This is a genomic window from Nocardia sp. NPDC006630 (assembly GCF_040611495.1).
Taxonomy (GTDB): domain Bacteria; phylum Actinomycetota; class Actinomycetes; order Mycobacteriales; family Mycobacteriaceae; genus Nocardia.
The window spans coordinates 459394-574736 of record NZ_JBEXOK010000005.1 but is presented as its reverse complement, the minus strand read 5'-3'; the positions used below and the strand labels follow the sequence as shown (position 1 = coordinate 574736).

At 65.6% G+C, this 115343-nt stretch carries 93 protein-coding genes (2 of these 93 only partly in view); 40 read left to right on the top strand and 53 right to left on the bottom strand.

Features of this window, described 5'->3' with window-relative positions; all coding sequences use genetic code 11:
- A protein-coding gene (locus tag ABZX86_RS17560) for an FHA domain-containing protein (protein WP_355124585.1) crosses the window boundary here: on the bottom strand, nt 1-582 show its 5' portion. Its footprint begins 2133 nt before the window's first position; 582 of the gene's 2715 nt are visible here — the first part of the coding sequence; it begins with the start codon at nt 580-582; its stop codon lies beyond the left edge, outside the window.
- A 229-nt stretch (nt 583-811) separates the two neighbouring features.
- Between ABZX86_RS17560 and ABZX86_RS17555 the strand changes: the two genes are divergently transcribed.
- The gene (locus tag ABZX86_RS17555; protein ID WP_355124871.1) at nt 812-2257 is read left to right on the top strand and encodes a metallopeptidase; all 1446 of its coding nucleotides are present in this window, start codon (nt 812-814) and stop codon (nt 2255-2257) included.
- Between the two features lie 50 nt (nt 2258-2307).
- On the opposite strand, the gene ABZX86_RS17550 is transcribed toward ABZX86_RS17555, so the two are convergent.
- Complete coding sequence (locus ABZX86_RS17550; protein ID WP_355124583.1) at nt 2308-3681, bottom strand: FHA domain-containing protein; 1374 nt, start codon at nt 3679-3681, stop codon at nt 2308-2310.
- A 157-nt stretch (nt 3682-3838) separates the two neighbouring features.
- On the opposite strand from ABZX86_RS17550, the gene ABZX86_RS17545 reads away from it, so the two are divergent.
- The 5 genes from ABZX86_RS17545 to ABZX86_RS17525 all read left to right on the top strand — a co-directional run bounded on the left by ABZX86_RS17545 (nt 3839) and on the right by ABZX86_RS17525 (nt 8749).
- Nucleotides 3839-5416: a serine/threonine-protein kinase gene (locus ABZX86_RS17545; protein ID WP_355124581.1), complete on the top strand. Its 1578-nt coding sequence runs from the start codon at nt 3839-3841 to the stop codon at nt 5414-5416.
- A gap of 33 nt (nt 5417-5449) precedes the next feature.
- Nucleotides 5450-6673, top strand: a complete 1224-nt coding sequence (locus ABZX86_RS17540; protein ID WP_355124579.1) for a hypothetical protein — start codon at nt 5450-5452, stop codon at nt 6671-6673.
- Between the two features lie 15 nt (nt 6674-6688).
- Nucleotides 6689-7900: a hypothetical protein gene (locus ABZX86_RS17535; protein WP_355124577.1), complete on the top strand. Its 1212-nt coding sequence runs from the start codon at nt 6689-6691 to the stop codon at nt 7898-7900.
- A gap of 177 nt (nt 7901-8077) precedes the next feature.
- Nucleotides 8078-8407 (top strand): WXG100 family type VII secretion target, encoded by a 330-nt coding sequence (locus ABZX86_RS17530; RefSeq protein WP_327143800.1) that lies wholly within the window; start codon nt 8078-8080, stop codon nt 8405-8407.
- A 39-nt stretch (nt 8408-8446) separates the two neighbouring features.
- Nucleotides 8447-8749 (top strand): WXG100 family type VII secretion target, encoded by a 303-nt coding sequence (locus ABZX86_RS17525; protein ID WP_327143799.1) that lies wholly within the window; start codon nt 8447-8449, stop codon nt 8747-8749.
- A gap of 290 nt (nt 8750-9039) precedes the next feature.
- Here the strand turns inward: ABZX86_RS17525 and eccCa (ABZX86_RS17520) are convergent, their stop codons facing one another.
- Nucleotides 9040-13065 (bottom strand): type VII secretion protein EccCa, encoded by a 4026-nt coding sequence (gene eccCa / locus ABZX86_RS17520; RefSeq protein WP_355124575.1) that lies wholly within the window; start codon nt 13063-13065, stop codon nt 9040-9042.
- Nucleotides 13066-13231: 166 nt separating this feature from the next.
- Here eccCa (ABZX86_RS17520) and eccD (ABZX86_RS17515) point away from each other — a divergent pair, with 166 nt between their 5' ends.
- Together eccD (ABZX86_RS17515) and mycP (ABZX86_RS17510) are read left to right on the top strand one after the other, a co-directional pair.
- Nucleotides 13232-14692 (top strand): type VII secretion integral membrane protein EccD, encoded by a 1461-nt coding sequence (gene eccD / locus ABZX86_RS17515; RefSeq protein WP_355124573.1) that lies wholly within the window; start codon nt 13232-13234, stop codon nt 14690-14692.
- A gap of 16 nt (nt 14693-14708) precedes the next feature.
- Nucleotides 14709-16196, top strand: a complete 1488-nt coding sequence (gene mycP, locus ABZX86_RS17510; RefSeq protein ID WP_355124571.1) for a type VII secretion-associated serine protease mycosin — start codon at nt 14709-14711, stop codon at nt 16194-16196.
- 5 nt (nt 16197-16201) lie between these two features.
- Here the strand turns inward: mycP (ABZX86_RS17510) and eccB (ABZX86_RS17505) are convergent, their stop codons facing one another.
- Nucleotides 16202-17677, bottom strand: coding sequence for a type VII secretion protein EccB (gene eccB, locus ABZX86_RS17505; protein ID WP_355124569.1), 1476 nt, complete (start codon nt 17675-17677; stop codon nt 16202-16204).
- A 114-nt stretch (nt 17678-17791) separates the two neighbouring features.
- Here eccB (ABZX86_RS17505) and eccE (ABZX86_RS17500) point away from each other — a divergent pair, with 114 nt between their 5' ends.
- Nucleotides 17792-19438: a type VII secretion protein EccE gene (eccE, locus tag ABZX86_RS17500; protein ID WP_355124567.1), complete on the top strand. Its 1647-nt coding sequence runs from the start codon at nt 17792-17794 to the stop codon at nt 19436-19438.
- Here the strand turns inward: eccE (ABZX86_RS17500) and ABZX86_RS17495 are convergent.
- The 3 genes from ABZX86_RS17495 to ABZX86_RS17485 form a co-directional block, all read right to left on the bottom strand.
- The gene (locus tag ABZX86_RS17495) at nt 19426-19980 is read right to left on the bottom strand and encodes an NAD(P)H-dependent oxidoreductase (protein WP_355124565.1); all 555 of its coding nucleotides are present in this window, start codon (nt 19978-19980) and stop codon (nt 19426-19428) included. The two genes, eccE (ABZX86_RS17500) and ABZX86_RS17495, sit on opposite strands and share 13 nt — an antisense overlap.
- A 339-nt stretch (nt 19981-20319) precedes the next feature.
- Nucleotides 20320-21660 carry an NAD-dependent epimerase/dehydratase family protein gene (locus tag ABZX86_RS17490; RefSeq protein WP_355124869.1) on the bottom strand — a complete coding sequence of 447 codons (1341 nt, stop codon included), beginning with the start codon at nt 21658-21660 and terminating at the stop codon, nt 20320-20322.
- 134 nt (nt 21661-21794) lie between these two features.
- Nucleotides 21795-22610, bottom strand: coding sequence for an S-methyl-5'-thioadenosine phosphorylase (locus ABZX86_RS17485; RefSeq protein ID WP_355124563.1), 816 nt, complete (start codon nt 22608-22610; stop codon nt 21795-21797).
- 181 nt (nt 22611-22791) lie between these two features.
- Between ABZX86_RS17485 and ABZX86_RS17480 the strand changes: the two genes are divergently transcribed.
- Complete coding sequence (locus tag ABZX86_RS17480) at nt 22792-23061, top strand: metal-sensitive transcriptional regulator (protein WP_067561834.1); 270 nt, start codon at nt 22792-22794, stop codon at nt 23059-23061.
- A 2-nt stretch (nt 23062-23063) separates the two neighbouring features.
- Here ABZX86_RS17480 and ABZX86_RS17475 read toward each other — a convergent pair whose 3' ends face one another.
- From ABZX86_RS17475 to infA, 13 genes are all read right to left on the bottom strand, one after another.
- Nucleotides 23064-24041, bottom strand: a complete 978-nt coding sequence (locus tag ABZX86_RS17475; RefSeq protein ID WP_355124561.1) for a nitrilase-related carbon-nitrogen hydrolase — start codon at nt 24039-24041, stop codon at nt 23064-23066.
- 113 nt (nt 24042-24154) lie between these two features.
- Nucleotides 24155-25117 carry an AraC family transcriptional regulator gene (locus ABZX86_RS17470; RefSeq protein WP_355124559.1) on the bottom strand — a complete coding sequence of 321 codons (963 nt, stop codon included), beginning with the start codon at nt 25115-25117 and terminating at the stop codon, nt 24155-24157.
- Nucleotides 25118-25258: 141 nt separating this feature from the next.
- Nucleotides 25259-26134 carry a nitrilase-related carbon-nitrogen hydrolase gene (locus ABZX86_RS17465; RefSeq protein WP_355124557.1) on the bottom strand — a complete coding sequence of 292 codons (876 nt, stop codon included), beginning with the start codon at nt 26132-26134 and terminating at the stop codon, nt 25259-25261.
- Between the two features lie 68 nt (nt 26135-26202).
- Nucleotides 26203-27186 (bottom strand): AraC family transcriptional regulator, encoded by a 984-nt coding sequence (locus tag ABZX86_RS17460; RefSeq protein ID WP_355124555.1) that lies wholly within the window; start codon nt 27184-27186, stop codon nt 26203-26205.
- A 333-nt stretch (nt 27187-27519) separates the two neighbouring features.
- The gene (locus ABZX86_RS17455) at nt 27520-28485 is read right to left on the bottom strand and encodes a helix-turn-helix domain-containing protein (protein WP_355124553.1); all 966 of its coding nucleotides are present in this window, start codon (nt 28483-28485) and stop codon (nt 27520-27522) included.
- Nucleotides 28486-28685: 200 nt separating this feature from the next.
- Nucleotides 28686-29537 (bottom strand): tRNA pseudouridine(38-40) synthase TruA, encoded by an 852-nt coding sequence (truA, locus tag ABZX86_RS17450; protein ID WP_355124552.1) that lies wholly within the window; start codon nt 29535-29537, stop codon nt 28686-28688.
- Nucleotides 29538-29617: 80 nt separating this feature from the next.
- Nucleotides 29618-30130, bottom strand: coding sequence for a 50S ribosomal protein L17 (gene rplQ / locus ABZX86_RS17445; protein WP_355124550.1), 513 nt, complete (start codon nt 30128-30130; stop codon nt 29618-29620).
- 48 nt (nt 30131-30178) lie between these two features.
- Complete coding sequence (locus ABZX86_RS17440) at nt 30179-31237, bottom strand: DNA-directed RNA polymerase subunit alpha (protein WP_297621177.1); 1059 nt, start codon at nt 31235-31237, stop codon at nt 30179-30181.
- Nucleotides 31238-31343: 106 nt separating this feature from the next.
- Nucleotides 31344-31949 carry a 30S ribosomal protein S4 gene (gene rpsD, locus ABZX86_RS17435; RefSeq protein WP_327143784.1) on the bottom strand — a complete coding sequence of 202 codons (606 nt, stop codon included), beginning with the start codon at nt 31947-31949 and terminating at the stop codon, nt 31344-31346.
- 25 nt (nt 31950-31974) lie between these two features.
- Nucleotides 31975-32388, bottom strand: coding sequence for a 30S ribosomal protein S11 (gene rpsK / locus ABZX86_RS17430; protein ID WP_327143783.1), 414 nt, complete (start codon nt 32386-32388; stop codon nt 31975-31977).
- A 9-nt stretch (nt 32389-32397) separates the two neighbouring features.
- Nucleotides 32398-32769, bottom strand: coding sequence for a 30S ribosomal protein S13 (rpsM, locus tag ABZX86_RS17425; RefSeq protein ID WP_327143782.1), 372 nt, complete (start codon nt 32767-32769; stop codon nt 32398-32400).
- Nucleotides 32770-32999: 230 nt separating this feature from the next.
- The gene (gene rpmJ, locus ABZX86_RS17420) at nt 33000-33113 is read right to left on the bottom strand and encodes a 50S ribosomal protein L36 (RefSeq protein WP_067561702.1); all 114 of its coding nucleotides are present in this window, start codon (nt 33111-33113) and stop codon (nt 33000-33002) included.
- A gap of 120 nt (nt 33114-33233) precedes the next feature.
- Nucleotides 33234-33455 carry a translation initiation factor IF-1 gene (infA, locus tag ABZX86_RS17415; RefSeq protein WP_040804562.1) on the bottom strand — a complete coding sequence of 74 codons (222 nt, stop codon included), beginning with the start codon at nt 33453-33455 and terminating at the stop codon, nt 33234-33236.
- A 367-nt stretch (nt 33456-33822) separates the two neighbouring features.
- Between infA and ABZX86_RS17410 the strand changes: the two genes are divergently transcribed.
- Nucleotides 33823-37488 (top strand): AAA family ATPase, encoded by a 3666-nt coding sequence (locus ABZX86_RS17410; RefSeq protein ID WP_355124546.1) that lies wholly within the window; start codon nt 33823-33825, stop codon nt 37486-37488.
- A gap of 160 nt (nt 37489-37648) precedes the next feature.
- Complete coding sequence (locus tag ABZX86_RS17405) at nt 37649-40741, top strand: NAD-glutamate dehydrogenase domain-containing protein (protein WP_355124544.1); 3093 nt, start codon at nt 37649-37651, stop codon at nt 40739-40741.
- Here the strand turns inward: ABZX86_RS17405 and ABZX86_RS17400 are convergent.
- Nucleotides 40725-42251 (bottom strand): PucR family transcriptional regulator ligand-binding domain-containing protein, encoded by a 1527-nt coding sequence (locus tag ABZX86_RS17400; protein WP_355124542.1) that lies wholly within the window; start codon nt 42249-42251, stop codon nt 40725-40727. The genes ABZX86_RS17405 and ABZX86_RS17400 overlap by 17 nt on opposite strands.
- A 140-nt stretch (nt 42252-42391) precedes the next feature.
- Between ABZX86_RS17400 and ABZX86_RS17395 the strand changes: the two genes are divergently transcribed.
- The 7 genes from ABZX86_RS17395 (at nt 42392) to ABZX86_RS17365 (ending at nt 51775) form a co-directional block, all read left to right on the top strand.
- The gene (locus ABZX86_RS17395; RefSeq protein WP_355124540.1) at nt 42392-43822 is read left to right on the top strand and encodes an aminobutyraldehyde dehydrogenase; all 1431 of its coding nucleotides are present in this window, start codon (nt 42392-42394) and stop codon (nt 43820-43822) included.
- A gap of 42 nt (nt 43823-43864) precedes the next feature.
- Nucleotides 43865-45205 (top strand): 4-aminobutyrate--2-oxoglutarate transaminase, encoded by a 1341-nt coding sequence (gene gabT / locus ABZX86_RS17390; protein ID WP_355124538.1) that lies wholly within the window; start codon nt 43865-43867, stop codon nt 45203-45205.
- A 13-nt stretch (nt 45206-45218) separates the two neighbouring features.
- Nucleotides 45219-46676, top strand: coding sequence for an NAD-dependent succinate-semialdehyde dehydrogenase (locus tag ABZX86_RS17385; RefSeq protein WP_355124536.1), 1458 nt, complete (start codon nt 45219-45221; stop codon nt 46674-46676).
- Between the two features lie 87 nt (nt 46677-46763).
- Nucleotides 46764-48320: an APC family permease gene (locus ABZX86_RS17380; RefSeq protein WP_355124534.1), complete on the top strand. Its 1557-nt coding sequence runs from the start codon at nt 46764-46766 to the stop codon at nt 48318-48320.
- Nucleotides 48321-48369: 49 nt separating this feature from the next.
- Nucleotides 48370-49335, top strand: a complete 966-nt coding sequence (locus tag ABZX86_RS17375; protein ID WP_355124532.1) for a nitrilase-related carbon-nitrogen hydrolase — start codon at nt 48370-48372, stop codon at nt 49333-49335.
- Nucleotides 49335-50378 carry an agmatine deiminase family protein gene (locus tag ABZX86_RS17370; protein ID WP_355124530.1) on the top strand — a complete coding sequence of 348 codons (1044 nt, stop codon included), beginning with the start codon at nt 49335-49337 and terminating at the stop codon, nt 50376-50378. The genes ABZX86_RS17375 and ABZX86_RS17370 overlap by 1 nt, the downstream gene beginning before the upstream one ends.
- 35 nt (nt 50379-50413) lie before the next feature.
- Nucleotides 50414-51775 carry an NAD(P)/FAD-dependent oxidoreductase gene (locus tag ABZX86_RS17365; protein WP_355124528.1) on the top strand — a complete coding sequence of 454 codons (1362 nt, stop codon included), beginning with the start codon at nt 50414-50416 and terminating at the stop codon, nt 51773-51775.
- A 71-nt stretch (nt 51776-51846) separates the two neighbouring features.
- Here the strand turns inward: ABZX86_RS17365 and ABZX86_RS17360 are convergent, their stop codons facing one another.
- Nucleotides 51847-52353, bottom strand: a complete 507-nt coding sequence (locus tag ABZX86_RS17360) for a DUF4254 domain-containing protein (protein ID WP_327143771.1) — start codon at nt 52351-52353, stop codon at nt 51847-51849.
- 175 nt (nt 52354-52528) lie between these two features.
- On the opposite strand from ABZX86_RS17360, the gene ABZX86_RS17355 reads away from it, so the two are divergent.
- Both ABZX86_RS17355 and ABZX86_RS17350 read left to right on the top strand, forming a co-directional pair.
- Nucleotides 52529-53368, top strand: coding sequence for a GntR family transcriptional regulator (locus ABZX86_RS17355; protein ID WP_355124526.1), 840 nt, complete (start codon nt 52529-52531; stop codon nt 53366-53368).
- 179 nt (nt 53369-53547) lie between these two features.
- Nucleotides 53548-53955 carry a GNAT family N-acetyltransferase gene (locus ABZX86_RS17350; protein WP_355124524.1) on the top strand — a complete coding sequence of 136 codons (408 nt, stop codon included), beginning with the start codon at nt 53548-53550 and terminating at the stop codon, nt 53953-53955.
- Nucleotides 53956-54160: 205 nt separating this feature from the next.
- On the opposite strand, the gene ABZX86_RS17345 is transcribed toward ABZX86_RS17350, so the two are convergent.
- From ABZX86_RS17345 to eccD (ABZX86_RS17325), 5 genes are read right to left on the bottom strand one after another with little or no spacing between them, the layout of a single operon-like run.
- Nucleotides 54161-55957: a serine/threonine-protein kinase gene (locus tag ABZX86_RS17345; RefSeq protein WP_355124522.1), complete on the bottom strand. Its 1797-nt coding sequence runs from the start codon at nt 55955-55957 to the stop codon at nt 54161-54163.
- A gap of 24 nt (nt 55958-55981) precedes the next feature.
- Entirely contained in the window at nt 55982-57202 is a 1221-nt protein-coding gene (locus ABZX86_RS17340; RefSeq protein ID WP_355124520.1) for a serine/threonine-protein kinase, read from the bottom strand.
- Nucleotides 57203-57205: 3 nt separating this feature from the next.
- Nucleotides 57206-61225 (bottom strand): type VII secretion protein EccCa, encoded by a 4020-nt coding sequence (gene eccCa / locus ABZX86_RS17335; protein WP_355124518.1) that lies wholly within the window; start codon nt 61223-61225, stop codon nt 57206-57208.
- A 17-nt stretch (nt 61226-61242) separates the two neighbouring features.
- Complete coding sequence (gene mycP, locus ABZX86_RS17330) at nt 61243-62637, bottom strand: type VII secretion-associated serine protease mycosin (protein ID WP_355124516.1); 1395 nt, start codon at nt 62635-62637, stop codon at nt 61243-61245.
- A 29-nt stretch (nt 62638-62666) separates the two neighbouring features.
- On the bottom strand, nt 62667-64142 hold the full coding sequence (eccD, locus tag ABZX86_RS17325) for a type VII secretion integral membrane protein EccD (RefSeq protein WP_355124514.1): 1476 nt from the start codon (nt 64140-64142) through the stop codon (nt 62667-62669).
- Between the two features lie 155 nt (nt 64143-64297).
- Between eccD (ABZX86_RS17325) and eccA the strand changes: the two genes are divergently transcribed.
- On the top strand, nt 64298-66133 hold the full coding sequence (gene eccA, locus ABZX86_RS17320; RefSeq protein WP_327143764.1) for a type VII secretion AAA-ATPase EccA: 1836 nt from the start codon (nt 64298-64300) through the stop codon (nt 66131-66133).
- A 12-nt stretch (nt 66134-66145) separates the two neighbouring features.
- Nucleotides 66146-67867 carry a type VII secretion protein EccE gene (eccE, locus tag ABZX86_RS17315; protein WP_355124512.1) on the top strand — a complete coding sequence of 574 codons (1722 nt, stop codon included), beginning with the start codon at nt 66146-66148 and terminating at the stop codon, nt 67865-67867.
- 1 nt (nt 67868) lies between these two features.
- Here eccE (ABZX86_RS17315) and ABZX86_RS17310 read toward each other — a convergent pair whose 3' ends face one another.
- From ABZX86_RS17310 to ABZX86_RS17300, 3 genes are read right to left on the bottom strand one after another with little or no spacing between them, the layout of a single operon-like run.
- On the bottom strand, nt 67869-69428 hold the full coding sequence (locus ABZX86_RS17310; RefSeq protein WP_355124510.1) for a serine/threonine-protein kinase: 1560 nt from the start codon (nt 69426-69428) through the stop codon (nt 67869-67871).
- 16 nt (nt 69429-69444) lie between these two features.
- Nucleotides 69445-70701 (bottom strand): hypothetical protein, encoded by a 1257-nt coding sequence (locus tag ABZX86_RS17305; RefSeq protein ID WP_355124508.1) that lies wholly within the window; start codon nt 70699-70701, stop codon nt 69445-69447.
- Nucleotides 70702-70711: 10 nt separating this feature from the next.
- Nucleotides 70712-72004: a hypothetical protein gene (locus ABZX86_RS17300; RefSeq protein ID WP_355124506.1), complete on the bottom strand. Its 1293-nt coding sequence runs from the start codon at nt 72002-72004 to the stop codon at nt 70712-70714.
- A 513-nt stretch (nt 72005-72517) separates the two neighbouring features.
- Between ABZX86_RS17300 and ABZX86_RS17295 the strand changes: the two genes are divergently transcribed.
- The 3 genes from ABZX86_RS17295 to ABZX86_RS17285 are packed head-to-tail and all read left to right on the top strand — an operon-like array spanning nt 72518 to nt 76344.
- Nucleotides 72518-73453: a hypothetical protein gene (locus tag ABZX86_RS17295; protein ID WP_355124504.1), complete on the top strand. Its 936-nt coding sequence runs from the start codon at nt 72518-72520 to the stop codon at nt 73451-73453.
- Nucleotides 73454-73461: 8 nt separating this feature from the next.
- Nucleotides 73462-74757 (top strand): hypothetical protein, encoded by a 1296-nt coding sequence (locus ABZX86_RS17290; RefSeq protein ID WP_355124502.1) that lies wholly within the window; start codon nt 73462-73464, stop codon nt 74755-74757.
- A 9-nt stretch (nt 74758-74766) separates the two neighbouring features.
- Nucleotides 74767-76344, top strand: a complete 1578-nt coding sequence (locus ABZX86_RS17285; protein ID WP_355124500.1) for a serine/threonine-protein kinase — start codon at nt 74767-74769, stop codon at nt 76342-76344.
- 24 nt (nt 76345-76368) lie between these two features.
- Here the strand turns inward: ABZX86_RS17285 and eccB (ABZX86_RS17280) are convergent, their stop codons facing one another.
- From eccB (ABZX86_RS17280) to ABZX86_RS17225, 12 genes are all read right to left on the bottom strand, one after another.
- Nucleotides 76369-77880 carry a type VII secretion protein EccB gene (gene eccB / locus ABZX86_RS17280; protein ID WP_355124498.1) on the bottom strand — a complete coding sequence of 504 codons (1512 nt, stop codon included), beginning with the start codon at nt 77878-77880 and terminating at the stop codon, nt 76369-76371.
- Nucleotides 77881-77991: 111 nt separating this feature from the next.
- Nucleotides 77992-78294, bottom strand: coding sequence for a hypothetical protein (locus ABZX86_RS17275; protein WP_327143756.1), 303 nt, complete (start codon nt 78292-78294; stop codon nt 77992-77994).
- A 47-nt stretch (nt 78295-78341) separates the two neighbouring features.
- Entirely contained in the window at nt 78342-78641 is a 300-nt protein-coding gene (locus tag ABZX86_RS17270; RefSeq protein WP_355124495.1) for a WXG100 family type VII secretion target, read from the bottom strand.
- Between the two features lie 93 nt (nt 78642-78734).
- Nucleotides 78735-79523, bottom strand: coding sequence for an ESX secretion-associated protein EspG (locus tag ABZX86_RS17265; RefSeq protein WP_355124493.1), 789 nt, complete (start codon nt 79521-79523; stop codon nt 78735-78737).
- Entirely contained in the window at nt 79520-80554 is a 1035-nt protein-coding gene (locus ABZX86_RS17260; RefSeq protein WP_355124491.1) for a PPE domain-containing protein, read from the bottom strand. The genes ABZX86_RS17265 and ABZX86_RS17260 overlap by 4 nt, the downstream gene beginning before the upstream one ends.
- 14 nt (nt 80555-80568) lie before the next feature.
- Nucleotides 80569-80892 (bottom strand): PE family protein, encoded by a 324-nt coding sequence (locus ABZX86_RS17255; RefSeq protein ID WP_327143752.1) that lies wholly within the window; start codon nt 80890-80892, stop codon nt 80569-80571.
- Nucleotides 80893-80934: 42 nt separating this feature from the next.
- Nucleotides 80935-82323, bottom strand: coding sequence for a hypothetical protein (locus tag ABZX86_RS17250; RefSeq protein WP_355124489.1), 1389 nt, complete (start codon nt 82321-82323; stop codon nt 80935-80937).
- On the bottom strand, nt 82320-82631 hold the full coding sequence (locus tag ABZX86_RS17245; protein ID WP_355124487.1) for a type VII secretion target: 312 nt from the start codon (nt 82629-82631) through the stop codon (nt 82320-82322). Before ABZX86_RS17245 ends, ABZX86_RS17250 begins: the two co-directional genes overlap by 4 nt.
- 110 nt (nt 82632-82741) lie before the next feature.
- Nucleotides 82742-83029 (bottom strand): YbaB/EbfC family nucleoid-associated protein, encoded by a 288-nt coding sequence (locus ABZX86_RS17240; protein ID WP_355124485.1) that lies wholly within the window; start codon nt 83027-83029, stop codon nt 82742-82744.
- 499 nt (nt 83030-83528) lie between these two features.
- Nucleotides 83529-84317 carry an ESX secretion-associated protein EspG gene (locus tag ABZX86_RS17235; protein WP_355124483.1) on the bottom strand — a complete coding sequence of 263 codons (789 nt, stop codon included), beginning with the start codon at nt 84315-84317 and terminating at the stop codon, nt 83529-83531.
- Entirely contained in the window at nt 84314-86137 is a 1824-nt protein-coding gene (locus tag ABZX86_RS17230; RefSeq protein ID WP_355124481.1) for a hypothetical protein, read from the bottom strand. Before ABZX86_RS17230 ends, ABZX86_RS17235 begins: the two co-directional genes overlap by 4 nt.
- A gap of 187 nt (nt 86138-86324) precedes the next feature.
- Nucleotides 86325-87956: a YncE family protein gene (locus ABZX86_RS17225; RefSeq protein WP_355124479.1), complete on the bottom strand. Its 1632-nt coding sequence runs from the start codon at nt 87954-87956 to the stop codon at nt 86325-86327.
- 352 nt (nt 87957-88308) lie between these two features.
- Here ABZX86_RS17225 and ABZX86_RS17220 point away from each other — a divergent pair, with 352 nt between their 5' ends.
- The 9 genes from ABZX86_RS17220 (at nt 88309) to ABZX86_RS17180 (ending at nt 100333) form a co-directional block, all read left to right on the top strand.
- Nucleotides 88309-89292, top strand: a complete 984-nt coding sequence (locus tag ABZX86_RS17220; protein WP_355124477.1) for a hypothetical protein — start codon at nt 88309-88311, stop codon at nt 89290-89292.
- 98 nt (nt 89293-89390) lie between these two features.
- A complete protein-coding gene (locus tag ABZX86_RS17215) occupies nt 89391-89705 on the top strand; it encodes a hypothetical protein (RefSeq protein ID WP_355124475.1) in 315 nt (104 codons plus the stop codon).
- A gap of 70 nt (nt 89706-89775) precedes the next feature.
- On the top strand, nt 89776-90288 hold the full coding sequence (locus tag ABZX86_RS17210; protein ID WP_355124473.1) for a YbaB/EbfC family nucleoid-associated protein: 513 nt from the start codon (nt 89776-89778) through the stop codon (nt 90286-90288).
- A gap of 23 nt (nt 90289-90311) precedes the next feature.
- Complete coding sequence (locus tag ABZX86_RS17205; protein ID WP_355124471.1) at nt 90312-97730, top strand: deaminase domain-containing protein; 7419 nt, start codon at nt 90312-90314, stop codon at nt 97728-97730.
- A gap of 19 nt (nt 97731-97749) precedes the next feature.
- Nucleotides 97750-98235 carry an SMI1/KNR4 family protein gene (locus tag ABZX86_RS17200; protein WP_355124469.1) on the top strand — a complete coding sequence of 162 codons (486 nt, stop codon included), beginning with the start codon at nt 97750-97752 and terminating at the stop codon, nt 98233-98235.
- 237 nt (nt 98236-98472) lie between these two features.
- Complete coding sequence (locus ABZX86_RS17195) at nt 98473-98826, top strand: hypothetical protein (RefSeq protein WP_355124467.1); 354 nt, start codon at nt 98473-98475, stop codon at nt 98824-98826.
- A 14-nt stretch (nt 98827-98840) separates the two neighbouring features.
- Nucleotides 98841-99131 (top strand): hypothetical protein, encoded by a 291-nt coding sequence (locus ABZX86_RS17190; protein WP_355124465.1) that lies wholly within the window; start codon nt 98841-98843, stop codon nt 99129-99131.
- Nucleotides 99132-99185: 54 nt separating this feature from the next.
- Nucleotides 99186-99458 (top strand): hypothetical protein, encoded by a 273-nt coding sequence (locus ABZX86_RS17185; RefSeq protein WP_355124463.1) that lies wholly within the window; start codon nt 99186-99188, stop codon nt 99456-99458.
- A gap of 107 nt (nt 99459-99565) precedes the next feature.
- Nucleotides 99566-100333: a hypothetical protein gene (locus ABZX86_RS17180; protein ID WP_355124461.1), complete on the top strand. Its 768-nt coding sequence runs from the start codon at nt 99566-99568 to the stop codon at nt 100331-100333.
- 140 nt (nt 100334-100473) lie between these two features.
- Here ABZX86_RS17180 and ABZX86_RS17175 read toward each other — a convergent pair whose 3' ends face one another.
- A complete protein-coding gene (locus tag ABZX86_RS17175) occupies nt 100474-100761 on the bottom strand; it encodes a hypothetical protein (RefSeq protein ID WP_355124459.1) in 288 nt (95 codons plus the stop codon).
- 256 nt (nt 100762-101017) lie between these two features.
- On the opposite strand from ABZX86_RS17175, the gene ABZX86_RS17170 reads away from it, so the two are divergent.
- Both ABZX86_RS17170 and ABZX86_RS17165 read left to right on the top strand, forming a co-directional pair.
- Complete coding sequence (locus tag ABZX86_RS17170; protein WP_355124457.1) at nt 101018-102769, top strand: hypothetical protein; 1752 nt, start codon at nt 101018-101020, stop codon at nt 102767-102769.
- Complete coding sequence (locus tag ABZX86_RS17165; RefSeq protein ID WP_355124455.1) at nt 102766-103539, top strand: ESX secretion-associated protein EspG; 774 nt, start codon at nt 102766-102768, stop codon at nt 103537-103539. The genes ABZX86_RS17170 and ABZX86_RS17165 overlap by 4 nt, the downstream gene beginning before the upstream one ends.
- Nucleotides 103540-103555: 16 nt before the next feature.
- Here ABZX86_RS17165 and ABZX86_RS17160 read toward each other — a convergent pair whose 3' ends face one another.
- Both ABZX86_RS17160 and ABZX86_RS17155 read right to left on the bottom strand, forming a co-directional pair.
- On the bottom strand, nt 103556-105406 hold the full coding sequence (locus ABZX86_RS17160) for a protein kinase (RefSeq protein ID WP_355124453.1): 1851 nt from the start codon (nt 105404-105406) through the stop codon (nt 103556-103558).
- Between the two features lie 91 nt (nt 105407-105497).
- Nucleotides 105498-106052, bottom strand: coding sequence for a hypothetical protein (locus tag ABZX86_RS17155; RefSeq protein ID WP_355124451.1), 555 nt, complete (start codon nt 106050-106052; stop codon nt 105498-105500).
- A 229-nt stretch (nt 106053-106281) separates the two neighbouring features.
- On the opposite strand from ABZX86_RS17155, the gene ABZX86_RS17150 reads away from it, so the two are divergent.
- A complete protein-coding gene (locus ABZX86_RS17150; protein ID WP_355124449.1) occupies nt 106282-106800 on the top strand; it encodes a YbaB/EbfC family nucleoid-associated protein in 519 nt (172 codons plus the stop codon).
- A gap of 10 nt (nt 106801-106810) precedes the next feature.
- Here ABZX86_RS17150 and ABZX86_RS17145 read toward each other — a convergent pair whose 3' ends face one another.
- Nucleotides 106811-107473: a hypothetical protein gene (locus tag ABZX86_RS17145; RefSeq protein ID WP_355124447.1), complete on the bottom strand. Its 663-nt coding sequence runs from the start codon at nt 107471-107473 to the stop codon at nt 106811-106813.
- A gap of 267 nt (nt 107474-107740) precedes the next feature.
- Here ABZX86_RS17145 and ABZX86_RS17140 point away from each other — a divergent pair, with 267 nt between their 5' ends.
- Together ABZX86_RS17140 and ABZX86_RS17135 are read left to right on the top strand one after the other, a co-directional pair.
- A complete protein-coding gene (locus ABZX86_RS17140) occupies nt 107741-108127 on the top strand; it encodes a hypothetical protein (protein ID WP_355124445.1) in 387 nt (128 codons plus the stop codon).
- A gap of 20 nt (nt 108128-108147) precedes the next feature.
- Nucleotides 108148-108885, top strand: a complete 738-nt coding sequence (locus ABZX86_RS17135; RefSeq protein WP_355124444.1) for a hypothetical protein — start codon at nt 108148-108150, stop codon at nt 108883-108885.
- 42 nt (nt 108886-108927) lie between these two features.
- Here ABZX86_RS17135 and ABZX86_RS17130 read toward each other — a convergent pair whose 3' ends face one another.
- From ABZX86_RS17130 to ABZX86_RS17100, 7 genes are all read right to left on the bottom strand, one after another.
- On the bottom strand, nt 108928-110166 hold the full coding sequence (locus tag ABZX86_RS17130) for a hypothetical protein (RefSeq protein WP_355124442.1): 1239 nt from the start codon (nt 110164-110166) through the stop codon (nt 108928-108930).
- A complete protein-coding gene (locus ABZX86_RS17125; RefSeq protein ID WP_355124440.1) occupies nt 110163-110480 on the bottom strand; it encodes a type VII secretion target in 318 nt (105 codons plus the stop codon). The genes ABZX86_RS17130 and ABZX86_RS17125 overlap by 4 nt, the downstream gene beginning before the upstream one ends.
- A 167-nt stretch (nt 110481-110647) precedes the next feature.
- Nucleotides 110648-110992, bottom strand: a complete 345-nt coding sequence (locus ABZX86_RS17120; RefSeq protein ID WP_355124438.1) for a hypothetical protein — start codon at nt 110990-110992, stop codon at nt 110648-110650.
- A 21-nt stretch (nt 110993-111013) separates the two neighbouring features.
- Nucleotides 111014-111790, bottom strand: coding sequence for an ESX secretion-associated protein EspG (locus ABZX86_RS17115; protein WP_355124436.1), 777 nt, complete (start codon nt 111788-111790; stop codon nt 111014-111016).
- Between the two features lie 5 nt (nt 111791-111795).
- Nucleotides 111796-113613: a hypothetical protein gene (locus tag ABZX86_RS17110; RefSeq protein ID WP_355124434.1), complete on the bottom strand. Its 1818-nt coding sequence runs from the start codon at nt 113611-113613 to the stop codon at nt 111796-111798.
- A gap of 9 nt (nt 113614-113622) precedes the next feature.
- Nucleotides 113623-114921 carry a hypothetical protein gene (locus ABZX86_RS17105; RefSeq protein WP_355124432.1) on the bottom strand — a complete coding sequence of 433 codons (1299 nt, stop codon included), beginning with the start codon at nt 114919-114921 and terminating at the stop codon, nt 113623-113625.
- A 253-nt stretch (nt 114922-115174) separates the two neighbouring features.
- Nucleotides 115175-115343, bottom strand: partial view of a hypothetical protein gene (locus ABZX86_RS17100; protein ID WP_355124430.1) — the 3' portion only. 137 nt of this gene lie beyond the right edge of the window; the window shows 169 of its 306 coding nt (coding positions 138-306); its start codon lies off the right edge, out of view; it ends in the stop codon at nt 115175-115177.

Genomic DNA, 115343 nt, shown 5'->3' with positions numbered 1-115343 from the left:
TCCCGACTGCGGCTGTACCGGGTGCTGCTGTCCCGACTGCGGCTGTACCGGATGCTGCGGCCCGGATTGCGCAGGGCGCGGCGGTACATGCACCGGCGGCTGGGCCCCGCTGACAGGCGGACGCCCACCCTGTACGTGCGGCTGCTGCCCGGAGACCGGCGGGCGCTGCTGCGGCGGCGTAGGCGGCCACTGCGGCTGCGGCCGATTCTGCACCGGCGGCACCCAGCGCTGCTGTGGCTGCGGCTGCGACGGCGGTCCCTGCGGGGTCCCCACCCGCGGAATCAGGTGCAGCAGTGGACCGGTGATGGCATCGCCGAGCCGAACCTGGGTGGGCCGGTCGATCGGGATCGGCTGGCTCAACCGGCGAGCGTCCACGAAGACGCCGTTGGTGCTGCCGTTATCGGCGAGCACCCAGCTGTTCCCGCGCCAGGCCAGGGTCGCGTGCACACGGGAAACCAGCGGGCTGTCGACAAAAACCGTGACTTCCGGGGCCCGCCCCATGGTGATCTGCTGGCTCGCGTCGAAGACCCGATCGGTTCCTTCATGACGCACGGTGATCTGCTGCGCCCCCGGTAAAGACATGGCCCGGATACTACCGGCTGCACCGCCGCGGACCCGGGGAGTATCCGGCCGTCCACCGAGAGCCCGGCGGCAGGCATCGATCCGGCCGCAACCGCCCGGAACCGCAGGTAACCCGCACGGCGCGGTGGCGGCCCGGCGGATAATATGCGTGAGGCTCGGGCTGCGCGGTATGCCGCGATATCCGATCCGGGGTGGATTTACGGTCGGCCGTGAGGGAGTGGATGTGGGGATGCGCGGGCGCCGGGCGACAGTGACATTCGCCGTTCTCACCTTGATCGCGGTGCTGTTGACCGGGTGCACACGAAACATCGGCGGCCGGGCGGTCTCGATCTACGACGATCCGTTCAAAGTGGCCGGACTGCCCACCACCAGTGGTCCGAACGGACCGCGCACGGGCATCCCGGATTCGACGCTCACAGCGTCGAATTCCGACGGCGGGCCGATCGACAAGCTGGTCCTCAACGCCCTCGACGATATTCAGACCTATTGGCAGGGTGAGTATCCGAAGGAGTTCGACGGCGCCTTCACACCCGTCGACAAGTTCATCTCCTGGAGCGCGAAGGCCCCGCGAGCGCAGTCCGTGCAGTTCTGTCAGGAGAGCACCTACCGGCTCGTCAATGCCGCGTTCTGCAGTCTCGACGGCTCCATCGGCTGGGACCGCACGGTGCTGCTGCCGACCGTGCAGGACACCTTCGGGAAGATGTCGGTGGTGACGGTGCTGGCGCACGAGTACGGCCACGCCATCCAGACCATGGCCAATATCGTCAATCGCAAGACCCCGACCCTGGTCAAGGAGCAGCAGGCCGACTGTTTCTCCGGCGCGTTCATTCGCTATGTGGCAGAGGGCAAAGCGAAGCACTTCACCATCAATACCTCCGACGGACTGAACGCGATCCTGGCCACCACCGTCGCCATTCGTGACGAGAATCCGAATGATCCGGGCAGCGTGCACGGTTCCGCGTTCGAGCGTGTCACCGCCGTGCAGGTCGGTTTCACCGATGGGCCCAAGGGCTGTAAAGGCATCGACACCAAGGAGATCGAGCGCCGGCGCGGCAATCTGCCGCAGTCGCTGGGCAGTGACACCGCCGACAATGAGACGGATGTGGACCAGGCCCATCTCGACCAGCTGACCAAGGAGATGGCCGCCATCATGCCGATCTCCAAGGAGCCGAAGTACAGCTACGACAGCGCGAAGATGAGCTGCCGCAATGGAAAAGACACCGAGCCGGTCACCTACTGCCCCGCCACCAACACCATCGGCACCGATCTGCCCGCGCTGCACGATCGGGGCGTGGTCAATACCGATGAGCAGGACGGCCTTCCGGTCAAGGTGACCGGCGCCTTCACCGCCTACGTGGTCTTCATCTCCCGCTACGCGCTGGCGGTGCAGCAGAGCACCGGGCAGACGCTCAAGGGTGCGAAGACCGGTCTGCGCGCGGCCTGCCTCTCCGGCGTGATCACCGGAAAGATGGCCGACCCCAGCCGATCCAAGTCCGACGGTGATATCGGGCTGTCCTCGGGCGATCTGGACGAGGCGGTATCGGGCCTGCTCACCGACGGCCTGGCCGCCAGCGACACCGACGGCAATACGGTGCCGAGCGGCTTCTCCCGAGTGGACGCGTTCCGCGCCGGCGTCCTGGGCAACCAGAACACCTGCACCTCACGGTATTCCTAGGACACCGGCCCCCGTCATCCCGGCATGCGTGTGGCCGGGATCCACGGCCTCTACCCGAACGGCGGCGGCGCGACCGGCTCCAGCCGCAGCACCCGATTTCCCAGCATCATCTCGGTCCCCGGAACCAGCGTCATCGGCTGATTCGCTTGCAGCCGAACCCAATCCCGATATCCGGGCAGCCGCGCCCGGGTGCCGTTGGTCGATCCCCGATCGACGAGCATGACATCCCAGTTCACCAGGCGGATTTCGGCGTGCGCCCGGGACATGCCACCGGAATTGTCGTCGATCTTCAAGGGCGCCAGCCCCGCTCGCGCCGCCTCGGACTGCTCCGGATCGCGGCCCACCACGGCGTCGGCGGCCAGCATGTAGGTCATACCGTCGTCGAGCACCAGCATGCCCAGCGGCGGCCGGATCACCTCGGCCACCGGCTGGGTCTGATCCACCGGCATCCCGCACACACTGCAGAACGCCGACCGGGGATCGCTGGGATGCGCTCGCGCACACTTGAATCCGAGCACCTTGACGGTGAGCGCGGTGGCCTTGGCTGTCGCCTCGAGCCGGCGCTGCAGATCCGGATCGGGTTTCGGCGCCGGATTGGTGCCGCCCGTTTCGGCCGGGCCGCCGCTCGGGTCAACCCGTCGGACGCCGCCCATCTCGGTGGGTGCGCGATGCGGGTCGAAGTCGTCCGCAGCCCGCCCGAGCGGATCGTAACCGGCTGTGGCAGGGGGTGATTCGAGCTCCCGCTCATCGCTCGGAACAGGCGGCAGATACAGCCCGGCGGGAACACTGGTCGAGGTGCGGGTCGGAGTCAGGTTGGGATCCAGCGGAATCGGCTGTGAGTCCGACTCATAGGCGGCGGTCGGCGGCGGATCCGGCGGCTGCGGCACCGCCGGTTCCCCTTCGAACCACACCACCGCGCCCACGGCCTGCGCGACACCCGCCACCAGCGAACCGATTCCGCGCTCGGGTAGCTCCGGCACCCGCCGCTTGCCATCCTCGACGAACAGCGCCGCGGCCCGCCCGGGCTGCTCGGCGACCCGGTCCACGGTGAATGCCGCATCACCGCCGCGGTAGTACTCGACCGCGCGCCCGGCCAGCACCGCGGTCACCGAACCGTGCAGGAAGATGGCGAGGCCACCATTCTGGGCGGCGGTCAGAATGCCGAACTCGACCGGCTGTCCCGGTGAGATCCGCTCGGCCTCCTTCATGAGCCAGCGCGTCGCCTGCCGCGCCACCAGCCCGCCGGGACCGCCGGGCGACTGCCGGGCCGCCTCGGTCACCAGATCGGCCAGGGCATTCGCCGCGGCCACGGCCCGCGAACCCGCTGTCAATCGCTCCCGCTCCCGGTGCGCGACCAGCAGTACCGACCCCGCGACCCGCATGAGCACATGGTTGCCCGCGACAACCTCGACCTGCCGATCCATCAACGGAACCGGCCCCTGGAATACACGCGGCACGGGACGTTCAACACAGAGACCAGGTTACGTGCACCGGCTTCCGCTGGGTCATCCCGGCGCGGGTGCAGTCGGTAAGCTCCGGCTGGCAGCGCCCCATACCACCGAGTCGATCAGGAGTCCCAGCATGGCGATGAGTCCCGGCACCATCGTCGGCGGCTACCGGATCGTGCGGGTACTCGGCTCCGGCGGTATGGGCACCGTCTACCTCGGCAAGCATCCGAGCCTGCCGCGCATGGATGCGCTGAAGGTGCTGTCCGCGGACCTGTCCCGCGATCAGGAGTTCCGGGCGCGCTTCGAACGCGAGGCCAATCTGGTTGCGGGCCTGGACCATCCGAATATCGTCTCGGTGCACAATCGGGGCGAGGAGAACGGCCAGCTGTGGATCGCCATGCAGTATGTGGAGGGCACCGACGCCTCGGCCGAGGCCAAACGCGATCCGGCCGCCATGACTCCGCTGCGCGCGCTGAGCATTACCACCCAGGTCGGCAAGGGCCTGGACTACGCGCACCGCAAGGGCCTGCTGCACCGCGATATCAAACCCGCCAACTTCCTGCTCTCCAGTGTGGACGGCGAGGACGAGCGCGCCCTGCTGGCCGATTTCGGTGTGGCCAAATCCACCGAGGACACCACCGAACTCACCCAGACCGGCAGTTTCGTGGCGACCATCGCCTATGCCCCGCCGGAGCAGCTCTCCGGCGACACCCTCGACCACCGCGCCGATATCTACAGCCTGGCCTGCTCGTTCTACAAGCTGCTCGTCGGCCAGAACCCTTATCCGGCAACACAACCGGCCATGGTCATGATGGGTCACCTACATGAGCCGCCGCCCCGTCCCACCGCGATCAATCCGCATCTGCCCGTCGCGCTGGACTATCTCTTCGCGCGCGCCCTGGCCAAGAATCCGGCCGATCGCTTCAACAGCTCCCGGGAATTCACCGATGCGGCGGCCAATGCGCTGACGCCCGGCTACAACCCGGTCTCCACCCACACCTCCCCCACCTATCCCATTCAGGTGGCGTCGCCCGGCATGCTGCAGCGCCCGGGTGAGAATGCCAGCGCCGCAGTCACTTCCAAGACCGCGGTGGCCGGGGGTAAGAAGAACCGCAAACGCCGCTACCTCGGCGCGGCCGCCGGAGCGGTGGTGGTGGCGGTGGCCGCCGGTGTCGGGATCGTCGCTCTGAGCGGCGGTGATCACACCGGCAACCCCCCGGCCGCCGATTCGGTGACCGCCGCCCCCACCTCGGCGAACAGCGGTCTGACCCCACTGGCCCAGGCGCGCAGTAACAATCCCGCCTTCCAGGGCAAGGTCATCACGCTGGTGGACGTCAACCAGCAGAGCTCGGCCCTGGGCCACTATTCGATCTACCTGACCGGCAGCCAGCAGGCGAAGTTCATGGAGAGCCTCGGCTTCGTCTACAACGTCGCGTACTCGCCCAATGGCGATGAGACCTCGCCGCGCGCCTCGGACGGCTGGGGTTCGCTGCAGGTGACCGACAACTCCTATGTCGTCGCCGTCCGCAGTGACGAAAAGGCCGGTGGCGGTGGACTACTCGGCCTCCCCAGCGAAATTACCAGCTCGCGGGCCATCGTGGTGCCGCTCGACGACCCCGCCGCCGTCGCCGCCATGCGCAATTGGACCCCGGACTCGGAACAGGTTCTGCTGAGCAAACTGGTGCCGGTACTGCACAACCGGGTGAAGTAGGGTGGCCCGATCGCGGGCCGACGGAGGGGAACCATGCGGAAACTGGGGCGGGCGGCGCTCAGCGCCACAGTAGCGCTGGCGCTCGCACTGACGGCGGCCTGTGGATCCGGATCACACAAACCGGCCGGCCTCCCCGTACCGGTCGTGAACCTGGCAAGCCTGGACGTCGGAAACCTCACCACCCAGCCCAAGTACTACGGCAAGCCGACCGTATTCGATATGGCCAGGCAGGTGGAGGCCATGCGGATGGGCGGCTACATACCGCTGCCCGTGCAGGTCGATCCGGAGGTCAAGTATCCGGCGCAGGCCATGGGCGTCACGGTGCGCACCTTCGTCGACTTCGCTTCGCAGGCGATCCACAGCCGCGTCGCCGCCGACCCGGCCGTATTGAACGCCGCCGCAAAGGGATTTCTTTCAGGATTTGTCAGCAGTGGCAAATCCGATGAGAAGGTCAGCCTGTCGTACGAGCTGGAGAACATCGTCCTGCTCTTCACCGACGACAAATCCGCGGCCGATGCGGCACAGGCGCTCGGACAGGCCGATTTCGACGCCACCCCCGGCGCCGAGCGGATCCAGATCGACAAGTATCCGGCCGCCTACGCCCTGGCCGAGAACAGTGACGGCGGCCCGGTCCGGTCCTGGTATGCCACCGGCAGATTCGTCATTCTGACCAATATCTTCGACAGTGTCCTGGGTGCGATCGGCTCCCGGGATCTGCCCAAGCAGATCGGCCGGGTGCAACGCAGCCTGGATGTCATACCGCCGGCGCTCGCCACCTTCCCTGCCACGCCGGTGGACCAGCTCATGGAGGTTCCGGTGGATCCGGACGGCATCATGGCGCGGGCGCTGCCCACCTTCGCCGATGATCCCGATCAGGCCGGCATGCCGGGTGTGTACGACCGCCAGGGCGGGCTGCAGGTCGTGCAGGGGCCCGACGAGGTCAAGCTTTTCGACGACGCGGGCGTGGACCGGGTGGCGTGGAAGGGCAACTACGTCTACCGCGCCCGCGACGCCGCGGGCGCGGCCGAGATCGTCGCGGCGCACAGCGAGACCTCACGGCTGTTCCGGCCCGCCGAATCACCGAAGAATCTGCCGAATGCCAAATGCCGCAAGTACATCGGCCCGGAATTCGCGGCAAACGCGCACTACTGCTTCGTCTCCTACGGCCGATACGCCGCCGAGGTGTCGGCGGGTCAGCTGCTGGACGCACAGCAGCGCATTTCCGCGCAGTACGCCATTCTGGTCAATGCACACTGAGCCGGGGGGACTGTGATGCTGTCACGACGAATTCGCGGCGGGGCCCTGGGTCTTGCCGCACTCGCGCTGACCGGGTGCGGAGCACACGTCGGCGGCACGGCGCATCCGGACGAAATCGATGTGCGCACACTGGATGTGGGGCCGTACTCCACCGCGCCGCTGGAGCAGCGGTACATCTACTACCCCTCCATGTCCTCCGGTCTGAATCTGGCGTCCATGCGGCTGGCCGACCAGGTGGTCAACGGTCCGGAGATCGATCCGACACTCAAATACGGCACCGGGATGGCGGCCTTCACCAACGCCGACAGTGCGACCATGCTCGCGGCGGTTGCCCGGCCGGTGCTCGCGAGCAATGGCATGCTGTTCGGCGTCAGCGCCAGCAATGCGGACCGGCAGCTCGACAGGAATGAGCCGATACCGGGCGATCTGGGGTTCACCGTGGTCACCGTCGTGCAGTTTTCGGACGAGGCCGCCGCGGCCAAGGCGGCCGCCGAACTGGACGCCGCCGACTTCGGAGTCGCGGCGGACGTGAATCAGCCGCTCACATTGGCCAAATATCCTGCCGCGCACGCACATTGGCGTCCCGGCGTGGCTTCGATGGGATCGACGCTGGCGCACGGCAATTATGTCATCGACCTCATGGCGGGCGAGAAGACGCCGGAGGCAGATCCGCTGACCGCCCTCGCCGAGAAGGTGTACGACACCGAACTGCCGCTGCTGGACGGATTGAAGCCCCTCAGCAAAGAGGATGCATTACGCCTGCCCGACGACCCCGACGATATGTTGCGGCAGACGCTGTCGCCCAGCGCTTTCGGCATTCCGGACCCGCAGACGCAGGCCCGCTACGAATTGCGCGGTTTCCTGAATCAGGTCGGCGATCAAGACTATTGGTCACGCCTGATGAAAACCGCCGGTGTGGACCGCTTCTCGAAGAGTTCGGAAATGGCGAGCAGCAGCATGCTGTACCGGACCCGCGATACCGCCGCCGCGACACAGCTGGCGGGGGTGATTCTGGACAAGTCCTATCCGGGCCCAGCCGATGCACCGGCGGTGCTGCCGAATTCGAAATGCGGCGAAAACCCTATTCAGGACAACTTCGAGATCAAGCGCTTTCGCTGTGTGGTGACGTATCGCCAATACGTTGCGACGGTGGAGAGCGATCAGTTGGACGACGCCCATCAGCGGGCCGCGGCACAGTACGGATTGCTGGCAAACAGCACCTGGTGACCCCGGTGTGACCGTACGCACTGGTCAGCGACACCGATCCTTGGGTAGTGTGCTGGCCAATTGCTGTCACAGGGGTGGAACCGCCGGGCCAGGACCCTCGTCTAATCACTGTGTAAAGGTCGTCAGCCCGCGCTGTGCTCGACACCGCGTTGTTCGAACTGATTGAAAGGAGGCACCGTGGCCGGTGCATTCGAAGCCAGTAATGAGCTCATCCAGGCCAAGGCCCAGGAGTTCAAGAAGACGCACGACATGCTCATGCACGCCATTGCGGATCTGAAGCGCGATGAAGACAACATGACCGTCGGCTCGAACTGGCAGGGCGGGGCACGCGATGCGTTCAACGCCTTCATGGAGCGCTACTACTTCCAGGCCGACAAGCTCAACGACAAGCTGGTGCAGACGACCGAGAACCTCATCCGGGTCGGCTCCAACTACGAAGAGCACGACCAGGACTACAAGGCCCAGATCAATGCGCAGGTCTCCAGCCTCGACCTGCCGCCCGTGTAACCCGAACCGGACGCACACACTTCAGTAAAGGACAGCACCATGGCAGCAGCGAACGGTCAGGTCATCTCCGCGCACTTCGAAGGCGTGGCGGACGGCGCCAACTCGGTCATCCGCCGAGCGGAGCACATTCGCGACCAGCTCGAAGCCTTCCACCGCAGCGTGGAGGAGTTCGTCACCAACAATTGGAAGGGCGACGCCAACGAAGCGTTCGCCGATATGCAACGCACCTGGAACACCCACGTGGCCCAGCTCAACGCCACCCTCAGCGGCGCAGGCACCCTGGTCCGCACCGGCAATGCCGAACTCCAGGCCAAGGACATCGCCCTCGCCGGCCTGTTCTGACCCGCAGCACAAACCAATAGCGCGCCCTGGCGAATACATGCCGGGGCGCGCTGGCTTATGCACCGGAGCACGCCGGCTTATGCCACGGAGCACGCCAGCTTTTGCACCGGAGCACGCCGGCTTCGCAGGACGGGGCGCGCCGGTTCGCGGAGTCGTCGTCGCCCGCACCATCAACGCTTTCGGGCAGTCCCCCCGTCATCCCGGCATGTTTCTGGCCGGGATCCCCCGTGGATCCCGGCCACAAGCCCGCCGGGATGACGGGGGATGCGACTGACGAGCACCTCAGCCGGTTATGCCGGTGGGAGCCAGCCGAGTTGGATGAGGTCTTCGCCGGCGCGGGTGACATAGGTGCCGCGGCCGGGGGGCATAAGGGCGGGGCGGGCGTTGCCGAAGAGAATGCCCTCATCGCGGCTGCAGCTCATGATGAGGGCGGCCGAGTTGAGCTCCTTCATGCGATTGAGGGTGGCCTCGTAGAGGGCGCGGCCGGCGCCGCCGGAGCGGCGGGCGATGATCAGGTGGAAGCCCAGATCCCGGGCATGCGCGAGATGATCCACCAGGGCGTGCAGCGGATTGCCGGTGGCGGTCGCGACCAGGTCGTAGTCGTCCACGATCACGTACAGCTCGGGCCCCTTCCACCAGGAGCGATCCTTGAGCTGCTGCGGCGTCACATCGGGGCCGGGCATGCGCTGGGTGACGTACGCGGCCAGATCGGTCATCTGCTGGGTGAATTGTGGTGCGGTGGAGCCGTATCCGGCGAGATAGCCCTGCGGCACCGTGCCGAGCATGGTGCGCCGATAGTCACCCATGATGATGCGCGCCTGATCCGGGGTATTGGACGCGCAGATCGACTGGACGATCGAACGCAGCAGCGTGGACTTACCGCTCTCCGAATCACCGATGATCACCAAGTGCGGGCTGACGGTGAAGTCCAATTGCGCAGGGGCCAGCTCGGATTCAGTGATCCCGATCGGGAAACGCAGTGTCGGCTGCGCAGAATCCACTGCGGTAGGCCAGTTTCCAGCCGAAGCGAGCAACTCTTCCCTGGGCAGCCGCTCCGGAAGCATGCGCACCCGCGGTGCGGGACGGCCGGGCGTCCGTTCGGAAATAGCCGAAACAGCCTGCGCCACCCCGATTCCCAGCGTCTGCGGGTTCGGATCACCGTCGATACGCGGCAGCGCCGTGAGCATATGCAGCAGATCGGCGGTCATACCGCGACCGGGCCTGCCCATCGGAACCAGAGCCGCGAACTTGCGCCCCAGATCCGAATCCATGGGATCACCGAGCCGCAGCTCGATGCGCGTGCCGATCTGATCCTTGAGCGCGGGCCGCGCCTCCGGCCAGCGCGCCAGTGAGATCACCACGTGCACCCCGTACGAAAGCCCCTGCACCGCAAGGTTCATGACGGTCTGCTCCAGCGCCTCGAACTCCTGCCGGAAGCTGCCGTACCCGTCGATCACCAGGAAGGCGTCCCCGAACGGATCCTCGTGCGCTCCCGCGGCGGCCGAACTCGCCGCCGGATCGAGCGCCCGCAGCCGCCGGAACTCCGCCATGGATTCGATGCCGAGCTGCCGGAACCGCGCCTCACGCTGCCGCACGATGGTCACCATCTCGGCGACCGTGCGCCGCACCTTATCGCTCTCTATGCGGCTCGCGACCGTGCCGACATGCGGCAGCCCCTCCAACCCGACCAGTGTGCCGCCACCGAAGTCGAGCAGATAGAACTGCACCTGTTCGGCGGTGTGCGTCAGGGACATTCCCATGACCAGCGACCGCAGCGCCGTCGACTTACCCGACTGCGGGCCGCCGACCACCGCCACATTGCCGCGCGAACCGGACAGGTCCACCACCAGCGGATCACGGCGCTGATCGTAGGGCCGGTCGACAATGCCGATGGGCGCACGCAGGGCGGCGACCGGATTCCAATCACCGGTGAGCACCGAGCGCGGCACGAGTTGATCCAGCGTGGGCGCCGCATCCAGTGGCGGCAGCCAGATTTCGTGTGCCGGGCGCCCGTGCTCACGCACCCGCGACACCAGCATCTGCAGGTTGGAGACCTGTTCGGCATCCGGGTGCGCTTCCACCAGATCGGCCAGCGCGGGCAGCGGAATATGGTCCTCGGGACGGAAATCCACGTGGATGGCGGTGAACGGGCGTGCGGTGATGTCGATATCGCCGCCCCCCGCGTCCACTGCGACATCACGCTGCGAACCGACACCCACATAGGGCCCGGAAACATACGAGGACTGGAACCGCACGATCTCGCCGGAGTCGGACTTCAAATAGCCACCGCCCGGATTGCCCGGCAGATTGTAGGCATCGGGCACACCCAGAACCTGCCGGGATTCATTGGCGGAGAACGTCTTCAAGCCGATCCGATAGGACAGATGACTCTCCAGCCCCTTGAGCCGCCCCTCCTCCAGCCGCTGCGAAGCCAGCAGCAGATGCACATGCAGCGAGCGCCCCAGCCGCCCGATCATGGTGAACAACTCGGCGAAATCCGGGTGCTGCGACAGCAATTCGGAGAATTCGTCCAGCACCACGAACAGCGCGGGCATCGGATCGAGATCCGCACCGGCCGCGCGCGCCTTCTCGTATTCGGAGACATTGGCGAAATTGCCTGCCGCACGCAGCACTTCCTGCCGGCGGTTCATCTCACCGGCGAGCGCGTCGCGCATACGATCGACGAGGTCGGCCTCCTCCTCCAGATTGGTGATGATGGCCGCGACATGCGCCACCCCCTCCAACCCGAGAAAGGTCGCACCGCCCTTGAAGTCGACGAGCACAAAATTGAGCTGATCGGGTGAGTGCGTGGCGATGAGCGAAAGCACCAGCGTCCGAAGGAATTCCGACTTGCCCGACCCCGTCGCGCCGATGCACAGACCATGCGGCCCCATGCCGCCCTCGGCGGCTTCCTTGATATCGAGGACCACCGGCAGCCCGTCCGCACCGACACCGAACGGCACCCGCAGCCGTTCCCGCCCGTAGCGCGGCTGCCAGGCGCTCTCGGGATTGAACGCGCCGAGATCACCGAGGCCCAGCAGCTGCGACCAGCTCGAAATGACCTCGCCCTCGGCACCGGTATCGGCACCCGCGCGCGGCAGGGCGGCCCGATACGGTGCGAGTCGCCGCGCCGCCTGCTCGGCCTCGCGAGCGGTAATACGGTCGATGACCGCGAAGCGTTCCATGCCGCCGGTGGCCCCGCGTCCCGCGCACTCGCCGTTCTCCACCAGCATCTGAATGCCGCGCGAGGCGGCCAGCCGCGGCGCGTATCCGCACAGGTCGATCACGGTGACGCCTTCGAAACCGTTCTCCCGCAGGGGATCTTCCTCGGCCTCGAGCAGTCCGCCGTCCACCACCAGCACGAGCTGCGTCAGGCCGGGATTCGGCGGCTGATTGCGCGAATAGCGAACCCTGTTGTGCAGCAGCGAATGCAGGCTCGCATGCGCCTGCCGAATGGATCCGTACACCATGCGCTCACTGCCGACGCCGTCCTGCGACTCCGGATGCTGGGTGTGCGGCAGCCATTTCGCCCATTCCCACTCACGCGCGGTATCGGGTCCGCAGACCACCGCGACGAGTACCTGATCCGGGCCCTGGAACATGGCGAGCTGCAGTAGCATGGCCCGCGTCATCTCGCGGGCCTGTGCCCGGTCTCCGGTCAGCTGAACGCTCGCGAAGCCCTTCACCGCAAGGGCCGTCGGCAGATCCGGCACCGTCGAATGGGTCCGGACGAAGCGCCGCAGCGACACCGCAGCTATCGGCTCCAGCTCCTCCACCGGACCGGTCTCCGGGGCCACCAGCCGGGTGGCCAGACGCTGACTGCCGAGCCCGATGCGGGCATGACAGAAATCCTTGTCGCCAGGACGTCGCTCCCACATGCGCGTGGTGCCCGCGAGCATCCACACCACCCCGGGTTCGGGATGACTCCACTCGACCGCCGCGCGCTGCTGCCCCGCCGTCTCCTCGACGTCCCGCCGGACCTGGTCGAGATAGCGCAGATAGTCCTTGCGATCCTCGTTGGCCTCCGCGGCCTTTTGTCCCTTTCCTCCCTGACCTGCGTACATGCCGATCATGGAGAAGACCATCATCATCGGGAACATCAGACTCATGGGATTGGTGGCGATACCGCTGCCCGAGGTGAACATGAGCACGACCATGCCCAGCATGCCGACACCCATGACCAAGGGCATGAGCTTGGAAAACAAGTTCGCTGGAATATTGCGCGGAATCTCCGGCGGCGGCTGTAGCGTCACCTCGCCACCCGGTGAGCGCGGAATCTCCCGGCGTGGACGGCGCTGGAATCGGACAGTGCTCATCGCGTGCAGAATCCCCCATCGGATGTCTGGAATGCGGGGCTCAGTGTACGTACAGCGATCGTTATGACGTACAGTGCGGGCAGCATTTCTGCATATCCCGGCGCTGCGACGGTGGTTTCGCGCGCACTCAGAGGGCACAAAAGACGCACACCGAGGTGGGGGCAGCGTGACCAACGCGCGAATGGACCATATCGACGACGCACGCGGCACCGTCCGCGCGCCGGATCTCGCGCGCGTCACCCTGCTGGCCAAGCACACCCAGGTCGATATGGCCATTCCGATCGATGTACCGGTCGCCCTGGTCATCCCCAGCGTGGTCGATATGGTCGCCCAGCACAGCCGCACCAATGACTTCGACAATGACGGCGAACACTTCGAACCGCACGAGTGGGTGCTCGCCCGCATCGGGCAGCCGCCGCTGTCCAATTCCCTCAGCCTGGCCGAACAGGGCGTGCGCGACGGCGAGCTGCTCATGCTGGAGAGCGCCGAACACACCGCGCCCACACCACTGTTCGACGACATTATGTACAACGTCGCCATTGCCGATGCCGACCACTTCCGCGGCTGGTCACCCCGCACCGCCCGGCTGACCGGCTCACTGCTGGCGGTGCTGACCATGCTGGTCGGCTGCCTCGGGCTGCTGGCCGCACCCGATGCCGTCTCCGGCTGGGTGAGCGGCCCCGTCGCACTGTTCGTAGCCGTCCTGCTAGTGGTGTCGAGCATGGTGCTCAGCCGCATGTACCGCGATACCGCGAGCGCACTCGTGCTGGGCGGCTGCGCCCTGCCGGCGGCCTTCAGCGCGGGCATGCTCTTCGTCCCCGATCACTACGGCTGGGCGAATCTGCTGCTCGGCGCGGTATTGGCCGGTGCCACAGCGATTCTCGCGTGGCGGGTGAGCGGCGTCGGACTGGGCCTGTTCATCGGCGCGACCACCCTCGCGGTCTATCTGGTTCCCGCCGCGCTCGTCGGCCTGCTCACCCATCTCCCGTCGAAGGCCATCGGCGCCGGCGCCGCAGCGCTGGGACTGGCCGGATTATCGCTCGCACCAAGGCTTTCCATGCTGCTGGCCAGGCTGCCGCTGCCGCCGGTGCCCGCGCCCGGAACGCCGATCGACCCCACCGAAGACGATCCGGACGATCACCGCGCCCTGCCCAGCCTGGACGCCCTGCGCACCAAATCCGAACGGGCGCGCAGGTATCTGGCCGGACTGGTCGCCGCCACCACCCTCGTGGCCGGGGCGGGCGCACTGACCGCCACCGACCCGCATGCGGACAGCACCTACTGGCCGGGCCTGGCGCTCGCCGTGGTCTGCGCCGTGGTTCTCATGTTCCGCAGCCGCACCTACGCGGGCGCGGAACAGGCCGTCATCCTCATCGCCGGCGGCGCGGCCATGCTGCTGATCCTGTTGGGCGGCGCGGCTTTTCTGGTGGACCAGCCCCTCGCCGTCTTCGGCGCGGCACTGATCCTGCTGGTGGCAGCGCTGGTACTCGGCATCATCGTGCCGCGACAGCAGGCCACCCCGCCGCTGCGGCGGGCGGTGGAGCTGCTGGAGTACGCGTTCGTCGCCGCCGTTGTGCCACTGGTGTTCTGGGTGACGGGCCTGTACTCGCTCGTGCGCGGACTCTGAGCGCGCGGATATTGCGATGAGTACCGAGTACTTCCGCGCAACGGTGACGGACTCCGCCCTGTCATGGCGCAGCCCCGGACTGCGAACGGTCGCCGCCACGGCGGCACTGGCGTCGGCGCTCTCGTTCGGCATCGGCATCGCCCCCGAGGCGGCGCAGGCGAATCCCATTGCAGCCCAGACTGATCGACCCCCAGCCATCGATCCGGGCCTACTGCCACCCGGTGGTCCCGCCGCCCCGCCCGGCAAAACAGAGCACCCGGCCAACTCCCCCTGCATCAGCACCCAGGCCGGCGGCGACGGGCCGACCATCCCACCCACCCAGCGCGCCCTGGATCTGGAGCACGCCTGGCAGTTCTCCCGTGGCGCAGGACAATTGGTCGCGGTCATCGATACCGGGGTTTCCCCGCACCCGCGCCTGCCCGGCCTCATTCCCGGCGGCGATTACGTCGCCAATTCCGGTGACGGCACCGAGGACTGCGATGCGCACGGCACAATTGTCGCCGGGCTCATTGCCGCGAGTCAGGTGGGCGGCCAAGGCTTCTCCGGTGTGGCCCCGGACGCCCGGATCATGACCATTCGCCAGACCAGCGCCATGTACCAGGCCGAGGGTGCGGGCCGCGACAAAGGCCCCGACGATATGCCCGACGGCTACGGCAAGATCTCCGCACTGGCCTCGGCCGTGCGCCGGGCCGCCGATGCCGGGGCCCGCGTCATCAATATCTCCCTGGTGGCCTGCCCCACCAGCAGGCCCGAGAGCGCCGAGATGGGCGCCCTCGGCGCGGCGGTGCGCTACGCGGCCGTGGAGAAGGACGTTGTCATCGTGACCTCCGCGGGCAATACCGACAGTTGCAAGGCGAGCAATCCCGGCTTCGACCCGCTGCACCCGAACGAGGATCTCTGGGATCACGTGAATTCGTATGTGGCCCCGGCCTGGTGGGACGATTACGTGCTCTCCGTCGGCTCCATCGATGCCTTCGGCCAGCCCTCGAAGTTCACCGTCCCCGGCCCCTGGGTGGGTGTGGCCGCGCCCGGTGAGGACGTCATCTCCCTGGACCCCCGCAATACCGGCCTCACCACCGCCAAGGTCACCAATCAGGGCCAGGTGAATCGCTACAGCGGAACAAGTTTCGCCGCGCCCTACGTCTCCGGTATTGCGGCCCTGCTGCGTTCGCGCTTCCCGAATCTGCCCGCGCACGAGATCATCGAGCGCATCGAAGCCACCGCACACGCCCCCGGCGAAGGCTGGAATCCGTATGTCGGTTACGGGGCAGTCGATCCCGTGGCCGCACTCACCGCGGAGATACCGAACGAACTGCCGCCCAAGCAACCCGGCGCCGCAAAGGATCAGCAGTTGGCCATTCCCGCCCCGAAACCCGCACCGGACAACACCGCTCGCAATGTGGCGCTCATCGGCACGGGCATTGTCGGTGCCCTGCTGGTGCTGGGCTTCCTGGCGTCATTCCCCCTGCGCCGCAGGTTCGGCATGCATTCCGACGACGCCTGAGCCGCTCAGTTCTGTGCTTTGACAGGCTCTTTCGCCGGATTGGGGTCGGGGTCGACACCATCGTGCGCCACCATCGCCGCCTCGCGGCCCAGGGTCGGCCCGGACGCGATCAAACCGGCGATCGACCACGGCGCGGGTTCCGGCCGCACCGATTCCGGGTCCATACCGAGAGCTTTGGCCGATTCCAGATTCTTGATGCCGTACCGCACGCCGTAATCGGAGATGAAGAACAGGCTGTCACGCCGCTGACTATCCGGTTCGATACCGGTGGTCTGCACGTACGCGCCCGATCCGGGCTTCATATAGAAGCTGTCGACCGCCGGGCCATTGCCGTCGGCCTGGGCCAGCGGCACCAATCGGGCCCGGTCCGGTATGGGCACCGCATGACCGGTGAGCACCGTCAGATCGGCGTGCCTGCTGCCATCGGCCTGGTCGGCGGATTCGACCGGCCGCCAGGACAGGCAGTCGACCGGCTGATCCTTACCGTCCACAATGGCCGGGGCCTGGTCCGGATAGTTCGCGACCGGCAGCGCCGCGGACACCGGCGCCCCGGTGCGGTCGGCCTGGCCGATGTGATCGTCGGCGGCCGTGGACCGGTAGGCATTGCGCACGATATCGGCGGTCAGCGCCGACACCGGCTGCAGCCCGTCCGCGAGCACCACATAGTTCTTGTTGTCGGTGCGCACCTGCACCACATCGCCGATGCGGTGGTCGCCGATCGAATAGTCCGGCGCCGCACCGGCATCCGCGATCAGCGGCGGCACGATCGGCAGCACCTCGGGAATGGCGTCGAGCAGCCCCGGACTGATCGGCCGCGGCGTCAGGCCGCGAATATCGAGGGCGTCCACCACGGCTCGATCGTTCATATCCACCTGGGCACGCTGATTGTCGTAGACCAGATAGGTGTGATCACGCCCCTGTACGAGCAGGCCTCTACCCGAGTCCAGCCCGGATACCTTGCCCCGCAACGGATCACCGGCCAGCACCGAGGTGGTCAGGGTGCGACTGCCGTCATTGGCGAGCACATCGCAGATCGTCCAGGTGCGACCGCCCGGCGTGGAATCGAAGGCGAGCGAGGCGGGTGCGCCGGGAATGCCGATCAGCTGCCCACGCGGCTTCTTCGCGAGTTCGGTCTCCTTCACCGTGGCGGGTTTGGCGGCCTCCCCCGCCGCCAGGCGTGCCGAGGTGAGGTTCAGCGCCGGGTGCACCACATTGTCGAGGACCACGTAGACGGCCCCCGTGTCCTTGCCTATGAGGATCTTGTTGGAGCCGATCTTGTCCTGCGGCCGTAGCAGAGCAAGTACTCCGCAACCGGCCAGGGCGACGCACGCGAGGATCAATCCGACACTGAAGGCCCGTGATTGCGACCGCATGGGGTCGTGCAGCATCCGCACGTCCCTGCGCACCAGGGCGTGTTCCATGCGACGAACCAGGAAGCGATAACCGCTCACCTGCCATCGGGTCGTCGGTTTTGAAGGCATTGAAACTCCCCCGACCAGTCATTGCGTTCGCCGCACACAGTACAGTTCGGCGGGATCTTCATTCGCACTCGGCCACGAAGCCGCGGGGCCGAACCGCATTATCGGGAGACGACGATGGCCGCATCCGGCACCATTTCGCGCCCGCTGCCGGGCCGGATCACCCTGGCAAACCTGCTGGTCGCCCAGTTGACCGCAGCGGTCGTGCTGGTGGTCGCGGCGGTGTGCGGAGTGCCGTTCCGGGTGGCCTTCGGGGTCGCCATAGCGTGCGGACTGGTCTTGTTGTTACCCCTGGGCAAACGAACAGTTTGCGATTGGCTGGGCACCCGAATCCGCTTCCGCGCCCGCCGTCCGCACCCGGGCGCCGGCCTCATCGACTTCCACAGCGGTGACGGCCGCTCACTCGGGCTGTTCCGGGACGGCAGCCGGGTCGTCGCGGTGGTCGAGGTCCTGCCGCCCAAGGGCGGACTGACCCGGCTCGACCGCACCACCGTGCAGGCCTCACATCTGCTGCCGCTGCCCGAGCTCGCGAAAAGCCTTACCCAGCACGATATTCAGCTCGCCGGCATCGATATCGTCTCGCACGGTCACCGCAGTCGCTCCGGCACGCCCGCGGGCGCCATCTACGAATCCCTGCTCGGCCCGCTGCCCGCGACCGCGCACCGGACCGTATGGCTGGCCATCGCCTTCGACCCGCTGCTGTGCCCCGATGCCGCCGATCGCCGCGGCGGCGGACTGGACGGCGCCTGCCGGGCCGTCACCATCGCCACCCAGCGCATCCTGCGGACCCTGGAGGATGCCGACTGCCCGGCCCGCACGCTGACCGCGCCCGAGATCACGAAGGCCGCCCTGCAGATCACCGCGGGCCTGGACCCGCGCGAGCTCACCCAGCACTGGCGCTACACCGAATTCGGCAACAGTGTGAATATCGGTGCGGCCGTGGACCCGGCGCGATTGGACTCCGAACAGCTGGCCCGGCTGTGGGTGCCCGCCTCCCGGGGCACCACGGTGGCGCTGCGACTGCGGCCCGGCCGTACCGCCGACACCGTGCGCATCGGCGCGGCCTGGCGGCTCACCGCACGGGAACTGCCGCAGGAGCAATTGCAGCCGCACATGATCTCCATGAACGGCCGCCACCGCGAGAGCCTGCTCGCCCACCTGCCGCTGGCGGTGCCCGGCCTGGGCGACACCGTCCCCACCGAGGTGCGCGACGTCGCGGCAATCGGTGCGGTACAGCTGGCCTCCGCCGGTTGCGGACAGCTGCTCGGCTCCGATGACGAGGGTAGTGGCGTCGCGGTACGTCTTGTGGGCCAGGGCATTTCGAGCGTGTATGTCTCCGGCGAACTGTATCTCGCGCAACAGCTGGTGTTCCGCGCGCTGGCCGTGGGCGAACGCGTCCTGATTCGCACACAGCGACCGGACGCCTGGGAGCAGTTGATCACCACCATCGGCAATCCCGAACGCCTGACCCTCGCCGCCGAAACCCATGAATCCGATGCGGGATTCACCGCAGTGCTGGTGGACGGCGTGCTCGCGCCTGCGCCGCATGCGGGCGTCACCACCCTCTACCTGGCGGACGATCCGCTGGGCTGGCCGGGCGCGCGGCCCGATCTGTCCATCGTGCAACCGGAGGCGATGGGGAATCGCATCACCCTGCGCACCGGCACCACCCGGGTGGAACTGAACCTGGTCTCCATCCCCCGCGAATCCACCTACATCGGACAGCCCCGGGCGGCGCACGCCCTGGCGGGTCAGCCCGGATAAGGTTCGGCGGCCGCGCGCAAAGTCCTTCCCCACCAATCGAGTTGACCCAGCAGGCGCTGTGCCGCATCGATAGCCGCACCGTCCCGCGTCTCCCCCGCCGCATCGAATTTCCGCTTGGCCTCATGGAAGCTGACGGTCTCGCGGATCGACACCATATGCACCTCCGCCACCACCTGCCGCAATTGCTCCACCGCGCGCAGCCCGCCCGACAAACCGCCGTAGCTGACAAAACCGATGGGCTTACCCCGCCATTCACGCTTGCCCGTATCGAGCGCGGTCTTCAACGCCGCCGGATACCCGTGGTTGTACTCCGAGGTGACCACCACGAATGCGTCTGCCGCATCGATCCTTTCGAGATAAGCCCGTACCTCGTCCGTCACGCTCAAATCCACCGGCAACGGCGTATCGATGAGATCGATGACCCCCACCTCGAATCGCTCATCCGCCCGCGCCACCCGCACGAACCAGTCCGCGACCACCGGCGCGAACCGCCCCGCCCGCACACTCGCCACGATCACTTCCAGCCGCAAGGGAGTACTCACCGCACCATCCTCCCCCGCTCCCCCCACACAGCGCGCTTCCTAACCACACCGAACAACGCGCGTCCCCGCCAAACAGTCCGTATAACCACTGCGCGACGCGAAAGATAACCACTGCGCGACGCGAGAGCAGGCTGCGCGATACCGGGCCGGGCTGCGCGATGCGCCCGCACGTACCCATGCGCATCACACAGCGCGCGTCCTCGGCATAAAGCCCCTGCAGGGGCTGCGCCATGAGTAGGCGGGCTGCGCGATGTGCCCGCAGCGGTCTTCGGCCTCGGCTGGTGAGGTCGCGCCGTCAGCGGTGACCGCGAGGCGCGGTTCGGCTGTGGGGTGTTGGCTTCAGTGACTGTCGGCGGAGTTGGCGGCGTAGGCGGCAAGGCCGGCGGCAGGGGTGGTCCTGGCAGTGAAATCCAGTGCGCGGCGGGCGCGTTCGGGGTCGGCGACCAGATGCCGGATATCGGTGATCCGATAGTGCCCGGTCACGATGGGCGACGGACCGTTCAGCGCCTTCGACATGGTGGCGGCCACCTCCCACAGCGTGAGCGGCCGCCCCGAGGCGATATTCAGCGGCACGAACCCGGCCAGCCGCCGGTCGACAGCGGCCACGGTGGCGGCGGCGACATCACGCACATGCACGAAATCCCTTACCTGCCCGCCGTCCTCGAACACCTGCGGCGCCCGCCCGGCCAGCAATTCCGTTCGAAACCGTGCCGCCACAGCCGATTCCGCCGACCGTATCCGCCGTCCACCCACCGACTCCCCGTACACATGGTGATACCGCAGCACCGTGGCCGCCGATCCGGTGCTCGCGACCCACGCCAGCGCATAGTGCTCCTGCGCCACTTTGCTTGCCGCATAAGCGCTCCGGGGCCGCAGCGGCGCATCCTCGCCCAGCGGTTCCCAGGTCAGCAGATCACCCGTGCGCGGAGCGCGATGATCGAACAATCCCCGATCCAGATCCGCCCGTCGCCGCAATCCGGGGAAGAACGGCCCGGCCCGGCCCGCCCGATACCGTCCCTCGCCGTACACGGCCACCGACGATGCCAGTACCAGCCGCCGCACCCCGGCTCGCTCCATGGCCGCGAGCAATATCGCCGTCCCCGCGTCATTGTGCGTGGCGTACAGGGCGGCCTGCTGCATCTCCAGCGGCCCCGGCCGCGCGGCCCCGTGCCCGGCCTCCCCGACCGGCGCCCGCACACACGGCCCGGCCCCGTGCCCGACATCCTCGCGCCGCCCGGAACCCGCCCGCCCGCGCCCACCGGAGTGGCCGAATTCGTGTGCCCCCTCCGATCCGGGGCCGGACTCGAGCCGCCCGTCGTCGCCCCCGAGCGGCCGAACCGGTCCCGAATCGATACCGGCGGGCTCGTTATCCCCAGCGGCGGGCGGCGTGGAGGCACGGCCGGCCGAACTGCTCCCCGCTCCGGACCGCGCCACCGACAGATCCAGCACCGGGACCGCGGCAGCCAGATGGCAGACCACGTCCACACCGCGCAGCAGCGGTTCCAAGGCATCCGGATTGCGAATATCTACGAGGGAAACCCGCTCGGGCGCAGTGACATTCGGCCCGTGCACGGCTTCGAGCATGGCATCCACGGCAATGACCTCATGGCCCGCGGCGAGCAGCGCGCGATGCACATGGGAGCCGATGTACCCGGCCGCACCGGTCAGCAGTACTCGCATCCGGTCGGCCTGCGGTCCGCCTTCGCTCATGACTTCCAGCGTAGGCGACCGGCACGGATACGCGCCCGGGAGATATGCGCAGGCCCGGTCCGACCTGGGAAGATCGGACCGGGCCTACGTCAGAGGGGCCGGAACTACGGCAGTTCGAAGGGCAGCTGAACCCCGGTGCCGGAGTGCACGCTGCAGTCCGCGCAGGTGTCATCGCCCTCGACGGCGGCGACGGCCCGGCGCACCAGCGCCTTGAACGGCACCAGGTTCCGCTCGAATTCGGCGAAGACGTCGATGGCGCTGACCCCGTGCCCGGATTCCACACCGGCATCCAGATCGGTGACGAGAGCGATTGCGGAGTAGCACATTTCGAGCTCACGGGCGAGCACGGCCTCGGGATGCCCGGTCATATTGACCAGCTCCCAGCCCAGCCCGGCGAACCACTGGCTCTCGGCGCGCGTGGAGAAGCGCGGGCCCTGCACCACGACCATGGTGCCGTGATCCTTCAGCGGCAGTTCGGTGCCGGCGGCCGAGATGGCGGCGGTGCGCAGTTCCGCGCAGTACGGGTCGGCAAAGGAGACGTGCACGCCGCCCGCGTCGAAGAAGGTCTGATCCCGGCCGGAGGTGCGATCGACCAGCTGATCCGGCACGGCCACGGTGCCCGGCCCCCAGTCGGCGCGCAGGCTGCCGACCGCACAGGGCCCGAAGATGCGGCGCACGCCGAGCGAGCGCAGCGCCCACATATTGGCCCGGTAGGGCACCGTATGCGGCGAGAACTCGTGCTTGCGCCCGTGTCGCGGCAGGAAGGCCACCGAACGCCCCTCCACCTCGCCGATGGTGATGGGCGCGCTCGGCGCGCCGAAGGGGGTGTCGACCTCCACCGTGGTCGCATCGTCACCGAAGAAGTCGTAGAACCCGCTGCCGCCGATAATGGCCAGCGTGGCCCGAGGATCCGAACTCATGCCGCAATTGTTGCGCATGGGCGTATGAGTGGTGCTACCAGGCCCGGACCTGTACCCTAGGGGGGTATTGATGCCGGGAGTGAGGAAATCGTCGGTGACCAACGAAGAGACCACCACCGCCGAGCCGTCGGCACTCGACCACACCGAGCCGTCGGCACACGACCACGCGACGCACGGCTACATCACCGCCAAGGACGACTACCTCAAGCGGTTGCGCCGGATCGAGGGCCAGTCCCGCGGCCTGCAGCGCATGGTCGAAGAGGAAAAGTACTGCATCGACATCCTGACCCAGGTCTCCGCCATGACCAAGGCCCTGCAGGCTGTCGCCATGGGCCTGCTGGAGGATCACATCAGCCACTGTGTGGTCGACGCGGCCATCGCGGGCGGCCCCGAGGCCGAGGCCAAGATCAAGGAAGCCACCGACGCCATCGCGCGTCTCGTGCGCTCCTGACCTCAGCAGGCAGCGGTATCGCCCGGATACTGCCCGAGCGTGAGCGGCACGGCCCAGCGTTCAGCACCCAGGCGCCGCGCCGAGCCGGGGCGTGCGGCCCGGGGAGCCTGCTGGCCGCCCTTCCGAACCCGGTGCTGCAGTGTGAGATCCGAATCCCCGGCGCGAGTCGTGTCCAGTTCCAGATCCGCGAACAGAATGCCCTCCGCGCCCTCGTCGAGCGGCGTGACGACATCGGTGCCGTCGGCCCCGTAGATCCGCGCCCGGCCACTGCGCGTGACGACCGGGGCGCCGCCCCGGCCCGCCCAGGCCGCATCCGCGACCACCACGCAGGGCGCGACCACATACGCACCCGCCTCCAGCGCGTACATACGGCTCACAGTGACACTCGAATCCGGTCCCGGCGCTTCACCGTTCAGACCGCCCGGCCAGGCCGCCACGTGGATCTGCTCCTCGTCGGCGCGCAGCGCGCGGGTGAGCAGCGGGCGCTGATTCTCCTGCCCGGTCAGCGCACCCACCTTGCCGATGACACTGTGATGCACGGTCGGGAGATTCGGTGTGCCGGAAGCGAATACCTTGCGCTCGACACTGTTGAGTCCGGCTTTTCGCCGAACCGAAATCAGCTGACCCATTTCGTCTATGACGGCCTGTGACATATAGATTCGGCGATCCTGTCGTTCCCCGAATCCGAGCACCACCTGGATGCCGTAGTCCCGTGCGGCGGCGGTGATTCGGCGCATTTCCGCGCCCTCGCGAATCATCGAATTTTCGCGGCAGCGAGTCGAGTACTCGACGTTCCACTGATTGGATTCCACCCAGCGCCACCACGGATAGCCCGGAAGGAAGGTCTCCGGGAATGCCACCAAACGTGCTCCACCCGCAGCGGCTGCGCCGATCAGTTCAACGACATGCTCGACACCTTCGGACAACCGCAGCCATTTCGGCTCGGCTTGGACCGCAGCGACTCGCACCGTATTCCTCATCCGACTTCCCTCATGGAAGGTCATGCTTTCGAATGGCCAACAACGGCACCATGGCAACATGTGCCGGATTACCGACCTTCCATGCCACTGCGATGTTCATTCCAATAAACAGTTCAAACCAATGTACGGAATGCGCCGGGCGTTGTCCCCATTTCCGTGCGGAAGGATCGGTAGAAACTACGCTCGGTGAGGAAACCCGAATCCCGTGCCACCGCCGACAGCGGCAACTGCGGTGCGGTGCGCAACAACTCGCAGGCACGTTCGATTCGCATGCGGCGCAGCACCGCTCCCGGACCACCTTCGAACTCACCGAACACGCGATACAAGGTACGCCTCGACATTCGGCAACCTTCGGCGATTCGATCAACTCCGAGATCCGGATCGGCGCAGTTGTCGCGCATGAACGCGAGCACCCGCTGACGATTCAGGGCATCGGCCGACTGATCCCTGGCCACGCCGCCGGAGGCCGCGACCACGGCCGCGGCCAGCAGGTCCACCCCGGGCTCGGCGAGCAGCGCCGCGCCGCCCGGATCGGTGTGCTGCAATCGCGCGACACCGCGGAAGAATTGCGCCACGATTCCGGCCGAACTTTCGCCGGAAAAGCTGGTGGCCGTCGGCACTTCGGTACCGATCACTCCGTATCGCTCGCGGAGCTTGCTCAGCGGAACCTGTAGCACGACCTGTTCCCACTCCTGGTCGAATTCCCAGTGATAGGGCCGGGAAGTGTCGTAGAACACGATACCGCCGGGGCCGACTTCGGCGACCCGTTCATCCTGATGCAACCGCGCGGTGCCGGCGAGCGGAATACTCGCGAGCAAGAACTCGTCCTCGGTCCGCGCTATCAGCGAACCCGTCCGATGTATCACCTGCGGGGTCGATCCGACCACCGTCAGATCGAGATCGCCATATCGCGCATGCTCGATATGGCCACGAAAGAGTCCGGTCGGAGTCGGCGAAACCGCAAGTGGCACATAGGCCGCACTCACATGCGCTTCCCAGCGCTCGAAAGCCTCCACCGCCGACGCTTCCACTCCGGATCGCACCTCGATCCGATTGACCTCCGCAGACCTATCCACTCCCCATCCCTCGACAACCATCTGCGGCCGCTGACCGGCCGAATACCGGGCAGTGTGTCAGATTCCCGAACACCGGGCCAATAGCCGCGAATCACTATCGCCCGTATTGCCGAACCACCACGGCGCCACATCGGCACACCGCTATGCGGCGGACTCGCAACTGAGCTCGAGTTCGAGATCCGCGTACAGGATGCCCTCCTCGTGCCCACTCAGTGGAGCCGCCAGCTCCTCTCCCCCGGGCGCGTAAATGCGCGAGTGCCCACCGGGGCCCCGCACCAGCTGTTTGGCGGGTTCCGCACCGCCACGGCGACTTTCGCTGCCCGCCACATCCATCACCGAGCAGGCGGCGATCACATTGAGATTGCCCACCACCGCGTACCAGAGGGTGGCCGCATTGTTCACCCGCACGCCCCAGTCCACATCCCGCGCGATGATGAAACCCGGCCACGAGACGATATGCACCTGCGCGCCCGTGCGTTCCAGTTCCTGGCGCGCGGGCAGATGCAGTTGCTCCGAACCGCCCTGCACGCCGATGCGGCCGATATCGGTGCGGAACACATACGGCTCGGTCACCTCGCCGGAGCGAAAGATGTGGTGCTCCAACGGCGTCAGCTCGGGCTTGCGGCGCACACCCGCCAGCACCCCGCGATCGTCGATGAGGCACTGCGACATGTACAGCGCGCTGCCACAGCGCTCACTGAAGCCCAGCAGCACGTGTATCCGATTCCGGCGGGCGGCATCGGCGATGCGCCGGAATTCGGTGCGCCCCACCGTCATCGAATTGGTCCGGTATCGGGCGAAGAATCCCTGACCCCAGCTGACCGAATCCAGCCACAACCACCACGGGTAGCCGGGTAGGAAGGTCTCCGGGAAGGCCACCAGCTGTGCACCGCCCGCCGCCGCCGTCTCGATGAGTTCGATGGCCTGCTGAACCCCCGCGCGCAGGTCCAGCCAGCGCGGTTCGGCCTGCACGGCAGCTACGCGCACCTTTGTCGGCACCTCGGCTCCCTTCGACACGATGGGGATGATCTGTGCCATCACCCTTCGCCGAACGACTGCCGCGTGCAGCGACATCCCGTGCCGAGCTACCGACCTGGTGTGCCTGGGTCCAATTGGGCGCGGAATTGCCCTGGCGTCTGCCCGGTTTCCTCCCGGAACGCACGATAGAAGTGCCGGTCCGTGGCGAATCCGGAAGCCGCGGCGACGGCCGCGAGCGGCCGGTTGAGATCGGCGCGCAGCAGCCTGCGCGCATGCTCGACCCGCATGCGGCGAACCAGTGCGGCGGGGCCGCCGAAACCTTCGCAGAGGCGATACAGGGTGCGGCGCGAGACCAGGCAGGCATGCGCCACCTCGTCCACGGTGAGCTCCGGATCGGTGAACCGGCGGCGCAGGTACGCCAGCACCTGCTGACGCGTGTACAGCGAATCCGAGGGGGCGGGCGAGGTGCGCCCGGTCGCCAGCAGCACCGCGGAGGAGAGCATGCCCGCGATCTCCGAATCCAGTACCGTCGCGGCCTGATTCGTCTCATCGGGCGGCAGTTCGGCCAGGCCGCGGAAGAAGCCGGCCACCACACCGAGCGCACCCGTGGTCGGCATCGGCGTGGCTATCGGGAGTTCGTCGCGCACCAGACCCGCGTGCTCGAGCACCAGGTGCATGGGCGCGCGCACGATGGCGGACACCGAATTCTCGGTGGTCAGGCTCTCGATCGGGCGCGCGCTGTCGAAGAATGCGATGGAGCCGGCGGGACTGTCGGCGATCCGGCCGTTCTGCTCGGTTCGGTTCTCGCCCTTCACCACAATGTTCACCAGCAGGAATTCGGCGCTGGCCTGCTCGATCTGACGTCTGGTGCGGAAGAGGCGCTGCGCACTGGCGGACATGAGCGTGAAGCTGGAGCGATCGAACTGCGTGGTACTGACCTTGCCGTGCCAATATCCCTGGGCCAGCGGCTCGATCGTCGAGGGCAGCACGGCATCGCCGACGATCGCCTCCCACTGCTCGAACGCCTGACGAGCCGAAGTGTCCGAACTGGAGCAGACTTCGGCGGCGCTGGCGGTTGCCGCGTTACCCACTTCAGCATCATCCCACCCCGAAGGCCCCAGCAAACGAATTTGCATCCGTTTGAAACAGGCGAAACGGACTAGTTGGCAGTATTCCGGACAGTCCGCCTACCCGGTCGTCGGCGGCTCGACTGACGACCGGACGGCGTCTCCGCATCACATGACCCGGCCGGTCGGCATCATCGACGACGGGCACGCGCAGGGATGTGGAGCGCTGACGTGCACTCCCCCAAGTATTCACATCGTTAGCCACGACGTGACTGCCCACTCGTGCCAGATCACTGACTATTCACGTCAGGTGGGTTTGACACTCCATCGCGCACAATGTGCTTCGCGGCGTGCGCATCACGCGTGCACGGTACGGAATTCCCCTGGTGTCATACCCATCTCACGCTTGAAGGCGCGATAGAACTGCCGCTCCGAGACGAATCCCGCGGCGCGCGAGATCGAGAGCAGCGGTCTTGTCGGATCTGTCCGGATAAGCGCGAGCGCGCGCTCGATCCGCGTGCGCCGCAGCATGGCGGCCACCCCGTCCTCCCCGTTCTCGAACAGCCGGTACAGCGTGCGCCGCGATACCGCACAGGCATTCGCCACATGGTCCACCGTGAGCCCCGGGTCGGCGAAGTGTCGCTGGATGTATGCCAGCGCAGCCTGTTTGGTCAGCGCCTGCCCCGGCTCATCGTGCGGCGCGTCCCCCACCGCCAACTGCACCACGGAGGCGAGCAGTCCGGTGCCGTGCCGGGCCAGCACCGCCGCCTGATCCGGCGAGGTCTGCTGCAATTGCGCCAGCCCGCAGAAGAATCGGCCGACAATGCCGGCCGCGCCCTCCGGCGGAAAGCGCACCGCCGTCGGCAATTGATCCGAGGCCACCCCGGAGGCGCCCACCACCTGCGCCAGCGGCACCTGCACCGCGACCACACCCCAGGTCTGCTCGAAGTGGGCGGTGAACGGACGCGAACTCACATAGAGCATGAGCCCGAGGTCCGCCATCACCCCGACCCGGCCGTCCTGCTCCAGCCAGCCGTGCCCGTGTGTGGTCACGGTGGCGAACAGAATCGGTTCGTCCGGTTCGTGGATCAGCCGCGGAATATGCGTGATGTGCTGCCCGCTCGCGGTCAGGGTGGAAACGTCCATATCGTCGAAGCGGGACTGCACAATGCGGGCCTTGAACTCCCCCGTCCGCACCGGGGTGACCACGAGCGGCACATAGGCCTGTGCCACCGCAGCCTCCCACTGCTCGAAGGTCTCCTTCTCGGAGACTTCGGGTGTGGACTGCACCTCCACCACTGCGGGCTCAGAGCCGCCGGTCATTGGCCGATTGTCGCACTATCGGCGCTGCGTGAAGTCGAAATCCCTTCACATCGTCCAACTTTCGGTGATCGCAACCTGCAACACGAATCCTCACGGCGGACTTGAGGATTCACGACGAGCGGTTTCTGCGACCGCAGAACAACTGCGACCGGAAAGGTGTCCGAGTCAACGAATCACCCTCCACGATAAGCGAATTCGCGTCAGTCGCCGCAGCATCCGGTGGGATCGGGCACAGTACGCATTTCGCGGGTCGCCATATTGCGAGCGGCAAGATCCGAATCCGCCGGATAGTCCACGGCGATGAGGCTCAGCCCGTGCGCGGGCGCGACCGCGACGGCGCTGGCACGCTCGCGCTCGTTCAGCAGCCCGCCGACCCACTCCGGCGTGCGCCGGCCCTCCCCGACCGCCAGCACCGCGCCGACCAGACTGCGCACCATGGACCAGCAGAAGGCGTCCGCGCTGACATACGCGGTGAGCAGATCGCCCTCCCGCTCCCAGTCGAAACGCTGAAGTTCGCGAATGGTGGTGGCGCCTTCGCGGCGGCGGCAGAAGGCCGCGAAATCGTGCAGCCCCAAGAGCTTTCGAGAAGCCGCCCGCATGGCCTCCAGATCGACGCCGGGGCGCGCGGGCACCACGTGACGGGTCTGCAGTGGTTCCGCGCCGTACGGGGCGGTGGTGAGGCGATAGGCGTAGTGCCGGCGAATGGCCGAGAACCGCGCGTCGAAGTCCGGCGGCGCCGGGCGAATCCCGGTGACCCGCACATCCTTCGGCAAGAAACGCGCCAGCCGGTGCAGCAGCCGCGGGCAGTCCAGGTCGCCATGTGTATCGAAATGCGCGACCTGGCCCTGGGCGTGCACACCCGCATCGGTGCGCCCGGCCACGGTCAGCACGATGGGCTCGCGCCGCACCTTGCTCAGCGCCTCCTCCAGCACGCCCTGCACGGTGCGCAGGCCGGGCTGGCGGGCCCAGCCGGTGAAGTCGGTGCCGTCGTAGCTGATGTCCAGCCGTACCCGAACCGAAACCGGTTCCGGCGTCTGATCCTCCACGGTCACAGCGATCTCCTGGTTAACATGAGGGAAGCCCGCCGACCCGGAGGGGACGGCGGGCTTCCTCATGGAATCCGATGGAAGACTTAGTCTTCCTTCTTCTCCTCGGCAGCAGCCTCGGCCGGAGCGTCGGCAACGACCTCGGCCGGAGCGTCTTCGACAACCTCGGCCGGGGCCTCGGCGGCGACGGCCTGCTGCGAAGCGGCGACACGACGGGCCCGATCGGCCTCGTTGGTCACGGTCTTCTCGCGGACCAGCTCGATGATCGCCATCGGAGCATTGTCACCCTTGCGCGGGATGGTCTTGATGATCCGGGTGTAGCCACCCTCGCGACCCTCGAACGCAGGTCCGATGTTCGCGAAAAGCTCGTGCACGACGTCCTTGGAGCGGATCACCTTCATCACCTCGCGACGGTCGGCAAGAGTGCCGGCCTTCGCCTTGGTGACAAGCTTCTCGGCGTAGGGGCGCAGCGCCTTGGCCTTGGACTCGGTGGTCGTGATGCGACCGTGCTCGAAGAGCGCCGTCGCCAGATTGGCGAAGATCGCCTTCTGGTGCGACGCCGACCCGCCGAAGCGAGCACCCTTCTTGGGCTTGGGCATTGGAATCTCCTGTGTCTAAGACCGTTCGGGGCGCCCGCCCCATACGGCCTAAAGCTGTTCGGTCTCGGCGTAGTCCTGCTCGCCGCTGTCGGTGTCGCTGAACGAACCGCTGTCGCTCCAGGTGCCGCTCGCCGCGTCGTAACCGACGACGGAGGACGGATCGAAGGAGGCCGGGGAGTCCTTGAGGGACAGACCAAGCGAGTGCAGCTTGACCTTGACCTCGTCGATGGACTTCTGGCCGAAGTTACGGATATCCAGCAGATCGGACTCGGTGCGGGCAACCAGCTCGCCGACGGTGTGAACACCCTCGCGCTTGAGGCAGTTGTAGGACCGCACGGTCAGATCCAGGTCCTCGATCGGCAGACCGAACGAGGCGATGTGGTCCGCCTCGGCCGGGCTCGGGCCGATCTCGATGCCCTCGGCCTCGATGTTCAGCTCGCGAGCGAGACCGAACAGTTCGACCAGAGTCTTACCCGCCGACGCCAGCGCATCCCGTGCGGAGATCGAGTTCTTGGTCTCGACATCCAGGATGAGCCGGTCGAAGTCGGTGCGCTGCTCGACACGAGTCGCCTCGACCTTGTAGGTCACCTTCAGAACCGGCGAGTAGATCGAATCCACCGGAATCCGGCCGATTTCCGCACCCGACGCCTTGTTCTGGACGGCAGGAACATAGCCGCGACCGCGCTCGACAACGAGCTCGATCTCCAGCTTGCCCTTATCGTTCAGGGTCGCGATCTGCATGTCCGGGTTGTGCACGGTCACGCCGGCCGGGGGAACGATGTCCCCACCGGTGACGGTGCCCGGGCCCTGCTTGCGGACGTACATGGTGACCGGCTCGTCCTCTTCGGACGACACAACCAGGCCCTTGAGGTTCAGGATGATGTCGGTGACATCTTCCTTCACGCCGGGAACCGTGGTGAACTCGTGCAGCACGCCGTCGATGCGGATGCTCGTGACAGCAGCACCCGGGATCGAGGAAAGCAGCGTGCGGCGCAGCGAGTTGCCGAGGGTGTAACCGAAGCCCGGCTCCAGCGGTTCGATGGTGAACCGCGACCGGTTCTCGGACACAACCTCTTCGGTCAGTGTCGGTCGCTGTGAAATCAGCATGGATTTCTCCTCCTTCGAGCGTCCGCTATTTGACGCTCACGACTGGAAACTGTTGCCGCCCTGAATAATTCAGGGCGCAACCAGCGATGCGCTTACGCGCACCTCATTACTTCGAGTAGAACTCGACGATCAGCTGTTCCTGGAGCGGAACATCGATCTGCGCACGCTCGGGGAGCTGGTGCACCAGAATGCGAAGACGGCCGGGAACGACCTGCAGCCAACCCGGAGCCTTGCGATCGCCGACGGTTTCGCGAGCAACCTGGAAGGGCAGCGTCGACAGCGACTTCTCCTTGACATCGATGATGTCGTACTGAGAAACCTGGAAGCTGGGGACGTCGACCTTCTGGCCGTTCACGATGAAGTGGCCGTGGCTGACCAGCTGACGAGCCGCACGACGGGTACGGGCCAGACCGGCGCGGTACACGACGTTGTCCAGACGGGTCTCGAGCAGACGCAGCAGGTTGTCGCCGGTCTTGCCCTTCTGGCGGTTCGCCTCTTCGTAGTACTTGCGGAACTGCTTCTCCATGACGCCGTACGAGAAGCGAGCCTTCTGCTTCTCCTGCAGCTGCATGAGGTATTCGGATTCCTTGATCCGCGCGCGGCCGTGCTGGCCGGGCGGGTAAGGACGACGCTCGAACGCCTGGTCGCCTCCAACGAGGTCAACACGAAGGCGACGCGACTTGCGGGTGATGGGGCCTGTATAACGAGCCATTGTTCTCTACCTTTTCCTTCCCGCTTTAGACGCGACGCCGCTTGGGCGGACGGCAGCCGTTGTGCGGCTGCGGGGTGACATCGGAGATCGTGCCGACCTCGAGGCCGGCGGCCTGGAGGGAACGGATCGCGGTCTCGCGGCCCGAACCCGGGCCCTTCACGAAGACATCGACCTTCTTGACGCCGTGCTCCTGCGCCTTGCGGGCAGCGTTCTCGGCGGCAAGCTGCGCGGCGAACGGGGTCGACTTGCGCGAGCCCTTGAAACCGACGTGGCCCGAGGACGCCCAGGAGATGACGTTGCCGGCCGGGTCGGTGATCGACACGATGGTGTTGTTGAACGTGCTCTTGATGTGCGCGTGGCCGTGCGGGACGTTCTTCTTGTCCCGGCGACGCGACTTCTGAGTCTTCTTCGGACCTGAAGTCCGGGTCTTCGGAGGCATGCGCTATCCCTACTTCTTCTTGCCGGCGACGGTCTTCTTCGGACCCTTGCGCGTGCGGGCATTGGTCTTGGTCCGCTGGCCACGAACGGGCAGGCCACGACGGTGACGCAGGCCCTGGTAGCAGCCGATCTCGATCTTGCGACGGATGTCGGCCTGAACCTCGCGGCGCAGGTCGCCTTCCACCTTCAGAGCGGAGCGTTCGATGTAGTCACGGAGAACCGTGAGCTGCTCATCGGTGAGATCCTTCGAGCGCAGATCGACGCTGACGCCGGTCGCTTCCAAGATCTCCTTGGAACGGGTACGGCCAATGCCGAAGATGTAAGTCAGCGCGATCTCCATGCGCTTTTCGCGCGGAAGATCAACGCCCATCAGACGTGCCATGTGGCAGTTTCCTTAATGGTGGCGGAGGTCTGCTCCCTGGCCGTCCCCTCGTAGTGGGGCCCCGGCCTCCGTACCGGGGGAAGGCCGCCGTCCGCCCCGAAAGGCTCGACAACGGCGACTGGCGCTGGGAGTTACTTCTTTATGACTGCCAAATCCGAACTGCGTTCGGTGCTTGGCGGTGAGCGACCGGCCCTCCTCGCGGAGTTCCGGTGATCCGGCCTAGACCGAGATCAGCCCTGACGCTGCTTGTGGCGCAGGTTCTCGCAGATCACCATGACCCGACCGTGACGGCGGATCACCTTGCACTTCTCGCAGATCGGCTTGACGCTGGGGTTGACCTTCACGTCAGATCCAATCTGGTTCCGTGTGCTCACTGGCCGTGAACACAGTTTTTCCCCGGCCGGAAATGGCCGGGGAAGACCCGGAGCACATGGCCCCGGAAATCTAGCGTCCCCCGAGGGAAATCACTTGTAGCGGTAGACGATCCGACCGCGGGTCAAGTCGTAGGGCGACAGCTCCACGACGACGCGATCCTCGGGCAGAATGCGGATGTAGTGCTGCCGCATCTTGCCACTGATGTGCGCGAGAACCTTGTGACCGTTCTCCAGCTCAATCCGGAACATCGCATTGGGCAGCGGTTCGATAACCCGGCCCTCGACCTCGATGGCCCCTTCCTTCTTCGCCATATCCTCCGCGATCCCGTTTTAGGCTGAACCTGGTTGGTTCGAGCTCATCACGTCTTTAACGTCTTTTCGGCCTGTGTAATTGTTCGCGCACCGTGTTAGTGGTGCACTGCAGCCGACCTGGTGACATACTCGCTGGCAGCAACGGATGTTTCTGAGTAGAGACATGCCACAGCCAGCAGGTAGGTGCACCGCCGACCTAGCCTACCCGTTCACGCAGGAGCGGCCAAATAGGGCCTGCTCCGCGTGGGCCAGGACACTCCCGCGGGGCATCAGGGGGTGCGAGGCAGACGAGGCCCGAGCGCGCCACCGGGGGAGATCGCTAAACTACGGCCTGTCCCGCAAGACTGCTCCAGACACGGGGGTTGATGTGAGCCGCAACAACGACGGCCTCCCCATGCTTCCACCATGGCTGTCCGAAAGCGACGTCTCCCAAGCCGGTTACGAAGCGCCCGTCGAGAACCTGCCCCACGACGACCTCATTCCCGAGAAGAAGTCGTCCCGCCGCCTCTTCGGCAACCGCAAAGCCCGCAAGGACGCCACCCCCGACGAACCCCCCACCCCGGACGCGTCCCCCCGAACCCCCCTCCCGAGCCGCTCACCGCAGCCCCCCGCCCCGCAGTTCAGCGCGCCGGCCAACGGCCATCAGGACTCGCAATCCGGCACACGTCCGCAGAGCCCCCAGCCCGGCCCGGGCCCGCAGTCCGGCGCACCTCAGCAGAGCCCCCAGCCCGGCCAGAGTCCGCAGTCCGGCACACCTTTGCCCGGTGCTCCTTTGTCCGGCACCGCTGCACCCCACACTCCGCTGCCGGGGACTGCACCGCTGCCCGCCCAGCCCACGACCCGCCAGGATCTGCTGCCACCCTCTCCCGCAACGGATTCCGGGTCACGCTTCAGCACTCCCCCCGCGCCCGCGATCCCACCGGCGGGACCGCAGTCCGCCGCGCCCGCCGCCGCCGCGCCGAACCTCGCCCCCACCACCGGATCTGCGCCCAAGCAGCCGTCGCCGGGCCCGCGCCCCGATCTGCCGCCGCCGCCCACTCAGCGCCCGGATCTGCCACCGCCGCCGGGAGCCGAAGGCGCACAGCCGTCTTCCGGGTCGCGCTTCGCCAACCCGCCTGCCTCCGACGCACCGCAGAGTGCGCAGCAGCCGTCGCCATTCGTGCCGCCGCGACCCTCGACGCCGCTGCCACCGGCGCCCCCCGGCCCCGGGCCGGACGCCTCGCGACCACCCATCCCCGATGCACCGCAACGGATTCCGCTGGCCGGTCAGCAGCCGGCGGGCGCCACCGTCCGCATCGACGCGCCGGCACCCGCACCGCGCGAGTCCGCACCGCCGAAGCCACGCATCCCTGATGCGCCGCCACAGGGCGCCCGCCCCGGGCCGCCCGCGCACGCCCAGGGACCGCAGTCGGCTCCGCTGACACCCCCACCGGGTGTCCCCACCCTCCCGCCGCCACCGCAGCACGGCCCAGCCGATCCGCCCCGGCCCCTTGACCAGGCCGGACCCGGCTCAACCGCACCCCCGACGCAGCAATTCCCCGGTACCGGTGTGCCCCCGGCGTTCCCGCTCCCCGGCACCCCCCTTGACGACATTCTCGCGCCGTCGACCGGCCCCGTTCCGCACGTCCCGAGCGCCGCCGCCGACCCCGCGAACCTGACCGTCCGAGTCCCACTGACACCCGCCCCCGGCGCCACCCCCGACCGCAGAACCCACTCGGGCACAGCGGAATCCACACACGGCGCCGAACCCGCACCCAACCACGCCTCCGCCCCACCCCACGGCGCCACCCACAACCCCCTCCACGACCCGAGCGTCGGCTCCATCACCGACGCCCCCGCCGCCCCAGCAGCAAACGGTTCGCGCACACCGGGCCAGCCCCCCACACCCCGCAGCGACAGCGCCCTCGGCACAGCCGACGCCAAGTCCTCCGACAAGGCCCACACCGGCGCACCCGCCACGGATCACAAACCCGCCCAGCCGAATTCACCGGCACCCGCAGATTCGCCCGCGGGCCCGGGACAGCCGCCCAACAGCGGACGCCACCGGGCACTGGACGCACCGCTCCCTCCCCATCACCACGCCAAAACCCCCCGTCCGGAACAGCCCGCTACCCCCAACCCCGTGCAGCCCCCCGCAACCGGTCCGGGACAGTTCGCAGCGTCAGATCCCGCGCAACCCGGCCCGTACGGCCCGCGGGGCGCGCAGTCACACGGCTCCACCGGCCCCAATTCCCTTCCGCCACAGCCTGCTCCACAGGGCTCCGGCGACCGCTGGCAATGGATGTCACCACCCTCCCAAGCCCCCGCCGCACACGGCCCGGCAGCCCCGCACGGCCCCGGCCAGCACGGCAACCCCGTCGGCGCGCAACCGCCCTCCGGCCCGTCCGTACCTGTCTGGAACCAAGTCCTGCCGCAGCAGCCGGCCCCCGGTGCGCCACAACAGAACCCATGGCAGGCGGCTCCCGGACAGGTCCCGCCCGGCCAAGCGCCGCAGGGCCGGTACGCGCCGGGCACCGGCGCGCCGGGCGGCTCGAGCCTGAATGGTGCGGCGGCACAGCAGGCTCCGGCCACTTCACCTGATTCGTCGAGCGCCTCCTCGATGCGGCCACAGTCCGACGCGGCGCCCATCGCGTCCCCGGTGCCGGAAACGAACGGGGCGCCCAATGCTCCGGGGCAGGCTGTCCCACAGCCGAATTCGTGGCTGCAGCCGGGGCCTGGCGACAATATTCACAGTGCGCCCACCATCGGCGGCGGCATTCCCGCGCTGAGCGGCGAGGTGCGGCCCGGCGGTGGCAGCGCGCCGGCGGACGGTCGACCGGGCAAGCCGGAGTTCGGCGGGCCGGGCCAGGATGGGCACCAGGCTGATCCCGCCGACGCTGGGCTGGGTCAATCAGGCAATGGCCAAGCGGCGCAGGCTGGTTGGGGCGCGCCCGAGCAACCGGGGCCGTACGGCCAGGGACAGCCCGGGGCCTACGGGTCCGGGCAACCGGGGACGTATGGGCAGCCGGGTGGCTATGGCTCCGGGCTGCCCGGTTCGCACGGACCCGGGCAGCCGGGGGCGTATACGCCGCCGTCAGGGCCTGTGCAGTACGGGCTGGGCGGGCAGGGGCCCTCGCTCGATGATGTGCCGATGCGGCGGGCGAAGAAATCCCCCGGGTCGGGATGGCGGCGGGCTGTGCATCATGTGTCAGGTGGGGCTATCAATCCAGGGTTGTCGGCTGAGGAGCGGCGGCTGCAGGAGTTGGTGGCCCGGATTCGGCAGCCGGTGCGCGGGGATTACCGAATTGCGGTGCTGTCGCTGAAGGGCGGTGTCGGGAAGACGACGACGACCATGGGGCTGGGGTCGATCTTCTCCTCCATTCGCGGCGACCGGGTCATTGCGGTGGACGCCAATCCGGACTTCGGCACGCTGTCACAGCGGGTGCCGTTGCAGACGCGGTCGACGGTGCGGGATCTGCTGCTGGATCCGAGCATCGAGCGCTACTCGGATGTGCGGCGGCACACCTCCCAGGCCTCCAGCCGACTGGAAGTGCTTGCGAGCGAACGTGATCCGGCAGCCTCGGAAGCGTTCAGCGAGGACGAGTACCGCAATGTGGCGCGCATCCTGCAGCGCTTCTACAACATCATCCTCACCGATTGCGGTACGGGCCTGATGCATTCGGCAATGGCGGGCGTGCTGGATCTGGCGCACTCGCTGGTGCTGATCTCGTCCTCGGCCATCGACGGCGCGCGCAGCGCCGCCGCCACCCTGGACTGGCTGTCACTGCACGGCCACGACCATCTGGTTCGCAATGCCGTCGTGGTGATCAACCTGCCGCGCCCGGGCGCCCCGAATGTCGGCATCAACCAGCTGCGCGACTACTTCCTGTCGCGTTGCCGCGCAGTGCATATCATCCCGTACGACTCCCACCTGGGCGAAGGCGCCGAGATCGACCTGACCCGCCTGCAGAAGGAAACCAAGCGGGCGTACGTCGAACTGGCCGCCACGGTCGCCGACGAATTCGCCGTCGACCATCGCCGCTATCGCGACTGATAGCGGAAGGTTCGCCGACCCCACCTGCGCCGAACACCCGGCAATGGACGAGTCGGCGTGCCGGACCCGACCCCGCGCGCCTATTTGTCGACTGTGTCCTGCGTCTCCATAGGGCAGATTGGCTGCCGACCCATCCGGTGACGCGCAGGGAGTTGAGCAGATGTTTCGCGGAGCAGCGATCGGCACGCTGGACGAGGATCGAATCGACGCCGCCCCGCGGCTCGAATTCGATTCGATCGATGCGCGGCGGCCCGGAGCGCGGCTGGTGTGGCGCGGTGTGCCCGCCTCGCTGACCGAGCTGATCGATATCTTCTCCGCCCTGGGCCTGCACGTCACCGCACACGATGTGCACAGCGACGGCGCGGACACCGTGCACCGATTCACCTTCCGCCCCACGGCTTTCGAACTGACCGAACCGACCGCCGAACTGCTGTCCGAGGCGTTCGTCGCCGCGGCCACCGGGGTGCTGGAGATCGACGGCTTCATCGGTTTGATCGGCGCGGCCGGTCTGACCTGGCGCGACGCCCTGCTGATCCGGGCGGCCTGCCGGTACCTGCGGCAGGCCGGACTCCGGCTCGGCGGACCGACGATGACCGAGATCCTCACCGTCCATGCACAATTCGCACGCGCGTTCGTGGAACTGTTCCGCGCCCGCTTCGATCCGTCCGGCGGCGGCGATATCGACGCGGCGGATGCGGAGGCGCGCCGGCGGCTCGAGGCCGCGACCACGCTGCCCGAGGATCAGCTGCTGCGCGGCCTGCACACCTTCTGCGCAGCCGTGTTGCGCACCAATTGGTTCCAGCCGAGCCGCCTGGTCGCCGCCTTCAAGATCGACCCGTCTCGCCTGTCGGTCTCGGGCCCGATCACGCCGTATCGCGAGATCTTCGTGCACGCCAGGCAGGTGGAGGGCAGCCATGTGCGCGGCGGCGTCATCGCGCGCGGCGGCCTGCGCTGGTCCGATCGCGCCGACGATTTCCGCACCGAGGTGCTGGGCCTGATGAAGACCCAGACGGTGAAGAATTCGGTGATCGTGCCGATGGGAGCCAAGGGCGCCTTCGTGGTTCGCGGCCCGATCGCCGATCCCGCAGCCGTCTCGAACGCCTACGCGGCCTTCACCGGCGGCCTGCTCGATGTCACCGACAATATTGTGGACGGCACGATCGTCCCGCCCGCACATACCGTCGTCTACGACGATCCGGACCCGTACCTGGTGGTCGCCGCGGACAAGGGCACCGCCCGCTTCTCGGACCTGGCCAACAGCATTGCGATGGCCCGCGCCTTCTGGCTCGGCGACGCCTTCGCCTCCGGCGGTTCCACCGGATACGACCACAAGGCCCTGGGCATTACCGCCCGCGGCGCCTGGTGCTCGATCCGCCAGCATTTCGCCGAACTCGGCGTGGACCCGGACACCCAGCCGTTCACCGTGGCCGGTATCGGCGATATGTCCGGTGATGTCTTCGGCAACGGAATGCTCGAGACCGACCGGATCCGGCTGGTGGCGGCCTTCGACCACCGCCACATCTTCCTCGACCCCGATCCCGATCCCGAACTCTCACACCGGGAACGGGGCCGCCTGGCCGGACTCGACCGCAGCAGCTGGGCCGACTACGACCGGGCCGTCATCTCCGAGGGCGGCGGCGTCTGGCCACGCTCGGCGAAATCGATTCCACTGTCCCCGCAGACACGGCGGCTGCTCGGCGTCGAGGCCACGAAACTCCCTGCGCACGAGGTCATTCAGGCCATTCTGAGCGCGCAGGTTGACCTGCTGTTCAACGGCGGCATCGGCACCTATGTGCGGTCGAGCGGCGAACTCGACTCCGAGGTAGCGGATCCGACCAATGACGATGTGCGGGTGACCGCGGATCGACTGCGCTGCAAGGTGATCGGCGAGGGCGGCAATCTCGGTCTCACCCAGCGCGCACGAATCGAATTCGCCCGGGCGGGCGGTAGGGTGAACGCCGATTTCATCGACAATGCCGCAGGGGTGGCCACCTCCGATCGCGAGGTCAATCTCAAGATCGCACTGGCGTCCGCGGTGACCGATGGCCTGGTGACCGAGCCGGAGCGCGATCGCCTGCTCGCCGCCAATGCGAACGAGGTGGCCCGCGCGGTCCTGGCCGACTGCGACCGCCAGGCCCTGGCCATCAGCCTGGCCGAGGCCCATGCCCCGTTCCTGATCGACCGGCACGGCCGTTTGATCGAAAACCTGGAGCAGGCAACGGATCTGGATCGTTCCGCCGAGTTCCTGCCCGCCCCGGCCGAACTCAGCGCCCGCCGTCGCGCCGGAGCCGGTCTGGTCCGTCCGGAGATCGCGGTGCTGCTCGCCATGGCCAAGAATCTGGTCCGCGAGGAACTGCTCGCCTCCGATGCGCTCACGGATCCGGTGGTCGCGGGAACGCTGGCGGGCTATTTCCCCGAGAATTTCCGCACCCTGCTGGGTGAGCGGCTGCGCGAGCATCCGGTGGCCCGCGAGATCGTGGCCGTCTCCGCGGCCAATCAGGTGATCAATCGGGTCGGCCCCGGCATGATCCACCGCCTGGACGAGCGGTTCGGTGCGGGCACCCCGCAGATCGTGCTGGCCTGCACGGTCGTCGATACCGTGCTGGATGTCGACCGCTGGTGGCGCGATGCGCTCGCGCTGCCGGGCGTCACCCCGCAGCTGCGGATGAGTGTGCTCAACGGTATTCAGGACGCCGTCGAGCAGTCCACCGCCTGGCTGCTGGCCAAGCGCACGGCCGCGTCCTGGTCTGCGGAGATAGAACTGCACGCCCCGGTGGTCGCCGAGCTGATCGCGGTACTCCCCCGCCCCGGCGGCCATCCCGGCCGCGATCTGGCGAATCTGCAACTGCTGGCACAGGCACTGCCGCTGAGCGATACCGCCCGGCGCACCGGCCTGCCGGTCGCCCTGATCGCACAGACGTATCGGGAACTCGGCGAGTCCATCGGACTCGATTGGCTGGCAAGAACTTTCGCGATGACGCCGACCGGCGACCACTGGGAGACGCTGGCCGCCGCCGTCCTGGCCGACGAATTGCAGTCCCGCTGGCACGCTTTGGCGGCCGCGGTGCTGGCGAACGCCAGACCGAGCGACTCCGCGCACGATCTCGTGACAGCCTGGCGGGCCACACCGGCCGCGGCGCGACTGCTGGATCTGGTGGGTCAACTGCGCCGCTCCGCGGACGCCGATATCGCCCGATTGTGCGTGGTGAACGCGGAATTGGCCGCGGCGGCCGGGATCAGCGGCGGGCGATGATCGCCAGCAGCAGTTCGGCCCGCACCCGCGCCACATCCAGCTGACACCCGAGCACCGATTCGATCTTCGCGACCCGGCTGCGCAGGGTGTGCCGGTGCACACCCAGCGCGGTGGCCGCGGTCTCCCACTGACCGTGCGCCTCCAGATAGGCGCGCAGTGAGGCGATGAGATCGGTGCCGTGCCGCTCGTCGTAATCGGCGAGCGGCGCCAGCATGGCCTCCGATATCGCGCCCAGCATGCGCTGGGCCTCCGGAAGCGTCAGCAGCGTCTGCCCGGCGAGCGAGGCGAGTTCCAGCGGGCGGCCACCGGGCAGGGCGGCGGAGGACGCCAATTCGGCATGTTCGATGGCTGTGGCGAAGCGCCGCAACAGATGTGGCGCGCTGAGCCCGGCCCGAATGGCCGTGCGCACCTCGTCGGGCATGGCCGCCAGCAGCTGCTCGGCCGCCTCCTCGGTATCGGAACCGGGCAGCAGCACCGCCACCCGATCACCCGAAATGCGCGCGAACAGTTGCCGGTTGTGCGGATGCAGCTGCTCGTCAACGGCTTCGGTCACCCGTACTGCCGCCTCCGGCGAATCGCACCACAGCACCAGGGCACGGACCCGCCCGGAGCGATCCGCGGCCGGAGCGAGATGCCGCCACAGCGTTTCGAGATCGCCCGGCTCGTCCAGCAGCATGGCGATGGCCTGAGAGTTCAAGTGGTTCTGCGCGATTCGCAGCCGGGCCGGCTTTTCGAAGTCCAGGGCCAGCAGCGAACTGGCATGTCCGAGCAGTACCTGATCGACCGAGCTGAGCGGCGTGGCGGTCACCACCGCCAGATGCCCGTGCACGGTCTGCCCAGCCGTAATGGCTTGCAACGCAATGATTTGCCCTGAAGCGGTGTGAATGACACCGCTACCCACACCGTCACCGCGAGTGCTGAGGAATTCGCCGATCCGCTCGGCGACCTCGGCCGTGGCCCGACCCGGATGCGAGTCCGATATCGCACCGTCCGCACCGGCGACGACCACGGTGGCCGACAGTGCCGCCGACAGCTCCCTGATCACCGCGCCCATGCCCTGGATGGCCGCCCGGGTCATGCGCGGCTGGGCACGAGAGGCCCGCAGCACCTTCTCGTACTCCTGCTCGGCCAGCCGCTGCATGACCTTCTTGGTGATGGCCCCGAACGGTGTCGGCAGCGGCACCTCGAACAGCGGCAGCCCGAGCGCATCGGCCGCCTCGACCAGATCCGCGGGCACCGTTTCGTGTGAGAGCCCGACGCCGAATCCGACGCCCGCGACCCCCGCCGCATCGAGTTCCGTCAGATAGCGCAGCCGGTCCGCGCCACTGAGCGGCAAACCCATACCGGTGGTCAGCACCAACTCCCCGCCGGAGAGCCACTGCTGCGGTTCGGTGAGCTCGGAGGTGAGGGCCATCGTGATATTGCGCCCGAGCCCGGCACTGCCGCCTTTGAGCGCCAGATTCAGCTCGGGCTGGGACAGCACCCACCGGACCGGAATTCCCGTACTCACAGCGCTCCTACAGCAAACTGGACAAAACGTCGAAACTAGATTCTGCCGCCACTCCGATCCGGCAGGTGACGCGGGGGTGTGTCGCACAGCACACTGGCTTGCAATCGAGCAATACCGGAACCCAGGGAGAACTCGCACACATGACGACGCAGCTGCTTCGCAACTACATCGACGGCCGGTTGGTCGCCGCCACCGCGTCGGAGTCGTTCGAATTGATCAGCCCGGTCGACGAGACGGTGACCGGCCGCAGCCCGATCTCCGATGCCGCCGATATCGACGCCGCCGTGGCCGCCGCCCGGCGCGCCTTTCCGGCCTGGCGCTCCGCCACGCCCGGCCAGCGACAGGCCGCACTGCTGAAACTGGCGGACGCCCTGGAGTCCCATTCCGACGCGCTGGTCGAGGCGCAGTGCCGCGATACGGGCCAGCCCAAGCATCTGGTCGCCTCCGAGGAGGTGGCCACCGGAGCCGATCACCTGCGCTTCTTCGCGGGGGCCGCGCGCCTGCTGGAGGGCAAGTCCGCCGGCGAGTACATGACCGGATTCACCTCATACGTGCGCCGCGAACCGGTCGGTGTGATCGGTCAGGTGACCCCGTGGAACTACCCGCTGATGATGGCGATCTGGAAGATCGGCCCGGCGCTGGCCACCGGAAACACCGTGGTGCTCAAGCCGAGTGACACCACACCGGGCAGCACGCTGCTGCTGGCCGAGCTGTCGAAGGGCATCCTGCCCGACGGCGTACTCAATGTCGTGCTCGGCAATGCCGCCAGTGGCGCTGCGCTGGTGAGCCATCCGGACCTGGACATGGTGGCCATCACCGGTTCGGTGCGGGCGGGCATCGCGGTGGCGACCGCGGCGGCCGAGCAGGTCAAGCGCGCACATCTCGAACTCGGCGGCAATGCCCCGGTCGTGGTGTTCGGGGACGCCGATCTGGCGCTGGCCGCCGACCGCATCGGTGATGCCGCGTTCTTCAACGGCGGCCAGGACTGCACCGCCGCGACCCGGGTGCTGGTGCACGAGTCGGTGCACGACGATTTTGTCGATGCCCTGACCAAGAAGGCGCAATCGGTGCGACCGGGCCTGCCCGACGATGTGGACGCCGCCTACGGCCCGCTGAACAATATTCGCCATTTCGAGTCCGTCACCGGCAAACTCGCCGCGCTCCCCCCGCACGCCACCGTGCGCACCGGCGGCAATCGGATCGGCGATACCGGTTTCTATCTCGCCCCGACCGTGGTCACCGGTGTGCGCCAGGACGATCCGATCGTGCAGGAGGAGATTTTCGGCCCGGTCATCACCGTGCAGACCTTCGCCGACGAGGCCGAGGCGATCCGGCTGGCCAATGATGTCGTCTACGGCCTCGCCTCCAGCGTATGGACGCGTGATCACGGTGTGGTGCAGCGCGTTTCGGCCGCCCTGGACTTCGGCGCGGTGTGGGTCAACTGCCATATCCCGCTGGTGGCGGAGATGCCGCACGGCGGATTCAAGCGCTCCGGCTACGGCAAGGACCTGTCCGCCTACGGCGTCGAGGACTACACCCGCATCAAGCATGTCATGAGCGCGCACGACTGATTTCCGAGTCGTCCCCAATCCCTCTTCCGCAGAAAGACTTTCATGACCGAGATCAGCTACCGGCTCCCGCAGCGGCGGGAACTGCACACCGCCCTGCCGGGCCCCCGCTCACAGGAATTGGCGCTGCGGCGCAAGGCCGCCGTCGCGGCCGGCGTCGGCTCGACCGTGCCCGTGTACGCGGCGGACGCGGACGGCGGCGTCATCGTGGACGTGGACGGCAATTCGCTCATCGATCTGGCCGCCGGCATCGCGGTCACCAATGTCGGCGCCTCGCATCCGAAAGTCGTTGCGGCGGTGCGTGACCAGGTGGAGAAGTTCGCGCACACCTGCTTCATGGTGACCCCGTACGAGGCCTACATCCAGGTCGCCGAACAGCTCGCGGAGCTGACCCCGGGCGATCACGAGAAGCGCAGCGTGCTGTTCAACTCCGGCGCCGAAGCGGTGGAGAACGCGATCAAGGTGGCGCGCCTGGCCACCGGCCGCACCGCCGTTGTCGCCTTCGATCACGCGTACCACGGCCGCACCAACCTGACCATGGCGCTGACCGCGAAATCCATGCCGTACAAGGCGCATTTCGGCCCGTTCGCCCCCGAGGTCTACCGGATGCCGATGTCCTACCCGTTCCGTGACGGCGGACTCGACGGCGCCGCTGCGGCACGCGAGGCGATCTCGCGGATCGAGAAGCAGATCGGCGCGGATTCGGTCGCCGCCGTGATCATCGAACCGATCCAGGGCGAGGGCGGATTCATCGTTCCCGCACCGGGATTCCTGCCCGCCCTGGCCGAGTGGGCGCGCGCCAATGGCGTGGTGTTCATCGCCGATGAGGTGCAGACCGGCTTCGCCCGCACCGGCGACTGGTTCGCCTGCGATGACGAGGGCGTGGTCCCCGACATCATCACCATGGCCAAGGGTATTGCGGGCGGTATGCCGCTCTCGGCCATCACCGGCCGCGCGGAGCTGCTGGACGCGGTGCACGCGGGCGGTCTGGGCGGCACCTACGGCGGCAATCCGGTGGCCTGCGCCGCCGCACTCGCCGCCATCGAGGCCATTCGCGACCATGATCTGCCCGCCCGCGCCCGCCATATCGGCGAGGTGGCGCTGGCGCGTTTCGCTGAACTGGCACAGCAGGTTCCGGCCATCGGCGACGTGCGCGGCCGGGGCGCCATGCTGGCCCTGGAGTTCGTCCGCCCCGGCACCACCGAACCCGATGCCGCCTTCACCGCCGCTGTCGCGGCCCGCTGCCTGGAGCAGGGTGTCATCACCCTCACCTGCGGCACGTTCGGCAATGTGATCCGCCTGCTGCCGCCGCTGGTGATCAGCGACGACCTACTCGACGAGGCGCTGACGGTGTTGTGTACCGCCATCAGCGATCTCGCCGCCTGATCGAGGGAAGACGATGTCCGAGTTCGACCGTATTCGCGCGAAGATCCCCACCGGCCTGTGGATCGACGGCGCAGCCGTTCCCGCCGCCGGCGGCGGGACCTTCGCGGTCACCGATCCCGCCACCGGCCATCTGCTCACCGAGGTCGCCGATGCCGGGCGCGCGGACGCCCTGCGCGCCCTCGACTCCGCCTGCCGGGTCCAATCCGAGTGGGCCGCAACGGCTCCGCGCGAACGCTCGATGATCCTGCGCCGCGCCTGGGAGATCCTGATGGATCGCACCGAGGATCTGGCGCTGCTGATGACCTCGGAGATGGGCAAGACCCTCCCGGAGGCACGCGGCGAGGTCGCCTACGGCGGTGAGTTCCTGCGCTGGTTCAGCGAGGAGGCCGTCCGCATCGGCGGCCGGTACACCGAGGCGCCCGCGGGCAATGGCCGCATTCTGGTGACTCAGCAGCCGGTCGGCCCGTGCCTGGCCATCACGCCGTGGAACTTCCCGCTGGCCATGGGTTCTCGCAAGATCGCGCCGGCGCTGGCCGCCGGTTGCACGGTGATCGTGAAGCCCGCCGAGGACACTCCGCTCACCATGCTGGCTCTCGCCGATATCTTCGCCGCGGCCGGACTTCCGGCCGGTGTGCTGTCGGTGCTGCCGAGCAGCGACGCCGCGGGCGTCACCGCACCCCTGCTCGCGGACCCGCGCCTGCGCAAGGTGACCTTCACCGGTTCCACCCGGGTCGGCAAGCTGCTGCTGCGCCAGGCCGCCGACACCGTGCTCCGCACCTCGATGGAACTGGGCGGCAATGCCCCGTTCATCGTGTTCGAGGATGCCGATCTGGATCAGGCGCTGGCCGGTGCGATGGCGGCGAAGATGCGCAATGGCGGTGAGGCGTGCACCGCGGCAAACCGCATCTACGTACACAATTCGATCCGCGCCGAATTCGCCGCCCGGTTGGCCGAGAAGATCGGCGCACTGCGCGTCGGCCCCGGCCACGAGCCGGGTGTAGAGCTGGGACCGCTGATCAACGAGCGGCAGCGCACCACCGTCACCGCCCTCGTGGACGATGCGGTCGCGGCCGGAGCCGTGGTCCGCACCGGCGGTAAGCCGATCGACGGACCCGGCTGGTTCTTCCAGCCCACCGTGCTCGACGAGGTGCCGCGCACCGCCCGCATGCACCGCGAGGAGATCTTCGGCCCGGTCGCCGCCGTCTACGGCTTCGATACCGAGGACGAGGTGGTCGCGGCCGCCAATGACACCGAATTCGGTTTGGCCGCTTACTTTTACACGCAGAATCTGGATCGGGTGCTGCGCGTGTCCGGCGCTCTCGAAGCCGGCATGGTCGGCGTCAATCGCGGCGTCATCTCCGATCCGGCGGCTCCGTTCGGCGGCATCAAGCAGTCCGGTCTGGGCAGCGAGGGCGGGTCCGAGGGGATCAGCGAATACCTCGACACCAAGTACGTCGCGCTCACGCACTGACGTCCGGCACACCGGCCCCTGCGCCGGACAACGTGCCCACCCGATCGTCCGGTGATCGGTTCTCTCCACTCAGTACCAGGAGCCTGCATGCTCGTGCAGAACGCCCCCGAGGCCCCGCCGCACAGCGATAAGGGATTGGCAACCAACAAGCTCGGCACTCTCGCCGGCGCCGTCCTGAGCATCGCGTCCATCGCGCCCGCCTACACCACGACGGCCAGCATGGGCCTGATCGTGGCGGCGGTCGGCCTGAAGATGCCCGCGCTGCTCATCGCCGGATTCATTCCGATGTTCCTGGCGGCCTACGCCTATCGCGAGTTCAGCGCCGAAACCCCCGACTGCGGCGCCTCGTTCACGTGGTCGGCGCGGTCGCTGGGCCCCTATATCGGCTGGATGGCCGGGTGGGGTTCGGTGATCGCGGTGGTGATCGTGCTGGCCAATATCGCCGCGGTGGGTGCGGAGTTCCTGTACCTGTTCATCGGGCGGGTGGTGCATTCGGAATACATCGCCACGCTGGGCGATAACAAGCTCATCAATATCGCGACCACGCTGGCATTCCTGGCGGCGGCCGGCTGGGCGGCCAGCCGCGGGATCAGTTCCAGTGAGCGTGCCCAGTATGTGCTGGTCGGCTTCCAGCTCGCGGTGCTGCTGCTGTTCGCCGGTGTCGCACTCGCCAAGGCCATGACCGGGGACGCGCCGTCCGGACTGAGCTTCAGCATGGACTGGTTCAACCCGCTCACCGGACTTACGCTGGGCGCCTTCGCGATCGGCCTGATCGGCTCGGTATTCATGTACTGGGGCTGGGACACCGCGCTCACGCTGGGCGAGGAGTGCAAGGATCCCAAGCGCACGCCGGGCCGGGCCGGGCTGCTGTCCATTCTGACCGTGCTGGGCACCTATCTGCTGCTGGCCGTCGCGCTCATGTGGTACGCCGGTGTCGGCGATACCGGTGTCGGCCTAAGCAATCCGGGCACGGCCAGCAATGTGTTCGGCGCACTGGCCCAGCCGGTCATGGGCGGTGCGGGCGAGCTGCTGCTGTTCCTCGCCGTACTGGTCTCCACCATTGCCAGCCTGCAGGCCACCTTCCTGCCCGCGGCACGCGCCATGCTCGCCATGGGCACCTTCAAGGCGCTGCCGAGCCGCTTCGCCACCGTCCATCCGACGTATCAGGTGCCGCGCTTCGGGACCGCGGTCGCCGCGGTGGTCGCGGGCGGTTTCTACGCGGTGACAGCGCTGCTCTCGCAGCATGTGCTGCTGGATACCATTGCGGCCCTGGGCATCATGATCTGCTGGTACTACGGCATCACGGCCTTCGCCTGCGTCTGGTACTTCCGCAGGCAGTGGTTCGCCTCGGCGCGGGACTTCATGTTCAAGCTGCTGTTCCCGCTGCTCGGCGGCACCATGCTGCTGGTGGTCTTCACCATCTCCGTGCGCGAGAGCCTCAAGCCCGAAGTCGGGAGTGGCGCTTCGATTTTCGGTATCGGCCTGGTGTTCTATCTCGGCTTCGGGATTCTCGCGCTGGGCGCGGTGCTGATGCTGATCATGCGCTGGCGGCAGCCGGAGTACTTCCGCGGGCAGACCCTCCCCCGGGCGATTTCCGGCGACCCCATGCCCGTGCCTGCCGAACCGCACCTGAGCACGCTGTAGCGAAACCCGCTTCCGCCCAACCACTTCGACGATCAGATCCGGAGTAGCCGTGAACGTCATCACCTGTTTCGAACCGCCGGTCTCGCATGCGCGAGTCGCCGATCCGGTACGCCCGCCGCTGCGGGTCGCCCTCATCCAGCACCGTTGGCAGGACGATGCCGCGGCCCTGCAGGCCGAACTGCTCGAGGGCATAGCCCAGGCGGCCGCAGCGGGAGCCAAGGTGGTCTTCCTGCCCGAGATCACCTTGAGCAAGTACCCGGCGTTCGTGCGCGGCGGCGAGAACCCGGGTGCGAACGCCGAGGAGCTGACCGGCGGCCCCACCTTCACCTTCGCAGCCAAGGCGGCGATCGAGCACGGCATCTTCGTGCACGCCTCGCTGTACGAGCGCGCCGAGCAGGGCGACGGCCTGGGATACAACACCGCGATCCTGGTGTCCCCCACCGGAGAACTGGTCGGCCGCACCCGCAAGCTGCACATTCCGATCAGCGACGGGTACTACGAGGACACCTACTTCCGCGCCGGCCCGGCCACCGACGAGGCCTACCGCCCGCACAGCCATCCGGATCTCGGCGACGCCCGCATCGGCATGCCGACCTGCTGGGACGAGTGGTTCCCGGAGGTCGCGCGCATGTACTCGCTGGCCGGGGCGGACCTCATCGTCTACCCGACCGCCATCGGCTCCGAGCCCAGCTTCCCCGCCTTCGACACCCAGCCGCTGTGGCAGCACGTGATCGTGGGCAATGGCATTACCGCCGGCACCTTCATGGTGGTGCCCAACCGCTTCGGCGATGAGGGCGAAATCACCTTCTACGGTTCGTCTTTCATCTCCGATCCGTACGGCCGCATCCTGGTGCAGGCGCCGCGCGACGAAGCCGCGGTGCTGGTGGCCGATCTGGACCTCGATCAGCGCAAGGACTGGCTGGCCCTGTTCCCGTTCCTGGATACCCGCCGCCCCGACACCTACGACCGCCTGACCGCGCCGGTGGATCACGCGAACCCGTTCGGGCGGGCGTGATGACCTCGGACGGGATCACGCAGTGGCGCATGCCCGCCGAGCACGCGCCGCACCGCCGCACCTGGATGGCCTTTCCGCCGGTGGGTTCGGAAATCACCGCGACCCCCGAGGCCGTCGATGAGGCTCGCACGGCATGGACCGCCGTAGCGCACGCCGTCGCCGAGTTCGAACCGGTCTCGATGGTGGTGGACCCCGCCGATACCGCGGCTGCCCGCCGAATGCTCTCCGGCGCAATCGATATCGTCGAAGCTCCGCTGGACGATGCCTGGATGCGCGATATCGGCCCGACCTTCGTGCACGCCGCCGACGGATCCGTCGCGGCCGTCGACTGGGTCTTCAATGGCTGGGGCCAACAGGATTGGGCCCGCTGGGACAATGACCGGCAGATCGGCAGGGTCGTCGCCGCGGCGGCCGAAGTGCCGGTCATCGATTCACCGCTCGCGAACGAGGGCGGCGGCATCCAGGTGGACGGTGCCGGAACGGTCATCGTCACCGAGACGGTGCAGTTGGACCCCTACCGCAATCCGGGGCTGAGCAAGGAGCAGGTGGAGGCCGAACTCCGGCGCACCCTCGGCATCGATACCGCGATCTGGCTGCCGCGTGGCCTGTGGCGCGATTCGCAGCGTTTCGGCACCCGCGGGCACTCCGATATCGTCGCCGCGCTGCCGTCACCGGGTGTGGTCCTGGTGCACGATCAGCGCGATCCGGCCCATCCCGATCACGCTCTCAGCGACGAGATCATGAAGCTCTTCGCCACCGAGACCGCCTCCACCGGAAAGCCTTTCGAGGTCGTTCCGTTGCCCGCCCCGCGCGTCCTGCGAGACGAGGAGGGTTTTGTCGACTACAGCTATATCAATCACTACGTGTGCGATAGCGCGGTGATCCTGTGCGGGTTCGACGATCCGAACGATGCCGAGGCGGCCGCGGTACTGGCCGAGGTCTATCCCGGCCGCACCATCGTCACCGTGGACGCCCGGCCCATCTTCGCCCGTGGCGGCGGTATCCACTGCATTACCCAGAACGAGCCGCTGCCGGTTCGCTGATCAGTCCCGCAACTTGCAATAGCTGAGGAGCTTTCGTGTCTGTCATCACCCGTGACGTTGTTGTCATCGGCGCCGGACCGTCCGGTCTGACCGCCGCCGTGGAACTGCACCGGGCCGGGCTGTCGGTGGCCGTGCTCGAGGCGCGCGAGCGTGTCGGCGGCCGCACCCGGACCGGCGATATCGACGGCGCGATGATCGAGATCGGCGGCCAGTGGCTGTCCCCGCATCACACCGCCGCACTGGAATTGGTGCAGGAGCTCGGCCTGAAGACCTTCTCCCGCTATCGCGACGGCGAGTCGGTATATCTGGCCGCGGACGGCGTCCGGCACCGCTTCACCGGTGACGTCTTCCCGGCGCCCGAGGCGACCTCGAAGGAGATCGACCGGCTGCTGGGACTGCTGGACGAGCTGGCCGCGGCGGTCGGCGCCGAAGAGCCGTGGGCGCATCCGCAAGCGGCAGAACTGGATTCGGTGCCGTTCAGCATCTGGCTGGAGGGGCAGTCCGCGGACGAATACGCCCGTGAGACGGTCGCCTTCTATGTCGCCGGCGCCATGCTGACCAAGCCCGCACACACCTTCTCGACCCTGCAGGCGCTCCACATGGCCGCCGCCCAGGGCTCTTTCACCAATCTCGCGACCGACACCTTCATGCTCGACAAGCGCGTCGTCGGCGGTATGCAGCAGGTCTCGCAGCGGCTGGCCGAGGTCATCGGCGATGATCTGCACCTGAACTCCCCGGCTCGGCGTATCCAGTGGTCCGACAACGGCGTCACCGTCTTCGCCGACGGCGATCTCGAGGTGCGTGCCGGTCAGGTCATCCTGGCGGTACCGCCGAACCTGTACTCGTGCATCAGCTTCGACCCGCCGCTGCCGCGCCGTCGCCACCAGATGTACCAGCACATGTCCTTCGGATTCGTGGTCAAGGTGCACGCGGTCTACCCGACCCCGTTCTGGCGCGAAAACGGTTTATCTGGAACAGGTTTCAGTGATACCGATATGGTCTCGGAGATCTACGACAACACCAACCACGGCATGGACAACGGCGCGCTGGTCGGTTTCATTGCCCACGAGCAGGCCGACGCGTTCTTCGCCATGGACGCCGCCCAGCGCAAACAGGCCGCACTGGACTGCCTGGTCCGCTACCTGGGCCCCGAGGCCGCCGACCCCGCCGTCTACTACGAATCCGACTGGGGCGCAGAGGAATGGACGCGCGGCGCCTACGGCGTCAGCTTCGACCTCGGCGGTATGACCCGCTACGGCCACGACCATCGCGACCCGGTCGGCCCCCTGCACTTCGCCTGTTCGGACCTCGCGGGCCACGGCTTCCAGCACGTGGACGGCGCGATCCGCATGGGCCGCCGAGCCGCCGGCGCCATTGTGGCAGCACGCCTGCCCTGAATCGACACGCCCGAAGAATAGAAAACGCGGTCCGGACCACCCTCGGGTCCGGACCGCGTTTTCATTTCCGCCTACCAAGCGGGAAGTCGACGCCTTCCGGCGAGCACATCACGCACGAGATCATCGTAGGCATCGGACAATTCAGCCAAATGGTGCCAAGTGCCGTGCAGCATTTCATCATTGGCGTCGAGGGTCATCAACGCGTGGTGTGCGCGAATAGACGCCTCGGCCAATCTATCTATGACCGATCCGACCGTTTCGGTGTGCAACGTGGCGCCCAGCCGATGCTGGGGCACGGAGCGCACGATCCAATCGTCAATGGCCATCACCAATTCGATGCGCCGCCGCTTGTTCTCGATAATGGCGGTCGGATCGGTTTCCGGCCCGGTGCCACCGCGTCCCACCACGCGTCGCTCGTGCAGCACCGCGAGGTCATGGGCGAACCACAGCAGTGGTCCGCCGACGACGCGATGACCGCGGCACGCGCGCAAAAGTAGGTCCGAAGTCGGCAATAGGCCGGACGTTAGCGCTTGTGAACCGACGTCCGCATACTGATCGGACATGTCGGGCAATGCCACAACGACCGTATTAGATGTCTCCGAACCAGCCACGCTGCCTCACGTTCATCGACGTACAACACCGCATTCAGGACGTTCATTACAATAAACCTCAGAATGTGCCTGTCAAGCCTTACACGGCGATTCGGCACCCGGAGTAGACTTCGGGGCCTTGAAGCAACAACCGAGGAGCGAGATGGCGGACGGTCCGAGATACCAACGGATCGCAGACCTCCTCCGCGAGGAGATCCGCGCCGGCAAGTGGAACCCGGGCGATCGACTACCAAGCCACAATGAGCTGGCCGATCAGATGCAGGTCTCGATCACCACCGCTCGCAATGCGATTCAGCTCCTGGTTGCCGAAAACCTGGTGTACACAGCGACTTCCCGCGGCACCATTGTGCGCAGCCAGGAAGTGCTGGAATCGGTTGTCACCAACCACATTCGCCCCGATCGGCCCCGTGCTGCCCACGATATCTTCGTGGAAATCGCGCGGGCCGCCGGCCGGGAGCCGTCCAAACAGTTCAGCGCGCGCATGGAACCGGCGAGTCCGGAGGTCGCGCACTGGCTGGGTGTGCAGCGTGATGCGTGGGTGGTCTCGCGCACCGTCATGCAGTATCTGGATAACGAGCCGTGGTCGTGGGAGGTCAGCTTCTATCCGCGAGATCTGGCGGAGGCCACCGGAATCGACGTGCCCCACGACATTCCGGAGGGCACGACACGCCGACTCGCCGAGCGTGGTTTCGCGGAAACCGCGCATCGGGATACCGTCGTCGCGCGCCCAGCCACTGCTGAGGAGGCGGCCGTGCTCGGTGTCGGGCCCGGCACCATCCTGCTCGATCACCTGCGGATCGGCGCAAACCATGAACGCATCACCCGCGTCACCCGCCATCGATCCACGGCGGCCCGCAACCGTCTGGCTTACGAGCTGGGCGACGACCCAGGTACGGATATCATTCGCAAAACTCTCGGCGCCCCACCGCCGCCCGGCAATTCCCACTCCTTCGAGAGTTCCCTGCTACCCGGCTCACCATGACACCGCATCTACGCCCGGCTCATCATTCAGACATAGGAACCATCACCCGGTTCCGGCTCCAACGCACCAGCTGGCTGGCAGCCCGCGGTAGCGATCAGTGGACCCGGGCCGGCCGAGGTCTGCCCATCGAGACCTTCGTCCGGTCCGTGGCCCGCGCCGTCCGCAATGGCGAGACGTGGATGGCCGAGATCGACGGTGAGCCCGCCGGCACGATTACCGTGAACGACCGTGCCGACGAAGGCCTTTGGTCGCCGGGCGAAATCGCCGAGGCCGTGATCGTGCACTACATGATCGTGGATCTCCGCTTCGCCGGCCACCGCATCGGTCATGCCCTGCTGGAGCACGCGGCGACCCTGGCTGCGCAAAGCAACCGGGACTGGGTCCGCCTGGATGCCTGGACCACCAATGGCGGCCTGCACGACTACTACATCCGGGCGGGCTTCCGCCAAGCCCGCTTCGCCGGGCCCGAAGCCACCGGTCCGTCGGGCGCGCTCTTCGAACGGCCAACCGCCAGCTGGCTTTCCACCCGCAAGCTCCACCCCGAGCCCCTCCCCCTCGCGGCGCACCCACAACTCCACGCGGGCTGAGAGCGCCCTACCGCGCGAGATGACCTCGCTCGAGCTCGCGCAGGATGTCAGGCGCCCGATCTCGCACGGCATGTCACTGCTCGAACTCGCGCAGGATGTCACTGCTCGAACTCGCGCAGGATGTCACTGCTCAAGCTCTCGCGGGATCACTGCTCGAGCTCTCGCGGGCACTGCTCGAGCTCTAGCAGGAGGTCACGGCGACAGCTCAGCGCTTGACGTTGTCGAAGATCCCGTCGGCCAGATCTTCGGCGGCACTGCACAAGTCGTCGGTGTCGGTCGCGCCCGCGCGGCCTGCCATGGTGACGCGGATGTGCCCGTAGGAAGTCGGCCACTGCACGAAGCAGACCGCGAACCCCCGATCATCACCGCGCCCGTCACCGTCACGCTCATGCGAGGTCTCGCGTCCGCTGACCCCGTTCCCGACCCGAACATTCCGCGCGCCCGGATCAGCCTGCATGAATTCCGTGCTGATCGACACCTTCGCAGTGACGTGCGGCTTACCCGACGTCTCCCAACTACAGGTGCGATCGTCCGATGTGGTTGTCGGATCGCTGGATTCGCCGAGGTCCGACCGCCGCCGCAACTCCGGCGTGACCAGCTGGCACGGATCCTGCAGCTGCGCCGCGGCCATCGCCGTCGTGGTCGGCGCCGCAGGTACGACAGGTACGAATGTGGTCGGGGGCGGCGCGGCAACAGTGGCGGGCGCCGCCGCATGCCGGACGCCACCGTCCGTCTTCCCGGAATGGTTGATCGCGAGCACCGCGACTGCCAAGACGACGATTCCGCCGGTGAACACCGCGCTGACAACCTTCCACGGCGCCCGCTGAGACCGCTTGCCGCTGAACTCCTTCCGCGCGGAATCGTGCGAGTGCGAGTCCGGACCGGCGGACGCGGTGGTGACTCCGAACCCATCGCGCGATTCCCTGCGCGTAGCACTCCCGCCGGTGTCCATCCGCGACGTACCGGCGAACGGCGACGACGCGGTACTCACCTTGGTCTCGCCATACCCCTGGGTCTCGCCGTGTCCCTTGATCTCGCTGTACCCGTTGTTGTCGCCGTAACCGCTGTCGCCGTAATCGCTGTCGGCGTGCCCGCTGTTGTCGCCGTAACTGTTGTCGCCGTAGCCGTTATTGTCGGCATACCCGGCACCCGGGGCTCCCACCCGAGCTAGCGCGACCCCCGCAGCTTCGACGAATTGCGCGCAATCGTCATACCTGTCGCCCGGATTCTTGGCCAGCACCCGAGCCAGCACCTCATCCAGCTCAGTGGGCAGATCCGGCCGCACGTCGGTGATCCGCGGCGGCGGCGCATTGATATGCCCCATCATCACAGCCAGCGGTTGCGCTCCGCGATAAGGGTTTTCGCCGGTCAAGAGCCGGTAGAACGAGCACCCGAGACTGTAGACATCGCTGCGAGAGTCCAGCGGTTCCCCCGACAGCTGCTCCGGCGACGCATAAGCCACGGTCGCCAGAAAGGTCCCGGTACGAGTCAACTGACTGTCGTCATCGGAAGGCTTCGCAATCCCGAAATCGGCCAGCAGTACCCGCTCCTCACCCCTCTCCTGCGGCGCAAGCAGGAAGTTGGCGGGTTTGACGTCCCGATGCAGCAGCCCACTCCGGTGGGCATAATCCAGCCCCTTACCGATCTCCCCCACAATCCGAAGCGCCCGACCAGGACTCATCGCCTCCGGATCAAGCTCCAGCGCGGTAGCAGCATCCGTCCCGTTCACATACTGCAGCGCAATCCACAGATACCCCCGATCCTCCCCCTTGTTCTGCACCGCCACCACATTCGGATGATCCAGCCCCGCAGCCAGTTTCGCCTCCCGCTCGAACCGAGCCCGATACTCCGGATCGAACGCCAACTGCGGCCACAACACCTTCAGCGCGACATACCGCCCCAACGTGGGATGTTCAGCCAGATAAACCGTCCCCATCCCCCCACTACCGAGCGTCCGCTCGATCCGGTAGCCGCCCAGGATAGTTCCGGTCCCGATGATCACGTGTACCCCTTCCTCCCCGGCAGACTACAGACCCGGGAGATTCGCGACCTGAACCATTTCCGGGGCACGGGTGATCAGCATGCCTGGACCAGGTGGCAGGTCCGACAAACGGATGAGAGCGACGGGCCGATGCACCTCGGACGTGGACATCGAGTGTTGCTTGGCCTTTGGGCCGAGGTCGCCGGCCCGGCTGATGACAAATACGACCATCGCGCTGATTGCGACACCCAAAACCACGATTCCGACGACTTTCCACCCGTTGAACAGCGGTGGTGGCCTGTTGTCGAGCACCTCGGTGATCTCGGCTTCGGCTGGCGTCACCACGCCGCCCTGGTCGGCCATCGGTCGCGCAAATTGTGGAGGGCCGGCCGGATTCCGCATTGTCACCGCGCTTCTCGGAACCGAAGTAGCGAGAGCTGTCGCCGCTGCCTCGCAGAACTGGGCACAGGTGGCAAAGCGTTCAGCCGGGTCCTTGGCCAGCACTCGTGCCAGCACGTCGTCCAGCGCGGGCGATAGGTCGGGTCGAATATCGGTGATGCGAGGTGGCGTCTCGTTGAGGTGACCCATCATCACGGTCAGCGGTTGTGTTCCGGGATAGGGGTTTTGGCCCGTCAACAGGCGGTAGAAGGAGCAGCCCAGGCTGTAGACATCGCTTCGGGAGTCGAGGCGGCCGCCGGATAGTTGTTCGGGTGACGCGTAGGCGACGGTGGCGAGAAATGTTCCGGTGCGGGTGAGTTCGGTGCCCTCCCCGGAAGGCTTGGCGATTCCGAAATCTGCGAGGAGTACCCGCTCTTCACCGTGCTGCTGGGGCGCCAGCAGAAAGTTGGCCGGCTTGACGTCGCGGTGCAGCATGCCCGCCCGGTGCGCATGGTCGAGACCTTTGCCGATCTCCGCAACGATTCGCAGTGCCCGGGCAGGAGTCATGCCCGCAGGCTCGCGCTCGAGTGCGGTGGCGGCGTCCGCGCCGTTCACGTACTGCAGCGCGATCCACAGACAGCCCTGGTCCTCGCCTCGGTTCTGGACCGCCACGATATTCGGATGATCCAGCGTCGCCGCGAGTTTCGCTTCCCGTTCGAAGCGGGCACGAAACTCCGGGTCCGTGGCCATATGCGGCCATAGGACCTTCACCGCGTCGTAGCGCGGCAAGTTGGGATGTTCGGCCAGGTAGACCGTCCCCATCCCGCCGCTGCCCAGGGCTCGCTCGAGCCGGTACCCGCCGAGTACCGCACCGGGGCCGATGATCATTGTCTACAGCCCCGGGAGGTCGGCGATTTGCACCATCTCCTGACCACGGACACGCGAAGCCAGAATGCCGCGGCCCGGAGGCAGCTTCATGGGACGGACGTCGCCGATGACCTTGCCCTCATCACGCGGACCGGACATGAGGAGGGCGTCGACCGTCATGTTCTTCATCGCGCCGAGAACACCGTCGTAGAGGGCGCGGCTGACGCCACCCATGCGGCGGGTGACGATTACGTGCATGCCGATGTCGCGGGCTTGCGGCAGATATTCGACCAAGGGGGCCAAGGGATTCTGGAGGCCGCCGGTGGCGACCATGTCGTAATCGTCGACGATGATGTAGATCTCGGGGCCACTCCACCAGCTGCGATCGCGCAGCTGCTGCGGCGTGATGTCGGAACCCGGAATGCGCTTGGAGAGGTAGTTCACGACCTCCATGATCATTGCGCCGCTGGTCTGTGAGGATGTCGAATATCCGGCCAGCTGATCGCCTTCCAGCGCACCGAGCAGGGTGCGGCGGTAGTCGATGAGGATGACGCGGGCCTGGTCCGCGGTGGAACTTTCGGAAATGCCACTGATGATGTTGCGCAGCAGCGTGGTTTTGCCGCTCTCGACGTCGGCGAAGGCCATGAGGTGGGGATCGGCGCTGAAATCCAGTGCCAACGGCCGCAATTCGGCCTCGCCGATGCCGACGACAATCTTGGTGGGCCCCTGCTGGATGCCATGGGCGCGCGCCAGTTGCAGAACCTGATCACGGGGAATGTTCAACGGCAGCATACGAACTTCGGGGGCGCGCCGGTCGCCGTAGAGGGCCGTCATCTGGGTTCGGGCGGCAGTCACGCTCTCGGCGAGCGAGGTCGGGTCGGTATCGGAGTCCAAGCGCGGCAACGCGATCAGCAGATGCAGCTGATCGGCCGTGATACCACGGCCTGGCTTGTTGAGCGGGACATTCACCGCCACACGCCGGCCCATCTCCGAGTCGGAAGGGTCACCGAGCCGTAGCTCGATACGAGTGCCGATCATATCCTTCATGGCAGGCCGGATCTCCGCCCACCGGTTCGCACCGAGGACGACGTGAATGCCGTACGAAAGCCCCTGAGCGGCAAGACCATTGATCTGCGCTTCCAGGGTATCGAACTCCTCTCGCATAACGAGCCAGCCGTCGATGACCAGGAATACGTCGCCGAAGTTGTCCCTCAGCACCGGGTCGTCGGTCGCGCCCGCGGCCAGGGCGGCATGCTTGCGCCGCCGGAAATCGGCCATCGACTCGATGCCGAGTTGGGCGAACCGCTCCTCTCGCTGCTGTAGCAGCGTGACCAGTTCGGCAATGGTGCGGCGCACCCGGTCCGGGTCGATCTTGCTGGCAACCGAGCCGACGTGCGGCAGTCCCGCAAGGCCCGCCATGCTGCCGCCACCGAAGTCGATGCAGTAGAACTGCACCTGCTCGGGCGTGTGGGTAGCCGCGGCGGCCATGATGATGGTGCGCAGCGTCGTCGACTTACCCGCCAGCTTGCCGCCGACAACCGCGATATTTCCCTGCGCGCCGGCGAGATTGATATTGAGCACATCACGACGCTGCTCGTACGGCTTGTCGATGATGCCGATCGGCATCCACAGCTGGCCGTGCCGGTTGACCGGCGAACGCCAGTCCGGGTCCGGCAGCAGCATGTCGACCGTGGGCGATTCATCCAGCGGCGGGAGCCACACCTCGTGGGCGGGACGGCCATGCCCGGTCAGGCGTTTGACCACAACCTGCAGCAGGCTGTCGGGGATGCCCTCATCGGCGGCAGGCGGCGGGGGCGGCAGCAGGTCCAGCGGATCGAACGGGGATTCCGGCAGCGCCAGCATCTCGACCGGTCCGGCGGTGAATTCGCGCGGCGGAGCCTCGGCGACCTCACGGCCGTCCGCCTGGCGGGCGGTGCGTGGTGCGACATAGGGCCCGGACACGTAGGTTGCGTTGAACCGCAGCGGATCCGAAGAGTCGCTCTTCAGGTAGCCGGAGCCCGGGATACCCGGCAGGTGGTAGGCATCGGTGATGCCCAGTACGGCGCGGGATTCATTGGCGGAGAACGTGCGCAGGCCGATTCGGTAGGACAGGTGCGAGTCGAGGCCGCGCATCTTGTTCTCTTCCAGCCGCTGTGAGGCGAGCAGGAGGTGCACGTGCAGGGATCGGCCGAGGCGGCCGATCATGACGAACAGGTCGGCGAAATCCGGCTTCTGCGAGAGCAGTTCGGAGAACTCGTCGATAACGACGAACAGTGCGGGTAGCGGGTCGAGCGGCACACCAGCGGAGCGCGCCTTCTCGTATTCGGTGACATTCGCGAAATTGCCCGCGGTGCGCAGGAGTTCCTGGCGGCGGTTCATCTCGCCGGCGAGCGCGTCACGCATACGGTCGACGAGGGAGAGCTCTTCCTCGAGGTTGGTGATGACGGCCGCGACATGCGGCAGCGGATCCATACCGAGGAACGTCGCGCCACCCTTGAAGTCGACCAGCACCAGGTTCAGCTGATCCGGAGAGTGCGTGGCGACCATCGAAAGCAGCAGCGTGCGAAGGAATTCCGACTTACCCGAACCGGTGGCGCCGATGCACAGGCCGTGCGGCCCCATACCGTTCTCGGCCGATTCCTTGATATCGATCTCGACGGGCGTGCCGTCGGGTGTGATGCCGATCGGCACCCGCAGTCGCTCACGCCCCTGACGCGGCCGCCACACCTTGGCCGGATCAATCTGCGCGGCATCCGGAATCTTCAGCAGCGACATGAGACCCGGATCGCTGGTACTGGTGTTGTCGCCGAGGCTGACGATCTGCGCGGCGGTCGCAATGCGGAAGCGAGCGAGGCTGCGCGAGAAGGCCTCCGCCTCCGCCAGACTCACCTGGTCAGCAGTGGCGAACTTCTCGGTACCGGCGGCGCTCTTAGCGAAGACATCCCCGCCGGAGGCGACCAACTGCAACCCACGGCGCGCCGCAAGACTGTTCTCGGACGAGCTGAGGTCGATCACCGTCACCGCATCCAGCCCGGATTCGCTGATCAGCCGCTCGGTACCGCTCACATATCCGTCGTCGATCACCACGACCAGATGTAAGCGCCCCGCGGTCGGCTGCGGATTACGCATGAACCGCCCGCGCTCGAGCAGATCGTCGGCGAGCGCCGTCTCCAGCTCGCCGAGCGAACGGTAGATCATGCGCGCCGCGCCCATACCGTCACGCTGCGACGTATGTTGCAGGTGCGGAAGCCATTTCGCCCAGGACCAGTTCGCCGAATCGGGATCGGCGCACACGATGGCGACGGCGACGTGATCCGGCCCGTGGAAAGCGGTGAGCTCGATCAGCATGGCCCACACCATGCTTCGCGTATCCGCCGCCGGTCCCTCGACATTGATCGCGGGGAACGCCCGCAGCGACACCGCGGTCGGCAGATGATGCACAACGGAGTGTGTACGCACGAACCGGCGCAGCGCCACGGTGGACACCGGCTCCAGATCCTCCAGCGGCCCGGTCTCCGGCCGCGCGAGTTTCGCTGCGAGCCGGTGCGTTCCGATCCCGACCCGCACATGCCCGAAGTCCGGATCATTGGGCCGCCGCTCCCACATGCGCCGCGTGCCGACTACCGACAGCAGGTCAGCGGGCTCCGGATGACTCCAGACCAGCGTCTCCAACTGCTTGAGCGCGGTCCGCCGCACTTCCCGCCGGGTCTGGTCGAGATAGCGAAAGTAGTCCTTGCGCTCCTCATTGAGCTCACCGGCGCTCTTGGCCCCGCCGCTCTTACCCATGAACATGCCCGCCATCGACATGATCATCATCATCGGGAACATCATCATCATCGGGTTGGACAGGATGGATTTACCCATCATGGCCATCATCCCGATCATGCCGATCATGGCGACGATCATCACCACCGGCATGAGCTTGCTCAGCAGCGAACCCGCCACCGCCCGTGGGATTTCCGGCGGCGGCGTGAGCGCCATCTCGCCGCCGGGCGCGCGCGGCGGTGCGATGCGGGGTCTGCGGACGAAACCTTCGGTAGCCATGAGTGTTTCTCCGGTCGTTACGAGTCGAGGTCGGGCAGCTCGTCGTCGCGGCGTGCGCGGCGGAATGGAATCGACAGTGCGAGACCGATTCCCAGCGCGGCGAGGCAGACGAGGGACCCGATGGTGGCGACGAGACGCGGCAGCCGCGCGGGGCCCGCCGGTTTCTCGGGCGCGGGGAAGGCACGGGCCTTATCGGCTCCGGCGCTCACCGGTTGGTCGGGCAGCTGTGCGGTGAGGGCGGCGAGCGGATCGATGAGTCCGTAGCCGATGCGATCGTCGCGCCCGGTGCCGGGACCGTGCGCGGTACGGGTTATCCGATCCATGACCTGCTGTGCGGTCATATCCGGAAACTTGGCACGCACGAGTGCGGCGAGCCCGGCAACGTAGGGCGCGGCGAAACTGGTGCCATTGATCGGCGCCAGACCCGACTGGCCCACAACAGCATTGACCAGTCCGGTACCACCGGGCTTGCTGTCGAGCGAGGTGATATTGCGCCCCACGGCGGCCACATCCACCCACGGCCCGTACAGCGTGAACTTCGACGGACTTCCATCAGGATCGACCGATCCGACCGTCAGCACATACGGGTTGAACCAGGCCGGACTGGCCACGGTTTTCACCTTGCCCCAGCCGTTTTCGTCGTTCTGCGTGCCACATCCGGTGCTGCTGTCCACATTTCCGGCAGCGACCACCACAACCACATTGCGGTCGTAGGCATAGCGAGTAGCGGCACCGAGCGCACCGTCGGCATTGTCGCCTCCCGCTGCGGAACAGGCGACTTCGGAAATATTGATGACCGTCGCACCCATATCGACGGCACGCACCACGGCCGCCGCGAGGGTGAGCATATTGCCGTAGCCGGACGTGCTGATGGCCCCGGGCTGTGAGTCGGTGTTCGCGTCCTTGGCCTTGTAGGCCTCACTGAACTGCCGGATGGCCAAAATCTGAGCATCCGGTGCGACGCCGACAAAGGCATCGTCCGGGCTGGGTTGCGCGGCGATGATGCCCGCGACAAAGGTGCCGTGCCCATCGCAGTCAACCGTGCCGTCGCTATCGGACGAGACGTAGTCACCACCGGCCTGCAGACCGGGCAGCCGCGGATGCCGGTTCACACCGGTGTCGATGACCGCGACCTTCTGCCCCGCACCCCGGCTGAACTGCCATGCCGCGGACAGATCGAGCACCCGCTGCGAAACCGGTTCATCACGCGGCGCAGCGCCGTTCAGCGCGGGTTCGGCGCAGGTCTGCCCCTGCTGGGTGGTCACCAGCGGCGCGGGCTTGCTGCTGAGCGCCTGCGCCTGCCCCAGCGCGCCGAGATCCACGGTCGGCGGCGCCACCGTTTCCAGCGGCCGCGCTGTCGCCGTCCCCTGCGGGCTCAGCAGCGCAACGCCGAGAACGGCTGCGGCACACACTATTCGCGCCCAGCTCCCGGAGAGCGATCTCATATGTTGCGCGCCATCGAGTAGACATCGGCGAGCCACAGCACCAGCGGGACGATCGACACGATCAGGCCGTATTCGAAGATCTCGTTCAAGCGCCGGGTCACCGGAGTCACCTCGATGTGCGGACCGATCACGCCGAACACGATCGCGCCTATGGCGAAGGCGAGCAGCAGTCCGGCCGAGACGAGCAAATTATCTGAATCGTCGAACGCCAGCAGCACCACGAGTGCGATGAAAGTGGCGCAGCCACCGGCGATCAGAACGCAAGCCTGCGTGAGATCCGCGAAGGCGCGGCCCCGCAGGCACAGGATGATGGTGACGACCACCGCGAGCGCAATGCCCTGCCAGCGCGCCGCACCGAGCGGATCAGCGGCCCCGAGCGCACCCGCGGTCGCGCCGATGGCGCTGCCCACCACCATGCCGGTCTGGAAGTGATTGGCGGTGCGAGCACGCAATCCGAGCCCGTGCGCCGACGGCAGTACGGTCGCGCCGATGGCGCCGATGCCTTCGATGGTCGGCCGCGGTTCGTGGTCGGCGGGATCGATGGCCTCACCCGCGGACGGCACCGGCGGCACCGGCAGCCTGGCCAGCATGGCAGCCAGTCGCGGCACCATCGACAGCAGCACGATCGAGGCAACCAGCACGCCCGCAGCGAGTTTCGGCAGGTCGGTGTCCCAGACCATCCGAACCGCGGCGGCCACGCCGAGGAACACGGCGGTGGTGACCACCGCCGCGACAATCGCAGCGCCCGCCCGGACCATCCGATAACCGATGATGGCGACCAGCAGCGCGGCCGAAGCGCCCAGCAGCACATGCGGACTGCCGAGCGAGCCGGGCACCGCCAGCGCGGCGCCACCGAAGGTGAGCAGCAGCAAGCACAGCATGAGCACTGTTGCGGTCAGCTCATCGTCGTATTTGCGTTCGGCGATGATGGCCGCGACCAATGCGCCGATGCCCACGCCCAGCAGCATGATCGGTGCGACAAAGTTGTCGCCCGCACCACGGGATATCGCACCGAGCACCAGCGCGAACACGACCGCCACGATGGCGGCGGACAACCCGGTCCAGCGCGCGGCGCCGGCCGACCAGCCACGGAATTCCTCTGTGGTGAGCCGGGATACGGCATCGATCACATCGTCGAAGAGCGCAGGCGCTTCCTTGGCGGCGACGGATCGCAGCACGAGCAGCTCACCGTCGTAGACCTCGGCGTCATTGAGCGTCTGGCTCGGCGCGATCATGTCGCGACCGAGTTTGGCCAGCGTCCAATGCTGCGGCTGCAGCGGTGTTCCCCCCTCCTCGCCTCCGGTCGGATCCGGATTGCGAGATTCGATGAGCTGCACCAGATCGCCGATGAAAGCGGCGATCGGTGCGTTTGCCGGCAGACCGACGTCGAGCTGGGTATTCCCCCCGATGACGGACACTCGGCACAATTCGGGTTCAGCGGCGCCCAAGCCGCTGATCGACTGTGCGGTCACGTGTTGAACTGCTCCCTCACCCTTAGTAACAGTTGCCGCCCCAGGGCGGTTAACCATAATGTATCCGACTGACCGCTACTGTGCGATCTGCACGGGTGGGTGGGGATTGTGAACGAAAGCCTAACCAGGTTCAACGAATTCGGGGTTCGACTACGATGATCGACACTCGCCAGGCACAACGCGCCTTCGACGCGGGGGTGCTCTCTCTGGGGTTGAGCATCGACGGGCAGGAGTCCAACAAGGATCTCGAGTACGCGAAGCTGGCCTTTCAGCGCGCGACCGAGTGGGACCCCACCATGTGCGACGCCTGGCTCGGCCGGGCCGTCGCCGGTGAGGTAACCAAGGACGTTCTGTACAACCTGTACAAGACCAGCACCACCTCGCTGGCCCGGGAGCAGCGCCGGTTGGGGCTGCCGCCGCGGGTGCTTGCTGGACGTTTCCTGCCGGGCCTCTACATCGATTACCCACTGTCCAGTTTCACCGAAATCTGGCTCGCCTACGCCGCACATCTCATTACCGACAAGCAGTTCGACGAGGCCGAGATCGTGCTCGACGAGCTGGCCAAGCACCGTCGCGCGCGAGCGGGCGAACCGGACTTCGAAATCGACGGCCGGGTCAGCTCTTACGTGCGCGGCATCCTGCACTACAACACCCAGCGCTGGCCCGACGTCATGACGGTGCTCGCCGGATCGGACGCCTGGGAAGATCCCTATCTGGCCGCTGGCGCACATGTGATGGTCGGCACAGCCTGCGCGCAATTGGGACTTTTCGGCGAGGCCATTCGCCGCATGGAAAAGGCCGAGGCCGGTCCGATTCCGGCGGCCCGCACCGCCGCCATGTTCTGCCGCGGCCTGTGCCTGCGCGAGAACGGCGAGGCCGACGAGGCGCAGTCGCTGTTCGAGAAGGTGTATTCGCAGGCACCGGATTTCGATGCCAATACCGCCGCCATGCGCGACCGCACCTACCGCATCACCATCACCTCCAAGGAGGTGATCGACGCCCGCACCGATAAGTGGGATCCGGCCACCGCCGCATCCCTGGAGGAGAAGAAGCAGGCCGAGAACGAGGACCGCGCCAAGACGATCCTGGCCGAGGCGCGCGCCGAACTGGATAGGCAGATCGGGCTCACCGCGGTGAAGACCCAGGTGGCCAAGCTGCAATCGAGTGCGCAGCTGGCCCGCATCCGCGCCGAGAAGGGTCTGTCCAGCTCCGCGCGCGGTCAGCACCTGGCTTTCACCGGCCCGCCCGGAACCGGTAAGACCACCATTGCCCGCGTGGTCGCCAAAATCTATTGCGGCCTGGGCATTCTCAAGACCGAGAAGGTCGTCGAGACCAAGCGCTCCGACTTCGTCGGCCAGCACCTCGGCTCGACGGCGATCAAGACCGACAAGCTGATCGATACCGCCATGGACGGTGTGCTCTTCATCGATGAGGCGTACACGCTGATCCAGACCGGACTTTCCGGCGGTGACGCCTTCGGCCGCGAGGCCGTGGACACACTGCTGGCCCGTATGGAGAACGACCGCTCGCGCCTGGTGGTCATCATCGCCGGATACGACGGCGAGATCGATCGCTTCCTGGCGGCCAATGACGGTCTGGCGTCCCGCTTCTCCAAGCGCCTGCAATTTCCGTCCTACACCGCGCCCGAACTCGGCGAAATCGGTCAGGTCATTGCCAATTCGCGCGATTCGGAGCTGTCCGAGGGCGCGCTGCAGCAGCTGGTGCACACCTGCCAGAAGCTGTACGACCTGGAGAGCACCGATCAGAGCGGACTGTCCCGCCGCGGCGTGGATATGGCCGGCAACGGCCGTTTCATCCGCAACCTCATCGAAGCCGCTGAGGAAGAACGCGAATTCCGGCTCGCCAATGACGAGTCGATCGACCTGAGCGAGATCGACGAGGCCGCGCTCATGCGCATCGAAGCCCCCGATATGAAGGCCGCGCTGACCACGCTGCTCACCTCGCTCGGCCTGTCATCTGCCACAGACTGAGGGGGGCTCGCTGTGACCAATCCCGAACTGCGTTCGGATGAACTCTGGTTGTTCCGGGTGCTACCACTGCGCCTGGTCATACCGGTAGCGCTGGTGGGGGTACTGGCTTCGCTTGTGACCGTCGCCTGCCATACGCCCTGGTGGGCAATAGCTTTGGCGGGAGCACTGCCCGTATTGATCGGCCTGGCGCCGGTGCGCGGCAAGGCGATCGGCCTGCGCCTGGGCAGCTGGGTGGCCTTCCGCTGGCGGCAGTTCGGCAACCGCACTGTCGACGAGTCGACCCAGTTCGACGTGCCGCTGCCCGACGGCGGCAGCTACGGATTGCGCTGGGACGGAACGCTGCTCACCACCATGCTGCGCATCGACACCCCGCCCGACACCCTGACGCTGCTCCGCCGCGGCTCACTGAGCACCGATCAGCTGCTGCCGCTGGCCGAAATCGCTTCCTGCCTCAGGCAATACGATGTCGAGCTGGATTCGGCCGATGTGATCAGCACCGGCACCCGCACGGCGGGCACCGAGGCCGTGCTGTCGGGCTACGCGGCCAGCATCGCGCCGCTGGGCCGGCTGTACGACGAAATCCTCGGCCCGCTACCGGCAATCGCACACCGCACGGTGTGGCTGGTGCTGCGCCTGAACCCGCTGGCCAATACCAAGGCCGTGCACAACCGCGGCGGCGGCCCGGAGGGCGCACTGCGCGCGGCGATCGTCGCCACCCGCCGAGTCGCCAATCGCCTTGCCGCCCGCGGCATTACGGCCTCGGTGCTCACCACCTCCGAAATGACAGCCGCCACCCGCGAATTGACCCGCGGCATCCCGCTGAACGAATTCGTGGAAACCCCGAAGTACCTCGAGCACAACGGTGTTCACCTCACCAGCTTCCAGGTCGACCCCGCGCTCTTCACCGCCGACGGCTTGGCCTCGGTCTGGTCGGTACGCAGCCTGGCCACCACGGTCACCGTGCGCCTGCGCCCCGCCCCCTCCACCACGCCCGACCGCCAGGACGAATTCATCGAGGTCGACGCCCGAGTCCGCTACGACACTCCCCAGTCCTTCGACGAGCCGCCCGTCCTCGGCCTCCGCGAACTCCCCCAGCGCCAATTGTGGGCCCTCACAGACACTCTCGCCTTCGGTGCCCAGGAACTGCAGACCCGCACCCACCGCGGCCCGGTGAGCGCCCTGGCCGATATCGCGATACCGACCGCAGGCTGCGGTCAGCTCATAGGCGCCGACGCCACCGGCAGAGGAATCGCGGTGACACTCATCGGCAACGGTTCCCGCCGCATCGACATCATCTCCGACCTGCACCTGGCCCAACAGGTCATCCTCCGCGCCATCGCCCTCGGCGCCGGCGCCGTAGTCCACACCGCCCGCCCCTGGGCCTGGCAGAGCATGGTCACCAATGTCGGTGCCACCCACGCCCTCTCCCTGGCCTCGTCGGTCACCCACAGCTCCCGCAACAGCGTCATGACCTCCCGCGCCCCCAACCCCGCCGCCACCGTCATCGTCTTCGACGGCGTCCCCTCCACCGCCCCACCCGGGTCTGCCACCGTCATCACCCTCCACGAAACCCTTCCCCCGAACTACCAGCCCGACGCCGACGTGACAATCGTCCAGCACCCCGACGCACCCCACACCGTCACGGTGCACACCCCGGCGCGGAGAACCACGGCACAGCTCGTCACCACCCCGACCGAACAGCATTACATCGGCGGAGACATCAGCTACCGCTGAATCACTTGACGCCCTTGCGTAATACGGGCAGCAGCTTGTCGAGCAGGATCTGCTCGGAGGCATCGGTCCAATTGCGCAGGGCGTCAATTGCTTTGGGGTCGTCGAGCACCAGCACGGTGGTATGCCGCATAGTGACTTCCAGGGGCAAATTCACCAGTCCACCGCCACCGGCGGAGGTGTCACTGCGTACCGCGAGCAGGTAGCCGGAGTCGAGTTGACTGAGCAGAGTCGGATCCCCCGCCGGATCTTTCACCATCACACGTGGCGTCGGCTCATTCCCATTACGCACGCACGTATTGTTGTAGACGAAACCGAGAGCTTCGAAAAACGCAGCCTGCGGGCTGGGCTTCAGGTGCACGGCAACGGTCGCTTCGTAGCCTCCTTCACCCGTGATGTCTACTGCTGCAATTATTTTCCCGAGGAACGCCGGATTCTGCTGCCGCGCCTCCGCCACGTTCCCCGGCGCGGCAGCGGTCGTGGCTGTGGGCGCAGCCGTCGAAACCGGCCGGCCGGAGTCATGGCCTCGAACAGCCCACAGACCGATCCCGGCAACGAGCGCCAGGGCCGCCGCAGCGGCAACGAGTGCGATCAATCGCTTTTTCCGGGCACCGGGTTTCACCCGAACCTTCAGTGCTTCAGCGTCGAATGGCGTTAAGTTCGAATGGTTTCCGCCTGCGGAAATCCTTTCAGGCCGTGTGGCAGCCGATGCCGGCGATACTCCGTACCGGAGTGCGAGTTCGAGTGCGTGGGTGAATTCGCGGCAGGTGTCGAAGCGCCGGGCCGGATCTTTTGCCATCGCGATAGCGAGCACCTGGTCCAGGGCGGGCGGCAACTCCGGAAGGACGATGGTGATGCGCGGCGGAGGCTCGTACAGATGCCCCGTCATCACCAGCGCCGCTTGCGTTCCCGGATAGGGATTACGTCCGGTAAGCAGTTTGTAGAACGAGCACGCCAAGCTGTAGATGTCGGTGTGCCTGCTCAACTCTCCGCCTGACAATTGCTCAGGCGCGGCATAGGCGATAGTGGCGACGAACTCTCCGGCCGCAGTGAGTTCGCTGGTGTCCTGCATGGACTTGGCGACACCGAAATCGGTGAGCAACACACGTTCTTCATCACCGTCAACGGCCGAAAGCAGGAAGTTCGCGGGCTTGATGTCACGGTGCAGCAGCCCACGGCGGTGCGCGTGATCCAGGCCCCGTCCCACCTCTGTGACTATCCGCAGCGCTCGCTCCGGCGTCATGCCTGCCGGATGCCGCTTCATGGCTGCCGACGCATCGGTGCCGTCCACGAACTGCATGGCAATCCAGAGCTGTCCGTGATCGGCACCGCGGTTGTACACCGAGACGATATTCGGATGATCAAGGCCGGAGGCCAGATTGGCCTCCCGCTCGAATCGCGCCCGGAACTCCGCGTCCCGCGTCATCTCGTCGCTGAGCACCTTCAAGGCATCCCACCGCGGCAGACTCGGGTGTTTGCCGAGATACACCGTCCCCATACCGCCCGCGCCAAGCACACGCTCGATGCGATAACCGCCGACGATTGCCCCCGGCCCGATATTCATGAATCCTGCTCCCGCTCTACATCCACGCACTATTGGTCAGCAGCGCATACTGCGCCGCAGCGCGCTGATGTGCGTCTTGCAGTTGCGCACTGAACACGCGACCTACGTAGCGGTCGTATCGCACGACGCACGAGAACCGGGTCTTCGGGTTGCCGCCGGCATCGACCGAGGATTCGTGGCAGAACGAGTCCGGTACACCGGGCGGCGCATCGGTGTTGTTCTTGAACAGCAACCCGTAACCGTCTTCGAGCTTCTTCGCTGCGGCACGGTCCGGAACTCGCATCAGCTGTGTGCCCTCGGCAGTTTCGGACACCTTGTCGACTCGGGCGACATCCATCAGGTCCCGCCACACCTCCGGCTGCGAGGCCCTGTGCAGAAAGCCACGCGGGATGAAAACACTGTCATGCCCAATAGCCAGGAACTGGTCGTCCTCCGGGTGCAGGGTCCGGCGGAACATCGCCTGCGCATCGGCATCCGGCCTGAAATGCAGCATGTCGCGGGCCGAAAGCGGCGGCAGTTGGTCCAGTAGCGGCAGCTCGACGGCCAGCGCCTTCCTGGTCATATCCGTCAGTGGGCCGAGATCGGGCGCGGGACTCTTCACGAAGGTGGCGATCACATAGCTGCCGTGCGCCAGGGTCGCACCCAACGTCGGAATACCCGGCCGCCAGTGGGCTTTCGCATCTGGATACCCATCCAGGCTGACCGCGACATTGGTATCCGCCACCGCGAAGTCCGCCGCATCCATCTCCTGGGCGGCCTTGGCGGCCGATCCGGCATCCGGGAACTGTAGGACGCTGAGATCCACGATCGTACCGTCCGCTGCCGTGGTTCCGTCCTCGTCCTTGTTGACATTGCGCTGCAGCGAACTGTTGTCCGGAGCAGCTTCCGCCGTAGACGCGGACATCGAGAAGCCGAACGTCATCTGGTTTCGCTCGACCGCCGGGACCTCGGCCTCGCTGATCAGAAAGCCGATATCCGAAATCTGCGTGATCGCCCGCCCACTGCGCCCGAATTTCAGGCTCGGATCGATCTCCAGCCCGTCTGCGACATGATCGGCCAGTCGCATAATGGCGAGGGCCTGGTTGTTATCCGGCGTCGGGTTGTAGTTCGTGCGATAGTCGAACGGATCGATCGGGTAGGTGCCGATATCCAGTTTCCTGATATCGATCTCACCGGCCACCGGCGTCCCTGAAACACTGCCGCAGCCGGTGAGTAGGGCAGTGGACAGGGCTACGAGCGCGAGTAACCAGAATCGACGAGCATGCGTTTTCATCAGGTACCGCCTACTTGTTCCGGGCGAGAATGGCGTACTGGGCGGAAATGCGCTGGTGCACCTCGGGTAGCTGCTCGCCCCACATCTGCGCAACATATCGACCGAACGTCACAGTGCAGTAGTACGGGATCGCACCGTATTCGGGTCCGTGATACTTCTGGCACCGCGCGTTGGGTAGGCCAGGGGGCGGGTCAGCCGTGACCAGGTGTTTGCTGGACACCTCGTTATCGAAATAATCCTTGGCAGACTTGGCATCTCGGGTTCGTAGTATTGTCCCCGCATCGGAAACCGCTCGATCGATTCCGTACCGCTGGAAGACTCGGCCGGACTGCTCCGGATCGTCGACCAGCTGCAAGAAGGCGTGCGCGCCGTATACCCCCGGCATATTGTTGAACGAATCGCCTTTCGGCCGGCTCAACGAAATCCGCAGCAGCCCATCGGGATCCAACGGCCGGCCGGCAAGTTGTGCGGTCGGTATCGGCTCGAACGATTTCACCTTCTCGGAGGTGACGGTCATCGCCTTGTCCGCGAGCGACTCCAGCAAACCCTGATCCGAAACCTTCAGCGCGAGGTTTTCCGGGTCCTGCACCGTAGTGACGAGCACCAGTTTTCCTGTTGCGTAGAAGGAAACGAGCGCTTGCCGGTCGGGAATCCAGTAGACATTCGCATCCGGATGGCCGTGTGACTGCGCCTGCGCAACCGAACTGGCCCCGACATCGGGGCCACGCTGTGCCAGGCCAGCTTGCGCCGCACGGGCCTGCACCTCGGTCTCGAAGATCAGTGCAGAGACGGATAGGCGATAACCGATCTCTTCGGTCTCGCCGGTGGTGGCGAAACCCGCGATGAAACCCTTTGCCAGGTCATCGAACCCGTCCGTCTTCACCCAATCGAACATCGGACTGTTGTGCCCGCCATCACTCGGCGCCAGGAAGGCATGCGGAGCAATCGAATCGTTGAGCTTCAATCCCGCATCGATCTCCGAGGGCAGCGGCATCAGATCACCCAACCGCTCCGCCTCGAAAACCCGTGCCACGAAGACCGGTTTAGGTGGCGCGAAGTCCGCAGGCACAGATCGATAGCTGCCTACGTCGAGCTTGCTGAGATCCACCGGCGGTTCCGCCACTGCGGCACCGGAATCGGACCCGCACGACGTGGTTGCAGCCAGCGCGATTGCCAGCAACAGAGCCGTCAGACTCCCCCGTAACGCCCCCACGAACTGCCTCCAGCTACTCGACGTACCAGTACCGAACCGGCAAGAACCGGTCCAGTGGCGCCGCCCCGACAGCCTCGCCCCAAGTTGCACAGCGCCGCAAACTCAGCGAGATGGACTCCACCGTGTCACGAGCCGACGGGGCGAATCTATCGCGATCAGTGCCGTTTCCGCCATCCAAGCTCCCTCCGGACGGCCCCGAGGGGATGCACGTCCGAACCGTATGACCAGTACACTTTTGCACACCAGAACGAGGGACGATCAGCTAGCGGTTTCATCGGGGGCGGGAAGTACATGCGGTACGGCTTTGGGAACCGGCGGGGGTCAGCCGGTTTACGACTACGCACCACGATTGGTGCGGTTTTCACGATCGCCGTGCTGACGAGTTCGGGGTGTGGCTCCGAATCGGTTGCGGCTAAGGCGAATCCGGTCGATCTGAGCAAGCTCAATGTGGGCAGCTACTCGTCGAGGCCGCAGGACCGGGTGTTCAAAGATCCGGCACGCACAGCTCGGACTATGGAGGCTCTACGACTGGGCAACATCATGCCGCTGCCACAGGAGGTCGACCCATCACTGCGGTACCACTCCTCCTTTACTCACCCCTTCGTGGATGTCGAATCCTTCGCCGGTGATCCGGTATTCGGCTATTTCAACATCACTGATTTCACGGCCAACACGCCAGGATTGGTCGCGGGCTTCTCTACTTCGGGACAGTCGAACGCCGATAGCGCCATCGCGACCGAACTCACAGATGCCGTCATGATCTTCGATACCGCAGACGCCGCCGGCTCAGCCGCAACAGCTCTCGCTCGAAGCGGGTTCGACAATCGTTTCGGCAGCAACGACAGCGCTGAACCAGCACAATCCACTCAGTACCCGACCGCGCACCTCTCCTGGATCCCCAAGAATCAAGAACTCGCGTCCTGGTATGCGACAGGACAATTCGTCATTATTACTCTAGTCGGCGATCAGGCGAACAACGCTCTGAAAGTATCCGACCAAGCCAGTCTGCGGGCGCTCTCCGACAAGGCGATTACCGTTACCGCCGACCGGCTCAAGTCCTTCCAGCCGACCCTCCCGGATAAACTGGCATCCCTTCCGACCGACCCGCAAGGCATGCTCCGGCTGACGTTGCCAGTGCCGACGGGGGACGACACCGCTTACCCCTTCGATGGAACACTCGACCGGCACGGGGCCCTGCACAAGGTCGACGATCCTGACAAAGCCCCGGCGCGATTCGAAAAATCCGGGGTAGATTTCGTGAGTTACGGTGCTGGAAGGCTGGTTCGTACTCGCGACGCCGCCGCCGCTCAAACCTACGTCGATGAGATCTCCATCGACAGATTCCAGCAGCGGATCGACCCACCGCCCGGACTGCCGACAGCGCGATGCAGCAGATACTACGAACGTAGGCCATTCGCATCCAACTTTCATTGCTACGTCGCCTACCAGCGCTATGCCATCGAAATCTGGTCCGATCAGCAGCAAGATCTGTATCAGCGTATTTCGGCGCAGTACGCGATTCTCGCCAACAGCAAATAGGGGCAGCAGTGAAGTTCTTCAGCAATCGCCTCCCCACCGCCGGAGTGGCTTTCAACGCACTTGCGTTCGTCCTGACATCAGCAGCGCTCGTCAGCTGTGGGAGCAGTACGGACGGAACGGCCATCGCGGGTGAGGTCGACGTGCGGAAGTTCGCGGTCGGTACCTATCCGACCATCCCTGCCGACCTCCGAGGCTCGTATCGGCACGAGGCCCTCAGCGGCACGCAACTCGCGGTCGCGCGGCTGGCGGACGCAGTCGCAACTGGTCCGGACGTCGATCCCAGTTTTGCCCATGGCGTCATGCAATGGTCCATCACCACATTGGGGTCGGTGTCTTCTGTGCTTGCGAATGCGACCGAGCCGGTGGCGGAGCGCAATAATGTGATGTTCGGCTACAGCGCATCGGCGAGCACTCGTCCATTGCCGGATACCGGTGACCCAAGCGCCTCCGGCATCTTTCATCCTTTCGGTGGTGGGCATACGGACCCTGATGCCACCTCCTTCAATATCACCGTGCTGCAATTCCCGAGCGCGCAAGAGGCCGAGTCGGCCGCCACCCAAATGGAGGCAGCCGACTTCGACGTGGCAGCCGACCTGAACACGCACATCAGCCTGGACAAGTATCCGAGTGCCAAAGCTCATTGGCGGCAGGGCATTCCATCGATGGCTGCCACCCTCGCCCACGGCCAGTATGTCGTAAATGTCTTCGTTCAGCTGCCAAAACCTGAGCTCGCCGGGCTGAAGAATCTCATCGAGAAAGTGTATGCCGCGCAAGTGCCGCTGCTCGACCAAACTCCGCCGCTGTCTGCCAGGGAAGTGTTGTTCCTGGACTATGACCCGTATGGAATGGTGCGCCGAACCCTGCATCCCGATAAACTCCTCCGTCCGAACGCGGACACCGAAGCGACCCGAACACCTCGCGGCTACCTGCACTATGTCGATGATCAAATCGCCTGGAAGCGACTGCTCGACGACAACAGAGTGGATCGAATTTCCACTACTCAGAAAGGTGCACTACTACTGCGAACCCCCGACACGAAGTCCGCTACCGCTTTGTGGGCTGGAATCAACGGCCTCACGACCGGTACGGCAGACAGACCCGCGAACGTCCCCGACGTCGCCTGCGCCGAGAACCCGAAGCCTAAGCGCGACAGCTACGACAACTATTGGGACGAGCCCGACCGTTTCATCTGCACTGTGCGCTACGACCGCTACGTCGCACGCGTCGCCGGAGCGCAGTTGGCAGATGTCCATCAGCGTGCTGCCGCGCAGTATGCCCTGCTGGCAAATAGCCAGTACCTGTAAGGAATCGACATGAGTATCGGGCCAGGCTCCATTGTCGGCGGCTATCGCATCGAACGTGTGCTGGGCACGGGTGGCATGGGCACGGTCTATCTGGCCAAACACCCGGAACTCCCGCGCTGGGATGCGCTCAAAGTGCTCAGCCCGCAGTTCAGCACCAACGACGAGTACCGGGCGCGCTTCGAGCGTGAAGCGAATCTGGCTTCCGCACTGGATCATCCGAACATCGTCTCGATCTACAACCGTGGCGAGGACCACGGCCAGTTGTGGATCGCCATGCAGTACGTCAACGGTATCGACGCGGCGGACGCCGCCGCGCAGAAGTCGACCTCGATGACTCCGTGGCGCGCGCTGCACATCACGACCGAAGTCGGCCGGGGTCTCGATCACGCACATCGCCGCGGTCTGCTGCACCGTGATGTCAAGCCGGCGAACTTCCTGCTCTCGACCGGTGACCACGGCGAAGAGCGGGTACTGCTCACCGATTTCGGTGTAGCCAAATCCACCGACGACACGAATGAGCTCACTCAGGCCGGCGCCTTCGTCGCTACTATCGCCTACGCTTCACCCGAACAACTGAGCGGGGAGCGGCTCAACCATCGCGCCGATATATACAGCCTCGCCTGTTCATTCTTCCGACTCGCCACCGGCCAAAACCCTTATCCGGGAAACCAACCCGCCATGGTGATGATCGGACACCTGCACGAACCTCCGCCCCGGCTCACAGCCGTCGACCCCACACTGCCCGCCGATATCGACAAAGTGCTCGCCGTGGCCATGGCGAAGAACCCCGCGGACCGGTTCGACACCTGCCACGACTTCACCGCTGCCTTGAAATCTGTTCTCGAATACGGGGTTTCCGACCTCTCGATGGACACCGTGCCACAGCATCGACCCGCCGCAATCGGTGTGAGTGAACCATCGGCACTCCGAGCGAGGACTGGGAACGACTCAGCAAGCGATGATTTCGCTGAATCGGGCGCCTCGGTCGATTCGAAGCCGAGCCGCCCCCGGCGTGGAGTACTCATAGGGACGGTTGCCGCGACAGCGATCGCGCTGGCCACGGGCGTGGGAGTGTGGGCCACACAGCACAATTCTGCGGCTTCCACCGCATCGGGTGTGGTCGCCCCTACGTCGGTATCCGAGGCTCGTGCACAGAATCCCGCCTTTGCCGGGAAATTCATTGGAGCTGTGAATGTCTGGGGCCAGCACGGCCAGGACCCTTTGATGAGCGTCGACTTGAAACCAGGCCCGCAGGCAAAGTTCTTCGAGGACCTGGGATTCACCTACAACCCGAAGTTCAACAGTCAGGGTAATGAGCCCAATCCCCGGCCTGCCAACTCCGGGACGCTTCCTCAGTATGAGGCGATGTCCGGAGTTGACACAGGGTATGTGCTCGCCGTGCGTAGTGATGCCGAGGCGGGCGGCGGCAGCCTTGTGAACCTTCCGGCCGCCGTCACCTCCAGCACTGCCACTGTCATCGTTCTTGATGATCCGCAGGCCGTTGCCGCCTTGACCGAGTGGTCGACGGGCTCAGAAAAGGTCCTGCTCGAAAAGTTGCTTCCGATCCTGCGCGCGAATGTCAAATAGTTCGAACCCGGCTGCCGGCCACTGTCATTGGCCGGTCGGCAGCGCATCGCGACTGACCAGCGCATCCGCCTTGCTCAGGGTGGGCCCGGTAACAAGCTGCCCGATAACCGACCACGGAGCGAGCCGGGGCGTGGTGCCCAGACCGAGAATCTGAGCGGTCTGCAGATCCGGTATGCCGTAGCGGATTCCATTGTCTGCCACATAGAACAGACTGTCCCGGCGCAGGCTGCCCGGCTCCAGGCCCGTGGAGCGGACGAATTCACCGCTACTGGGCGGGACGTAGACATTGTCGATGTGGTCGCCCGTCCCATCTGCAGTAGCCAGCGTGACCGGTATTGCGGATTCAGACAATGGCAGCCGGGTGCCGACGAGCACCGATATCGCAGAGCGGTCGGTAGGGCCCTCGGCCGCGTCGGATTCCGTCAGTCCGGTCGCCTTGGTCTTTGACCAGGAGATACACGCGATTGGATTGTCTTCTGCGGAAATGATCTTCGGTGCCGCGGCCGGGAAGTCGTCGACCGGCAGCGCGTGCACCACCGGGATGCCGTCGAGCAGATCCGGCGGCACCGACTTGATCTCGTCCATGCCCTGCGAGTTGGAGTTTCGGATCACCTGGGCGGTGAATGCCGAAATGCGTTGTACGCCACCGGAAAGCACAACGTACAGCTCCGATTTATCCGCACTGCCGAGCCCCGCGACACTGATTACACCGCCTACCGGCATGCCGTTGAGGCGACCGGGGCCGGACGCGCCCGCGTTCGGAACCGTCGGCGAAACCAGCGGCGGCACTTCGACAGCGGCACCCAGCAGTCCGGTTGTCGCCGGTCGCGGGCGCTGTCCCGTCAGGTTCAGGGAGCGAGTCATGACGGTGTTCTGCGAGTCGACCTCAGCGCGCTTGCCGTCGTAGATCAGATACGTCTTATCGCCCTTGCGAACAAAGAGCGCCGTGCCGGCGTCGGCAGGCTTGATCCGCGCACTGAGTTCGAGTCTGCCCGCGATGGCGGTGGTTATCGAACCTGTCGAGGAAGCCGAACCGCCGGTGGCCGACAGCTGCACGGCATCGCACAGCGTCCACTGTGATCGATCGCCTTGGCTGGAACCGGGGAGAGCCGCCGGAGCTCCTGGAATGCCCAGTATCGGGCCGCGCGGCACCGAGTTGAGTTTGCTGTCCTTGACCGATGTCGGACTCTCGCTGGTTCCCGAAATCAGACGTGCGGAGGCCAGATTCAGCACCGGGTGCATTGTCATCTTGGTTTTGTCGTCTTTATCCCGCACCACGACATAGAGTGCGCCGCTGTCCTTGCCCATCACGATATTTGCATCGCCGATAGACCCCTGCGGCTTGATGAAAGCCAGGATCGTCGCGCCGGCCACCACCAGCAGCGCCAGTATCGCGCCGATGATCAGCGACCGAAATTGCGATCGCATCGGATCATGCAGCATGCGCACATCGCGGCGGATCAGTGCGTGGTCGAGACGTCGCAGCAGGAAACGGTACCCATTGACCTGGGCACGAGTGGTCAATTGGGCTGGCAACTAATCCTCCGTGGGAGCAAGAACTTCACGCATGAGAATACGGGGGCGACATCCGACAGCAGCGCACTCCTCCTGGTGGAGGAGTGCGCTGCGTCGAACGGTTCGTTCTCCTCAGGAGGTGAAACCGTCGCCGATCTTCTGGTCGGCGCCGAGCGCGCGGCCCAGAGCGTTCTCGACCTCCGCGGCCACACGATTCAGCGTCGTCATGGTGTCGCCGAACTCGTTGTCCCACTTGCCCTTGACTGCCGCAAAGGCGGTCCACGCCGAGTTCGACTGGCCGGTGTTCTCGTTCGTCCACGCGGCCTGCAGCTGCTTGGAGGCATCCTGCAGGTCGCTGCTCGACATCTGCAGCTGGCCGTAGTAGTCCTTCAGCGTGCTGGCCAATTCGTTCATGGTATTTGCGTCGTAAAGCACGTCAGTTCCTTCTCGAGTATCGAAGCGGTGCGGTCGGCTGAGTCAGATCAGACGAGATTGGTCAGGGTCTTGAAACCGGATTCGTTCTCGGAGTCCATATTCCGGAAGTGGATGGTGCCCTGGCCGACCTTGTCCTGCATGTCGTTGAGGATTCCGTTCAGCCGCGCAGCTTCGCCATCCCAGTTCGAGGTAGCGGTGACGAACGACGCATTCGCATCGCCCTGCCAGCCCTTCCGGGCGGCATCCACGGACTGGGTAACCTTCTCAAGGATGGCCTTGATCGTGGAAACCACGTCAGCCATGTGGGTCTGCGCCTTTTGGGCAACTTCGTGTTCGGATGCAACCATCGTCTGTACCTCTGCCTATTCGTGGGATCAGCAGGTGATGCGACTGAGCATCACCGATTGTGGAATGGACCGACTGCCCTGGTCATACGCGGATCACGGCAGCCACCTCCCCCCAGGCAGCGAGTCGATCAGTCCCGCAATCGCTTGCGCGACACGGTGATCACTGCCCGGTGTCAACGTGGACCAGACTTGCTGATCCGGTGCGACCCCCGGGGCGGCCACGATGCGGCCTCGTGCGGTGTCGTACACCACGACGGCTCCCGGTGATCGGTCTGTGACGCCGTCGGCGTAGGCGTAGGCCACCGCTTCGGCGTAGGAATGGCAGGAGGAGAGCGCGAGGCCGTAGATCGTGGCATCGGTGTCTGCGACGCCGAGGCTGTAGACGGAGCTCGCGTAATCCTCCGAAGTTATTGCGGTGTCGAAGCGTTCGGCCAGGTCCGAGGACAGGGCGCTGAAGCTGGCGACATCCGCGGGTGGGCAGGGGCCGAGGGCATCGAGTATCGGGCGGGCGAGTGATTCACCCGATCCGTCCGACCACAGGGATCGGATCTCGATGCTGTCCCCTCGGCGGACTGCCAGCACATGCTCTTCACCGCGCCGTGCCAGGCAAACTCGCACCTGACCGTCGCCGGTGAAAATACGCACTGCCAGTTCACGATCCGGCTGCGCAAGTACGAACAGCGCTGTGGCTACGCCCGGTTCGACATCACCGCGAGGATCCAGTACGCGACCGGCGAGCAGCTCGGCGCGCGCTTGCTCGTGCGCAAGCGCGAGTTCGTCGTAGGAATCCTGTTGCGGCCCTATCGATAACACCAGCGGGAGAGTCTGCACGCCGAGCTGCGCGGCGAGTGTTACCACGCTGTCATTGGTGAGAGTTGTCATGCTGAAGCTCCCTCACCTGTCGCAGGCACGGCGGCTTTCGCGGTCTCGACTCCGGTGCTCGCAGCGTTGAACGCGATATCCACCGGCACGCGCTGCGCGTTCGGATCGACTCCGCCGAGCACCGCGGGTGCGACCTGCATACCCGAGGTGAGCCCCAGTTCGGCGTCACTGGGAGCGCCGGCAAGTCCGGAGCGGGTGACATGTTCGTCTTCGCCGTCCCCGCCACCGGCGGCTGCGGCGGCCGGAGCCATCGGCATCGAAGCGCCGGTTTGCACCGTGACCGGTTGTGTCACAACCCTTTCCGAGATGGTCTCATCCACCTGCGCATTGCCACGCATCCGGAATTCCGTCTTGATCGGAGCGATGTCGATCGGCCCGATCGGGAAGCCCGGCATGGCCGGCATCTCGGGAGTGGTGGCGGCCGCATCCGGGTCCACCGCCGGCGCCTGGTTGCCTCCGGTATCCATCCCCGCGGTGATCTCGGGTGGAGCCTGATGCTCCCACGGCGTCGCGAGTGATTCCGTCGCCGCCTCGTAGGTGCGCATCACCCGCGCCGCAATGGCTTTCGCCTCATCGGCGGCGGTATCGGTCCGGGCAACCTGAGCCAGCATGGGCGCCCCGACCGCCGTCCCGAGCTGCTCGAGCATCTCCTTGAGTTGCTTGATCTGCTCGACGTCATTCGCATCCGGCATCGCCAACTTCGCGATTTCGTATGCGGCAGCGTGCGCTTCGGCCTGTGCTGCATTCGAGGCCGCATCGGCGGCCGAAGAAGCCAGCCAGTCGCGCAGCGCCCGGATGCGTTCGATGAACGGCTTGCTGTTCTTCGATTCCCAAGCGCTGTCGAGGATTTCGAGGATATGTTCGTATTCGAGTGCGGCCGCGCCGAAACCCGCGCTGAGGCGTGCCCAAGCCAGACCGGCCTCGGCGGCGGGCACTGCGCCCGCCCCCGTCACCAGGTCTCGGGCCAGCTGCTCGGGCGGTCTGGCTTCCCAGACCGTCCCGGTGAAGCCGGGTTTCGTCGTTTCCAGCATCGAATACGGTCCGGTCAGACCGTCGGTGATGCGAAGCCGAGGGCGCTCTGCTCCTCGACCTGCCCGAATTGACCGGCCTGTGCGCGCAGCGCGGAGGCCAGCTTGCGGACCTCGTCCACGCCGGCGCCACCGGACGTCTGGAATGAGGCGGCGACCGAGTTCAGCGTCTGCGCCGCCCGCACGGAGACCTCGTCCGCACCCGCGGGTGCGATATCGAGCTTCGCCTGCTCGACCGTCATCCCACCGGAGATCCGGTCGGCCAGCGCATCGAGCTGGGTGGCGGCCTGCAATGCGGTCGTCGCGTCGAAACGGACGCCCTCGAATTCGTTGGTGCTCATGCCAATCCTCCTCTATCCCCTGCATTCACTGCATATTCACAGTCAGAGCGTGAGCGCTTTGTCCGGTGGCTCGTCGACGGCCTCGACCGCACCGACCACCGGGATGGAAACGCCTTCGATAACGCCGACCACTTCGTCGCCGTGTGCGCCGGTGACCAGAGCGGTACGCTCGCCGCTCGATTCTTCGTCGCCGTTCTTGTTCGCCAGACCCGCTCCCGAGGACATGCCGGGCATGCTCGTGGTGGAGCGAGACTGAACGGGTTCGGTTTGAGCTCCTGCGCGCGAGATCGGTGAACCGGAACCGAGCCCCTCGGCAGTCGGAAGCTTTGCTCCGGACGAAGGATTCAGCGGATTCGATCCCAGCCCCGCCCCCATCGGCATGCCGTTCGGAATCCCCCCGCCGCCCCCGCCGGTCGAATCATCCGTCTTCACGGTGGTGGTGTCGAGCGGTTTTCCGTCGGTCGTCTTATCGGTGTTGGTTGTGGTGGTGGTCTTGTTGGCTGTCGTGGACGTATCGGTATTGGTGTTCGATGTGGTCAGGGCGCTGACGAGCTGCTGACCGGCCGTGCCGACGCTGCTGAGTGCCGACGAGCTGGAAGACACCACCTCGCTGCCCTTTTCGGCAACCTTCTCGACAGCCGTCGAACCGACGCTCAGGAACGGCTGGACCGCCTGGGTGACCTGGTTCGCCAGATTGGCGAGATCCCCGACATTGGGCGCGCCGGTGATCGGGATCTTCATTCCGGCCGAGACCACCTGGGCGGTATTCACCGTCAGCTCGCCCCGGGTTCGGGCAGCGATGACGCCGGCGTCGGTGATCGCATTCGTTGCCAGAGTGATCAGGAACGGGATGCCCGGCGGGGAGAACAGAAAGACACCGCCGGCGATCACCGAGCTGATGAATCCCGAAATGACCCCGCTGATTTCGGCATAACCTTCCGCGACCACCCGTTCGGCCTCGAGCAGGATCATCTTCAGCTGGTCGCCCTGCGCAACGACCTTCGGAGCGTCGGCCTCGACCGCGTTGCTCTTGTTCTGCGCCGCGTTCGCCGCATCACCCTGCCAGCTGCTCGAAACCGCGCTCGTCGCTTGCTTACTGGTGTCCACCGCCGAGGTGAGCGCCTTCGCGACCGAGGAGAAGATCGAGATGAGTTCGGTGCCCATGCTCGAGGCGCCGGTGCCGAATGCCGACAGCAGACTGATCACCGGCTGGATCAACGTCGACAGATCGATCGTCGGCAGCGTCGGCATTTGCAGCCCCGACAGATCCGGCAGGCTGATCGCGGGCAGCTGCGGCAATTGCGGCAGTCCCAGTCCGCTGATCACATCCGATACCGGCGTATCCACCAGCGCCCCAACCGGACTGGTACGTAGTACGTCCAGAACGGTGGGGTTCGGTGTCGCGGTTACGGAACCGACAGATTCACTCACAGGGCGCTGAGGAAGCTTGTCGCTGATGCCAGTTCAGTGGTGGAGTAGGCGCCAACCGCAGAGAGCGCGCTGACCGCGGTTTCCCCGTGCACCGCAGCGATTTCCGCCGCCGATGTCAGATAGGAACCCTGTGCACCGGCGAACGCCAGCAGGAAATCCTGCGCGATCAGCCCGAACATCGGGATTGCGGAAGCCATGGCACCGACCGAATCCGCCGCGGCAGCCCCTGCGACCTGCGCCGCAATCCCCGCGTGCGTGGTGCCGTACTCCAAGATGGGTCCGAAGTCCGCCTTCACGTAATCAGCCATCGCTGGTCCCTCCCAGGTGCATCGATCTTGACAGATATTACAAGCACGAAATTGGTTGTGCCAGAGCACATGACGCAAACTCTGGTTCAAGATTGCGTTAACAGACCGGCTTAACCGGACATCTCCTCATTGAACCGATCAACCACTTCGGCCCGCCGCGTGAACGCTTCCCGCGCGGCCGCAGCCGCCGTCGCCACCACGACCCGTTCGAATTCCTCCGGAGACATCCGCGAAACAGCATGGCTGAACTGCAAATCCTGCAGCGCCCCGTTCCCGTCCACCTCGGCCATCACGGCACCGTCCTCGGACGTCTCCCGCCCCCGGACCGCAGCCATCTGCTCCGCAAGATCCTGAAACCTGTACAGCTGCCGCTTGACCCGTTCCTCGAGCTCATCCATAGACCCGACCACGTGTCCCCCTCTCACACAGTCCGAAGCCAGCTCTGCGGCTCCGTATCGTAGTCCTGCTCCTCGACAATCTCTTGCCGAGCGACTTCAGCTTCGGTGGGCAAACCGGTGGCTGCCAGAGCGGCAGCGCTCATTCCGGCAGCTTCCATCTGCTTCCGCCGAGCGAGGCCGGCGCGAGCAGCAGCCCGCTGACACAGCCGCAGCAACTCTCCGGCCAACTGTGATGGATCCCGGTGCAGCTCAGCCGGATCAACCTTCACAGCCAGCGGCAGACCTTGCTCTGTTGTCCTGACTCGAATCGCCCCAGAGGGCGTCGCCGCCGTAACTGAGGCCCACCCCTGCTCGGCAGAGTCTGAATCTACCGTCCCCACGTCAGTCATAGAGCCCCCTCCGCAGTCATCCTCGCATAGAAATACCATACGACAAGGGGCCGACACCACCGACATCCGAACGAATCACACACCTGAACAGCATCATTCGCCTACAGAGTTCAATCACCACGCTCGTCCTTGATGGCCCGGACGATGGCGGCAACTCGGATATTGATAGCCGCGATCAATCGCTTCGGATCGGCCGCAGTCGCGACATGAGGTGGTTCCCCACCGATGACATACCGACCATCGCCTTCCAGGTCTCGCCATTCCAGCCGACGAGCCGCGACGCCGCGGGGCCCGAACTTGGACCGACCCTGGACCACGTCGATCGCTCCAAAGCACTGAATGGGTGCGGCCAGAAATTTCTTCGCTCGGAGACTGTCCGAATTGTCGAAAATATCAGAAATGGTCGTTCGCACGAATTCTTCGTCCGGGGAACTGGCTTCATCCAAGACCGCCAAAGCAGTATCCGGCTGGCTACCGGCCTCAGCCTCGGGCAGTGCGGCAACCACCGCCTCTGCCAGAAGCACTGGATCGCATTCTGTCGCCGTGAAACCGGCGCCGTTCATATAGGTTTCCCCCGGGGACTGCACAATAATATATCCCCTCTCACGTTTTCGCAGCGCCATTAACCGGACTCGACCACCAGCATTTTGCGGGTCACGGCCATCATACCCACTCACAGTGATGCGTATATCTGGCTCGACCAACATCTCTGCCAAAACGTCCAGTGATCTATTCCATTTCGATTTCAGCTTCTCGGCTACCGCATTTTTCTCACTTAGATAATCGTAGTACATCGGTGTTCGGCTCTTGAAGCCGAACGGGCCCGGCAAGCGTTCGCCAGTAGACTTTTCCCACAGCACGACAAACTCGAGGTCATCGAATTGCAACTTCGCGCTCATTTCTCAGCGACCGGTCGCACTGCTTCAGGAACATCCTCGAATACGTCATCAAGATTACCGGCAGACTTAAGGAATTCAGCTCGCTTGTGCTCCTTGCCGGCGCCGCCCTGACTCGCACCCTGTGCACCAGATCCCATGGGCATCCCGGATGACCCCGTTGTACCCGCCCCGGAGGTCGTACTCCCACTTGTCGCCAGCCCAGCGCGTGCCGTGGACAGGGTGTCTTCATTACTCCCGGCGGTGACAATGCCCGCGCGAGGAAAGAGGCGCGCTTGGGGATTGGTATCGCGCGCCTGAGTCGTTATGGGACTGCCGCCCGGCGAACCACCCGGCGAACCACCGGGTGAACCCGCATCTACTGGAATGTTCTGCAAATTCGTCAATGCTGCGAGCTGCTGTTCCAGCTGTTGCGCGGTATCCTGTGCAGTTTGGGTGGTCTGAGTCGTTGTTTGAGTATTCTTTTGCAAGTCTTGAACCAGAGTCGAAGCGCTGGAAGCGAGGGATTCCACCAAAGAGGTTCCTTGCTGCGCGAGGGACTGCACCGCCGAGGAAATTGTTGATGCAACCGTCGAGAGAGTTTGATCCTGGGTTGTTGTCTTTGCCGGATCTTGGTCCTTGGGTTGCTGATCCTTCGGCTCGGTCACCTTGGGGTCTTGATCGTTCTGCTGCAGGTTGTTAGCGTTATCCGAAGGTGCAGTGGGAGAATCGGCCAGTTGGGGAGCTGCACTGGTCACCTTGGGTGCTCCGGCCCCGGGGTCCGTCTGTGGTTGGACCGGCACGTAAGCCGTCGACGGAACGGCCGTCGGCAATGTCACCAATGATTTGTTATATTCTATTACACCATCGATGTAGTACAAATCGCAGCTAATTTGATACTTGTTCAGAACTTGATCAACGCAATCTTTTTCAGTTGTTCCCCAAGTCTGAGCTCCATTATAGTTCATATAATATGAAGTTGTATTGTAATTCTTGGACGCGGTTGGAGTGGGAGCCTCAGGGGTATCAGGAAGCGCTTTGTACGCGGCATTCAGCCAGCGCGCAGCCTTAAGTAAATTGTTTTTGACATCCCCCATTCGATCTGTCAACTCTCTAGATTTTGCGACAAAATCTGCAACAGCATCTCTGGCCGCCTGCGCCGACCCGCCTTGCCATCCGTTTTCAAACTCTGAACTCTTGACCGTCTCATTTTCGAAAGTATTCACCGCACTGATCAGCTCATTCGCCATCCACTCCCAGTCGGACCCGATTCCACTGACCCCGAGATTCAAACTCTGCTTGAGCTCCCATAATTCATGCCACTTTTTGGAGTATGGGTTCTCAGGAGCCACGGCACGATCGTCTTTCGGCGGCGTATAGTCAGCCTTATACAAGTCACCTAGAATAATCTGGGAATTAACGACGTGATCAATTTCCGAAGGATTCGGCGGCTGCACGGTGAACCCACTCGGGGTTGTTGTCATTGAAATTTTTTCGAATTCCGAAACCGAAGAATCCTCGGCGTCACCGAACATCTTCGCTGCCATTTTCAAGGTATCTGCCATAGCATGCAGCGTGCCGATATTTACTCCGAGGAAAGCGCTCACCGCCCGGCCGTCCTGCCGAAATCCTTCCGCCCAAGAATGCCCTGAACTCCACCCGGGCTCCGGCCCGCCGAAATCGGCAAAATCGTTGGCAGTGTTATCCATAAACTGCTGAACGGTAAGTATATGACCTATAAGATCACTGCATGAATTCAACGCCTTGACAGCAACCGCGCGATTGAAGACCAGTTGGTGGTCAGCGACAGCTCCCTGTGCGTTCTTCCATGTATCGTCGACCACTTCGCGGCCCTCCCCACTCACGGCACTGATACCGCTTCGCCCGGACCCGCAGAGTGCGAGCGCTCACGGACGCCGGCTGGCTTCATCTTGCAACAAGGCGAGGATCCAGCGCTACTTGGTACGCGCCACTACGGTGTCAGTGCTGCACGGCTTGGCCAAAACGGCCATACCCGAACGCGTCCGGTGTTCAGCGTGTGATGATGCTGACCCTGCTGGAGTCGACGGCAAACGCGCTGTGCACAGACGGGTCGACTGCGATTGTCCTGATGGTCCCCGAACCGATTGTGACCAAAGCAATTACCGCATCTGTCTCGGTGCTCAACACTCGCACCTGCTCTTTCCAGTCCACTGCGCCAGTATCCTGTTCCAGCACGAACAGGCTTCGACTGGCTGGATCGATCGCTACGGCCTCGGCGACCACCGACAGAGGCAGCGTCTGCCGAATCACGTTGGCGGCAGTGTCGATGATCTTCAATACTCTGGGATCCCCGGGTCCGCCGCTCGGATCACCGACTGTGTATACGGTGTTGGTTTCCGAGTCCACGGCCAAGCCGCGAACATAGCCTCCTACAGGAATTGTTGCCTTCGCCTGCCCGCTCACACCGTCAAACGCAGTCAGACTGGCAGGTGAATCGCTTGCTACGTAGACGATGTGTGTCGCGGTATTCACGGCCACTTGATATGACGCCGACGCGATAGGTACATCAGCACCCACGGTGTTGGAGTCCGTTCGGACGGTGCTCAAAACAGTCGTGTGGTCGTGCCGAGCAACAGTCGCGTAGACATTGCCGACGGCTGGGTCGATCGCGAGATCCGCGATGAATGCCGAGGGCAGTTGGATCGTGACCTTGACAGCGTTCGTCTTCGTGTCTATGACACTGATCCAGCTGTTGCCCTGCATCTCAGAGCTAGCGACGTACAAATTCTGTGTCCGCGGGTCGAGGACGACGGCCCGGGGGTCGGCACCGACGTGGATGACCGATTTGACTGTCATAGCGGAGACATCGATGACGCTGACTGTCCCGTCCGAGCTCGCCACATATGCAGTGCCCGAGTTCAGCGCTATTCGTTCCGCACCGGGGACTGGAAGGCTGGCTCGAAGTGCTGGCAGCGAGGAGGCTGTCCTTTCAGTCTTTCGCTGCCCAACGACTATCGCGGTCGTCGCCACTGCGGCGATGACGATGAGCACAGCGATGGATACCACGGCAATTCCTTTGCGGTGCTTCCATTTTCGCGCATCTCCTGAATCGCCAAACCGACGGCCGGACTTGCGGCTCACTAACTCAAGCACCGAAACCGGGAACAAGACACCCGGAAACGCCCGCCCTCGCTCTCCTTTTATCCGGAGAAATACACTCTCACCGATCGCGAAGAGATCCCTGATCTGATCGTATGGCACTACAACAGTGCCCGTCGCCAGAATCAGTTCCAGCGAATCCTGCTGATAGCGGACCGATATGGAAGTGCCTGGCAGCGTATAGGCTGCGGTCTCCTTGTTGCGCTTGAGTACCTGAATGACGGTAAACAGCAGGCCGAGACCTGCTGCAATCGCCAGGATGACAACGTAGGAGATAAGCAGCCCGGCGAAGTTTCGGGTAGACGAGCTGGTCGCGATGAAGACCTGGATGAAGCTGCGGGACAGCACTATCAATGGGATCGCGAACAGGATTGCCCAGGTCGATGGGGAGCGCCAGCGAGCGATTGCAAGAGCACGACTGAGCTGCGCAGTGGTGTCGGCGCCAGATATGGCTGTGATCTCGACTGGGGGCACCGATGCTTGCGCATTCGGTGTCCACGAAGATTGTGGCGGCTGGTTCATAGTCCCCCATCGACCGAGCGATACCGTTTGGAACCCTACCCACCGGCACCAGGGCAGGCGAGCGGGGACTGCTGTGGTACCGAAGTCGGCTAGATTCGGATGGGCTGGAAGCTCGATGAGTTCGGAGACCGAGGACAGTGTGAGTCAGGATAATTCGACTGCTGAATCGCCGGACGTGGGGTTCCGGATGGCACGGCAGGGTGCAGTGACCGAACCCGGGATCGGTTTCGACCCCAAGGCAGGTATCCGATCCGATCTATCGGCAAAGCCGGTCAGTTTGACTGAGCGTATCGCCAGCGAGCTTCGTGTGTTGCTGCCGGAGGGGTGGGATCGGTTGGATGCGGCGGTCGCTATGACCGTCAGTGACGAGACCGCCCAAGTAATCGTGTCGGACGGGCAGCATGCGGCGCCGGTGCCGCTGTCGGCGCGAATGGTGGAGCTACTGCGGGAGCTTCGACATGAGTCGGCCGAGTCGGCCAGCGGTCCCTGGTGGCGGTTTCTGGCTTCGGTCACCCGGACCGGTCCGGCGCAGATCGAATACGACTATGGCGAAGAGCCTTTCCCCGATCAGCAGCTGTTTCCGCCACAGGCGTATCTCGCGGATCTCCAGACATACCCGCGTGCAAGGCTTCCCGTGTGGCTGGCCGCCTACGTCGGACATGCAGACCGCCAGATCCGGACGCCCAGCGCTGCCGCACACGCCGGATCAGGTGATGGCGCATCCACGCCACGGGTCGAAAATGGCCTTCCCCCTCTGCCTTTGATATGGGCACGCTGGGCAGCCACCGCTGCCGCTTCCGTGGCGGCGAACTCACCGCTGGGACCCCGGATCACAACAGCGCTCGGCTGGTTCGAAGGAATCTCGCGGAGCGGATCCACCCTGCATCTACTCCCAAGAGGACGCGCGGTCCTCTCGGGTGGACTGTGGAACGACCCAAGGCTCGACGCCGCCTACAACAAGGGCGCCGCCTTGCCGCAGCTGTATCGAGGGGCACCCGACTGGGTGGCCGATCCGGTCCTGAATCCCCGTGCGGCGAACGGATTGCTGTCATTTTGCTACTGGTGGGACGGTGCAGCGTGGAATTGCGGTGAGTCGCCGGCCGCTGCCGCATTGAGTCCCGCGCTCCCGGGTATTTGGAGTAGTCAGAGCGCCGCTGATGTGATCACTCAGCTGAATGCCGGAGTTCCGGAGGCCGCAGCAGTGGACCTGGTGGCCGCAGCCGAAGCAGGCACTTTGACGCGGTCGTTTGCCGAGCCGATTCTCAGCGGCGATACTGCCGACACTCACAATGCCTACTACCAGCTCATGCTGGCTGGGGTCGTGACATCCGAATAGCCGCAAAGCCATTGGGTGCATTGGCGTCGCCATCTACACCGCACGTTGTATATGATCGTCGGGGATTTGCTCCAATCATCGTTACCGGGGGGTTGACTATGGCCGAAGTCGTCAAAGCCGAGATCGCGGGGATACGTTCGACAGCAACCGGTCTCGACAGCGGTGCAAGCTCGCTCGAGGCCATCAGGACCGCTCTGGACGCAGCCGCAAAAGCCCACGAAGGCTGCTGGGGCAACGACGATTACGGTGACCAGTTCGTGAAGGGTGATGGCGGCTACGCAAACCGTCGCCCCGCCCTGGAGGACACACTCACCGCGATGGTGGCCCAGCTGCGGCAGTACTCGGGCGGTCTGAGCGACACTGCGAACACCCTTGAGCGGGCTGAACAGAACAACACCGACAGCTTCCGCTAACCGGACGTAAGGACCAACGCGCGACACGAGTCGCGGTCGCCTGCTGGGCTGGGCTGGGGAGGAGAAGAACATGGCGAACGAGGCCGCGAAGGGGCGTCTGGCCGAGCTGGTAGACCTGGTTCAGGGCGGCATCGCATCCATCGCTCGTGCGCAGGAAGATCGCGCCCGGCTGACAGCGACCGCTCATGCCGCGGGCCGCCGAGTCTCCATCACAGTGAATGCCGATTGCATCGTGATCAAGACCGAATTCTCCGATGACATAGACGATCTCACCTACTCCGAGATCGCCGCTGCGGTGACCACCGCCACACAGGACGCCGCCACACAGGTGCAGAAGAAGGCGCAGACGATCCAGGAAGCCGCGCTGGAAGAACAATCGCGCATCCCGGCACTGTCGGAATTCTTCCCAGCCATGCCAGACATTCAGGCGATGATGCCCACGCCACCAAAGGTTTCGACTGCGCCGCCAGGTTCACCCGAGCGCATCGCACCGGAAACCGAAGAGGCCGTGCACTTTACCGATGTCGAAGAATGGGATCACGACAATTCCACCCGATCTACAATCGCCGCCCCGGAGTGGTGAGCTAGCGGCGCGCGGGCAGACGCATGGGCTGGACTACGGCGGTCGGGGACTTCTTCCCCAGCTGGCTGATGACGGGACTCAACTTCGGGATGGCGTACCCGAAGGGCGACCAGGACGAACTGTTCGCGCTCGGTGATGCTTGGAAGCACGCGGCAGCCGAGCTCGAAAAACTCGAACCGACGCTGAGGGGTGTCACAGACCAGGTTCCGCAGTACTACGTCGGCGACGGCGCCACCGCCGCGACCGCCGCATTCGCAACACTCTTCGCCGGCGACCACTCGATCCCGAACCTGATCGAAGGCCTGCAAGGCCTGGGTCATGACGCGCGTTCCACCGCAACGGAAATCGAGTTCGCGAAGATTCAGTCGGAGATCTTCGCGGTCATGACGCTGTGGACGGTCGTGTCACTGATGTCATCCTTGGTCGGGTCGGCCGCCGTCCCCGCCTATCTTCTGGCAGCACGCGCGGTCCTGGCCAAATTCGCCGCTGAGGTCGCTGATCGAATCGGCGCGATCATGGCGGAGTCAGGCCTGAAAACCCTGGCGGCGCCACTGGTTCGCGAAGTCATCGTTCCGCTCGGTGAACGAATCGCGCCCCTGGCCGAGAAGCTCACGACCGCCGGTGAAAAGCTGACAGCCGCAGGCGACAAGTGGACAGCGCTGAACCAAACCATCGCCAAGAGCGGACCGATCGTCCGCTATCCTGTCGCAGCGCTGAAGGGCGGCCTGCATGGCGGCTTGATGGGCGCCGGCATGGACGCGGGGACCCAGGTCGTTCAGATCATGGAAGGTCACCGTGACGACGGCTTCAACCTGAAGCAGACCTTCCAAACAAGTCTTCAGTGGGGCGCAGGTGGCGTGCTCGGTGGGCCCACCGGCGAGTTTGCGGGCCGCAGCTTGGCGAACCGTGCGCTGCAGAATCCTTCCAAAGAGCTGCCGAAATGGTTGGGCGGGACGATAGCAGGAGGAGCCAGTGGCGCCGCCGGTGCCGCCGGTATGTATGGCGCGGGGCTCGGCACCCAGCTTTATGACAACAAGGGTGACTGGAGCAAAGTCAAGACAAGTTTCAGCCCGCAGTTGCTCATCGGCGGGCTGGCGATGGGCACCATGGGTGGAGGTCACGGCGGGCTGGCTGAGCAGGCCCGCATCGACTCGCCCGCCAACATCGAGTCGGGCACGAAACAGGCGCCCGTCGAGGCGTCCGCCATAACCAAGGCCGATGGTCCGCAGGCGCTGGACGTGCAACAGAAGCCCTTCGGTGAGCACCTTGCCCATACGCAGGCCGGTGACGCCGCACCGGAGAGTGGTGGGCCTCGATCGAATTCCCATGGGCAGGAGAATTTTTCGAACAACAGCCCGGCGAACGCACCGGAACACCGAGGCAGTCAAACGAATTCAGATACACGCAACGGCGCCGGCGACACGAATCGACCAAATGCGGAGACCGCGAAACCTGCCGATGCCGCTGCCAAACCATCCGACAATGGGGCACGCCCAGCAGCTGTGAACGACCGGCCGGGCGAGGCGCCAACTCCGAAGGACGGCGGGGCAGCACGTCCGGCAGCGGACAGTTCAGCGCGTGTGGCCAACGTTGCGCCTGCCGATCAGAAGGCGAATTTCGTTGCGAGCGCGCAGGACAAACCCGCGCAGGCGCCCATCGCCCGGGCCCCGGAGGTTCGAGCACCGGAGGTTCAGACCGCTGCGCCGAGACCGGAGACCCTCCAGACCCGCCCCGAAACCGCCGCCCAGCCGCCCGCCACACGAACCAACGACGTCGCGCCGGGTCTGTCGGATGCATCTCCGGCACCCGAGGCCGTGCGTCCCGATCAGCGGACCGACGGTGCCATGTCCCAGGGACCGGCACCCGGTGACAATGCGCTGCGAACCGACGTATCTCCAGACCAAGAAGCAAATCGACCGGGCACTACGACAACGAAGCCCGAGGCGAATACCCGTGCCCCGGAAAAGGTTTCGAAAGACTCGGCAACGGACGATAGTCGGCGTGACGGCGATCCGGCATCGGATCAGCCTGTGGCCCCGCTCCCTTATGTAGAACCCACCGAAGGTCCCCGAGACACACCGACCCGGAACACCGAGAACCCGAGGATCCGACGCGACCTCGCCGCCAAACGTCCAGACGATCGCTCTTCGGAATATCCGCAGAAGTCCGACTCGCATTCACCCCAGTCCGAGATCCATCCCGTCGAAGCCCATCCCGTCGAAGGCGATTGGTCGCCGCGCCTCGACGATCACTGGTCGCGGATGAATGCCCATGAGATTTCCGACGAGCTGGCCCGACGCTGGGGAATCCAGACAGAGGGGTTCGATAACCCGAAGCTCCATCCCGAGGTAGCGCGCGAATTCGCCCGTGCTGTCGATGACATGCTGTCCCGGTACCCGGACGTGAAGCTGCCCAAGATCACGATCGACAAGCTTTCAGACGACTATAACGCTGCAACTCACTGGGACGTTTCCCCAGGCGGCCAGATGTACACCGAAGCGGTGATTCTGAACGAGACCCCGGCTCTCAACCCTGAAGAGATGGCCCGGGACAGCGCCGAACTCGAGGCAAACGGTCACTTTGTGCCCGGATCGGGCGACCGCCCGATCCATTCGGCACTCGTCCACGAGTTCGGCCATACCATCGCTATCGAGGGGCAGGGACACGCGAGTGAGACTGCCTCGGAAGCACTCGAACGCTATTACCGGTCCACCCGTGACGGAATGGACCGACCAGCATATGGGAAATGGCTCGATCAGCTCAGCGACTACAGCTTCTACGAAGACGGCCAACTCCATCCCGACGAGGCATTGGCCGAAGCGTTCGCCGATGTGGAGATCAACGGCGAAGCCGCCTCCGAGCCAGCCAAGGTGTTGTACTGGCACCTTCTCGACAGTGCTGGCGAACACAGCGTTGCACCGAATGGGTTCACCCACGTTCCCGAAAACACCATCGCACGGCCGAATGGCCCACATACACCCGAGTCAGAACAGCAGCCCTCCCAGCTGAATCCGGACGCCGCTCCTCGCCCCGCACAGCTGACGCCGGAATTGCGCGAGGGCTTCGAAGGTCTTCGCCAACAGGCAACCGAAATTGTTCACGCTCAAGGTGATCCAGCGCGAGCCGCGGACCTCGCAAACCTGCAGCATGAGTACGCCAGACAGTTCGACGAGCTCAGCCTTCGCAGCCCCGAAGCCGATAGCTGGAAACTGTTCTTCGAACACGATCCAGCACTGGCCCAATACTTCGCTGACCACGCCAACGAGTTGCTCCCTCCCCCCGAGGAATCATCCGCCCACGTGGAAATCCACGCCCCGGCCGAAACCGAGACACCGCGGCCGGACGAGGCAGGTCCCGAGAGCTCCGCAACATCTCACGACAAGTTTGAGTCCCCCGCCAATCCGGATCGGCCCTCGACGCTGACTCCGCATCTGAAGGATCGTTTCGAACAGATCCGGGAGCGCATCAACAACATTTTCTCGGCCTACCACGATCCTGCGCGCGCCCCCGAATTACCTGGACTGCGTGCGGAATTCGGTGATCTTGTCGACAGGGTAGGACTGCATGACCCAGAGGCTGGGACCATCGCAGAGCAGTTGTTCAACGACCACGATGCCACGCTCGCGCAGTATTTCGCCCAAAATCGCGAGCATCTGCTACCACAGCCCGGAGATATTGCCGAAGCTCATTTCGAGCCTCACACGGAGCCGTCCGACCACGATCTGATCGAACATTCGCAGAACGAACATCCGACAGACGAGCCGCATGCCGATAGTCCAGATCAGCAGTCGCACAACAACATTCCGGAGCTCGAAGCTATAGCGGAGCTCACCCCCGACGAGCAGGATGCCCTGCACCGCTACACCGATCCGGACGCGAACGTCTTCAGCGATCTGAACGACCGCCTGCGCAACGAGCGTGACCTCGATCCCGAGCAGCAGAAACTGGCCGCCGATATGGCTGCAGGGCTTGAGAAACTGCCAGCCTATGACGGAACTGTTTGGCGTGGAACGCATCTCACGCCGGAGCAAATCGCCCGTTACGTCCCCGGAGCGAAGGTACCCGAGTCTTCGTTCACCAGCACTTCGCGTGATCCGCGCCGAATCTTCTCCAGCAACGTCGAATTCATCGTGCACTCGGAAACCGGTCGCGATATCAGCGCCATCTCCGCGCGGCCGGGAGAGAAGGAGGTGCTGTTCAAGCCAGGCACCACTTTCGAGGTCCGCGGTGTCGTCGAGGACCCGAGGGCAGGCCTGTTCGGTGTCACTCGCGTCTACCTGTACGAGTCTTCCGAGCACACCCCGATCCACGAAATTCCTTCCGATCACGCTGGGCACGAGGCACTGCAGAGCGATCACTCGACTAATCACGTTGACGACAATCATCCGTCCGAGGAGTTGCCGGTACGTCACGGTCCTGACCGCACCGCTCTCGGCGACTCTCCAGAAGTCCAGCGTGTATACGACAACGTCCGCAACGAGGGCGAACACGACGTTGTCGTACACGGCGACCGTTTCGGAAAACCCACCACCGACGGCAATTTCGAGATCGATCCCCAACAGGTCGTCGACGCCATTCGAAACAATCCCAACTACGTCGAAGGCACGCCCGTCCGCTTGCTCTCGTGCCACAGCGGCAATGACATCGGCTGGGCACAGCACATCGCCAATGAGCTCGGTGTCCCCGTGCGAGCGCCGTCAGATCTGGTCGGCGTCCGCGCACTGCCAGACTCACCCGCGACCCTCCACAACGCTGCCGAATGGCGGACCTCCCAGCCGGCCGAGGCCGACGGTGCCACACCACAACCCGTCGTCCACAAACCGATCGACCAGACTGATGGGCGCCTCCCGAAGTACGAAGAGGATCCTCGCGAGAACTGGGACATCCTCAGTAACGAGAAAGCCGGCGACGAAACAGCGCCCCCGGCTGATCGGACTGCTGAGGACAGGCCTGCGGGTGAACCGACCGAGCCGGCACCAGATACGCCAGCCACCTCTGAAGTGCCGAAACCCCGGGTGCCGGAGGAAGAGTCCGTATCCGACCGTTCGGCGCCATCCGAAGATCGGACAGCACGACCGCGCGACAAGACCGATGAATCCCAGCCTGACCAAGGCCCTCACCGGGATCTTCCGGCCGACCGGCAACCCGCACGAGATACCGAGCAGCAGCCGAGCACCGCTGAGGCTCCAATCCGAAAAGAACAACCTCGGGCGACCGGGGATCACGAGAACGCACGCGCACCGGAGCGGGAACAGCCACCGAACGACACCAGGCCCGAGACCCCGAACAAACCCGGTTCGGACACGCAGGACCCTGAGACCGCACCCGCAGCCCCGCGAGACGAGCTGCCCAAACATGTCGACGATGCGAATTCGGATCCTGCTGCCGCGCACCACCAGACTGCCGAGGACACCCGCACCAAGCATGACGACGAGGTAATCCCCCGGCCAGTAACCGAGGACGAACTCCTCAACCAGCGCGGCATGCCATTGGCCAATCAGCGTGCCTTCCAACGGCTCTGCGAAGAGTTCAACTACGTCATGGATGTGCGCCCCACGACGCCCAGTGCTGTGCGCTGGCTCGAAGAGGGTGCGATGCCCAAACCCAAACCCATCAAAGCCAAGTCCATCAACGAGTTCGACGTCTACCTCGGAGCACCCGAGGACAAGATCGGCCTGGTCGGCTCCTTCGAACCAGAAAAGCCCGTGCGGACAGATGTACCCCCCGAGCTGTGGGAAAAGGTCAGTTCGCGGTATGACGAGCGCCTCAACGAATGGAACCGCGACCGCGAAAAGATGGAGAGGTTCCTCGAACGGAAGGAGTTCTATGTCGAGGACAAGGTGGTGTACGGCTACGACAAGGACACCGGCAAACCCAGGCCGCTGACCGGCGATCACGACCTCTTCGACATCCGAAAGCCCAATGGAGACAGGCTGTCACTCGAAGAGGTCACTGCGGTCACCAACCGCATGATCGACGAGAACATGGGCGTCATGCACGGTCCGCACCGCTATTGGCCGGAGATGGATCCACCCGTCGATCAGGGCATTTACCAAAAGATCGTCGACGGCCATGGGCCCGGAGGCGAACCGCTCATTCGATTCAGCCCGGACGCCGGGCCGATACTGGTCGACTCCTCGACCCCGGTCCCGTATATCGCGGACAGCCCTGCTCACCCGCAAACGGAGGCACCAGCCGAACGTCCGCTGTCGCCCGACGCCGAGCAAGCACCGAAGCCCGCGACCGAGCAGCATCAGGAGCCGATCCAACCCCACACCGATGAAGCGCCGACAGTCGACAGCACCACCCATTCGGCGACAGAGGTCGAGCACTCCGATCCCGGCAAGGAAACCGAGGCCGGTGTCTCGTTCCACCCCGAAGACGAAGTCCTCTCGAACCTCGCTGATCAAGTCCCCAAGGACCCCAACCACTTCACCGCAGACGTCCACATCGACGAAAACGGCAACGCCAGAATCGGTGACCGCACCTACACCCCGGAGGAATTCGGCGACCTCCTGCGCCGTAACGGCTGGGACGGCAAAACTCCCGTCCGCCTCATCGGATGCGATGCCGCCACTAACGGCTTCGCTGGTCGCCTCGCAGCCCACCTCGACACCGATGTTCTCGCCCCTACCAAACCAGCCTGGTCCGATACCCACGGCCGCCTCTACACGAGTACCGCCGAACGCAATCCTGACGGCACCCGCCGTCCCCGCATCCCACCCGACGGCCAATGGGAGACGCACCACCCCAACGGCACCAAATCCACAGCCACCGAGGACGGATTCGCTCCAGGCACCCGAGACGAACACAAGCACGACATCAACCCCAAGGACGCGCACGAACGTCACACCGAGGAGACAACGGACCCCACCCCGCATGACGGTGAGAACACGACTCCCGAACCGAGCATTCGCCAAGTAGCAGTCGACGATCCGGAAATTCGTCACCTGGTCGAAATGCACAGCCGGGCGCGCCAAGCCACCCGCGTCGGATGGAAGACAATGGGTGGTGCACTCGAATACAACATCGCTGGCGAGTCCGGCGCGTTTGCGGGCTTCAGCGGCCAACGGGACGTCGCCGGCAACGCTCCATCTGACGCCGATGTGCCGCCGATAGCAACTCCGGTGCAAGACAACCAAATCGTGCCGGGTGATCTGCCCTCGGAAAGATTCCGCCCGAACGACGCCGAGAACAACATGCTGGAGCACCTCATACGAACTGTTCTGCAGGATTACCCCCTCGACTCGAAGGGGGTCAGCAGCGCATCCGGCCGTATCCTATTGTTCTCTGAACAATCGCCCTGTGACTCTTGTGATTCGGTGATCAAACGGTTCGGACGGATGTATCCGGGGATCGAGATCGAGGTCGCGTACGTCGCTCCGTATCCACCAGTTCTCAGGGATCGCCCAACCTTGAGACCACTACACGAAGAGCCGTGAACGAAAAGGAGTACCGCCGATGACCTTCATGAACGACCTCACCGAGCCCTTGGTGCGTCTAGGGCTGGTGACGTCAGAAGGTGTACGTGGGTGCGACGAGCAGGAAATCGTTGCACTGATGCGCGCCCAGGGGGTACAAGCCTTGCCCGACGCGTACCGGGAGTTTCTGGCTTATGGCGGCAAGGATCCCTATTGGCTCAGTCGCAATGACGAATGGGACTACGACTGGCTACTGGAGGGCAAGGAGCTGGCACGGGAGATCGTCGTCGAGGACTACGAGCGGGACTTCACGCCCTTCGCGGACGCGTTCGTCTTCCTCACACATCAGGGTTACATGTTCTACTACTTCCGGGCAGAAGACCTTGCGGAAACCGATCCGAACTTCTGGATCTATATGGGCGACAAGCCGGTTCGAGACAGCGGGATGTCGTTTACACAGTGGCTCCAGGGATTGGCCGACTATCTCCCCAAAGCAGTCGCGCTGCGGAAAGAGTCCGGTCGGTGAGCATCGTCTCAGCCGCACGGGCCGGCCGGTTTCCTGGTGATCGACCAGGTTCATCGCTTCTCGGCGCATGCGTCATCGACTTCGATGGACTGACGGACTCTACGGTTCCGATCTCAGAGCCCGGGTGCCGATCCAACGCAGTAGGCTGGCCGCAGTCCACAGTCGTGCCATACGGGGGTTAGTACAGTGACCGAAACGTCAGCGGTCAGGTTGAAGCCAATCGGGATTTACCGCGAGATGTTTCGGCAGGCACGCGAGGAGCTCCCATCGCTGCAGAACTCCCGTACCAGTCACCCGGTCAAGGATCGAACCCTGGTGGCGGCGTATATGAAGGCGGCAACGCCGGTGTTCGACGTTCCGGGGGATGTTACCGATTTGCTCGACACTGCCAAATCGATCCGCAGTGGACCCTCACTGCTCTCGGATGGGGAGTGGATCTGGCGGGTCGATTCGATCCACTATCTGGAGAACTACGCGCTGGACATCCCCGCCGAGTTCCTTGATCGTGTGCGGGGCCGGAACTACCTGCCCAGCAGCGATGTCGATGTATCCGACGCGAAATTCGATGCCGCGATCGCGGCATATTTCTGAGCAAGGAGCCGTTCATGCAGCCACTGCCCTTGCCGCCCTGGATGACTCCCACTGATCCGGACAAGCAGCGAGAGATCGACGAACAGACCGCAGCGCGAATGGGGATAACAGTCGAGCGATTGCACGAGATCGACAGGCAGACCGCAGCAGACATGCGCGCCCGAGAGGCATTGCCCGACTCTGAACGCATCGTCGATGACAATCCGAAGTACAACAAGGGGTTCGGACCGGTAACGCCGGAAAACAGCATCGCACCGGGCGAGGTTCGCGCCCATTATGATTCGTCCCCGCAATCCGATGGTTGAGGCCTGAACAACGTGCGATTCTGAAGTTCTGTCTGACGGAGGAGGTGACCAGAAGTGCGGCGTGGTCGTCCCACCAAGGCGCAGTTGGAGCAAAGCTTCGACCGTGCGCTGCTGCGGAGCATCGCGGAGGGCGGTATCGCCAGCGGAACCGGGTTGGACGACGAAACTCAGAACACGCTGCTGGCGGTTGCTCGTGCCTATCCGAATGCCACCGACGAACTGGTAGAGGCCGCGCGTCGCGCCTTCGCGGGGCAGTTGGACGGGAGCAGCACCGCACGGTGGCGGGCAGAGAAGCACCACAGACTCACGGGAGAGCAGGAACAGTAAGCACTTGCCGGGGACATGTTCACAGAGAACCGCGCCGACGCGAATTATGGAGGCTTGGTTAGGATCGTGGTGGCAGAGAGTTGGGGGAACAGGGAGGGTTTCGGGCGATGACTGCGTTGGATAGTGCGTCGATCGCGTTGCGCGCCGAGTTGTTGCGGGAGAGCCGGCAGCTGATCGAGGAAGCTGTCGAGTTGGAGGGGGTACGCGACATCGAGGCAGCGCGGGCGCTCCGGCGGCGCGCCTCTGAGGTAAAGAAGGCATACACCGAGACGCTGCCCGACATAGCGGTGGCCCGCTGCCCGGAAACCGGTGCGGTCGTGGAGTATCCGATCGACGTCGTCGACTTCGACGGCTGGTACTGGGATTCCGGGAATCCGTGGCGGCGGCTGCCGACGGTGCCGAGAAATTGGCTGACTATGTGCGGCGCGGCCACCCTGCGCGAGCCGGTTGCCTTCGCGCCTTTCAGGTGCCGACCGGGGCCTGGCCTTCCGTACGTGATCCCGCGGATTCTGGCGCACGAGGGAGTGCGTGCGGTGCTGAATCAAGTTCCCATTGGACCGCACATCGGGTGGACCATCAGCTACTTCGGGCCGCGACCCGAAAGTATCAAGCTGGAGAACACCTGGGGATCGAATGTCTACGACATCTACAGCGACGATGGTGCATGGCTCGGCTGGGGCGATTACGAATCCGACATCGAGGAATACGATTTCGACCTGGCGCCGTGGCTGGAGTCCGAAAAACTGCTCTGGATCGCACCTGGGGATCCAGAGGTTCAGTTGCATGCCGGAGTAGACGGGTGCCCGTATATCGGCCTCGAGGGAGAGCAATGTAAAGCCGGAATCTTTCGCGGCGAGCTGCGACGGTACCGCTGAACGTACGAGTGCTCGCTCCGGGACTTCGTCACCATGATTGAGCCGAGTGAATCGAGACGTCCTCATGGGAGGACCACCCGTCCAGGAGAAGGAACCAGTCGGACCCACTCCTCGGATGGCAACTCGCTTGCGGTAGAGCCTTACTCTGAGCGCTTCGAATGCTCTTCCTGCGCTGCGAGTACACGATCCAGCTCTTCCTGTCTGCGGGCAGCGTTACTGCCATCCAACTGTCCGGCGAAGGCGAGGCGTGCGGCCTCCAAGAGTTCGTCGGTGACATTCGGACGAACACGGGCGACCGCCTTCAAGGCATTCATCGTCTCGATGTCCAACCCGGACCCGGTGAGGAAACCACGGCCCGACAGGATCCGCGACAAAATGTACTCGAAGCTGTCCTGCAGCTGCTCCTTACTGGGACGGCTACGCCGCATGTCCAGTCACCTCCTCAGGTACTCATCGTCGATCCTACGCAGCGCTGTCACGATGTGAGCCGAGAGAAGGGGCCCACACTCTGTGCGGATGGCGGCCGGGGCCGATATCGTCAGTGGCGGGCTGAGAATCGCTCCGGGAGTGCACTATCCGCTCAGTCGCACCGAGCAGGTCAGTACTCCGTGCCCGGTGTGGTGCCATCGCGGGCCTTGCGCCATTAGTGATCTGGCTGCGAACAGATCCTAAGGAGGGAGAGGGATGGCTGGGGACAACGCCCTGACCGGGCTGCGGAACGATGCGCATGCGGGGATTTTCTTTGATGCGACCGCGGCGAGCACGATGGCTCAGCAGTGTGCGGGGATGCTTTCCGCGGTGGAGTCGGCTATCGGGGTGTTTCAGCGGGCGAAGGATGTGCAGCCGTTGAATCAGCGGGGGTCGGGGGCCAAGTTGGCGGACAAGTTCAACGCTGTCGCCAGGAATCTGATCGATACGGTGTTGAAGAATCACAAGCAGGTTCTCACCACGATGGGTGAGTCGTTCGGGGCGGCCGGGCAGGTATTCACCGGCGTGGATCAGGCGTCGGCCGACGTGTTCAAGACCGGGACGTTCACCGATCAGCAAGCGACGCTTGCCTTTCAGAAGTACCGTTCCGTCAGTGGCCAACCTGGGTTGGCGGTACAGGCAGGTGAGCAGCCGAGTTCGGCGGTATCCGCGACCGGGCAACCTGGACTGGCGGTGCAGCCTGCCGGACAACCCGGATTAGCTGTGCAACCCGGCGGACAACCCGGACTGGCAGCGCAGCCGGGTTCGCAGCCCGGCGCGAACCAGTCGGCGGTACTCGCCGGAGCCAAGGACCAGGTTGCGCTCGACTCGGCGGGGGTCGAGCCGGAGTACAGCGCGCAGTACGAGTGGGACGACTTTCATAATCACTGGGATTACGTCAATGGGCAGCGGATCGGCGATCAGCTCACGAATCTCGCGCAGGACTGGCTCACGGCGCAGACCTATTTGGGGTCTCAGTCGAACAACTTCCGGAGTGCCACGCAGAAGTACCTCCAGGACTATCAGGGATCGGCCGCGACCGAGGAAGGGGTTTGGGCGTCACCGGCCGCGAAGATAGCCAAAGCCGCGGTCCAGAAGTATCTCGAGAATCTGGGCGCTCTGACCGGCTCGATGGAGTACATGAGCACCACTCTCACCTCCGCTCAGAGCTGGCTCACCAATCTGCAGAATTTCCTGCCGCACAAGAGCATTGCGGACACCTACCCGGATACCTCGCACAAGTCAGAAGTCGAACAGGCGATGAAGGCCATGCGGCAGGCGTGGGAGACCTACTATGTCGCGGGCGTGAAGGATTCCAGCGCCAACATTCCCATCCTGCCCGACCCGAGTGCTTCGATCGCGGTGCCGGCGGCGACGGCGAAGGTCGATACCGCTCCGGCGCAACAGGAGAATCCCTCGCAGGGTGGCGACACTTCGAACGATGCCACGGACTCGAACCCGACCAGTCCCGATACGACAACGGACACGAAAACGGACAGCACAACCACCGACCCGACCCTCCAATCTCTGGTCACTCAGGCCGGCACGGTGATACAGGCGGGCGTCCAGGCCGCGGAATCGGCTGTGCAGAAGGCCACGACGGACATTCAAGACGGTCTGAAAACCGGCGCCGACACGGCTCAGAATTTGGTCGACCAGCAACTGCAGCAACTGGGGCTGGTCCCGGGTGGTGGCAATCCGTCCGGAGGGTCGTCCGGCAGCGGCGGCCCTGCGGCCCTCAGCAATCTGGTTGGTACACCTCCGAATTCTCAACTGTTCCCCCGCGCCGCCGCTCCGGTGGCGACGGACGATCCGACGGTCGACAGCACTCCTCGCGCCGGGTTGGCGGCGACTACCGGGTCCGACGGCCCGACGGAGCAGCCTGCCGAATTCCTCACGGCCGGTCAGCATCTCGGTGAGGTGCTCGGAGAGCTCTCCGACGACATCACACCGGTTGCCGAGCAATGACAACGTCCTGGCAGTTCACCGAAGCCGAGTTCTACGTCCTGTGGATGGATCAGGCGGGAGAAGAGCCGCCCGAACCGTTTGTCTTCACGTCGGCGACCAGGACCGCGGAAGAGTTCCACCGCGAACTGCGGGAGGCGCGTGCGCGCTTGAACCACAAGCTGGACAGCGACTTTCACCGCGTCTTCGACACACTCTCCCAGCCCGACCTGTACCTGACCGCCTACGGGTGGAGCGAGCAGGAACCGTGGGGCGCGGGCTCCCAGATTCGCCTGCGCGCAGTCAGAAAGGGCCCGAAAGGTTATGTGATCAGCCAGCTTCCGGGTGCGACGTATTGGCGTCGCGGGGGGTACACCGTTGTCGAGTGCGACCCGCTCCAGCTCTCCGATGCCGTTGCCGCGGCCCTGCCGTCCGCTCCGCGCGGCCGCCGGGGAGATGTAGCCCTCGTTTCCCGGGATGAGAACCTGGACTACGACTTCGGGCATTCCGGCATCGCCGCGCGATCGGATACCGTGATATCGCGAAGCGCCGAATTCCTCGAAACTCCGTTCACGACGGCGGGCATCGTCCACATCGCGCAAGGCAGCTCGGCCTTCGGACCTCGCGGTATCGCGCACTTCGAGGTTCGCTTCCGAGACCTCGTCGACGACGGCCGGTACGCCCTCACCTCGAACCCGGAACAGGCTCTCGCAGTGGATGAACCACGATTCGTCTCCGTGCTCGACGATTACATCGCGACGGTCATTCAGCGGATCGATGACGAACGTTGCTGACCGCGCGGATCGCACCTCAGCGAAGTGCTTTTCCGGTCACCTTGGACAGGGCGGACACGATGACAAGTAGCGAAAAGGCCGCCACGGCACCGTAAATCACCGTTGCCAGTGGTTCTTGGAAGTACGGGAGGATTTCCGCGCCCATCACCTCCAGTGGGAGGTTCGATACGTGGCGGGTGATGAGTTCGGTGGCGGCTGTGCCGAGCAATCCGGTGCCGCCCGCGGCGACCATGAATCGGCCGGCGGGGATTCGGGCCAGCAGCGCGATACCGCCGGCGAAGAGCAGCAGGGTCATTACCGCTGCGGCGACCATCAACACTCGGCAGGTTATCGGTTTGGGTGAGTAGGTGATCTGGTTGGAGAAGCCGTAGGTGACGAACGCCGCGAGTATCGCGCAGACGACGGCGGCGCAACCCGTTGCGATGAGAAGGAATTTCGATCTTCTAGGGACACTGGGTATTTCGGCCGGATCGGCGGCTGGCGCCGCCGACGGCGCGAGAGCGTATCCCGCGCCGATGATGGAGAGAATTGCGCCCAGGACGCACACGGCGGTTTCGATGGCCAGACCGTAGATCTCGAAGGGGCGGTTGTCTGTGGTGCGGCCGAGGAGCGCTGCCAGCGTGTAGAGCACCGCGCCGGCCACGACCAGCGGCCGACCGGACACATTGCGGGCAAGCAGTTGGCCGGATCCAGCGAACAGCAGGAGTGCGACAACTGCCGCTACCAGCGTGCCGACTCCGAGATAGGTGAGCGGGTAGAGATCACTGTTGTAACCGCCGCCGATCGCCGAGGCTCGGCTGACACGGGCTTTCTGGTCGGCGTAGAGGGTATACAGGCGGATTGCGCCCGCTGTCGCGATCAGTGCGGAAAGTGCCGCGAATACCGCGGCGGCAATTGCCGCCGGCCGCAACCCTGTTCGAGGGCCGGCCACGGGAACCGGCAGTTCCGAATTGCCTATGACGCCTGGTTGATATGGACCGGTCGACTGTGGCCAGACCACCGTCGGAGCGCTGGGCGCTACCGGCGATGCGTGGCCGGATAGCGCCCGGAACGCCGCAACGGCGAATTCGGTGCAGCTGGCGAATCGGTCCTCGCGGCGCTTGGCTGTGGCGCGGGCGATTACATCGTCCACAAGTGGTGGGACGTCACCTCGAATGTGGCCCAGCCTCGGCAGTGGCTTGCTGAGATGTCCCGCGACGACCTGGCCCGGGTTCGCGCTGGCGAACGGCGGATGTCCGGCCAGAATCGTGAAAAGCGTGCAGCCTAGCGAGTATTGGTCGGCTCGGTGGTCCACGGCCTCACCGGACAATAGTTCCGGGGCCGCGAAAGCGAGTGTGGCGGCGAAGGTTCCGGTCGCGGTCAGCTGGGTGTTCGAATCCAGGAGCCGGGCGATGCCGAAATCGGTGAGGATTGCGCGCTCCTCGCGGCCGGTGTCCGCGGCGGAGAGCAGAATGTTCGCGGGTTTCACGTCGCGGTGCAGGACGCCGCGACTGTGTGCGAAGTCCAGTGCCGATGCGGTTTCGGCAATGATGCGCAGTGCACGCGGTACGGATACCTCACGGGGATTCAGCCGCGAAGCGTCGGTGCCGGCGACGTACTGCATGGCGATCCACAGCTGACCGTCGATCATGCCGCGATCGTGCACCCCGACGATGCTCGGATGATCCAGGCGGGCAATCGCATTCGCCTCCTGCTCGAAACGACGGCGTACATCCTGGTCGGCTGAGACCTCCGACGCCAGCAGCTTGAGTGCGACCTGACGGGGCAATCGCGGGTGCCGTGCCAGATAGACGCGGCCCATTCCCCCTTGCCCGAGAAGGCCGTCGAGCGTGTACCCCGCGAACGACTGGCCCACGCCCAGCTGCACGACGGTCCCCCTTGCATGTCGATCTATGCACTGCCCGGACAGCATAAACGAGCACCGTGACCGGCCCGATGTGGGCGATCGGGGGGGCGGGCTACCAGTGGGCGAGGGAGGTGGCGTACGTGTCGCGGACTGCTTCCAGGCGGGGACGGGTGAAGCGGCCGGGCTCGCGTTCGTGCATTGCCAGGCCGTCGGCGGAGGTGAAGGCGGAGAGGGGGACTCGGTCAGCGTGCGGGGGGATGAACTTCAGGGCTTCCTCGGTCGCGGCGAGCGCGGTGGCCAGGGCGTGGCGGGCCGCGCGGAGCGATCGGTCATCGAGATCGGCTGTGTCGGAGGGCACTTGGCGGATGCAGATGTCCGCGTACCAGAGCCAGACACCGGGGTCCAGGAGTTCGGAGGGGTTGTCCGCACCGAATTGCACTGTGCCACTGGGAGGTGGGAGGACTTCCTCGGGGAGCAGGAATTCATAGGCTCGCTGCGCATGACACTGCAGGCATTCGCCGGTGTACCGGCTGGCCAGGACACCGTCGATGGTGATGACCGAGCTGCGGAAGGTGCAGCGGGTGCTGCGGCAGGTGGGGCAGGGTTGCAGGGTCAGGTAGAGGCGGGCTTCGGCGTTGGTTCGGGCCAGGGGTGGAAGGTCTGGCACTGCGACTCCTTTGCTACCTGTCAGGCCGTATTGCGTAGTCGAGCTTAGACAACCGCGGGGACGGCGGCGGGAGATGCTGCGCTGCGGCAGCCTGCTGTTCATATTGTGCTCACTATGTTGCTGTGGCAGAGTCGATCTCGCTGTGCTAATAGCGGCGGAGACACCGGTGGCTTCGGAGGGCTCGCGATGACTGGAAGACTGCAGGCGCAGGCGCGATCGATCAGCCGAAATGTCTAGGGACCGTGGGGAAGCCGAGTCGGCCTCGATTCTGGAGGGGTTCTCCCGGCAGATGCGCGCTATCGCCGAGGTTTCCCGGCAGCGCGTGCAGCTGACAGGCAGCGCCAGTGCGGCTGGTGGGCGGGTTACCGTCACCGTGAATGCCGATTGCGTGGTGATCGCTACGCGTTTCGCCTCCGATGCCGGCGAGCTGTCCCTCGAGGAAATCGGCAAGGCGGTCACGAGCGCGGCTCAGAACGCCGCGGCGGATGTGCGGCGCAAGACCGAGGAGTTGCTGCGTCCGATCAATGATCATCGGGCGAAGATGCCCAGGCTGTCGGAGCTCTTCGACGATATGCCCGATCTCCAGGCCGAGGCGCCGACACCGCCGCCGGTATCGCTGGCACCGCCGAACGCGCGGGAGCGGCTGGCGCAGCGGGTCGAACCGGCGCCGGAATTCAGTGACGCTGTGGACTATGAGGACTGGCAGTCGGCGCAGGACGGCGGCGGGCCCACGAGCCGGGGTTGGTGAACTGCTCGAGCTACTCGGACCGCAGCTCGGGGTAGTAGCCGCGCTGGAACGGCTGCAATTGCGAGACAGCCAGCTGTCCGGCCCCACGGCAGATCGGGCAGACCCGCTCCCCCGCGCATTCGGGGCATTTGCGTTGTCCGGCGGCCGCATCGGGCAGCCAGCCGCGCCCACCGCATTCGGGGCAGACGCCCAGGCCGTCGCATTCGTAGCAGAGCACGTAGCCCGCGGTGACGGTGTCCGAGGTGCGGGACGGGTCCGGCTGCTCGTCCGCCTGCGGTGTGGACAGGGCCAGTGCCGGTGAGCTCGCGCTGTACAGCACTGTGGGCGTGTGGTCCGGCACGCGGAGTTCGATGGTGCTGCCGTCTCGGTAACCGGTGACGAGGGTGCGGTTCACCTCCCGTGACTCGGATACCTCCCAGCCCGCGTCGGCCAGCATGGCGGCTCCGCGGCGCACGGTGTCGGCGGCGCCGACCGATTCGGGTCGCTGTCCCCGGAAGGTGGTCGAATAGCGGTATTTCGCCGGTTCGGACCACTCGGAGACGGTCGGTTCGCTGAGGAAGAGCAGCATGAGGTCCGCACCCGGAGTGAGCTGTTCGATGAGCGCGACCACCTGGGTACGCAGCACTCGGCCCAGGCGGTCCAGTTCCGCCCGCGCGCCCGGTATCTCACCCATGCGAACTCCCTTCTGGCGGGACACTATCACCTGCCGAATGCCTGGTCGGACTATGGACCACCACGGTATGGGAGGAGTTGCCAGCCCCTCTGAACGGCAATCGGGTGAACCCTCGGCGATCGGTGGCCGACGGAGAGATGGCGTGCGCCAGCGGCTTTCATGCACGATTCACATCGATCCGGCCGGTGGCCGTGCGGCACAGTCGATCTCTGGGCCGCCGATATCGAACCCGAATAGCGAACAGCGACATCGAATATGCTGCGACCCATGGTTGAGCGATCCGGGGAAGCGCTGCGACTGGCGCGGGTGTACGAGGGGCGGGACGCGGACGGGCGGCCGCTGGCCGGCGATCGGGCGGCCATCGTGCCGTGGTTCCAGGACGATGTGCTGGCCTATCTGGAGGCGGCGCCGGTGGTGCTGGCGGCGCGCAGTTTCGAGGTGGATGAGTTCGCGCCGCAGGAGCGGGATGTGCCGCTGAACTTTCGCACCGACGGGGTGTGGATCTGGTCGGGCGCGGTGCCGCACTATCTGCGCAAACACGGGCTGCCGCCGGAGGGTGAGCTGGTGCGGCACATTATGGGGCGCGGTTGCGAGCTCGGCGCGGTGGACGAGGCGGCCAAGGAATTGGCGGTCCAGATCATTACTGGTGGCTGAGCATCACCGGAGGCTGGAGCATGCGGGAAAGACTGGCCCTGCTCGACGAGGGCAATCGGCTGCACACGCTGTATCGGGAGGTCGGATACACCTCGGAGGGGAAGGACGCCATCTATCGGGTGTTCGACCTCCAGGACGAATACCGCCGGCAACTACCCGAGGTCATTGTCGCGCGCTGCCCGTTCACCGACGCGGTGGTGCGCTGGCCGCTGGACAATGTCGATCTCGATGGCTGGTACTGGGATTGGGACCAGCCCATTCGCCGGCACGTGGCTGGATTGCCGTTCAGCTGGCTGACCATGGAGGGCGCGGTACGCCTCGCCGAGCCGGTGACCGCCGCGCCTTTCCACGCCATGCCGGGACCGGCCGCGCCCTATGTCGTCCCGCGCCTGCTGGAGGATCCCGAGGTGCGCGCGGTGCTGTCGGAGTCGCCGATCGGCCGCCATACCGGTTGGGCGATCACCTATTTCGGCAACAAGCGTCCCGAGGACATTGCGCTGGAGAATGTCTGGGGCAGCCGGACCAATGAGATCCACGATCCGCGTGGGCTGGAACGGGATTCGAGCGAGCACGTGCCGAAACCCAGCGACCACGACTTCGATCTGCGCCCCTGGCTGGAGGCCGGACGGCTGCTCTGGATCGCGCCCGGCGATACCGATGCCGCGTTGCACGAGGGCACGGCCGAGTGCCCGTATGTCGATATCGAGGGCGACCACCGCGAACAACTCATCAATCGGGGCGAGATCATCCGCTACTGAATCCGCCCGCAGGCGAATCGAATTCGCCTGCGGACGGGGTCGTCAGAGGTTGGTGGTGGGGACGCGCGGGGTGGCGGATCCGGTCGCGCCGACCACCGGAACACCGGTATTGCCGAGCTCACCGACCACGTCGTCGCCGTGTTCACCTGTCACCAGGTTGGTGCGGATATCGCTGTCGCCGTCGGCTTCCCCGTCGCGGGGCGCCAAACCGGCACCTCCGGCACCGATCGGGGGCGCCATGCCGGGGCCGGCGGTGGCGGCACGCGAGGCGGCCACCGGTTCGGCGGCCGGAGCCGGGGATCCGCCGGGGGCCGCAGTCGAGCGGGTGCCGGTCCACTGGCCGAGCTGGGCGGGGGCCGCCGCGCCCAGACCGCCGCTGATCGGAACGGCGCCGCCGGGCGCGATGCCGCCGGGCGTGGTGATCGACTGATCAATGGGCGCGGTGGTGTCGTCCACGGGATCAGCGGTGAGCGTCTGCGCAATCGATTGCAGCTGTTGCGCACCGGAGCCCGCCGAGCTCACCAGCGTCCCGAGACCACTCAGCAACTGGGTGACCTGGGAGAGCGAATCGACGCCCGAGGGCGCGTTGGTGACCGCCACCTTCTGACCCGCCACGGCCATATTGGCGCTGTGCACGGTCAATTGGGCGCGGGTGTGCGCGACCACGGCCGTCGCCTCGGCGGCGGTCTCGCTCGCCATCGACAGCAGGAAAGCCTGGCCGGGTGGCGTCACCAGGAAGGGTGCGGAAACGGTGACAGCGGTGACGAACTTGGTGATGATCGCCGCCATCTGGGCCGCGCCTATGCCGACCGTGGTCGCCGCGCCGCCCAGTACGGTCTTCTGCTGCACGTTCTGTGTCTGCAACTCCAGCGCATCCGACTGTGCCGCAGCGCCTTTGTCGACCGCGCCGGTGGCGCCCTGACCCTGCCAGAGGCTGGAGGCCACGGACATGAGCGAGGAGGCCATCGAGACGACCTGCTGCAGCGCGCTCGACACACCCGAGAGCACCTGCATGGGATCCACGCTCGCACCGCTGATCTGGCCGGTGCCGAAGGACTGCGCCAGATCGGTGAGCGGGCGGGTGAGCGCGGACAGGTCGATCACCGGCAGCGGCGGCAGACCCGGCAGCGGCGGTGCGGGCGGCAGCTGGGGCAGCGCCGACAGGCCCATATCGCGCAGGATGTCATTGATCGGACGGTCCAGCATGGGACCGAGTGCGGTGCCGCGCAGCACATCCGCCACGGTGGTATCGGGTAAGCCCGGCACCTCCGGCGTGCTCATGACTCCTTCGACAGTGCGATGAAGTCGACGCTGGACTGCTCCTCGACACCGTCGTAGGTGGCGGCGGCTTCGTGCGCGGTGACCGCGGTGGCGGCGTGCACGGCCGCCAGTTCGGCGCTCGAGGCGAAGTGATTGCCCTGCGCGCCCGCGAAACTCAGCAGGAAGTCCTGGCCGATCAGGCCGAAAACCGGAACCAGGGCTGCGACGGTGGCGACCTGATCGGCTCCGGCGGCGCCGGCGATCGTCGATGCCATCGCGGCCGAGGCGTCACCGTAGTGGCGGATCGCGTCGGGCGTTGCAACGAGGTTGCTCATGAGACCCCCATCGGGAAGATCAACTCGAAATGAACTATACAGAGCGAATATTCGGCGGACATAGGAAAGTGTTCACCAACTCCGGACCTGTTCGGTGAACAACCGGTGTTCCCCAGGTTATGCCCGGAAATCGGTATCAGCCTGCCGCACTGCGGCTTTCGTCCAGTTTAGATGGGCCGCAACCAACTGTCCGGTTCGGTCTCGTAATCCTGCTCCTCGACGTACTCCTGGCGGGTCACCTCGGCGACCGTCGGCAGGCCGGTCAGGGCCAGCAGCTCGGGCGCCAGGCCCGCGGCGCGCAGCTGCTCGCGGCGCTGCAGACCGGCTCGATTGGCAGACTGTTTGCACAGGCGCAGAATCTCACCGGCCAGTGCCTGTGGATCATTGCGAAGCTGGTCCCGCTCTACGCTGACGGCCAGCGGCAGGCCCTGTTCGGTGGTGCACACCACCACCGCTCCCGTCCGGGAGGCGACGGTGAACTCGGTCGGGAACGGCGCACTATCGGATTGCACTGAGATACCTGCCTTTCACACTCATTCGTCCTCGATGGCCATGAGCACCTCGGTGATGCGGGTGTCCACGGCCGTGGTCATACGCTTGCGATCGGCGGGCGCGGCGACGGGCGGGAAATCCGCGGTGACGACATAGCGGCCGTCATCGATCAGATCGCGCCACTCCAGCTGGAAACGGATGATGCCGCGCGGGCCGAATCGCGAACGGCCCTGCACCACATCGATGGTGCCCATGCTCGGCGCGGGGGCCGCCAGGAAGTCGGAGGCGCGGTCGATCACCGTGCCCTCCATGGTTTCATGCGCCGGGGACAGGCCGTAGCCGTAGTCGAATTCGTCGGTGTGCTCGGATTCGGCCAGTACGATCTCGCGGCCGCGACCCGCGGCGGTATCCGGCAGTGCGGCGACGATCTGTGCCGCCAGTTCGCGGGCGTCGAATTCGGTCATGGTGAATCCCGCACTGTGCCGCACGGTTTCGCCGGGGTGCTGCACCACCAGATAGCCGAAATCGCCGGATCGGATGCCGAGCATGCGAATGCTGGCCTCGGGGCTGGTGCGGTCGCGGCCGTCCCAGCCGCGCACCTCCACCCGGACGTCGGGCGTGCGCAGTACGGGCAGCACCTCGGCCAGCGCCGGATCGCGGTCGCGCAGCGCCTCTTTGGTGCGCGCCACATTCGCCAGGTGGTCGTCCCACCACTCGGTGCGGCTGGCGTACATGAGCGGGATCGGCAGGAATTCCTCGCCGAGCTCCTCCCACAGGACCAGGAATTCCAGATCGGTGAGGGTCCAGGATCGTTGCACCGAGGTCAGCCCTCCACCACGGGCTTCGCCACGATCGGCGCCTCGCCCATGGCGGTCTCGAGCGCCTCGGTCGAATCGAGGAATTCGGCGCGCTTGTGCTCCTTGCCCTGACCGCCATGGCCACCGGCGCCGTGACCCATACCGCCCATACCGCCGCCCATACCGCCCATCGGCGCCGCGGTCGCGGAACCGGCGGCGATTCCGGCCCGGGCGATGGCGGCGTCGGCGGATTCGATGGCGACGGCCGCACGCGGGAACAGGCGTGAGTTGAGCTCTTTGAGAGGGGCCACTCCGAGGCCGCCGGGACCACCGCCCCCGGGCCCGCCGCCGCCCGGCAGATCCTTGGACAGCTGATTGAGCAGATTGGGCATTCCTGCCAGGGTCATATCCTTCAGCTGATCCTGCGTCTGCTGCTGTTGCTGCTGCGCGGTGGTCGTCTGCGCCGACTGCATACTCTGGGCGGCCTGCTGCAGGGCGCTTTGCAGCTGGGACGCCTGTGAGCTCGAATCCTGGCTCGTCGCCGCGGGATTGGTGTTCTGACCAGGGTCCGACTGATTTGGATCCGGCTGGCCGGACGTACCCGGATCTGACTTGCCCGGATCGGTCTTGCTGGGATCTGTCTTGCTCGGATCGGTTTTGCTCGGATCCGTTTGGAGCTTCGCCTCTTTGGGGGTCAAAGCCGCGTTCGAAAGGCTCTGCAACTGGCCGCCCAGCGACGGCATCGCCGACGGACCGGCTCCGGGCGAGGAACCCGGCCCGGTCGACGGCTGACTGCCCGGCCCGGTCCTGGGCTGATGGGTCGGCGGCGTCTGCAGGCTGGGCGGCGGTGCGGTGGGATCGGACAGTTTCGGAATCGCGGTGCTGGCGTGCGGCATTCCGGGGATGTACCAGGCCTTGAAACCGGCTATCGCCACCTTGACCACGGCGTCTTCGGTGGGAGTGCCGTTCAGTTTGTCGCCGTCCCAGCCCTCGGGCAGCGCGGCCTTGGTATTGCGCAGGAAGCCGGCGGTGAAGTCCAGATTCGATGACATCAGGCCCATCTCGGTGACGAGGTCATCGGCCTGGGTCTTGAACTGCTTGACCGCCGCGATCGCGCCCTTGGCGCCGGCGCCGGTCCACGACTTGTCCTTCTCGAACCCCGCCATGAGGGTATCGAGAGTGTTGAAATCCCTGGAGATCCAACCGGCCATGGTCTTCCAGTCATCGCTGCGATCGGCCACCGTCTGCGGATTGATGCCGACTCCGACCTCGTAGAACCACTGGCCGCCATGGCCTGTCGGATCCTCGGCGCCGATCGCGTCGGTGTAGTGCGCGAGATCGGTCTTGCCGATGCCCTTCAGACCGCCGTATCCGCTGTTCTTGTCGAAAGCGGCATCCGCCGTCGGCTGACTCCAGGTCGGGATGGCGGCCTTGCCGTTCGGCGTCAGGTTCAGGACCGGGTAGTTGCCGTCGGAGGTCCGTTTGAAGTCGTTGAAGGCGGTGGTCGAATCCTCCTCCGTGGCGTCGTACAGCTTGCCCGCCGTCACCAGGGTGTCACCCAGCGCGTCCACCAGGGTGATGTAGTGGTCGATGATCGTGGCGAGGCGGCCGCCCTCGGTATCGAAACGGCCCGCGAGCGCCACCGCCTTCGGCAGATAGCCGTTATCGCTGAAACCCTTGTGCTCCTTGACCACGAACACCCACTGCTTGGTCATGGTCAGTGAGTGCGACAGGTCCGCCGCGTAGCCGGCGGCCTTTGTCGCCGCACCCTTGTCGAGTGTCAGCGTGCCATCGTGCGCCGCCTGCGCGGTGCCAAGCCAGGGGTTGACGGATTCGGTACCCATGTCCCGCTCCTAACTCGTCCAACTCGTCGAATGCACTTCCGACTCCGGCAGCGGGTCCGGGTCGGTGCGGATCAGGCCCGCCAAGGTCAGCTGGTAGTGCGCCTCATCCAGATATGCTGCGGGACCGAATGTTTCGGCCAGCAGGGCGCGGGTGATATCGCCGCGCTCGGCGGCGGCGACGAATTCGGCTATCGCAGTGCGCTGTTCGGGAGTGGGGTCCTCGGCCACCAGGCCGGCGATCACATCGGCGACCGTGGTCGGGGTCCAGATACCGGGCACCGCGGCGGCGAGATCGGCCGCTGCCGGAGACTCGCCGCGATACCAGCGACCGCGCTCCCACCAGTAGCAGAAACTCAGCAGACCGCCTGCGGCGCGGGCGTTGACCACCGAATTCGCGACCCACTCGGGCGCACCCGAGTACAGCTGCGGCAGCGGCGCTCTGCCGTTGTAGGCGGCGGATAACTCCGGGGCGTCCCACACACCTCCTGAAAGCACCGCGCGGCCACCCGGGAGGACGTACAGCGAAGAGCCGGAGCGGCGGGAGCCTTCGAACCAGCCGAAGGACGGCAGCGCACGCGGACCCCAGTCCGAACCGACCGCGACGAAGGCCGCCGCGATGGCCGACCAGCGCGCCCAGAGCAGCGGGAGGTCCGGGAAATCATCCTGCGAGAGTGCCGGCAGCACACCGGATTCGCGATCGGCGCGGGCGGCGACGGCCGCCTGCTTCGGAGTGCGCGACTGCCGATTGTCATGGCGCACATAGGCGCCCAGCCAGGTGGGCAGGACGGCGCGCGGGTAGGCGCCGAGATCCGCGAGGTAGTCCTGCGGGGCGAAGAGCTGATCGTCGGGGAAGGGCTCGTCGCCGTAATCGTGGTCGACGGTCAGCTCGCCGGTCGTGGTGACCGACAGCAGTAGGCGCCACCACGGACCGTCGCCCAGCTGGGCCGCGACCTCACGATGCTCCGCGACCAGCGAAAGTACTTCCTGCGACGGAGAAATCCGGGCCTGCCGCTGCTGGTCGTCGTGGAAGACCACGTGGGCCAGGCTGCCGGTGACCGTCAGCGAGAATGCGGCATCCACGTGGTGCCAGCCCTCGGGGGCGATCGACATCAGTTCGCGCGCAATACGATGCGCCAGTTGCCGGGACTGCTCGGCGGGATCGATGACATCGGTGACGACGCCGTCCGAGGAGATATTGAAGCCGACATCCGGGACGGATTCGAGGTCCGGGCCGACCGCGCCCGGAGCGGCGGTGCTGGGATCCTGTTCACCGGTACGGGTTTCGCTGGCATCGTGCGACGTGGTCATGGGCGATCGGCTCCTCTCGGGGGTCGTCGTCTCCATGCCCCGATGCGCGGCATCGGGCAGCCAGTGCGCACGTCCATCCTCCTCGGCTGTCGACTAACCGACTGCCAGCATCACATATCCCGGCCGACCGTGTGGTTGCTGAATCCGGAAATATCGGCGAATTCACGACGCGACGATGCCGCGCCGGGCCGCGCGGAAAGTGTTCTCCGACTTCACCTCCGATGCGAATCGTCCCGCTACGATCGGTAGCCCGCTAGTCCGGGTGCTCCTGCTGCTCGCGGGCGTTTTTGCGCTGTTCACGCTCCTCGAACCACTTCTCCATGTCCTGCTCCCAGCGCGCGGCATTGCTGCCGTCGAGCTGGCCGGCGAGGGCCTGCCGCGCGGCCTCGACCATCTCGGGGGTGACGTCAGGATAGGCCTTG

Excerpts from the sequence above, each read along its gene's own strand:
- ABZX86_RS17555 (WP_355124871.1), top strand. The coding sequence starts at position 812 with ATGCGCGGGCGCCGGGCGACAGTGACATTCGCCGTTCTCACCTTGATC.
- ABZX86_RS17550 (WP_355124583.1), bottom strand. The coding sequence starts at position 3,681 with ATGGATCGGCAGGTCGAGGTTGTCGCGGGCAACCATGTGCTCATGCGG.
- ABZX86_RS17545 (WP_355124581.1), top strand. The coding sequence starts at position 3,839 with ATGGCGATGAGTCCCGGCACCATCGTCGGCGGCTACCGGATCGTGCGG.
- ABZX86_RS17540 (WP_355124579.1), top strand. The coding sequence starts at position 5,450 with ATGCGGAAACTGGGGCGGGCGGCGCTCAGCGCCACAGTAGCGCTGGCG.
- ABZX86_RS17535 (WP_355124577.1), top strand. The coding sequence starts at position 6,689 with ATGCTGTCACGACGAATTCGCGGCGGGGCCCTGGGTCTTGCCGCACTC.
- ABZX86_RS17525 (WP_327143799.1), top strand. The coding sequence starts at position 8,447 with ATGGCAGCAGCGAACGGTCAGGTCATCTCCGCGCACTTCGAAGGCGTG.
- eccCa (WP_355124575.1), bottom strand. The coding sequence starts at position 13,065 with ATGAGCACTGTCCGATTCCAGCGCCGTCCACGCCGGGAGATTCCGCGC.
- mycP (WP_355124571.1), top strand. The coding sequence starts at position 14,709 with ATGAGTACCGAGTACTTCCGCGCAACGGTGACGGACTCCGCCCTGTCA.
- eccB (WP_355124569.1), bottom strand. The coding sequence starts at position 17,677 with ATGCCTTCAAAACCGACGACCCGATGGCAGGTGAGCGGTTATCGCTTC.
- eccE (WP_355124567.1), top strand. The coding sequence starts at position 17,792 with ATGGCCGCATCCGGCACCATTTCGCGCCCGCTGCCGGGCCGGATCACC.
- ABZX86_RS17490 (WP_355124869.1), bottom strand. The coding sequence starts at position 21,660 with ATGCGAGTACTGCTGACCGGTGCGGCCGGGTACATCGGCTCCCATGTG.
- ABZX86_RS17485 (WP_355124563.1), bottom strand. The coding sequence starts at position 22,610 with ATGAGTTCGGATCCTCGGGCCACGCTGGCCATTATCGGCGGCAGCGGG.
- ABZX86_RS17475 (WP_355124561.1), bottom strand. The coding sequence starts at position 24,041 with ATGAGGAATACGGTGCGAGTCGCTGCGGTCCAAGCCGAGCCGAAATGG.
- ABZX86_RS17455 (WP_355124553.1), bottom strand. The coding sequence starts at position 28,485 with ATGACCGGCGGCTCTGAGCCCGCAGTGGTGGAGGTGCAGTCCACACCC.
- rplQ (WP_355124550.1), bottom strand. The coding sequence starts at position 30,130 with ATGCCCAAGCCCAAGAAGGGTGCTCGCTTCGGCGGGTCGGCGTCGCAC.
- ABZX86_RS17440 (WP_297621177.1), bottom strand. The coding sequence starts at position 31,237 with ATGCTGATTTCACAGCGACCGACACTGACCGAAGAGGTTGTGTCCGAG.
- rpsD (WP_327143784.1), bottom strand. The coding sequence starts at position 31,949 with ATGGCTCGTTATACAGGCCCCATCACCCGCAAGTCGCGTCGCCTTCGT.
- rpsK (WP_327143783.1), bottom strand. The coding sequence starts at position 32,388 with ATGCCTCCGAAGACCCGGACTTCAGGTCCGAAGAAGACTCAGAAGTCG.
- rpsM (WP_327143782.1), bottom strand. The coding sequence starts at position 32,769 with ATGGCACGTCTGATGGGCGTTGATCTTCCGCGCGAAAAGCGCATGGAG.
- infA (WP_040804562.1), bottom strand. The coding sequence starts at position 33,455 with ATGGCGAAGAAGGAAGGGGCCATCGAGGTCGAGGGCCGGGTTATCGAA.
- ABZX86_RS17405 (WP_355124544.1), top strand. The coding sequence starts at position 37,649 with ATGTTTCGCGGAGCAGCGATCGGCACGCTGGACGAGGATCGAATCGAC.
- ABZX86_RS17395 (WP_355124540.1), top strand. The coding sequence starts at position 42,392 with ATGACGACGCAGCTGCTTCGCAACTACATCGACGGCCGGTTGGTCGCC.
- gabT (WP_355124538.1), top strand. The coding sequence starts at position 43,865 with ATGACCGAGATCAGCTACCGGCTCCCGCAGCGGCGGGAACTGCACACC.
- ABZX86_RS17385 (WP_355124536.1), top strand. The coding sequence starts at position 45,219 with ATGTCCGAGTTCGACCGTATTCGCGCGAAGATCCCCACCGGCCTGTGG.
- ABZX86_RS17380 (WP_355124534.1), top strand. The coding sequence starts at position 46,764 with ATGCTCGTGCAGAACGCCCCCGAGGCCCCGCCGCACAGCGATAAGGGA.
- ABZX86_RS17370 (WP_355124530.1), top strand. The coding sequence starts at position 49,335 with ATGACCTCGGACGGGATCACGCAGTGGCGCATGCCCGCCGAGCACGCG.
- ABZX86_RS17355 (WP_355124526.1), top strand. The coding sequence starts at position 52,529 with ATGGCGGACGGTCCGAGATACCAACGGATCGCAGACCTCCTCCGCGAG.
- ABZX86_RS17350 (WP_355124524.1), top strand. The coding sequence starts at position 53,548 with ATGGCCGAGATCGACGGTGAGCCCGCCGGCACGATTACCGTGAACGAC.
- ABZX86_RS17340 (WP_355124520.1), bottom strand. The coding sequence starts at position 57,202 with ATGATCATCGGCCCCGGTGCGGTACTCGGCGGGTACCGGCTCGAGCGA.
- eccCa (WP_355124518.1), bottom strand. The coding sequence starts at position 61,225 with ATGGCTACCGAAGGTTTCGTCCGCAGACCCCGCATCGCACCGCCGCGC.
- eccA (WP_327143764.1), top strand. The coding sequence starts at position 64,298 with ATGATCGACACTCGCCAGGCACAACGCGCCTTCGACGCGGGGGTGCTC.
- ABZX86_RS17310 (WP_355124510.1), bottom strand. The coding sequence starts at position 69,428 with ATGAATATCGGGCCGGGGGCAATCGTCGGCGGTTATCGCATCGAGCGT.
- ABZX86_RS17305 (WP_355124508.1), bottom strand. The coding sequence starts at position 70,701 with ATGAAAACGCATGCTCGTCGATTCTGGTTACTCGCGCTCGTAGCCCTG.
- ABZX86_RS17285 (WP_355124500.1), top strand. The coding sequence starts at position 74,767 with ATGAGTATCGGGCCAGGCTCCATTGTCGGCGGCTATCGCATCGAACGT.
- ABZX86_RS17270 (WP_355124495.1), bottom strand. The coding sequence starts at position 78,641 with ATGGTTGCATCCGAACACGAAGTTGCCCAAAAGGCGCAGACCCACATG.
- ABZX86_RS17265 (WP_355124493.1), bottom strand. The coding sequence starts at position 79,523 with ATGACAACTCTCACCAATGACAGCGTGGTAACACTCGCCGCGCAGCTC.
- ABZX86_RS17260 (WP_355124491.1), bottom strand. The coding sequence starts at position 80,554 with ATGCTGGAAACGACGAAACCCGGCTTCACCGGGACGGTCTGGGAAGCC.
- ABZX86_RS17255 (WP_327143752.1), bottom strand. The coding sequence starts at position 80,892 with ATGAGCACCAACGAATTCGAGGGCGTCCGTTTCGACGCGACGACCGCA.
- ABZX86_RS17245 (WP_355124487.1), bottom strand. The coding sequence starts at position 82,631 with ATGGCTGATTACGTGAAGGCGGACTTCGGACCCATCTTGGAGTACGGC.
- ABZX86_RS17240 (WP_355124485.1), bottom strand. The coding sequence starts at position 83,029 with ATGGATGAGCTCGAGGAACGGGTCAAGCGGCAGCTGTACAGGTTTCAG.
- ABZX86_RS17235 (WP_355124483.1), bottom strand. The coding sequence starts at position 84,317 with ATGAGCGCGAAGTTGCAATTCGATGACCTCGAGTTTGTCGTGCTGTGG.
- ABZX86_RS17225 (WP_355124479.1), bottom strand. The coding sequence starts at position 87,956 with ATGAACCAGCCGCCACAATCTTCGTGGACACCGAATGCGCAAGCATCG.
- ABZX86_RS17220 (WP_355124477.1), top strand. The coding sequence starts at position 88,309 with ATGACCGTCAGTGACGAGACCGCCCAAGTAATCGTGTCGGACGGGCAG.
- ABZX86_RS17215 (WP_355124475.1), top strand. The coding sequence starts at position 89,391 with ATGGCCGAAGTCGTCAAAGCCGAGATCGCGGGGATACGTTCGACAGCA.
- ABZX86_RS17210 (WP_355124473.1), top strand. The coding sequence starts at position 89,776 with ATGGCGAACGAGGCCGCGAAGGGGCGTCTGGCCGAGCTGGTAGACCTG.
- ABZX86_RS17205 (WP_355124471.1), top strand. The coding sequence starts at position 90,312 with ATGGGCTGGACTACGGCGGTCGGGGACTTCTTCCCCAGCTGGCTGATG.
- ABZX86_RS17200 (WP_355124469.1), top strand. The coding sequence starts at position 97,750 with ATGACCTTCATGAACGACCTCACCGAGCCCTTGGTGCGTCTAGGGCTG.
- ABZX86_RS17195 (WP_355124467.1), top strand. The coding sequence starts at position 98,473 with ATGTTTCGGCAGGCACGCGAGGAGCTCCCATCGCTGCAGAACTCCCGT.
- ABZX86_RS17190 (WP_355124465.1), top strand. The coding sequence starts at position 98,841 with ATGCAGCCACTGCCCTTGCCGCCCTGGATGACTCCCACTGATCCGGAC.
- ABZX86_RS17180 (WP_355124461.1), top strand. The coding sequence starts at position 99,566 with ATGACTGCGTTGGATAGTGCGTCGATCGCGTTGCGCGCCGAGTTGTTG.
- ABZX86_RS17175 (WP_355124459.1), bottom strand. The coding sequence starts at position 100,761 with ATGCGGCGTAGCCGTCCCAGTAAGGAGCAGCTGCAGGACAGCTTCGAG.
- ABZX86_RS17170 (WP_355124457.1), top strand. The coding sequence starts at position 101,018 with ATGGCTGGGGACAACGCCCTGACCGGGCTGCGGAACGATGCGCATGCG.
- ABZX86_RS17165 (WP_355124455.1), top strand. The coding sequence starts at position 102,766 with ATGACAACGTCCTGGCAGTTCACCGAAGCCGAGTTCTACGTCCTGTGG.
- ABZX86_RS17150 (WP_355124449.1), top strand. The coding sequence starts at position 106,282 with ATGTCTAGGGACCGTGGGGAAGCCGAGTCGGCCTCGATTCTGGAGGGG.
- ABZX86_RS17145 (WP_355124447.1), bottom strand. The coding sequence starts at position 107,473 with ATGGGTGAGATACCGGGCGCGCGGGCGGAACTGGACCGCCTGGGCCGA.
- ABZX86_RS17140 (WP_355124445.1), top strand. The coding sequence starts at position 107,741 with ATGGTTGAGCGATCCGGGGAAGCGCTGCGACTGGCGCGGGTGTACGAG.
- ABZX86_RS17135 (WP_355124444.1), top strand. The coding sequence starts at position 108,148 with ATGCGGGAAAGACTGGCCCTGCTCGACGAGGGCAATCGGCTGCACACG.
- ABZX86_RS17130 (WP_355124442.1), bottom strand. The coding sequence starts at position 110,166 with ATGAGCACGCCGGAGGTGCCGGGCTTACCCGATACCACCGTGGCGGAT.
- ABZX86_RS17125 (WP_355124440.1), bottom strand. The coding sequence starts at position 110,480 with ATGAGCAACCTCGTTGCAACGCCCGACGCGATCCGCCACTACGGTGAC.
- ABZX86_RS17110 (WP_355124434.1), bottom strand. The coding sequence starts at position 113,613 with ATGGGTACCGAATCCGTCAACCCCTGGCTTGGCACCGCGCAGGCGGCG.
- ABZX86_RS17105 (WP_355124432.1), bottom strand. The coding sequence starts at position 114,921 with ATGACCACGTCGCACGATGCCAGCGAAACCCGTACCGGTGAACAGGAT.